Source organism: Olivibacter sitiensis DSM 17696 (assembly GCF_000427965.1).
Taxonomy (GTDB): Bacteria; Bacteroidota; Bacteroidia; order Sphingobacteriales; family Sphingobacteriaceae; genus Olivibacter; species Olivibacter sitiensis.
The window spans coordinates 1-115,343 of record NZ_ATZA01000007.1; the positions used below are offsets into that span (position 1 = coordinate 1).

Here is a 115,343-nt window from a genome sequence, read left to right on the forward strand (position 1 = left end):
TGCCTGACGGCAGGCAGGCAATCTGCGTTTTTGTTTGCCAGATTGCCACGTCGTACCTCCTCGCAATGACGACAAACGAGAAAAAGAAATTTTGTCATGTACAATTCACCATATCATATAATTTGTTTAGACTTATTAAAAATTAGACAAAAGTATTAAAATATTTAAATTTAAAAACTATTTAACACACAAAAAAGTCTATATAATTTCAATTATAACAAAAAATCACCAATCGGTTATTTAGAATTATTCAAAATAATTTTGACAGGTCTCAATTTATAGCTTTATTTGCGCATTAAAACAAAATTAGAAATGATCTAAATAAAAGAATATGAAAGCAAGAATTATCCTACTATTGATTGCACTTCTAGCAAATGGCATAATCGTCTTTGCACAAAATACCGGAAGCATTAAAGGAGAACTAAAGTCCTCCGATGGTCATCCCGCCGCTTATGTAACCCTTACTTTGACCAATCTGGGTAAGAGCGTAAAATCTAATGAACAGGGTAAATACAGCTTCAATAAATTAGCTCCGGGAACATACACAATCAAGATGACCGCTATCGGTGTCAATTCCCAAAGCAAAGAAGTCACGGTAAATCCAGGGGAGGAAGTTGAACTTAACTTTGCGCTTACGGAAAGCAACCAAGTGCTAAAAGATGTCATAATCAATGCCAATAAGAGCAAATATACCACCACGGAACCTTCCACTACCTTGCGGATAAATGAACCGCTCATCGAGGCTCCGCAGAATATACAGGTAGTGACCTCACAGGCTATTAGCGACCAACAAATAATAAGTATGAGCGATGGACTGATACGTAACGTGAGCGGGGCGGTACGACTGGAACATTGGGGCGATCTATACACTAACATAACCATGCGAGGATCCCAGATACAAGCGTTCAGAAATGGCTTTAATGTCGTAGCGTCTTATTGGGGACCGCTTACGGAAGATATGAGTATTGTGGATCACATCGAATTTGTCAAGGGACCTTCGAGTTTTATGCTCGCCAATGGCGATCCTAGTGGTCTATACAACGTAGTAACCAAGAAACCCACGGGGCAAACAAAGGGCGAATTTTCTGCCACCTTGGGCAGTTTCGATCTCTATCGCAGTTCGCTTGACCTGGACGGAAAGTTGAGTAAGGATGGAAAGCTGCTATACAGATTGAATGTTGCCGGACAAACCAAGGGCTCGCACCGCCCTTATGAGTACAATAATCGCTATACCATCGCCCCTGTACTTTCCTATCAACTAAGTGACAACACGAAATTAACAGCCGAATATACGCTCCAAAATGCAAAAATGACGGAAGTTGGTTCCTATTACGTATTTGCAACAGATGGTTATGCCATACTTCCTGTTGATTTTACCATGACGAACCCTGGACTACCGGCAACAAAGATAAACGACCACAGCGCGTTCATCACTCTTGAACATCGAATTGACGACAACTGGAAATTAACGGCCCAGGGAGCCTATTTCAAGTACACACAACAGGGAATGAGCTCTTGGCCGTCGAGTGTAGCCGAAAACGGAGGCATTGTCCGCAATGTAGGTATTTGGGATGCTGAAAGTGAAATGTCCCTTGGACAAGTTTTTTTAAATGGCAATATATATACAGGTTCCGTTCGTCATCGTATTTTGGCGGGACTGGATATGGGAAAGAAAAACTACATGGCCGATTGGGGACAATCACATGATCTGGATACAGCTGGAGGAGAATTCAACATTTATGCGCCTACCTATGGATATCCAAACAACGGTTACCCTTCCTTCGACCGTAGCCAGCCTTTGTCTCAAAGAGCAGTAGCGGCGGGAGGACTAATGGATCAACGGTACAACAGTTTTTACGCACAAGATGAGCTTGGATTTTTGGATGGCTCGTTGAGGGTCACGCTTGCGGGAAGATACACCTATGTCAGCCAATCAGCATGGGGTGCATCTCCAGATGAAGCCAAACACTTCACCCCTAGGTTGGGTATCAGCTATTCCGTATTGAAGAATCTATCGGTATACGGAGTCTATGACCAAGCGTTTACCCCACAGAGTGGGATCATTTACAGCGGTGAAGCCGTAAAACCTTTGACGGGAAACAATATAGAATTCGGGCTAAAGCAAGATTGGTTCGATGGAAAATGGAATTCGACTTTGTCGATTTATCAGATTACCAAGCAGAACGAGCTTACAGCGGATCCCGAGCGTCCCAACAGTCAATATAGTATTGTGGTTGGCGAAAAGGTGGCAAAGGGATTTGAATTTGATATAAGGGGGGAAATTGTATCAGGTTTTAATGTAGTAGCCAACTATGCTTATACCGATTCTAAGGTGACAGAAACAGCCCCAGGCGTTACCGCTATTGCCGTTGGAGACGTTATTCCCGGTTTTTCGAAACATACAGCAAACGGTTGGCTCAACTACAAGATCCAAAAAGGCCGATTGGAAGGCATAGGCTTCTCAGGAGGATTCACCTGGCTTGGAGATAGAGCAACCGACACTTGGAGTGTAGGCTTACAAAAACTGCCCAATTATTTCAAGCTGGATGGCGGACTGTTCTATGAAAACAAGAAGTTCAAAATCATGGCAAACGCCTTTAACGTATTGGACAAATATCTGTACAGCGGATCCTACTACGAATGGTTGAACGCTTACTACTGGCAAACCGAAGCCCCTAGAAACTACAGGCTTAGCATAAACTACAAGTTTTAACAACCCAACAAATAGGCTTTATAGGAAGGCATTCTAAGGATGTCTTCCTATTTTTCTACTCATTGACAATCGTCACCCGCCTCCTGATCTCTCCCCCATACTCATCCGTTACCGTGATGAGGTAAGTGCCAGACTGGGCATTGACGGCCATCTCATGAAAATTTTGAGTAGTGCCCAAAAACACGCCGTCCATATACCAAAATAGTTTCATCCTGGCCTGATTGTGTGCTACTTTCAGTATGACGGGCTGTATCAATCCATCAAAATCCCTTGTAAGATAAATTTTGCTGCTGTATTCCTTGGGATAAATAAAATCCATATTCAAACCCTGCCCAATTGTGCAATCCGCCCGGTATGGTGGTAGCACCTTATAGTCCGCATGTTTGCTCTTGTAGTACCACTCCATGACAGGGGGCAATACGAACCAACTCTTGGTGACCATTTCGTCTACCGGCACGCAGCTGCTGTTCACCCTAAAGCGTTCTTCTTTATCTAGGTGAACCAAACTATGATAAGGGCAAATATTGCTGCGCAAACCTTTTACGGGAATATAGGCATTTTCCGCGTTGCAGTATTCTCCGGCCAAGCTCCCACTTAAGGTGCATATTTCAGCGTCTTCTATATCGTTCAGGGGCATATCAAACCAGCCAGAACGTGGCAATAAGCGAAATACATCGAACAGAATAGGAGCAGCATTACTTACTCCCGTGAGCGTGGGGCGCCCCTCTCCCGTGGCATTGCCTACCCACACCCCCACCACGTAATCCTTGGTCGTGCCAATGGCCCAGGCATCCCGATTGCCAAAGCTGGTACCCGTTTTCCATGCTATTTCCAATGCCGAATCATAAAACTTCCACGCTTCATCGCCCCTAGGTCGGTTCACTTCCTTCATAGCTTGGTAAGTGAGCCAAATGGAGCCCGCGCCTAATATATTTTCTTGTTCGATATCTTTGCCCAAATCGGCCTGCTTTTGACCATAAACGTTCAAATCTGAAAACTCCCTTTCCCTGTAAAAACCATTGGCATTGTAATAATTCAAGGTAGATGATAGGTTGGCATAGGTCTTACACAAGTCCCAAAGGCTTGCCTCCGCACCACCCAAGATAAGGGATAGGCCATAGCTGTCGGGGTGTCTATTGATATGTCTTATGTTAAACTTGTGCAACTCCTCGTAGAACTTGTAGATACCATACTGCTGCAACATCAGCACACATGGGATATTGAGCGACCGAGCAAGAGCCAAGTGAGCCGGCACGGCGCCATCGTAGGTATGGTCGAAGTTCTCGGGTGTATAGCCCGATATTTGGGTAGGTACATCGGCCACAAGCGTATTGGGCAATATTTTGCCATCGTTCAGCATACCGGCATACAGCAATGGCTTCAGAATACTGCCCGTGCTTCTGGGCGCCTGGATAATGTCGACATCTTTTTGATGCGATTTATCGGTTGGAGCGTTCCCTATATAGGCCAATACTTCCCTTGTTTTGACGTCTACGACCATCACGGCAAGATTATATACTTCATTTTGTCGGTAATGCCGATAATACTGCTCGGCCAGTTGGTTGACGCGTTGTTGAAGCTCAATTTTCAAGGTAGACTGAATTCTTTTCCCTTCATCATTGACGGATATCCTATCCAATAGATGGGGAGCGATCTGTGGCAGGTCATAAGGCCTCTGCGGCAAAGCTTCTTCCAAGGCCAAGGTATAGGTCATTGAGTCGATAACGCCCTTTTCAAAAAGACGTTGCAACAACCTATTTCTCTTTTGTAGTAAAAGCTGCTGGTTCTTGCCGGGATAGATCAAGCTAGGCGCATTGGGCAACACGGCCAACGTGGCGGTTTCTGCCCAAGACAACTGGCTCGGCTCTACGCCAAAATAGCGCCAGGATGCCATTTCCAGCCCCACAACGTTTCCCCCAAAGGGCGCGTGTGCTGCGTAGATCCTCAAGATTTCGTCCTTGCTATGACGCCACTCCAAGCGCGTGGCTAGGACGAGCTCTATCAATTTTTCAAGATAAGTGCGCTTGCGGTGTTGCCTCGAAAGGCGTATTACCTGTTGGGTGATAGTGCTGCCTCCCCTTATGACCCTATTAGCTTTATTGTTCTGCAGCAACGCATTAAATATCGCTATAGGATTGAAGCCCGGGTGCTGGTAGAAATATTGGTCCTCATAGTAGACGATACACTGCTTGAATTTCTCTGATAAGCTATCCTGTTGCGGAAAACGCCATTGCCCATCCTTTGCGATTTTGGCTCCCAGCAAATCTCCCTGTTTGCTTTCCAGAACGGTCGTATAGGGAGTATCAAACAAAATACTCGGTAAGCTGAAATAGTATAGCACGAGTACGGACAAAGCCAAGGTACTCTTGCCTTTATTCCGGCGCAACCACAATAAAATCTTCTTTGAATTGCCAAATTTGACCATGTCATTATCCAAAATCTCTTACCATGGCAAGAAATTCAATCAAACCTATTGCCTCTACCCCCCTCGTCATGGGAAATCTTTCGCTACCTGAATATACCACAAATCTCTTTTTTGCCCGAATGTCCTCACAAGCATCATAAAAACCTCTCTTTAACGCAGGTGACGTCGATTTTTTGATTTCTACGGCCCATATTTCATCCCTAGGGCCTTCAAGTACCAAATCTATTTCCACCTGATTGCTCGTACGGTAATAGCTATATCTCCATTTGCTCGAAAGTTGCCGAATGATGTTTTCGGCCACAAAGCCTTCCCAACTGGCTCCCACAATGGGATTGCCCAGCAAGCTTTCAAAACCGGAGATCTGTAGCAAACTATGCAATATACCCGTGTCGCGCAAATATATCTTTGGAGTCTTTGTTAGCCTTTTCTTGGTATTGCCATACCAAGGTTGCACCTGTCTCACCATGTAAAAATCCGTCAGGATATCTAGATAGGAACGTACCGTGGTATGGCTCACTTCCAGGCTTTTCCCTATCTCGGAAAGCACCACTTGTTGCCCATGGTAATGGGCTAGCATGGTCCAAAACTTCTTCATACGCATAGCAGCTACCTGCGGTCCCATCAGCGGTATGTCCCGTTCAACATAGGTGGCGATAAAATCATTACGCCAATCCCAGCTTTCATCTTCCCCAGCTGCCAAGTAACTGTCAGGAAAGCCTCCCCTAAACCACAACTTGTCGTGATTATAGCCAAGCGGGTCGTTTTCGTAGATTTCCAATGCCGAAAAAGGACTAAGCTCCAGATAGCGTATCCTGCCTGCCAACGTTTCCGAAGACTGCTGAAGTAAATCGCGCGAGGCTGAACCCAACAAAAGGAAATGACCCGCCTTTTCACCTGCCCTTTTCCTGCCATCTACCAAACTTCTCAACACAGGAAATAAATCTGGCTTGCGTTGCACTTCATCGATAATCAACAATTTTCCTTCAAAACGTTTGAGGTAACTTTCGGCATCTTGCAACTTGTTCAAATCGGAATCCAATTCCAGATCAATATAAGAAGCTTGCTTCCCTACCTCTTCTGCAACTGCCATGGCCAAGGTAGTCTTGCCCACCTGCCTAGGCCCCAATAAAGCAACCACGGGCATTTGCCCTATAGCCTGAAACAGCCTACTCTTCAGCGCGCGTAAAATCATCTTGAAATCGATATTAAGAATGCAAACCGAAACATAAATGTACAATTTTCATTCAAAAATATAATTTTACCATGTAAATTGAAAGTTAAAATTTCAATTTACATGGTAAAATCAATTTTACCAGTCTACTAAAAGTCTATTTCACCACTTCCACCCATTGCCCCTTGGTACGCGCCAAGAACGTATTGTCGTACATGGCTTCCGCTTGCAGCCCGGGCAAATAGTATTTCCCTAGATACGAGGCATTCAAAAGTATCTTAAAGGTCCTCCCTTCTCCACCGTTCAATCCAAAGTAAAAAGCGGTACGATCGTCCCGAATATCGATATAATCGGCCTTGTTATCGCCAAAGGCTCCATAATCTGTATACCGTGTGTTCACAATCTCCCAGCCCGATGGGACAATCTGCGTAAGCGCCACGTTCTCCACACGGTCTAAGCTCTGATTTTTCACACTGACTACTGCCACGAACTCGGTACCTTGCGCCAATGCGTCTATGGCCAATGGATTGCCCTTTCTGTCTTGAAAGGAGACACTTGCCAGTAGGTTGCGCTGCAATACCTGCTCCTGCCCTACCGGCAATATACCGCTGTTGAGTACTTTCACATATATGGTATTCTTTTCCTTATTCTTGATTTTCAGGACATTTGCACCCATTTTCACGTCTAACTTTCTGTCAGAAAAAGCCTTGGCGGTGCTAATGTCCATATTTTTGCCCTGATAGCTGTACTGCACATTGATGCCTGTTCCTCCATTTACCTTGGCAAACCTGGAAACGGCATACAAGCTATAAGCTGTGGTCTGCGTACTCATCCAAGCACCCGAAGACAAGTCCTTCGCTATCCTGGTGGCAAGCGGGAAAGCCTTGGCCGTTTGTCCCAGTAAGATCAAGGTCTCGAGCACCATTGCCCGATTGCGTTCGGGAGATCCGTAATAGTAATAACTGTAGGGTGTCCTGTTGCTTTCATCTATACTGCTTTCGTTCAACAGGGCATTTCCTGCTTGTTTCTGACCGGCCAAGGCATAAGCTGCCGCTAGCCGCAAGCGCGTTTCGTTGGAAATACCCCCCGTTTCCCGCAATCTATTCATAGACGCCATATCGGCTGAACCGGCAAGGGCAAGTGTATACAAACGATAAGCCTGCGCAAAATCACTGCCCCGATGGGTTTCCATCCGCCATTGCTTAGATGCCCGTTGCTGATAGCTGATCCATCTCCCTTTGAAATCTACCGGCAATACATAGCCTTTTGCCTCTGCCTCTATTAAGAAATGGCCCACATAGGAAGTGCTCCAATCATCGGCCACGTTCATACTGGGCCAATAGACAAATCCGCCATTGGCCAGCTGAAACTTGCTCAACTTATTGATGCCTTCTACCACATGTCGCTGTATGACTTCCTGCTTCTCCTTGCTCAGGTCAACCACATCGCTGAGATACAATTGCGGAAAAACGGCAGAAGTAGTCTGTTCCAAACAACCGTGCGGATATTGAATCAGGTAATTGAGCCTGCTATTAAAGTCGATGGAAGGGAATGAGGATACTTCCAGTCGCGACTCATTGCTACCGTTTACACCAAATGTTTCCCAGTTAATGGTCTTTTCTTCATTGGCATTGAGCACGACTTCCTTGTAGTCATTGGTTACGGGATTGGGATTCACGATATCTATTTCTACAGGGTAGGAAGCCTTTTCCTTGCCAGCTGAAGCCAATACTTCAACCCTAGCAATCCCGGTAACATTGCCCACCTCTAGGTCAAAATAGAGCATTTTATCTCCTGTGCGTTCAAAATTGACCGTTTTCGTTGTGCTGCCAAGCACCTTGATCCCCGCACTTGTCTTTACCTGAACCTGGGCATTTTTCACTTGATCTTCCAGTGCAAATACCGTTACGGGTAACGTCACCTTTTCCGTGGGCGATATTTTTCTTGGTAAGGAAGCCAAAACCATTAAAGGACTCCTCACGGGCGTAGCCTTTTCTACACTGCCATAGGCTCCTGTCGCGGCATCGCCGGCCACTACCATAGTCCTTACCGATCCGATGTAGTTTGGCAACTTCACTTTGTGGGTTTTAGTTTCATTCTTAGCCAAGTGAAACGGCCCCAGATAGATGACAACAGGCTTAAAGCGATCGGCATTTTTATTTTCGCCTCCACCAATGTCCTCATCGCCTCCTATGCTGAACACCTGATTGATTTTACCTCCATAGGCACCTATTACATCGTTATAGATATCCCAGGTTTTTACTCCCAAGGCTTCACGCGCGTAGAACCTATCCCAAGCGTTGGGGGTCGTAAATCTGGTAAGATCCAGCAGCCCCTCGTCTACAATGGCTACTGTATAGCTCATGGCTTTTCCACTGCCCTCATTCACTTGCAACGACACCGTTTGCTCCGGCCTTAGTACGGACGGCATTGTCAATACGGGTTTCAATATGGTTTCCTTGTTGAGCACCTCAATCGGTATAACGCCATAGAGTCGTATGGGGGCATCATTCAAGGTGGAAGCGTGGGGCTGCAAAAGCGTAATGAATACATAAACATTTGGAGCCATTTTATCCGTAATTGGTATTTCCACCTGGGTTTCCCCTTTTTGGGTCTCTGCCCAATGCGTGGCCACCACCTGTGAACCGCTTTCAATAGATATCAGGGCCCTACTCCCTTCGCTCGAAGGAAAGGAGACTTTCATTTTCTCTCCTACGTTGTATTTCTCTTTATCCGTAGAAAAGACCAGCATGTTGGCATTGGTAGCATCGGTGTTTTTCGTCTTGGCAGACCAATAGGGCCAATCTATCAATACCGTCTGCCCTGTGGCATGGCCGCCGTCCAAATCACTGATCAACACAAAATATCGTCCCCAATCATTCTCGTCTACTTTAAAACTAATACTAGTTTTGCCATTTGCGCCAGTGCTTACGCGAAATGTCTTGTATGGCGTGATACTGGAGGATGACCGATAGTTGGACAAATTGTCATTGGAAGCGTCCCACCACCAGCGCCATTCCACTTTATATACCTTCGCTTCGATATTGGCAGTAGCGTTCGGTCTACCATGCATATCCAGTGATACGATGTCAAAACGGTTTTCCTTGCCGGTTTCCAACATCCCATATTTGTTGGGTTCCGGAGACTTGACACCCAAATAAGTCTGGTAGGGTGAGTAAGTGGCAGAGGCCACATCCGTACTGAAATCGCCTCCGTTTTCATAAACCTTGGTTATAAACGAGGCTTTCAACATACCCGGAGCTTGTCCATGCAACTGTGGCTTGATACCAATGGTCGCCTTTCCCTCTCCATTGATACTGCCCGAAAAGACATTAATCTCTTCCATACCGAATCGGCGCGAAGGGTCGTCAAACATATAGTTGTCATACCCTTTAAAGCTGGTTCTCATCTGATAAAACTTAGCCTGCATGTCGGCCTTTAGGTCCTTGGCTATTGCTCCATGCAACCACGTTACGGCTATTTCATCGGTCGTAAGCTGTTCGGCCGTCAACAGTTTGCCCGCAAGGTTATTCTTTATCTTCAACCTGTTCGGCTTGATGGTCTCTATCTTAATGCTTTTATAAAATTTGGCCCCGCCTACGCTCACTTGTGCTTCCCAGTTGCCCGTAGGGGCATCTGCCTTGGTGGGAAGCACAAAACGGTAATGGTGATCTTCATTGGAAGGTTGTACTTGTTGCGCCACCAGCTTACCGTTCGGATCGGACAAGCGCAACTTCACTGGATGGGATGGCGGCAATTTGTTGGCTTGATCATTAAGCATAAACGACAGAAACAGGGTGTCTCCAGGTCGCCAGACCCCTCGCTCCCCATATATATAGCCTTTCAGCCCCTTTTCCAGCTCTATTCCCGATACGTCAAAGTTGCTCAAAGAAAGTGAACGCCCCTCTTCCAACTTGACATAACTAGTATGTTTACCATTCTTTACCACTACGAAATAAGCTCTATTGGACTTTTCTAAAACAGCTACGCCGTCCTTATCAGTGGTCGCTTCTGCTACCTTTTGCTGTTGGTAATCATACAACTCCACTTGAGCATTCGCCGCAGGCTTGGCAGTTACTATATTGTTCACCGCGATAAAATAGCTGCCATTTTTGCCCATCTTGGCGATGACACCCAAATCGGTAGCCATGATATTTGCGGCCACCTTGTTATTATAGTAATAATAGGAATTTGAGCAAGGGTCGTCCCGCTCGCGCCAATCGTAATCATAATAATCATAGTATTCATATTCATAACTATTGCCACGGGATTTTTCTTGTTCTTCTTCTAGGCTACTTCCACTGTCGTCGGCCTCATCCGCTGCATTATTTAGCCCACAGGGATAAATAGAATATGCCTTTTTATAGCTGAACTCTACGTGGTATATCGCTCCAGGATCGGGATCGATTAGCTCAGCTAGATCAAGTGCAAAGACATTCCATTTACCATTATTGTATAGGCTATTGGACGTTAGCTCTAGTTTTTTCTTGGCTATAGGCAAGGCTACCTTGCGCAAATTATAGTTGCCATTAATATCATTATCTTGCAAGAACTGCAGCACGTTGTCATGGTAAATCTTGTACACCATCACATCTACCGCCTTGAGATTGGCCGCTTCGAAGTTTACCTTTAAGTTACTGGAGCTAGGCAACAGGACACCATTCTTCAAGAGTCGCACGCCAGGTTTTGTCTGTTCGAAAAGGATTTTCTTGGAATAACCGGATTTGAGCTTTATTCCATTACTATTGGCAACTCCTTGAAAAACTTCCAAGAGGCGCTCGCCTTTGAGCGCCTCTGCCGTAAACACTTTCAACACATTACCGTCTACCGTATAGCTCAGATTTCTGGCGGAATCTATGGTGACAAGACCTTCGAAATTTTGCGTTTTCTTGAGCGGATCGGAGAAGTTGATCAGCAACAATTGACCATTTTCCTCTGCAATGGTTGTTTTGAATACTTTGAAATGACCTTTTGCCGCAATTTCTATCTCCTCATGACCACTTTGACCAATCCCTAAGCTGCTTCCATCCCATGCGAGCTTAATGGTTTCATCTTTTTGAGGACGTCTGATACTATCGACTATAAAGCCAAACTCCGTCCCGCTAGTGGCCCCTTCAAATCGAATAGGCAAACGCTTGCCATTTTGTTCAGCATAGACCAGCTTCTTGGCGGCCGAAACATCCAGTTCATCGCTTGTCCGCATTACGGCTCGTAAAAACTGCCAATCTGGATTATACGATTGCAATTCTTTGCTCAACACCACAAAATCTTGCTTGACTGTTTTTATGGTAAAGTTAAACTGTGACAACTCCTTAGGGACATCAATGACATCCTTTAGCCGAAAGGACACTTGATATTCCGTGTCCTGTTTCAATCGGCTTTTAGGTTTAAAAATAACTGTGTTCTGCGATAGTGCAATCACCTTACCCTCAACACTGGGGTTTATCTTAAAAAGATCGGCATCCAGCTCTTGGTTTGGCTTCCATTCTTGTTTGTTGAAGGCAAGCACTATGCGGAGGTCCGATGCTGCAGGCACCACGCCAGAAGTAAATTCACTGACATAATCCTTGTACAGGGAAAAATCCGAATTGAAATCCTTTGATTTCTTATTGCAGGCAAGCAAGAGCAGCATAAGGCATGCAAGGAGGTAATTTTTTCTACTCATATTTTGTCTATGGCCAATAACTATAGGTTCATAACTATATAATTCATTTTTTTAATATGTTGATAATCGCCAAAGCATGAAATCATGGTTTGGTAATATCTGCCATAAAAAAGTAAAGCAATATAGGGGCTTTTCTTGGATTTGAAGAAAATTTGAGCCGCACTGCATGAGAAATAGCGGTTTTCAGGTACTTTTAGGCGGCGCTTTTCTATGCGCATTTAATTGAAAAAAGAGCGCTCCCTTTCCAATAACCTTGGAATGAGAACGCTCCTTTTCTTTTGGCGTAGTTCAAACAGGTCAAAACCATCGCTTGTTGCCCGGTCTTCTCATTGCATGATCCAATGAATAAGTACCCGATCCCATAACAAAAAAAACAACGAGCAAAATCAGGGTTATCAATGAAAGCCAGAGTTCCGAGTTCATGAAGTTAAATCCTTCAGTAATATTGACAAAAAAGACTGCTCCCAACAAAATGGGAATTTGAAAGGCAACGGCCACACGTGTCACCAAGCCAAGGGCGATAAAAATTCCGCCAACGATATGCGCAAAGGCTACATAGTGAACCGCTGTCCAAATAGATAGTTGGAAATGTGTCTTTTCTATTAGACGCCCCACGGATTCCGTGTCGGCAATAAAGCTTAGGCCTTTTGCGAATATAAACAGCCCTAGGGCAATGCGCAAAAAATCAAGCCAACGGGGATAATTTCGATCTCCCCAATGTTCGATTCTGTGAATCAAATTCATAACAACCTCCTCTCTTATAATTGGTTATTAGACATAACGAATAAAGAGATAAAAAAGTTTCTTGCGATAGCTCCTTTTTGCATTTTGGCTAAGGCAAACAAAATAAGGAATCAGCAAGCATGTTTGGCACGACCTTTGATAGCTTTTAAACAGGTTTAGGTTGATTATTTAGAAAGGCCCGGCATCCCCAAAAGCCGGGCTTTTCTTTTTTTTTTAGGCAAAGCGTTTAATCCGCTCTACCCAACTTTATCCTTCCACAGCGTTTAGCCAAAAAGATTGCTGCTCAAATAACGGTCGCCTCGATCGCAGGCAATAAAGACAATGACTCCCTCATCCAATTCTTCCGCTACTTTCAAAGCGCAATGTAAAGCACCACCAGTACTCATTCCAGCAAATATCCCCTCGACCTTTGCCAATTTGCGTGTCGCTTCAACGGCATCGCGCTCGGAGACATCCATCACCCTATCTACTCTTTTTGGGTCAAATATTTTGGGTAGATATTCCACTGGCCATCTCCTAATTCCTGGTATGGATGATTCTTCTGTCGGTTGACAGCCTATAATTTGGACATCGGAATTCTTTTCCTTTAGGTACATGGAGTTGCCCATAATACTGCCAGTTGTCCCCATAGCACTTACAAAATGAGTGATTTTCCCTTCCGTATCTGTCCAAATTTCTGGTCCAGTCGTATTGTAATGCGCCAAGTAGTTGTCTGGATTAGCAAATTGGTTAAGTAAAAAATAGCCCTCTTGTTCTCCCCTTTCCTCCGCATAGTCGCGGCAAACCTCCATGGAGTCTAGTAAGGTAACCTTCGCGCCGTAAGCTTCCATCGTTAGTGTTCTTTCCCTTGTACTATTGGATGGTATGACCAACTCTATCTCCAGGTCATACATACTGGCTATCATTGCCAAGGCAATACCCGTATTGCCACTAGTGGCCTCTATCAACTTAGTACCTTTCCGTATATTTCCTCGCTCGAGTGCACTTTTGATCATATTCAAGGCAGCTCTATCCTTCACGCTGCCTCCTGGATTAGTGCCTTCCAATTTAGCCAACAATTGCACTTTTGGATTGGGATTCAATCGTTGAATCTTTACTAAAGGGGTATTCCCAATAAATTCTATGATATTTTTCATCTACCTAAAACCCACGTCCTACGGGATTTGCTTTTATGACACTTCTTTAATTACTATTACTTCTGTTGCTGGCGCGCGCAATTGTTACATCATCATATAGGCCACGCATGGTAAAACTACGTATTTCTCCAGATTATACGGAAAAAACCCGCACAAATATAAAAATTACCTCCCTGCCCTTCATGGTCACGTGGACAACAATATTGTTCGGTCCTACATTTGGCATTCATGTCGTATAGCCTTAAATTTATGGCGTCAATGGAAGAGAATAAAGACAAAACGAAAACAAGCAAGTTTCAGGGTATAGGCAGCCTCCTCTATTTCAACTGGCCTAATTACCTTATGGTCTTGACGCTTGTCATCTTATTGGGCATTTTGGAATACCTTATGCCAAGTGAAGGATTCTCCATTTATCGGTTGGCCCTGATGCTATTGTTGCTTTCTATATTTTCCTCTTTACTGGTCTCATTCTATATACAGGATCTTTCTCCATTGTATAATTTGCGTTGGATGAAATTGTTGCCCAAAATTCCCCGACAGGCTAAAATAGTGTTGATACATGCAGGGATGGACAATATTAGTGCTACCCTTAACAGCCGCTACGCCGATGCCCAGCTCTTGAAGTATAACATATATGATTACAAGAGGCACACCAAAGAAGAAGGACGGAAGATACGCAAGAAACATCCATTGACAACCGATACTATTGCGATCTCTACTTCTTTTCTTCCCATTGCCCCACGTTCAGCCGATGCCATTTTTTTTATTCTAAGCGCTGGTGAACTGAAAGACAAATACGAAAGGATTGGTTTTTTCAAGCAAATGCAGGAATCGCTAAAACCTGAAGGACAACTTATTTTTGTAGAACACACAAAAAATGTGGCAAACCTTTTGGCCTTCACCTGGGGAGCTACAGACCTTCTGAAAAACAAGGAATGGGAGAGCATCTTTGTAGACACCAAACTTAATGCGGTATATTACAGCGGCACCATCACGCCATTCTTAAGTATATACAGCCTAGGCACTAACAACTAAAAAAGGAAGCCTAAGCTTCCTTTGTAAAATAAATATCAAACAGGCCTTTACCTATTTTTTCAAAATCCAGTTTTTGATCAATCAATTTACCGGTTTTTATATCAAACACCCAGCCGTGTATAGTTACCTTTCCCTCGTCAAATGCCTGATGTACTTCCGTTACCTTATAGAGATTTATACATTGTTCCAAAACGTTCAATTCTACCAAACGTTTATATCGGGACTCTTCATCGTCAATAGCATTCAATTCGTCCTTATGTATACGATATACATCGCGAATGTTACGCAACCAAGGATTTAATATACCTAAATCGTTGGGCTCCATAGCCGCCTTTATACCTCCGCAGTAATAATGCCCACAAACCACCACATGTTTCACTTTCAAGTGCTTCACCGCGTAATTTATAACGGACAAAACGTTAAGATCGTTATTGGGAACAACGTTGGCAATATTTCTGTGAACAAAAACTTCACCAGGCCTTGCACCCATCATTTCTTCTGCCGTGACTCTGCTATCGGAACAGCCGATGTATAAAATCTCGGGTGATTGTCCTTTAGAAAGGTCATCAAAATAATGATCGTCCAGGTCTAGGTGTTTACTGATCCATTCCTTGTTGTTCTCAAAAATCTTTCCTATATCCATTTGTTTTAATTCTTTTTACTGAAAAACGCCAAACCACGGAATATGTTTTTTTGCGATAAATATTCTAACCTTATTTTAATTCACCATCACAAAATGGTTCTAAACATGAGCGCACCAACAGTGATATTGGTTCTTGGATCTATCAAGATAGCAGCACCATTCGAACGGTTTTCATCATAGGAATCTGCTGCCAGCTCGTCAGCGGTTTTTAACACGATCCTTCCGATGTCATTTAACTTAAAGCTATCTGCGGCATGTTTCTCCAAGGTGTTGATATCCACACTATACATTATCTCATTGATCTTGCATCGAGTTATTTTACTGTTATGCTGCAGGAAATAGGTGAGAGAGGTATCGAGCGCGCGCGAATCCATCCAGCAAAGATCCGCTTCTATTTCTTTGCTAGGAATAGGCGCATTCTCATAAGCAACCAAAACATCTCCCCTACTGATATCTAGGTCGTCTTTCAGATGCAACACTACTGATTGACCTGCAATTGCTTGCTGTAAGTCTGCTCCGAAGAATTCAATACGTACTATACTGCTTTGCTGACCGGATGGCAACACCTGTATGCTATCCCCTACGCTGACGACACCCGTTTGCAAACGCCCTGCATAGCCCCTATAGTCATGCAAATCATCGGTCTGTGGTCTAATTACCCATTGCACTGGAAAACGAGCATTCACCTTGGTTTTGTCTTGTTGTACATCCACTAATTCCAAGTGATTCAACAAGGTGGTGCCAGAATACCAAACCATATTTTCGGAAGGTGTCACCACGTTATCGCCCTTCAACGCACTGACAGGTATGTAGCTTACATGTTTCAATTTCACCTTGTCGGCCAAGGCTTTATATTTCTCTACAATGGCACTAAAAACGGTCTCACTGTAGCCTACCATATCCATTTTATTGACACAGACAACTACCTCTTCGATACCCAGCAGCGACACTAAGTAACTATGCCTCACCGTTTGTTCTACCACCCCATTTCTTGCATCTATAAGGATAATTGCCAGATTGGCATTCGATGCTCCCGTTACCATGTTGCGGGTATATTGAATATGGCCAGGCGTATCGGCAATTATGAATTTCCTTTTATCGGTATGGAAATATTTGTAGGCTACGTCTATGGTAATGCCTTGCTCGCGTTCGGCACGTAGTCCGTCCGTCAATATGGCCAAATCTATAGTACCATCATCATTTTTCCTGTTGGAACGTTCCAACGCTTCTAGCTGATCGGCCAATATAGAATCTGTATCATATAACATACGCCCTATGAGTGTGCTCTTTCCATCATCCACACTGCCTGCCGTAAAAAATTTCAGTATATCCATCGTGTTAAAAGTATCCTCCTTTCTTCCTATCTTCCATCGCTGCCTCAGACACCTTATCGTCTATGCGTGCACCCCGTTCACTGATCTTGGAACTACTGATTTCTTCAATGATGGCATCTAAATTATCCGCACTCGATAGAACCGCTGCAGTACATGAAATATCGCCCACAGTTCGAAAACGCACTGTACTCTTTGTTACTATGTCTTCTTCGTCCATGTTTAAAAACGGTGAAGCCGCCATTAATTGTCCATTTCGTGTTATGCAGTCCCGCTCATGTGCAAAATAAATGCTAGGTAGGGCGATATTTTCCCGTTTGATATAATTCCACACATCCAGCTCTGTCCAGTTGCTTATGGGGAAAACACGCACATTTTCGCCTTTGGCTATTTTACCATTGTATATATCCCACAGCTCTGGTCTCTGGCGTTTAGGATCCCATTGGCCGAACTCGTCTCGAACAGAAAAGATACGCTCTTTGGCACGTGCTTTTTCCTCGTCACGCCTCGCTCCGCCAATGCAGGCATCGAACTCATACTTGGCAATGGTATCCAGCAAGGTAACGGTTTGCAATGCATTTCTACTGGCATTTTTGCCCTTTTGCTCCACTACTTTACCTTGATCGATGGAATCCTGCACATAACCAACAATCAATTTCTCTCCTATTCTCGCTATCAAATCGTCCCGATAACTGATAGTTTCTTCAAAATTGTGCCCTGTATCGATATGTACCAAAGGAAAAGGAAATCTCCCAGGCCTAAAAGCCTTTTCTGCTAAGTGTACCAATGTGATGGAATCCTTTCCTCCGGAAAACAGCAAAGCTGGTCTTTCAAATTGCCCCGCCACCTCACGGAGTATATAAATGGCCTCTGCCTCCAACTCATCTAAATAATCTAACTGCTTGCTCATTTTTATGCTTGTGTTACATGTAAGCCACATTCTTTCTTGGATTGATCCTCCCACCACCAGCGCCCGGCTCTGAAATCTTCACCTTCTCGTACGGCGCGGGTGCAAGGAGCGCATCCAATGCTCGGGAAGCCTTTGTCATGTAATGCGTTGTACACGATATTATGTTTTTTTACAAATTGCTTAACCTCATCTAGGGTCCAATCAAAAATGGGGTGGAACTTAATCAGATCGTTTCCTTCATCCCACTCCAAATGGTGCATCTGCCCCCTATTGGCTGATTGTTCCATACGTATGCCGGTAACCCAACATTGGTTTCCTTTCAAAGCTCTTTTCAGGGGTTCGATCTTACGTATATGACAACATTCTTTCCTGTTTTCCACAGATTCATAGAAGCTGCTTGGGCCTTTCTTGTTTACCATTTCCTCCAAGGCTGTCCTATCTGGATAATACGCATACAAGGGCTTACCATATATTTCTAATGTCCTATTCCATACATAGTAAGTCTCGGGAAACAATCTCCCAGTCTCCAGTGTAAACACCTTAATGGGGATATCATTGCTGAAGATTAAATGCGTGATGATTTGATCTTCCCAACCAAAGCTGGTGGAAAAAACAATTTGATCGGAAAAGCGTTCAGCTAGGTAGCTCAACGATTCGACCGGATCCAATCCTGTTATCTTTTCGTCAATCTCTTCTATTATACTCATCCCTATATATTGTCGCACTTCAATACGTCAGTGCATTGTTTAGTTAGTTTATTCTTTATTTCGCCCTTGCTCCGAAAGGATGGCCGTTATGGCATTCAGTTGCTTCACCTTATCGGCAAAATCTCCTTTTAAAGTATCTCTCAATCTATTCAACTGTTCTAGCGTATCCTCTATCTCTTCGGGCAAATAGCCTTGCAATACATCCCGCAAACGTTTGGCCATCGTGGGGGATTTCCCATTTGTAGATATCGCTATTTTCAAACTCCCCTTTTTTGCTATAGATGCCAAATAGAAGTCGCACAAATCTGGCTTATCTGCTACATTGACGAGCAAATTTCTTTCATGCGCGCTTTGGCAGATAAAGTCGTTCGTCAGTGGATTGGCCGTAGCGGCAATCACTAGGTGCACACCATCAAGATCTGAAGGAGCATATTCTTTCTTATATATTTCAACATTAGCATATTTGCTGGACAGTTGCTCCACCTTTGCCGAAACTTCCAAAGAAACTACCCTTACATTTACCGATGGGCTATTAATAAGCAGAGCCTGTAACTTTTCATAGCCTACATTGCCCGCACCAATCAATAGGACTGTAAGTTGATTAAGCTTCAAAAAAACGGGGAAAAGCTCGTTTCCTTGACTTCCATTATGCTCCAATGACTGCGACATATTCCTGAACCAATGTGTCGAAAGCCTTATGCAAGGATACGACTTCGCCCAAAACAATTAATGCCGGAGCCTTAATCTCTTTTTGTTCTACCAAGTTCACGATGCTTCCCACCGTACCCAAAGCTATCTTTTCATTTTTGGTAGAGCCATTTTGAATTACCGCTACTGGCAAATTGCTCTTTCCCTCTTCATGAAAAACGTCGCATATCTCCCGTAGTTTACCCAATCCCATGAGCACCACTACGGTTGCACTGCTACGAGCGGCGTGGCGAATATCAGCGGATAGCTTCCCTTTGGTTGTTGTGGCAGTCACTACCCAAACGCTTTCACTTTTGCCGCGATGGGTAACTGGGATATGCTGCACGGCTGGTACACCAAAAGCACTACTGATACCGGGAATAACCTCTACCGGTATATCGTGCTGTTGGACGTGCAGTAGTTCTTCGCCACCTCTTCCAAAAACAAAACTATCTCCACCTTTCAATCGTACGACATGCCCATATTTCCTAGCATAGTCCACCATCAGAATATTGATGGTGTTTTGCGAATAGGCATGCGCCCCCGCTCGTTTACCTACATATATTTTCAGGGCATCCTGGGGTACCATATCCAATATTTCGTTTCCCACAAGCGCATCGTACATGACTACATTGGCAGACTGCAATGCCTTCACGGCCTTTATAGTGAGTAAATCCGGATCTCCGGGACCTGCTCCTACCAAAGTAACCCTAGCGGACGGATGCATTTCTTTTTCCACCTTCACAATCATACGGTTACCTCCTCCATTGCTTCTTTTGCCCTTTGCAAAAACGAAGTGGCAGCTTGCAGGTATTCCTGGGCAAACGCCTCCGAAGGCTCGTGCTTATTAATCTGCAACACCTCATTTTCAAAACTTCCCGAAGTGAGCTTGAATTGGCTGGTTTCAACAAAATATTTATCAAAATCCTTGATAACCGCCATTTGCGTACTATTATTAATTCCCTTTTTCAACAACAGTGCTTTCGCAGTTCCTACATATACGCTGTAACTGTGGTATATGCTATCCGCCCATGCACCTGCGTCGAATGATTTCTGTGCCCATCCCAACTTTTCTTCTGATTCATACAGTAGAGTGGCGACCAGGTCTACCACGACACCGGCACATTCTCCTACCCCAATAGCCGTAGAGAAGGTTTCTTCATGTCCCCAATCCACGTATTCTTCAGGCTGCAGCGTAGTCAAATCGGCCAATGGCTTCAGCAAGCGGTAGAAATAATCTTTACCCTGCCTATCGTAATAGGCGTGGAAATTCTCGTTGTTCGATTTGTTTCCTTCATAATCCTTCAATAAGACACGCAATACATCTGTTGCCCTCTTTGAAGGTGTTTTAATGACTCTCTCAGCAACGCGTCCTTCGCCATTGCCCACTATACCTCCTCCCAACATAACCTGTACGGCAGGTATCACCTTGCCATTCACTTTAAGTGAGCTGCCATGAAAACCGATTTCAGCAAGGCCATGCTGACCACATGAATTCATACATCCGCTGATCTTTATTTTCAGGTTGTTTTCGTATATCAAATCAGGGAATTCGGAATATATCAAATCTTCAAGTACCACGGCCAGGGTCATGCTATTGGAAATCCCCAGGTTACAGGTATCTGTACCCGGACAAGTAGTCACGTCCGCCACGCTGTCATATCCAACCAAGGTGAGCCCCAGTTTGTCCAAAGCATAATAGAGTGGTCTGATATTATTCTCCGGCACATATTTGAGCAAGAGGCTTTGACTTTGAGTAATGCGTATCTCATCGGCGACATAAGGCTTAATGGCCGCTATGAAAGCTCTGCCTTTATCCGTTTTTATATCGCCAATCGGGATTTTTACATAAACGCCATAATATCCTTGTTGTTTTTGTTCAAAAACATTGGTCTCCAACCACTTTTGATAATGTTCTTCATCGCGCAAAGTTATACCCTCACCTTGGTATATCTCTGGCAAAGCAGGCTCATCCAACATGTCGAGTACTATTTCATAATGCTTCACCTTGTTAGCCAGTTCTTCCTCTTTTACCAATGCCAGAAATTCTTCTAAGCCAATTTTCTGTATGAGGAACTTCATACGTGCCTTATTGCGATTGTTGCGTTCGCCATATCTATCGAACACCCTCAAGATAGCTTCCATGAACGGAATAATTCTATTGGCAGGCAAGAACTCATATACTGGATAAGCCAATAGGGGCTGGGCACCGAGCCCGCCTCCAACAACTACCTTAAATCCACGGTTACCATCAGCATCCAGCTTCGGAATGAGCCCAACGTCATGAATAAAAGAATAGGCTGTATCTTTTTCACTGCTGGAAAAGGCAATCTTTATTTTTCTGCCCATTTCTTGGCAAATAGGGTTACGCAAGAAATAGGAAAACACCGCATGGGCATAGGGAGAGACGTCAAAAGGTTCAAGTGGATCGATGCCAGCGGTAGGCGATGCAGTTACATTGCGCACGGTATTGCCACAAGCTTCTCTCAGAGTTATATCGTCTTGCTCCAACTTAGCCCACAATTCTGGTGTGCGATCCAAATTCACATAATGAATCTGGATATCTTGCCGCGTAGTCAGGTGCATATTACTGCTACCATACTCATCGGCGATGTCCGCAATACGAAGAAATTGCTTCATGCTCAACTTGCCAAAGGGCAGTTTGATGCGTACCATTTGAACTCCTGGTTGCCGCTGGCCATAAACCCCTCTCGCCAAACGGAGACTACGAAAGCGCTCTTCATGAATCTGACCTTCACGAAACGCTCTTATCTTTTTCTCCAAATCTATTATATCCTGTTCTACTACAGGATTTTCCAGTTCCGTCCTAAAACTTTGCATGCTCTACAATTTGTCAATCACACCCACTATTGACTTGCAAATATACAAAGTATATGTTATTTATAGTCTTTACTGTCCAAATTTTATATTTAATCCAGTTTGGGATTATGATTACCTTTGTGTTGTCTAAACGTCCGCTCTTTCTCTTGCCCGAAAATAAAGATGCTTAGGTTTTAGTTTACATTATTTAAGAGTAGTAAGCACCATGACAACAACAAATAGATGGATAATTGCAAAATACGGCCTATTAACTACCCTTTTTTGCTTATCTTTCATTTGCCCAGCACAAGACATCAAAAGAGACATAACCAACGTTATTGTGAAGGAAAATCTTATTAAGAACAACAAATTGGCCATTATTGCTTGTGACAGCAACGACACGCCACTGGAGCACGTCAATGGCACCTATAGCTTTGTTATTAACGGATTCAAGCAATCGCTCGTTTTTCATGATGGCGTGGCCATATCACCCCAAGAAATCGACAAATCACTATTTGTCCTATTGAAGCATGAAAATACACACGGAGCATTCAGCAAATTATACTACGTATACAAGGGAGCTGACAGCCTCAAGCCTATAAAAATCAGCTGGATGTTTTTACTTTTAATACCGGTTGTTCTGATCATAATCGCCAGCTTATACAAAAGGTTATTAATCATCGCGGTTATCGCACTGATTGCCCTTGGTTATTTTGGTTATAGCAAAGGATTGGAACTTTGGTCTGTCTTGGAGACCATTTTTCAGGGACTTAAGAACTTTATAAACTGAAGACTATTGGCAAATCGATATCCCGCTTTCCTAAAAAGGCATACCGATACCAAAATTATACTGCACAAAATTATAGGGATCAGGGGCATTCGTTAGGGCATATTCGCGCTTAAACTCCCTGCTATTAAACAATTCGGTAATGACCCATTGCTTTCTCCCTGTAAACTGTGGGTCTTTTATTTTGAACCCCACGTCAAAGCGAAACACGAAATAATCCAAGTCAAACCGCAGCCCAGTACCGGCACCTATGGCCATCTGACCTAAGAACCTGTCCCATTTAAATACGGCCGGGTCGCCCGTTGTTTCTTCTTCCTTGAGTCTCCAAATATTGCCTATGTCAGAGAATGCAGCGCCTTTCAATTTCGCTCCGAAGAAATCGTTCAAAAGCTTGAAACGGTACTCAAAATTGCCCACTATTTTGATGTCTCCCAATTGATCGAGATTTCTCAGGTTCAACCGTAGGGAGTCTGACAAGATAGATCTATTATAATTTCCCGGTCCCAAAGTACGTGCTTGCCAAGCACGCATATCGTTCATCCCGCCAGCAAAAAAGCTCTTCTCGAAAATCAGAAACTCTTGGTTATTGCCGTATGGCACACCTACACCTGCGTTGATGCGGGCCACAAATTGCCTCTCGGCTCCCAAGTGCATGTAGCGCCTTAGGTCTAACTCCACTTTGGCATATTGCAGGTAAGGCACATTGAATACTGTTCTTTCGCCATCTTCGTCTACCCTAAAACTGAATAAGCGAGACAAGAGAGCCAAGCTATTGCCGCTCACGTCGGCCATACCTCGAAAAAACCAAAAGTTCTCGTATGAATTAAGGCGTAGGGTATTAACCGTATAGGAATATTGACTACCTAGGCCAAAATAAGCCCTGTTATTAGTTCGGACATATAGCTCATATCCTTCGCCAGTCAGATACTGAAGAAAACCAGGATCCAGTCGTCCATCCCGGTACTCAACCAAAATCGGCGTCAAGCCATGCAATTTATACCTAGTCTCATACCAGTTATAGGTGATGGAATTTGTAATGTATCTATTACTATAGGTATTTACTTGATCAAACACCTGGAGGTTGCTGGCAAAAACGGTGTGTGGCATGCCATTTTTGCCCATCACAGGTATGTTGAAAGGAACGATAATGCGAGGAATAGTCAAGGTAGCGCCTACTTGCAAGTCCCTGTTCCAAATCCTATTCCAGAGTGCTCCACTGAGACGTGAATCAAACAGGACGCCGTAGCGTGCTTTGATTTCTAATTGCTCGGCACCACCAAAAAGGTTCCTATTCGTGTAAGTATTTCCCAAGTTGAAGCCATTTCTTCCAGAAGCAAAGGTATATTCCCCTTCCACCCTGTTTCCCATTCGTTTCATGGGAGTGATGTCGTAGTTTACATTCAGCTTAGTAGAGTCTTTCTTTTCGTAGCTTATTTTTACCCCCCGAAAAATATTCAATTCGTAAAGTCTATCGTAGGTAAGATTCTCCTTGGAAACGTCGAACTTCTCTCCTTGCGTGTTGTAAATGTATCTTGCCAGTGGTCTGGCACGTATTCTCTTGGAAAAATCGTTGAAAACAACACCCTTTGGTTGTGGCATGCGCTTAAAGGTGCTATCTCCAAAAGTTTCTCTACTATCCCTTATATTTACAAAACTGGAATCAATATAAAAAACAACGTGTTTGTCTTGTTCTGGGGGATTGTCGATATACATGACCAAATCTGCCTGAGAGGAATGCAAGCTGGAGTCCACATCAAAACGGACATATTGCCTCAAATAGTCGTAATAGCCGTTCCTTCTAAAGATATTATAGGTATTCTCCCTTTCGTTTACAAGCGAGTCTGCATCATATCTCATCCCCTCGCGCAGCGTTTGCTGACTGCCCTTTTCGTTTTCATACAAGGCAAGCAATACTGTATCGGGCACAACGTAGGTAATATTCCTTATGGAAAAAGCTCCGCCTTGTTTCACGTCAAACTTAACAGTCGCCTTCTTTTTGCTAATGGCAACGGAACTGCTCACCTCGGCATTAAAATACCCTTTGGAATTGAGGAATTTCTCAATTTGGTTTCTCGAAATCTCCACCAGCGTGCTATCCAAGATTCGGGGAGCTTCTCCTACATTCCTAACCCTTTCGGTACGATAACGTCCGCCTTTGGCATTGGCCAGGTTATATAGAAAGAGCTTAAACCTAGAGTTGGGCCTGATATCTCTTTGGATATATTGTTGGGCTTGCTCCGTAAAATCATCCTTAACACCGTTCAGTTTTACTTTTGTCACAAGTGCTTGGTCGTCCTCTAATAATCTTGTACTACGACACGATGCGAAAAATAGCGGCAAAAGCGCTAATATTGCAAACGAAACTTTTATTTTCTGAAGAAATGCTCTCAAAATCTCAACTCCATTTCCTACGATCCCTGCACCTGAAAAAATTCAGAAAAGAACACCAATTGTTCATTGCTGAGGGTATAAAGTCCATAACGGAATTTATACGTTCAAGTTATGCCATCGAAACTATTTATTATACGCCCCCATTTGCCGTACAAATTGAAAAACTATCGCCAAAGATAAACAAAAGCCTGATTGATGAGACTGATCTGCAAAAAATAAGCGCCTTAAAAACACCTCAGGGTATCTTGGCAACCATCAAAATGCCCATTTCGGAAGTACCTGACATGACATTGCTGCAAAACAAGTTCAGTATTGTTTTGGACAACATTCAAGACCCTGGAAACATGGGTACTATTATTCGCACGGCAGATTGGTTTGGCATTCATCAGATCATATGCTCCAATGACACGGTGGAGGCATACAACCCCAAGGTCGTGCAAGCCACCATGGGTTCTTTGGCGCACGTAGCCGTCTATTACCTAGATTTGGACAGGTGGCTTCCAGAGGCAGACATGCCCCAATATGCGGCCATGTTGGGCGGACGCTCCATTTACGACACGCCTTTTGGGACTTCGGGCCTACTTATCATGGGCAACGAAGGCCATGGTGTTCGAGCGCAGTTGTTGACAAAGGACGTGCAGCATGTTACCATTCCAAAATTTGGAGAAGCCGAGTCACTCAACGTGGCACAGGCAACCGCCATATTTTGTTCGGAAATAAAGAGGAATACTCGAAATTTTTAAACTAAAAATTAGCTTTGAAATAATATTTTACTATTTTTGCAGTCCGTTTGAAAAACGGTCGGATGGCCGAGTGGCTAGGCTGAGCTCTGCAAAAGCTCCTACAGCGGTTCGAATCCGCTTCCGACCTCAAAAGATTTATAGAAAAAATATAACCATGGGAGTTACACGTTTAAAAAGAAAAGATAGAAGAAATAAAACGGTTTCACGTTTGGAAGTCCAATTCCTAAAACTTGGCCGTAACATCGAATTGGGAAGCCGTTCAAAGCTATCCCCAACTAGTCAGATAGCCAAGAACCAAGAGGTTTTGGACAAGTTAGCTGCTCAAAACAAGAAATAGACAATAGCAATATTGATTTCATCATACTAACCTGTGGCAAATGTTACAGGTTTTTTTGTTTCCTCTAGGCACATGAAAAAATTATCCATGGACGAACTCGACCGAGTGTCCATAGAAGATTTCAAACAACAGGAAAAGCTCCCTGTAATTGTATTGCTAGACAATGTGCGCAGCCTCCATAACGTAGGCTCCGTATTTCGCACATCGGATGGGTTTGCCATTGAGCAAGTGATCCTATGTGGCATCACGGGAAGACCTCCCCACCGCGACATAGAGAAAACGGCTCTAGGCGCCACGCAGTCAGTAGATTGGGTTTATGTGGAAGACACCAAGGCTGCCATTGAGCAAAAGCAGAAAAAGGGCTATACTATTATTGCCATAGAACAAGCATCTGGGAGTACCTACCTACATCAATTCCAGCCTTTGGCAGATGAAAAATACGTGCTGATATTTGGCAACGAGGTAAATGGCGTATCGGATGAGGTTATGCCGCTGGTAGATGCATGCATAGAAATACCGCAATTTGGCACCAAGCACTCTTTTAATGTGGTGATATCTGCGGGCATAGTGCTTTGGGATTTTTATAGGAAGATCAAATTACAATAAAGCACGCCATAACTGGAGGTTATAAACCAAAGCTATGGCACGCGTTATTTTAAAAATTAGCAAATTCTGCCACGGCATTCTTCGTTTCCAACACGCTATGGCCCATCAGGAATTCGTCCACCTGACGAGCGGCCTCCCTCCCTTCCGAGATAGCCCATACCACAAGCGATTGACCGCGTCTGGCATCGCCTGCTACAAACACTTTATCGATGCTGGTTTTATAGTCCTTTTCATTGGCCAAAACATTGCCTCGCCTATCCAGTTCCACTCCTAGCTCCTTAAGGAGGCCTTCAGACTGAGGGCAGCTGAAACCCAAAGCGATAAGTGCCAGTTCACAAGGCATTTCCAATTCGGAATCAGGATTTTCCTCAAACTTGGTAGGCCTTCCGAAATCGTCCAACTCCCAAGAAAGCTGTGTAACTTTCACCCCTTTCAGACGGCCATTTTCATCTCCTACGAAAGCCTTTGTATTGAGGGAGTAATGCCTTTCAACTCCCTCTTCATGCGAACTGGTAATGGTGTGCAATTGTGGAAACGTAGGCCATGGCATCGCCACAGTGCGTTCCATGGGCAACATAGGTTTCCAAGCTATTTGGCCTACGCGGATTGCCTTTTGCCGATTGGCTGTGCCAACACAGTCGGATCCGGTATCGCCACTACCTATCACTAGCACGTGTTTTCCCGTAGCCAATATATCTTCGCCCTCTACTGGAAGACCTGCCACCCGCTTGTTTTGTTGCTTCAAATAGTCCATGGCAAAGTGCACTCCCTTGAGCTCCTTTCCAGGAATATCTAGATTTCTAGGAACCGTAGATCCCACTGCCAATATTACGGCATCGTAGGCCATAATTTCGGCCGTTGGCACGTTCTTTCCCACTTCCGCATTGAAACGAAAAACAACGCCTTCCTCTTCCAATAGCTTTATCCGCCTTTCTATCACCCATTTCTCCAATTTAAAATCCGGGATGCCATATTGAAGCAAACCGCCAGCCTTGTCATCGCGTTCATAAACCACCACCTCATGGCCTACTCTAATCAACTGTGCCGCAGCCGCTAAGCCCGCAGGACCAGACCCCACTACTGCTATTCGTTTTCCAGTCTTGTGGAAACTGGTGTTTGCTTTTACGAAACCTTTGTTAAAGGCTATTTCAATAATATGCTTTTCTATTTCCTCTATGGTCACGGGTTTATTGTGAATACCTAGCACACAAGCCGATTCACAAGGGGCAGGACAAATCCTGCCTGTAAATTCGGGAAAATTATTGGTAGACACCAAAATATCGTATGCCTCTTCCCATTTTGCATTGTAGACGGCTTCGTTGAACTCGGGTATCACATTACCTAAAGGACAGCCAGAATGGCAAAATGGAATCCCACAATCCATGCACCGCGCCGATTGTTTGTTCAACTCCTCCTCGCTATATAGGTGTACAAATTCCTTATAATTCTGCACCCTTTCCTTTATCGGATCTTTTTTAGGAGTCTTTCTACTATATTTTTTAAATCCTGTTATATCTGTAGTCATGGCCGTGTCTCGCGTTATGTTTATCGTACACTGGTAGTTTTGAGCGGTACGCTTTTTTTACTTTTTAACTTTTTGCTTTTTATTTTGGCTAGTGGATCTTTTCTTCCAACATTTTTCCTTGAAGCACCTTCTTGTACTCCTTTGGAAAGACCTTTACAAAACTGTTGCGCTCTTCTTTCCAGTTGGAAACAATGGCATAAGCCAGTTGGCTGCCGGTCAAAGCTATATGACGCTTCAACAGGGCAATAATTTGGGTTTCATCTTCTACCGAAAGTGGATCTAGATCTACCATTTCCATATTGCATTTTTTTCGAAAATCCTTATCCACGTCATATACCCAAGCAATACCGCCGCTCATACCTGCGCCGAAGTTTCTGCCAGTCTCACCCAAGATAAGCGCTCTACCTCCAGTCATATACTCACAACCGTGATCACCAATACCCTCTACCACCGCGGTGGCTCCCGAATTGCGGACGGCAAAGCGCTCGCCTGCTTTTCCACGAACGAAAAGGTGTCCAGAAGTTGCTCCATATAGGGCTACATTGCCTATTATGATGTTCTCTTGTGGGGTGAGCGTGCTTTTTTCCGAAACGTAAATAGCGAGTTGCGCACCAGACAATCCTTTGCCAACATAATCGTTTGCTTCGCCTTCCAGTTCAAAGGAAAGTCCTTTTGCGGCAAAAGCCCCAAAACTCTGGCCTGCGGAACCAACGAATTTATAGTTGATCGTATTATCCGGCAAGCCCTCCGAACCGTATCGCTTAGACACCTCGTTAGAGAGCAAGGTACCTACCGTTCTATCCGTATTTTTCACTTCAAAAACACCAAACACGGGCGTTTTATTCTCCAAAGCCGGCTTAGCTTGCTTCAGCAGCCCCCAGTCCAGTATCATGTCCATGCCGTGATCTTGCTGCTCCGTCTGATACAAACTTGCTCCCGTAGGGTTTGGCGCAGCATATAGAATCTGATCCAATTCCAGTTTATTCACCTTCCAGTGGTCAATGTTCTCCCTAACTTTGAGGAATTGAGAACGTCCCACCATTTCATTGATGGATCTAAAACCTAGCTCGGCCATGATTTCACGTAATTCCTCTGCCAAGAATTTAAACAAGTTGACAATATCTTCGGGTTTTCCTGAGAAGAGCTTTCTCAATTCAGGATCTTGTGTCGCTATTCCGACCGGACAAGTATTCAAGTGGCACTTACGCATCATTACACAGCCACCAGCTACCAGCGCTGCTGTCGCCACGCCCCATTCCTCTGCTCCCAACAATGTGGCAACCGCCAGATCCCTTCCGGTCTTCATCTGTCCATCAGCTTGCAATACCACTCTGCTACGCAATTGGTTTTGCACCAAGGTTTGCTGTGCTTCAGCCAGACCAAGCTCCCAAGGTAATCCTGCATGCTTGATGGAACTAATGGGAGAGGCTCCAGTACCTCCATCAAATCCAGCGATCAAGATCACGTCGGCATGTGCTTTCGCTACACCAGCGGCAATGGTTCCTACCCCCGCTTTGGATACCAGCTTCACATTGATACGCGCATCCCTATTGGCATTCTTCAAATCAAAAATCAGCTGTTTCAAATCTTCGATAGAATAGATATCGTGATGGGGAGGAGGCGATATCAACCCTACACCTGGAGTTGAATGCCTAGTTTTGGCTATCCAAGCATCTACCTTATGGCCGGGCAACTGCCCCCCTTCTCCTGGTTTTGCTCCTTGGGCCATCTTTATCTGCAATTCGTCCGCTTCCGTCAGATAATGCGAGGTCACTCCAAAGCGCGCCGATGCAATTTGTTTGATAGCAGAGCGCATAGAATCGCCGTTCGGAAGCGGTATATAACGCATTTCGTCCTCACCTCCCTCACCGGTATTGCTTTTTGCACCTATACGATTCATGGCGATTGCTAGGGTAGAATGAGCCTCATGTGAAATAGAGCCAAAAGACATGGCCCCAGTGGCAAAACGCTTTAGAATACTTTCCGCACTTTCTACCTCATCAATAGGAATGGAAGCTCGATGTTTTGCAAAATCAAGAAGACCTCGCAAGGTATACATCTTGTCCTTTTGATCGTTAACGAGATGCGCATAACGTTTATACAGCTCATAGTTACCTGTTCGACAAGCATGCTGCAACAAATGGATCGTATCTGGATTAAAAAGGTGTACTTCGCCTCGCCGTCTCCATTGATAGATCCCCCCTTCTGGTAATAGATGGGTCCCCGTCTCATTTGCAAACCCATAACGGTGCTTGGCCAGTACTTCACGTGCTATGTCATCTAGCTGCAAACCTCCAATACGCGATACTGCACCACAAAAATATTTGTCTACGACATTTTTATGGATACCTAACACCTCAAAGATCTGCGCGCCGCTATATGACTGGAGCGTAGAAATTCCCATCTTGGAGAAGATCTTCAAAAGGCCAGCACATACCGCGCCAACATAATTATCCGACAATTCCTGAAAACTTAGTGGCGTATCTATCACCTGCTGTTCCTTCAAGGTCCTGATGGTGGCCAAGGCCATATAAGGATTGATAGCCGTAGCTCCAAATGCTAATAAACAGGCAAAATGATGTACTTCCCAAACATCTCCAGCTTCTATAACTAGCCCCACTGCGCCCCTATAACCCGTTTTGATCAAATGGTGGTGCACTGCAGATACCGCCAATAGGGACGGGATAGCAGCATGTTGTGAATCAATTGCCCTATCGGAAAGAATAAGCACCTCGAAGCCATCCCGTACCGCATCTTCAGCATAGCGGCAGAGCCTAGTGAGTCCGTCTTCCAAGGCGCCTGGCTCTCCGCTCGCGCGGAAATACATTTGCAACGTTTTGGCTTGAAATATCCCGGTATCGATACTTCTAAGTTTCTCCAAATCTCTACTTGTGACAATAGGATGTTTCAGCGCTACGCAGTGGCAATGCATCTTATCTTCATCCAAAATATTCCCCGAATTGCCTATAAAGGTAGCCAAACTCATGACCAAGCGTTCCCTAATGGGATCAATGGGAGGATTGGTAACCTGGGCAAAATATTGCTTGAAATAGCTGCTTAAGTGTTGCGGTTGCTCGGACAAAACGGCCAAAGGCACGTCACTTCCCATTGAACCTATAGGCTCCTTGCCATCGATGGCCATAGGAGTAATAATATTCTCTACATCTTCACGCGAGTACCCGAAGATCTGCTGGTATTTGAAAACAGATTCTTTGGACAAATAAGTAAAGGTAACCCTCGGCTCGGCCAGATCGTTGATATTAATCTTATACTGCTCCAACCATTCTCCGTAGGGTTGTTTTTTTGCCAAATCGTCTTTGATTTCTACGTCGCTCAGAATTTCTCCTTTCTCCATGTCAATCAAGAAAATCTTCCCTGGCTGTTGCCTTCCCTTGGCTATGATGGTGCTTTCATCTATGGGCAAAGCGCCCGCTTCTGAAGCGACGACAACGCGGTCGTCATTGGTCACCGCATAACGCAACGGCCTTAAGCCATTACGGTCCAACATGGCGCCTATAGTATATCCATTGGTGAAACACAATGCCGCTGGCCCATCCCACGGCTCCATGATGGTGGCGTGATACTCGTAAAATGCTTTACGCAATGGATCCATTTCTTCGTTCCCGTCCCAAGCCTCGGGCACTAGCATGAGCATGACATGAGGCAACGAACGACCGCTATGTAAAAGGAGCTCCACCACATTATCCAAGGAAGCAGAGTCCGATTGATTGGCATCTACTACCGGCAAGAGGATATCCAGCTCCTCCTCGCTAAAATAGGGTGAAGATAGGGATCTCAGTCCTGCATAAAAACGGTTTAAATTTCCTGTTAAGGTATTGATCTCACCGTTATGAGCCACCATACGAAAAGGCTGAGCCAGTTTCCATGAAGGGTTGGTATTGGTTGAAAAACGGGAGTGTACCAAACCGAAAGCCGAAACCACGCGTTCGTCCGACAAATCGTTGTAGTAAGATCTAACTTGATAGGTAGTCAATTGCCCCTTGTACACGATTGTCTTACACGAAAGGGAGGGAATGTAGAACTGCTCAAAGGCGTTCGGTATCTGCTTGATTTTTTTTATTATTGATCTACGCAGTATGTACAACTTTCTTTCAAAATCGTCTTTGTTTTTTATTTCTTTTGGCCTTTCCACAAAAAACTGGACAATATGGGGTTCCACGCTAAGGGCCGTTGGACCTACGCCTTCTGGGGTGACCGGCACCTCTCGATATCCCAAGAACTTAAGCCCACGTTCCTCTGCCGAACGTTCTATTATTTCCTTGCTTTGCTCCCTTAACTTCTCGTCTCGTGGGAGAAAAGTCATCCCCACACCGTAATATCCCGGTTCTCCAAGACGTATAGAAAGGGAAATACACTCTTCCCAAAGAAACTCATGTGGAATCTGAATCATTATGCCCGCTCCGTCGCCTGTTTCGGGGTCGCATCCACAAGCGCCTCGATGTTCCATATTCTCCAACATGGTAAGTGCGTCTTGCACTTGCTTATGGCTCTTTGCACCCTTTATATTGGCCACAAAGCCCACGCCGCAAGAATCATGCTCAAAATCAGGGCGATAAAGTCCCTTACACGACATATCGTTTACACTCATTGTTGCTCGCTTAGTTAGTTTTGATTTGCTAAATTAATAAATCCAATTATATTTATTAAACATTCTAATATTTTTTTTGACAAAAAATTACCTCTCACCCTAGCTTCGACAGTGATTTCTTCAACAGATTTCAATACAATATGCCCATTTAAAGCCTATTACTTAGCTATGCTATATAGGGAAAAAATTCCCGCTGACAATCAGCACCCTAAGCAAAACCAGTCATTTAATTGTTGGATAGTTGTTTTTTTTCTTACTTTTGCGGTGGGTAAGTCTTTTACGACCAGCTCCCCTTTAACTCCCCCAGGGTGGGAACGCAGCAAGGGTAGAGGGTTGAGCGGTGCGATAAAAGGGGCTTGCCCATTTTTTTTTCTTAATTCCCGGAAAATATCTTTCATCACAATCCATAAATCATCCAAATTCTTTACCTTTGTTCCTCACAGAGTTAGTTTAACGCTATACAATAAGAAGATGAAATTTTTTATAGACACTGCCAACCTTGCGCAAATACAAGAGGCTCAAGATTTGGGTGTTTTGGATGGGGTAACGACCAATCCCAGTTTAATGGCCAAAGAAGGCATCAGCGGCAATGAAGCTGTTATAGAGCACTATAAGGCTATTTGCAACATAGTAGACGGCGATGTCAGCGCAGAAGTTATTTCCACCGATTTTGAAAATATGGTTCAAGAGGGCCTCGCTTTGGCAAAACTAAATGACAAAATCGTGGTAAAGGTACCTATGATAAAAGATGGTGTAAAGGCCATTAAGTATTTTAGCAGTCAGGGTATTAAGACAAACTGTACATTAGTTTTCTCCGCTGGCCAGGCCTTACTAGCGGCCAAAGCTGGTGCCACATACGTATCGCCTTTCATTGGTCGTTTGGACGACATTTCCACCAATGGTCTTGACTTGATCGAAGACATTCGCTTAATTTACGACAATTATGCTTACGAGACACAGATCCTCGCCGCGTCTGTGCGCCATACGATGCATATCCTGGAATGTGCCAAAATAGGTGCTGATGTAATGACAGGACCTTTATCTGCCATTTTATCCTTGTTAAAACATCCCTTGACAGACAGTGGTCTAGCCCAGTTCTTGGCCGACCATGCAAAGGCGGCTGAAAAGTCAGCTGTTCCAATACCTTAATTCGACACTACGGTCGTTACCGACCTCGCAAATAACGGATATCCGAGGCCAAATACTATTGGTCTCGGATTCTGCTTTTTTTCTAAGCTCAACGGAATATGGAAACTTTTGACATATTGATTATCGGTGGTGGCCCAATTGGACTTGCCTGTGGCATTGCTGCCAAGCAAGCTGGCCTATCTCACATTATCCTAGAGAAAGGTTGTTTAGTCAATTCCCTTTACAATTACCCTGTTAATATGACTTTCTTTTCCACCTCAGAAAAGCTTGAAATAGGTGAAACACCATTTGTAACAACTAATCCCAAGCCCAAAAGAGCAGAGGCATTGGAATATTACAGAAGGGTGCAAGACAAATTTTCGCTTAACGTACGCCTATTTGAGGAGGTGTTAAATGTGGAAAAGAAAGAAGACGGACAATTCATCACCAAAAGCAGCAAGAGTGAATATCGGAGTAGGTTCGTAATCGTTGCAACAGGATTTTACGACAAACCCAACCTCATGAATATTGAAGGGGAAGAGCTCTCGAAGGTAAGGCATTATTATGATGATCCACATTACTATGCCTATCAAAAGGTGGTGGTTATAGGCAGCAGTAACTCGTCGGTTGATGCCGCCTTGGAAACCTTCCGCAAAGGTGCCGAAGTGACAATGGTAATTCGTCGTGACACTATCGGCGAGCGCGTCAAATATTGGGTTAGGCCCGATATTGAAAACCGAATTGCCGAAGGCAGCATAAAAGCCTACTTCAACAGCTGCCTCTTGGCAATCAGACCAAACGAAGTGGACATACAGACCCCCGAAGGAAGGGTAGAGACCATTGCCAATGATTTTGTGCTCGCTCTTACTGGATACCAGCCAGACTTTGCCTTTTTAGAGAAAATAGGCATTCAGCTGTCGAGCGATGATTCTCTCATACCCGCTCACAATACGGATACGATGGAGACAAACATCTCCGGACTTTATCTTGCCGGAGTAGTTTGTGGAGGTATGAACACGCACTTGTGGTTCATCGAGAACAGTCGAATACATGCCGACATCATCATGAAGCACATCAAGATTAAGGGCTTCGCTACGGCCTAGCGGAGCACCTTAATCTTGATGCTTCTAAAACTCACCAAATCTCCATGGTCCTGGAGCAGGATATGCCCTTGCGCCGCCTCGCCAAAGTCTTTCCAGTCCTTATACTTACTTTTTGCCACCAACTCCCGATAAAGCTCGGAACCGCGCACATATTCCAGCACCTTAACACCATTTAGGTAATGCTCTACCCTATTGTCCGGGTATACCACTACCCTACCTTGGTTCCATTCTCCTATCTTGTGCACGAATCGCTGTTGTTTTTCTGCCTTGATGAGATCATAGAGCGATGCCAAGGTGCGGTTACCATCTCGCCCCAGCTTGGCATCCGGATGTAAGGCATCATCCAATATTTGATATTCTAGTCCGATAGCCGAGCCAGCATTTTTTTCAGAAAGTGTCACAAAATACTTCACCCCACTGTTTGCACCTGGACTAAGCTTAAATTCGAATGAAAGATCAAATGCCCCATATTGATCTTTTGTCACGATATCACCTCCATTGGTAGATTCTTCCCCCGCGGCGGGCAATACGCTAATCGTTCCTTTGCTGATATCCCAACCTTTGCTAGGGAAGGCGTTTTTATAGGCCCCCAGCCATCCTGCCGAGCTTTTTCCGTCGAACAGCAGCTTCCAGCCGTCTTGTTCCTCATAAGCATTCAGAAAATTGGGGATATTATTGACAACATAAATACCTGACGGAAAAGGTGTGGGCACCAGATTGGAGGTTTTGAGTTTGATATTACGAAACCAAACTCGTTTTCCTGCATCTTTTTCATTTGAAATGGCATGCACCTGCAAGCCGATGAATCCCTGTGTATCCAAGGTGTCGACTACATATGCAGCGGGAATACCATTTACCCAGGTTTTCATCTCATTTCCTATGCATTCTATTTTAAGATGGTTGTAGCTTTCCCTCTTATAGGCCGTTGCCGCGCCGGCATTTAGTGACATTGGATACAGCCAGTCTCTACGTGCTTCATCATATATCCCACCGCTCCAAGCTCTTGCCGTAGGGTCTAGCTCAGCCTGACGGCCATATACTTTCCCTTTCCCATTATTTCCCGAGGGATCCAAGTGGCTCCTTACCTGGACTCCAGAGTTGCCCGTTGGGCTTTCTATCTTCACTTCCAGTTCAAGCACAAAGTCACCGTATTCTTTTTCCGTTATAAGAAAAGTATTGCCAGTACCTGCAACAGCAGTGCCCACGATTTCGCCATTTTCTATGTCGAATCGAGCATCACCTCCCACTATTTTCCATCCTTTCAGATCTTTTCCATTGAACAGTTTATCTTCTGTGCTTTGCGCTAAGGCAGTTAAAGCATATGACAATAACATCGTCAGCGCAACAAGCTTTGTATAATTTGGATACATTGTTTTCGTGTTCATTCTTTCAGTATTTTATCAGTGACCGATCGTCTGCTTTGGCCTTTTCTGTATTTTTATTATCTACTATTATTTACATTATCTCTTATACAACATGGTAGTATTGTTCCCAACCCTTCCTTGGCGGAGGTCCTGTAAGGAAGTCATTCACAATTTTGCTGTTCGTAATTCGCTTGGTTTTTCGATTAAACTCCAGTTTCGTATTTAAACGTCGCGTTGTGACGCTCAGTGCCAATACCTGGCTCAGCGGCGCGGCCACCTCAAAAGGCGAACGTGTCTTTTCCTCTCCTTTGCAGGCCAGTAGAAAGTTTTTGGAGGCAAATCCTGTGTTATACAACTCGGCAATAATCTCTGCTCTCCCGTTATCTGCACCTATGCAGGCCGGGTTGACTCGCTCATTGGCTCCTGCTAGCTTAAAAGTTGGAGAGCGGCCTTTTCCGATGAGCAAATCTGGCGCTACAGCCATCGCTAAGCTTTGCTTCAAAAAAGATCTCCTTGAATTTTTGTGTTTCTTCATGTAAGTTACAATTGGTTTTACTTTGAAATGTGGAAGATATCATTCATCACAACATATCGATTTAATTAATTTTTGAATAGTGTCTAACAGCAGATGTCGAAAATTTCCAACACCGCCTCTCGCAAATTAAGTCGAAGTGACTAATTTAGCAAAAACAAATAATACCATGTCAATAATGGATAAATTCATAAAAGATGTGGACTCCTCAAAGCCTATTTCTCAGCTTTCTTAAGAAGGTCTTTGTAGTCAATTAGCTCAATTCCCTTTGCATTTATCATTTTTTTCACTTTCTCGCTCCTTAACAAATCTGTCACGCCGTGACGGTCTTCCGCCATGTTTTCATATCCGATATGCCCAACTGATTCAAGTTCTTCATTATTTAATGCGGGATGGTCAACGAACAGGTATTCCTTGCCATGCTCTAGTCCATCCAACATCTTGATGAAACTTGATTCTTTTTCTTGAAAAGTATTCTTCGGACCATCATAGCTAATGCGTTGTATATTATAGTCATCACCTTCTATTACTATTAGATTATACTCTTTCGCCAGTTTTTTGACCATCATCAGCACTTTTTCGTCAAAACTCATCGAGCCCATATGTCCAGAGAGGTGACTTGTCCATGGAACATTCTTTAGCATTAGCTCTATTTGCGCCCTGAATTCGGCTTCTATTTCCGAGAGCTGCCAATCATTCTCCATAACGGACTGATTCGGATAAGCGGCATTGGGCCAAATCATTGGGTAGAAAAAGCCATTACTATCCGTCAAGCTGGGACAATGTGTCAACGGCCGCCATTTTATATTTTCCCATTCACTGGTAATGGCCAAATGTACCCCCACGTCCACGCCCGAATGTTCCCGAAGCAATTCTACTGCTTCGGGCAACCATGCGGCAACAGGTATTACTTCTACAGAAGTAGTAATTCCGTTTACATAGGTATCTATTGATGCCCTATTTATCGAATGAAACGCCGCCAAATCATCTGAACGGACTATCAACCTTGGCGCTTGTCCACGCAAGGGAGTAAATACGAAGAGAAAAAGAAGTGTCAAGGCCAATTTTTCAATGTTTTTATCGATCATCTTTTCAAAATCTAAAATTTTCGTGCTACTGGGAATCATCCGTTTCAAAAAGGTATTTCCCCGAGGCAACACTGTATACGGCAAAACCATCTTCCCATTGGACAAAGGAGGCTCCCGGGGTTGCTCTCACGACACCATCTTTTTTACTTTTAACATAAACCGTGGCCGTTGTATTTCCAGGAATCTCGACCGCTATGGTATAGGTATTGCCCACTATCGCCCAGTCGGACACGATCAGTCCATAGGGAGAGTTGTACGTTCCCTTGGCCCAAGTAAGGTCACCTCCAGGTTGCGGCTTAATCTGCACTTCCTTGAAACCGGGCTTTGCAGGATTGATGCCCAGCAAGGAACGGAAAAACCATTCTTCTGTAGAACCAAACATCGGGTGGTTTTGCGATGGGCTACTTTCGGGATATTGCCACGATTCCCAAAGAGAGGTGGCTCCTTCGGCGAGCATATATCCCCAGCTTGGAAAGTCGCGTTGATTGGCTAAGCGGTAGGCAATATGATTCATATTTTTTTTGCGCAAGACATCGAATCCCATCTTCGCGGCAAAAATCCCTGTAGATAAGTGCCAATTATGGCGTTCATACTCCTTCAACAGCACATCGAATGTCAAATCCGCTTCGGGCGAAAAGTCATAATATAACGCAAATAGCTGTGCCGCCTGCGTGGCATTGTCAAAGCGTCCGGTGCCCGGCATCAGATATTTGCGAGTAATTAGCCTTTTGATATTCGCAGCCAACGTTTCGTGGCGTGCAGCATCTTCATCCTTACCCAATATAGCTGCAAATTCGGCAATTAGTTTTGCATGGTGATAATAGAAGGCACTTGCGGAAAAAGCTTCAGCCCGAGGGTCAAGCGCATTGTGGTCGCCAATATCCCAATGAAACAGCCCGTTGATGGCTTTTGATTGTATAAAGTCCATTTGCTTCACGAACATGGGATAACAATGTGCAATGATTCGTTTGTCTCCATAAAACTCATATACTTTTTTCTGAAGATAAGGAAATGCCAATTGCCAGCCTAAGGGTCCGGAATCGTCGCCCAATCCCTTGTCTGCAATACCGGTAAAAGGTGCAATCTCCGTGATACCTCCTTCAGGCCTTTGGTCGTTGATGAAATCGCGCACGGTTTTCCAATAAAAGCTGGCCATATCGAAGTTGTAGATGTACGATTCGGCTACGGCAAACATATCACCCCCATACCCCATTTTTTCACGGGCAGGGCAGTCGGACTGCACGCTGAACACGTTACTTAGAAAAGTTCGCAAAGTGACGTCATGTAGCTGATTGAACATGTCATTGGAACAGGCAAATGTGCCGTTAGTCTTCAAATTGGCAGCAAGGCGGATACCCTCCACATTTTCTGTGGTCAACTTGCCTGGCCAGCCGAACACTTCCACATATCGGAATCCATGAAACGTGAAATGAGGCGTATATTCTTCAGTAGCTCCTCCTTTAAGTACATAAGCATCCTCCTGATAAGCATCTGGAGGAGCACCCGGCCCGCCTTTGATCCCCCAGGCACTTTTGATCTGACCTGCCACGCTCGTCATCCAGTTGAGCGTACTATCAGCATATATATCCTCCCCATATCGGAGCGTAACTTGGGTACCACGGCTGCCCTTTAGCTTAATTCGAGCAACTCCGGCAAAATTCACGCCCATATCGACGATATAGCTTCCCTGCTCGGTCTGCCAGACACTCACTGGCTTCACGACTTCCCTGATTCGCACGGGGGGCTGCAGTTGCGGAACAAGCAGGCCATCGGGACCTTGTTCTATTACCGCAGGTTTCCATAGCGACGGATCAGTCCCTGCCCTATTCCAGTTTTTCACTTCAAGTTGAGCATCGTAACGTTCTCCAAGGTAAATATTGTTTCGGATGACCGGTCCTTTTGCCGTGCTCCATGATTCGTCCGTCACGATTGTTTCCGTGGTGCCGTCCTTATATGTCAATAAAAGCTGCGCTTTCACTATAGGGCGCCCTGTCTGCTGGTGATCACGCAGGTTGAAACGCCCAAACAAGCGAAGTGGCAAAGGGTTGTACCAGCCATTGCCCAGCATCACGCCCGCTACGTTTTTGCCCTTCTTTATCATCCCGGTTACGTCATGCGTTACATATAGCACTTCCTTACGGTGCGCTGTCCATCCAGGATCGAGGATGTTTTCGCTCACTTTTTTGCCATTAAACGATGCCTCGTAGTAACCGAGTCCGCAGATATACAAGCGGGCGGAGGCAATGTCCCTTTTCACGTCAAACTCCTTTCGGAAGAGCGGCATGGGATCATCTTGATAGAACTCTTCATCCTTTTCAAACTGTTGTTGTCCGTCACCTATCCAATGGGCTTTCCAGTCTTTCTGAGAAAGCATCGCTGTCTCAAACCAAGCGGGATCGCTCCACTCAGATGCTATCCCTTCGACGTTGAATACACGTACTTTCCAATAGTAGCGTTGGAAAGGTTTAATGGGCTTGCCATTCCATTCCACCAGCACGGATTGGTCGGAATGCACTTTCCCACTGCACCAGGTGGTAGTTTCTGCTGCCTGCAAACCATCCACCGTCTCGCTTACCAACAACTCATATGCCGACTGCTTTACGTCGTTTCTCCCAGCTGCTATCGCCCAGCTAAATCTTGGCGATGAAGTTGCTAATCCCAAGGGGTTTTCAGCAAATTCGCACGTGAGTGACGTAGGAAAGAAATCCGCCGCTTTCACATGTAGGGCCCAGACTAGAGATAGGACTGAAAACAATATTACTTTTTTCATCTATTTATTTTTCTATCACCAAAACAGGACTTTCCAAAACCTGACCGTCCTCTTTCAATACGCTTTTTAGCTGATCATAATCCACGTCCTGAACTGCCCAATCATGATCTATGGCCAGAATGGCTGCGGATGCTGCCGACTGGCCCAGGATCATGAATACTGGCTCCATGCGTATCGAACCAAAAGCGATGTGCGAACTGGACATGCATACAGACACCAATAAATTTTCACATTCCTCCTTTTTAGGTATTATTGACTGATATGGTATTTTATATGGCCCAGGCAGGTGGACACCAATATCGCCTTCATTTTGCACAAATCCGTCCAGCTTGACGTAGCGCTGCACATTATGAGAATCCAGCGTGTAGGACCCCATACCTACGGGATCGGCCACCTCGGCTCGATTAAAAATTTCATGTTCGGTAGTCACACGGTCGCCGACCATGCGCCTTGCCTCCCGAATGTATAGCTGGCGGGGCCAGTTTCCGTTGTCCGTAAACTCATCTTTGGCCAATCCCCATTGGGACATCTTTTCCCGAACCTCTTCCGGTACTTTCGGATCATTGGACAGGAAGTACATCAGTCCTTTCTGGTAATCCTCATGTTCCCTGATAATTTCCTTCCTTCGCTCGTAGCTGGCCTCTGGATAGTCATAGCTCATGCCTATGAAATCGGTACTGAATGGCCCGTGGTTGTTCGTATCCGTCTTGCGGTTGGGGATGATGTCGAACTTGCTGAAGGTTTGTCGCCATCCAGAAGCGAAGACCCTTGCCAGCAACTCATAGTTCTCGGGACTGTAGTTATCCGGTCTAGGGAATACCACTCGGTTTTCGGGATGATTGCTCAAACACATACGGAAGCAGTAGGCTTGTACACGGTGGTCGCCTTCACCATATTCACCGGGATACTCGGCCGAAACGCCGTAGAGTAGTCCACTGGTGGAGTCACCGGATATTTTGTAGGGGCTGATGTCTGCCCCAAACCAGTGAGAGTGGTGCAACACTCCCACCTGCACACCGTTCCATTGCTCGCCATATACGCTATTGGCTTCACGGCCTACATGATAGCTGACTCCCGATGCAGCCAACAGATCGCCTTCGTAGGTAGCATCAATAAACATTTTGCCTTTATAAGTATTGCCACTCAACGTGGTGATTGATGTGATCCGACCGTTTTCCTTTTTGACACCAGACTCCCTGTTGAGCCATTCGTCGCGCCGCACGTCGATGTCATATTCGACTACGTAATCTTCAAAGATCTTTTCGGCCACATGGGGCTCGAATATCCACATGGTGCGCGCATCGCCATCGATAGCAGGTGTTCCCTGTCCCTTGTTGCCGTATTGCTCCTTTTTTTCCCACTGCCAGGCGGCGCTGTCCTGATAATGGAGATAAACACGGTGGTAGAAATCGCGCGCGAGGCCACCGATGACAGACTTATCGCCCGTATCAGTGAACCCCAGCCCTCCCGAGGATAGGCCACCCAAATGGGTATCTGGAGAGACGACGACGACGGATTTACCGGATTTTTTCACCTGCACGGCCGCGGTGATGGCTGCCGAGGTTCCGCCATATATGACTACATCGGCCTCTACCGATTTTTTGCGATCGATGCTGGTGCAGGACTGACTAATCGTTAAGAAAAAAATTGCGAGTAGAAGAAAGATACTGCTTTTCATGAAAATCTAGAGTTATGTTATGGTTATATTTATAAATGGTTTTGTGCGTTGAGGTAATAATTGAATGTCAATTTGTATTTATTATATTAAAAATCAAAATTTTACAAAATATATTTCTTCAATAGACTAGTATTTTTGCAGTAACTTCAATAGCCTGCTATCTAGTTTGCACCCATACCAGTCCTCATAGGCGACATCTTTTCTTCCTGAATCAAGTAAACCGAAATCGCCACGAAAATTCCATAATCCCCATCCAATACCACTCGAACCCAACACATCTAATTGGTCTTCAAACCACGCTAGAAAGACCTTATGGGGAGTTTCTTTGAAACAACCGCATTCTCCGCAATGCACACCTATCCCTTGTTTTACTAAATCCATCCAGGGTCTGTAGAAGTCCTCAAGTACTTCCCTATCATATCTCTTACCATTGATCATAGCAGGCCATACGGGCATGGGTGCATCGTCAGGATTTTTCCATACCCAGCCAGCACGATAGTGGGACACATCATGTGGAAAATATCCCCTGCAACTCTGCGCGATGGGCAAATCCATCAATTCGGGGATCACCAAAGCCCCGCCATTATTGCCGTCTGCCACAACAAGCCTATCCGCATTTTGCTGATGGATGACCTGCAAGGAGCTTTTGGCCACCTTTCGGTAAATATCGCCGGGGATGGCTTGAGCAGGAGCAAACTGGTCATTCATATCTTCTTTGAAGCATGGCTCGTTGACCAGGTCGAAACTCAGAAGTCGTGGAGCAACGTGGCGGAAACGCTTGGCCCACATATCCCAATGGACATAGAACGCATCTTGTGCTTCTTGGTCTTTCCAAAGATTGAAGGGTTCGCGAAAGCCCGCATTGATACAAAATCCGGGAGCACGGTGTAGGTTGAGGCTCACATGTAGGTTGTACTTATTGGCCAGATACACCAATTCCTCAACAGCTTCAAGGGGCTCCTCCTTGAAATCAATGGTTTCCTCCGGCGTAATATCTTTGCCAAGGGATGGATTGTATTTTAGATAAGTGGGGTATGCCAATGGTATACGTACAAAATCGAACCCCCAATCTGCCATCCATTTAAAATCCTGCTCGGTAGCGACAAGCAGCTTGTAGTCCGCGACATAGGGGCGGTGTGAGAAAAAATTAAGAAAATTAAATCCCCGCCAGCGTGGTAGTTTATTTTGTATAGGTTTGGTTTTCCCCGAAAAAACATTGGGCATTCCTGCCAAGGCAAGGCCTGCAGAAGCTGCTATTAAAAATTCGCGACGATTGATACAGTCCATGGATAAATATTTTATATTATTTCTAGGCCAGTCATACCGTGGCCAAACAATCCCAGTTATCTCTAGCTTCCAAGCGAGGCAAAAAAGCCACCCAAAATGGCACTATCTTTTGGGTGGCTGATCCGTCAATAACCCGTATTCTGGCTCAGATTGGGGTTTTCGTCCACTTCGCCAGACGGCAACGGAAAATTGATATTATATTCCTGAAATTGAAGATCGATCAGCAACGAGGCGAAATCTAAGGCCTTCAAGTCAATTTCTCCGGCGATATGCCTGCGGCGCAGATCCCACCAACGATGTCCTTCCTCAAAGGCAAGTTCAAGTCGCCTCTCCTGAAAAACCCATTCCAATACGGTGCTGGAATTTGTTTCGGACATGTCACGATTTGCTGGCACTGCGGAGGGCACTCCGTTTTCGGTTGAGTTTCTCGCCCTTTCACGAACGTCATTGATCAAGCCAATGGCCTGAGACAAGCTACCCCCACTCCGCACAATGGCCTCCGCCTGTAGAAGTAGGACATCGGCATAACGCAGGATACGGGGATTGTTGATACTCACGCCATTTACTGGGCCCGAGGCTCCTGCTGCATAAGCATTGTGCGTGACATATTTTTTGACATTGATGAGTACACCATCACTCAAATTGATGTTGTAGCTTTTCCGAGGATCACCGTCTTCGTACGCATTTTTTATTGAAGAAGTAGCCGAGAAATAGGAATTGCCAATCCAGGATGGCAGTTGGTTAAACATGCCCGTGTAATGGCCAATTTCTCCAATCACGGCGAATGCGTCATTACCACCTGCTCCACCGACAAAGGGATTGACGTTTCCTGCGGAGCTATTGGCCTGGTATTCAAACAACGATTCGGCATTGTTCTCCTTAGAGGCATTAAAGTTGTCACTATACTGCGGCATCAGTGAAACACCCGATATGGCATTAAAATTGGCGATAGCTTCCGTGAAGTCGGTGCTTGTATTATTTATTGTACCCCTGAACACCAAGCATTTGCCCCGTAGTCCCAAAGCGGAATTTCTGACTGCCCTTCCCTTGTACTCTGAAGGCCAGCTATCGGGCAGCAGGGACGCCGCTTCCTGCAAATCGGCTATTGCCTGATCTAGCAACTGTGTCGCAGTCGAGTTGGGAGGATATGCATCTGCAAGATATAGGATTCGTTCCGTTACCAAGGGGGCCGTTCCGTATACATTCCATAATGCAAAATACATGTAAGCGCGCAAAAACAAAGCCTCTCCCCTGTTGTAGCCTTTCAAAGTAGGGTCTGACAGATAAATTTCATCGCCATTTTCATCTATTTTTTGCAATACGGTATTGGCACGCGCAATAAGTTGATAAGCAAATCGATAGTAATTGTTCAATTGCTCGTTAGAACCGTTAAGCGCGGTAAAATTCTCAAGCGCGTATCCCGCAGGGGAGGTGAGGTCATCGCTCGGAAGCAACGTGACTGGAAGAACATGGCTGTTTTGCCCACCCCTGAACGCATAAAAGAAGGACAGCTTTTGATAAATGCCAAAAACCGCTTGTTGCATGTGATCCTCATTCTGGAAAAATCCGGATTCTATGTCTCCAATTGGATCAAGGTTTATCGTTTCCTCACTGCAAGCGCCGAGAAACATAACCAGTACCAATATGATGGATATTATCTTGTTCATAAAATGATTATTTAGCATTAAATTAAAAACTAATATTTGCCCCGAATGAGAAAACCGTTGGTGTTGTGATATTTTCCGGATCGAGATCGTCATAAGGAGAAATCACAAACAGATTGGTTCCCGACAAGTAACAGCGCATGCTGCTCACGCCAACTTTCGACAAAAAGTCACCTTTGAAGCGGTACCCAAACTGGAAATTCTGGAAGCGGAAAAAACCCGCATTTTGGACATGCCGATCCGATATACGGTTATTTCCCGAAGGATCGCTTTGAACCGCCCTCGGGATAGTGTTGGATGGATTGCTAGGTGTCCACCTATTGGCATACGCTGAGAGGAAGTTCGTTCCACCACCACTGATACTTTGCAAGCCCAAGGTATTGATTTTCTGCACATCCCCCAATCCACGAAACATCAGGGACAGATCCCAGTTTTTATAATCCGTTCCTATACTTATACCATAGTAATAGCCTGGAATGGTTTTTCCCACATAGGTCATGTCATAGGGGTCTATCCGCCCATCTGGAGAATAGTTTTTCAACGCACCATCTGGATCTTGCGCCGTTGGAGCTCCATAGATATCCACAAAACGCACATCTCCCGGAGATTTCTGTGCGGAAAACCCAACGTCGTTGTGATTGGCCAGCCATGTGTCCACCTCTTGCTGAGTCTGGAAGATGCCGTCAGTTTTATAGGCATATAAGTAATTAATTGAATATCCGTCTTCTATGCGCACATTTCCGCTTGTCGAAGGAAGTCCGTTATACATGTTGCTTACCCGGTTTCGCACGGTAGTCAGGTTAGCTGAAATATTATATCCCACATTCCCAATCTTGTCCTGAAAACCGATATCAAACTCCATACCTCTATTGTCCACCTTGGCCAAGTTGATCACGGGAGTTGTCAACGCTCCGATAACCGCTGGAATGGAAATGGCCTGTAAAATGCCATCCGTTTTCCGATTGTAATATTCGGCGGTAAAGCTCAGCCGATTGCGGAGCGCCATCATGTCAAATCCGAAAGAATAGGTGGTAACCGTCTCCCAGCTCATGTCTGCGATTGGAAAATCGCCCAATGCTGCTGCGGAGTATAAGGTTCCGTCTCCCGAAACGTCAGTGCCAAACGCAGCTTTAGGGTTTAGATTGACCAATGAAAGGTATGCAAAATCGCGGGTTTCCTGATTACCGGTCTTACCCCATCCACCTCGTATTTTGAGATCATCCAGCCAGGAGATGTTCCGCATGAAGTTTTCGGACGATATGCGCCATGCACCTGCAAAAGAAGGAAAGGTACCCCATTTATAGCCGGGCCCAAACTTGGAAGTACCATCTCGACGCAGAGTGGCGTCCATATAATACTTACCATCGTAATTATAGCTCAACCTTCCCATGTAGCCCAACAGGCCGGAGGAATAGCGCTCATAGAAGCTGACCTTATCCGTCGAGGGCCACCCTTCGTTGATATAACGCTGGTCATAATTCGGTATCGGGGAATTGCGGACGATGTTGTTATCATTGATATTCCATTTGATTCGTTGGTCCATAATATTGAAAAGCCCTTCTACCGAGTGCTTGCCAAAGGAATTGTTATAAGCGACTAAAAATTCCTTCACAATATTGATATTTACGCTTTCCCGACGACCGAACGTATTTCCTATTCCACTTTGGACAATTCCTGACGAAATAGAATACAAACCCGTTTGAGGTTCTGTATAACTTTCTTGTGCATTGGTATAATAGTCGGCACTAAACGTTCCCCGAATACGCAAGCCTTCCAAAGGAGATATCTCTGCATAGGCACTACCTAGGTTGCGAAGCATGTCGCGTGTCGAAACATCGTGTGCGTCTACACCTAAGAAATTGTTGATGGTAGCCGCACCATAGCCGTACGGAAAAAACCTGCCATCGATCGTGCGCCCGGTTCTCGCAAGGCCGTTGGCCTGCGAGGCATCGTAAAGTGGCTGCCACGGCAACACGAAAGATGCGGCACCAAAGCTTGTGCCAGTATGGCTATCGACATCCGAATAAACCAGCCGGTAGGTTTGCCCTACTTTCAACCAATCGGTCAGCTTATGATCGGAGTTGACCGAAAAGGAATAACGTTCAAAAAGGTTTTTGTACATCGCATCCTGTTGACTGGCATATCCTCCGCCTACGGCATAGGTAGAGGCCTTTGTTCCGCCCGACACAGATATATTGTAATCCTGTATAGCGGCATTTTCCTGCAATACCGCATCCATCCAGTCCTTGGAATAATTGGGACTATTGCCCAGGTAATGTGGTGAGCTGGCGTCAAGAAATGGATAAAACTGATCCTTGACATAGGCTGGATTGGCATTGATGGCTTCTAGGCTCCAGTCTACGTACTGCTGTATAGAAGCGACGTCATATCTTTTATACAGGTTTTGAACACCGTAGTTCATGGACAAATCTACCCGTGGCTTCCCTTCGCTGCCACGCTTGGTGGTGATAAGCACCACACCATTGGATGCACGCACCCCGTAGATGGCTGTTGCCGAAGCATCTTTCAGTACTGAAATGGACTCGATATCGTTTGGATTGATCATATTGAAAACATTGATATTGCCTCGCAATGTCTGATCCCGTCCATCGGTCGAACTTGCCCCACCTTCCGTCAACGGAATACCATCCACCACATAAAGGGGATCATTGAAACCCAAGGTACTGACTCCTCGGATACGGATATCGGGGCGAGCAAAAGGGCTACTGCCGGGATTGCTGACAAAGACACCGGCCATACGACCCTGCATGGCAAATTGCGGAGACATGTTCACTTGCTTGGTGATTTCTTCGGAAGTAATCTGCGAGACAGCGCCCGTTAGATCCTTCTTTTCCCGTTGGCCGTAACCAATAACCACGATTTCATCCAATGCAGAGGTCTGGGCCCGAAGTACCACATCGATCGTACGCTGTTCTCCCACAGTTATCTCTCGCTCCAAAAAACCCACATATCTGAAAACAAGAACATTTCCTTTTTCTGCTTGTACCTGAAATCTGCCATCGACATCTGTCGAAGTCCCCTGTCTGGTTCCTTTTACCAAGACAGAAACGCCTCCTAAAGGATTGCCCAAAGAATCTCTCACGGCACCTACAATCGGTTCCTGCGACAAAGATTTTGGTACCAGTTTTACCAATCTTGGTTTTATTATCACCGTTTTGTCCTCATTGAACTTAAATTCGAAGGGATAGTCCTTAAAACACAGGTCCAATGCAGTGACCAGCGATACGTCCTTTGCTTCTACCGTAATTGGAGCGATATTTTCCAATAGTTTGCCGTCATAGATAAAATCGTAGCCACTTTGCTTGGACAGCTGGTATAAAACCTGCGTAGCAGAGGCATTTTTCACCTTAATACTTAGCTGTTGCCCATTGCTGGCCATTGCCAGCTGCACAAATGCGAAGGTTAGCAACATCGCGATCTTCATCATCACCAAAAATTTGAATGAATAGAAAATTGGTTTTCTGCAATATATTGCAGTAAAGTTTTTATACATTTGAATTTGGGTTTAATTAATTTAATTGGTTTTACTTGGTCAATTGCTTAGTTATCCCACAAAATTCACAAAGTGAATGGAAACCGGGGGCGCGCCAACGCTTCCGGTTTTTTTGTGGTGGGCAAGCTTGATAAAAATAAACTATTGTTCCATCACGATTACCTTCCTTTCTGTTATTTTAAAGTCTACCATGCCAGTCTCTTTAAAGTTGTTCAATAATTGGACGATGCTTTTGGAACGCTGGAAAACACCTCCAAAAACTTTATTTTCCATATTGCCTTCGTAATCCACATCTATATCATACCATCTCGCTACCTTTTTCATAATGCTCTTAATAGGCTCATTGTTAAACACGAAATAGCCGTTATGCCAAGCCAGTTCTTCTTCCAAATCAACGTCTCGGACTAGCAAACTTGAATTATTCTCTCTATTGATAGATGCCTGTCCAGGGCGGATGACCACTGATTGATTATGCTTGTTGCTGACCTTTAACTTTCCCTCAGCCAAAGTTGTCTTCACTACCGATTCATTGGTGTAGGCATTTATATTAAATGCGGTACCCAATACTTGGCTGGACTGCGTAGCGGTATGGACATAAAAAGACTGCTTTTCATTGGATTTCACCTCAAAGAAAGCTTCTCCATCTAGTTCCACCTCTCTTTTGTCACCAATAAACCTGGTCGGATATCTCAATGAAGATTCCGAGTTTAAATGCACCCGAGTTCCATCTGGCAAGACGAGTTTATATTGTCCTCCTTTGGGAATAGTGATGGTATTATAGACAACCGATGTTGGAGTATTTCCATTTTGTTGGTAAGACAATTGCCCATCGTTGGTTTTATTGATATTAACCCCCGCATCATTGGTTAAAAGTCCGCTTTCCACGTCGTCTAGCAATATAGTGCGTCCATCTCCGAGTGTCAGTACGGCCCGCTCTTGGCCAGGTTTAATATTAAATTTCTCTACTGCTTGTGATATCGTCAATTCGTCGTCGATCTGATGTTTACCATCGAACAGATAGATTCCGGCTAACATAAAAAGTACGATTGCAGCGGCCACTTTCACCCATGTTTGTACATAGAAAGGCTGCCTCTCGTTTTTTACAAGTGGCGATTCCTCTTTTTTCAAAATATTATGGATCATTATATCGGCCGCATCATCGGAGAAAGGCGGCTTTTCTGCAAGAAAGGTTGCATAATAGGTTCCAAGCAGTCTCTCCGCAACTTCCCGATTCAGCGGGTTTGCCATCAACTCGAATAGCTCTTCCCGCTCTTCAGTTGTAATGGTTTTTGCGATAGCTCTCTCGAACAATAAGCTAAGTCTTGCATGTTCCTCGGCAGTCATTATCCTTTGTTTGTAATTGGTTTGCTATAAAGACACCGAAACGAAGAAAAGTGTATATTGAGATATAAAAAAAATTTAGATTTATTTCAACTACAAGAAAAATGATATCAAAACAATCGCCACAAGCACTTCCATACGAACAAATTCACTGACGGACTTCATGGCAAGGTGTTGGTATTTTTTAACGGATTCTATAGATAAGTTCATCCTTTCCGAAATTTCGATATTTTTCAATCCTTGCTGTCGCAAAATAAAGACCTTTTGCTGTTGAGGCGGCAATGACTGAACAGCATTTTCAATCAATTGATGATAATCTTTTGTTTCGCTGGAAATAAACACCGATGGGGCTTCTATGGCATCTATTTCATTCACATAGGCTTTTCGCATTTTCCGTTCTGCTACTAGCTCCCTGATATGGTTCAGGGTATGGTTGCGAGTGATGATGAACAGATAAGCATTAAACCTTTTGACATGTGTGAGCGACTCGCGATTCACCCAAATCTTGGCAAACACTTCTTGCACAATTTCCTGGGTAGTCTCGGTAGAATTGGTCAGCAATTGTACAAATTCCCCAACTTGATTAAAGTAAGCTCGGAACAGCGCTGCAAAGGCCCGCTCATCGCCAGTCGCAATCCGTGACAACAATTCCGCTTGATTAGGTAAACTGTTGAATGCCATAATTTAAGTATTAGTTAAATTCAAAATCAACAAATGGCCAAATAAGCACAATAGCGTCTCACATTTTTTTACTTCACCTTTGCCGTTGAGAATTCAGATAATTGGTTACAAAAGCAAACTTACATTATATTTTTCAAACACGCAACCGGTAATTGCTTCCGATTTTATTTTGCCTTGTATACAGGAATAGCAAAAATTCCTTACCTTTGTCTATTATGGATGGAGACCCCCAACTTACCGAATTTGGCAAGCTATTTATCTACATTATCGTAGGTACTTTGCTGGTGGTCTTCACCTTACTAATAGGTCGATTCATATCTCCTCACAAAAAGAACGCCCTTAAAACCAGCACCTATGAGTGCGGGGAAGAGACTCAGGGCACTTCATGGGTACAGTTCAACAATCGTTTTTATGTTATTGCGCTTATCTTCTTGTTATTTGACGTAGAAGTGGTGTTCATATTTCCATGGGCTACCGTCTTTGGCCAAGAGTCGCTCATTGCCGTAGATGCTAGATGGGGATACTTCACCTTGATAGAGATGTTTACTTTTGTGGGTATACTAGTACTCGGTTTGGTCTACGTATGGAAAAAAGGCGACTTGGAATGGGTCGGCACGCGATCTATCGTACGACCGGTCCCCTCTCCCATTCCTTCTTCTGCCTATGATAATATCAATGCGGAGGTGTATCGGGTGCGCGACTATAAGGGAGAGCAACAAATAGCCATTCAAGAAACGAAAAAGGAGGATGGGCAGGAAGCGCGCAAACCCGCTTTCAGACCAAGATTCGTAAAACAAAGCAAGAACGAATAACCCAATGAGTATCAGCAAAAGGCAAGAAGATTCGGGTATTGTCGTCGCTAAGTTGGACGATTTGCTCAACTGGGCTAGGCTATCATCGCTATGGCCAGTGAGCTTTGGCATTGCCTGCTGTGCCATCGAGATGATGGGGGCCATGGCTGCCACTTACGACTTCGACCGCTTCGGGGTGTTTCCTCGGGCCACCCCGAGGCAGGCAGACGTGATGATCATTGCTGGAACGGTCACGTTCAAAATGGCCGAACGGATTAAACTGCTGTACGAACAAATGCCCGAGCCCAAGTATGTGGTTTCTATGGGTTCATGCGCCAACTGTGGCGGCCCCTACTGGCAGCATGGCTACCATGTGGTAAAAGGCGTAGACCAGGTTATACCGGTAGACATCTATGTACAAGGATGTCCACCTAGGCCTGAGGCACTTATCGGTGCTTTTTTGGAACTGCAGAAAAAAATAGACAAAGAAAGCTTGATAGAAGAGCGTTTTGCAAAACAAGTATAGAACAAATAAACAAAGCAGATCTGCATGGTAGCAGTCCCTTTTTAAGGCAAACGGCCATGCGCAAACTATGGAAAAGGAATTTTACGGAAATCTAAAGCTGGGAATTTTAGGTGGCGGACAACTTGGGCGTATGCTCATACAGGAATCCATCAACCTCAATGTAAGTGTGCACGTATTGGATCCAGACAAATATGCTCCTTGCAGGAGATTGTGCGACAAATTTGAGGTGGGCAGTCTGTCTGATTACGACACGGTGTACCGCTTTGGCAAGCAAGTGGACATGCTGACCATTGAAATCGAGAAGGTAAACGTAGACGCCTTGGAACAGCTCGAAGAGGAAGGGGTTGTTGTTTACCCTCAGGCCCGCATCATTCGTCTCATTCAGGACAAGGGACTGCAAAAGCAATTTTTCAAGCAAAACGATATTCCTACTGCACCCTTTCAACTGATATCCTCACGTGAGGGGCTTAGTCAGGCTGTTTTACCACTTCCCTATATCCAAAAACTCCGCAAAGACGGCTACGATGGCAAGGGTGTCATGAAAATAGTGGACGAAAGCTATTTTGACAAAGCCTTTGACGAGCCGTCGCTCATCGAGGAATGGGTATCTTTTGAGAAAGAGATCGCCGTCATCGTAGCTCGTAACGATAAGGGCGAGGTGAAAACGTTTCCCATGGTGGAAATGGAGTTTAACGAACAGGCCAATTTGGTAGAGTTTCTCATCTCTCCATCGACCTACAGCTTCGAGGTACAACAGCGCGCGGAGCAGTTGGCTCTCAAGATTGCCGATGACCTGCAGATCGTGGGCATACTCGCTGTCGAAATGTTCTTGACCTCAGATGGTCGCATTTTGGTCAATGAGCTAGCTCCTAGGCCACACAACAGTGGTCACCATACCATCGAGGGCAATTTCGTGTCGCAGTTTGCACAGCACCTTAGGGCTATTTTCAATTTGCCTTTGGGCGATACTTCCTCCAAATCCAATGCCGTCATGATCAACCTCCTTGGCAAAGAAGGCCATGAGGGCCCAGCCATTTATGAAGGTATTGAGGAAATCATGGAAATTCCCGGTGTATATATTCATCTTTATGGCAAGAAATTTACCAAACCCTTTCGGAAAATGGGGCATGTGACCATCGTGAACGACGATCGAGAAAAAGCCATTGAAATAGCCAGAAAAGTACAGTCAACGATAGAAGTTATATCATAAAACATCTAGCAACATGAGTGAGCAGCAGCACGCAAAAGTAGGTATCATCATGGGCAGCAAGTCTGACCTACCCGTAATGGAGGAGGCCATACAGGTATTGAAAGAGTTAGGAGTCACTTTTGAGGTGAGCATCGTATCGGCACACCGCACACCCGAACGCATGTTCGACTATGCGCAAAATGCCGCAAACCGAGGCCTAAAGGTCATTATCGCGGGCGCAGGTGGGGCAGCACACCTTCCGGGTATGGTAGCTTCCGTCACCCACTTGCCGGTTATCGGTGTTCCGGTCAAATCCTCCAACTCCATAGATGGATGGGATTCTATCCTGTCCATATTGCAGATGCCCAATGGCATACCCGTGGCTACCGTGGCCCTTAACGCGGCAAAGAATGCGGGCATCTTGGCCGCCCAGATACTTGCCACTTCGGACAGCCAATTGGCCCAAAACATTTTGCATTTCAAGCAGGAATTAAAAAAGAAAATCGAAGAAACGGCCAAGGAGGTAGAAGGTAAATCTTTTTAGGGACGATAAGCACAAGAATTTGAAGATGCACTTGTGCTTTTGCTTTTTTTCTTATTATTTTTGCTAGGCATAAGCGAAAGTAGCTCAGTTGGTAGAGCGCAACCTTCCCAAGGTTGAAGTCGCGAGTTCGAGCCTCGTCTTTCGCTCTTTTAAAAGAATGTTATCTCTTCCTGAAGCACCAGGTTATGCAAGATTTTTCTTGCCTCATCATGCTCTACATCCATTACTGCACAAAGCATAAAAATTAGATTGCCGCATATGTGTATTGCTTTTTATTTTTAATTTTACTTTTGATCCTAGAATAGGTACGAGCATGAATGAACATTTAAATCCCAATGCGGAGAATCTGTCTAAAGTAGACAAGGATATTGAGCGAGCATTGCGTCCTCAGGTATTTGAAGACTTTACGGGACAGGAAAAAATACTCGAAAACCTGAAGATTTTTGTTCAAGCAGCAAAATTAAGAGGCGAGGCATTGGACCATGTCTTGCTTCACGGGCCTCCGGGCTTAGGCAAGACCACCTTGTCGCATATCATTGCCAATGAGATGGGAGTGGGCATCAAGATTACCTCTGGCCCCGTACTGGACAAGCCTGGTGACCTGGCCGGCCTGCTCACCAACCTGGAAGAAGGCGACATCCTATTCATAGACGAAATCCATCGCCTTAGCCCTTTGGTAGAAGAGTACCTATACTCGGCTATGGAAGACTTTAAGATAGACATCATGCTGGAAACTGGCCCCAATGCCCGTTCGGTACAATTGTCACTCAGCCCATTCACGTTAGTGGGAGCTACTACCAGATCTGGCTTGCTGACTGCACCGTTGCGTGCGCGTTTCGGCATCAACTCGCGCTTGCAGTACTATGATGCCAAACTCCTTACAACTATCGTCTTGCGCTCTGCCCATATCCTCCAAACACCTATCAGCGATGAGGGTGCTTACGAGATCGCCCGCAGGAGTCGAGGTACGCCACGTATTGCCAATGCACTGCTGAGGCGTACACGAGATTTTGCGCAAATCAAAGGCAACGGAAACATAGATACCGAAATAGCCAAATATGCCCTACATGCACTCAATGTGGACGAACATGGACTGGATGAGATGGACAACCGTATCTTGATGACCATCATAGACAAATTTAAGGGTGGACCGGTAGGCCTAAAAACCATCGCTACTGCGGTAGGTGAAGATGATGGCACCATCGAAGATGTTTATGAGCCTTTCTTGATACAAGAAGGTTACATCATGCGCACGGCAAGAGGCAGGGAATGCACCGAACTGGCCTATAGACATCTGGGCAAGACAAACTTTCCAAAGGGAAATACGTTATTCTAGTCCTAAAAGCAATATATCATACAAACACATGAATATAAAAGTACGTACTTTAACCATAAAGGATTACAATGATCTCAAATCCTCTATGGAAGAGGCCTACAACGTCAATATAGGTGGCGTCTGGAGCCGCAACAATATAAAAGACCTTATCAAACTATTTCCCGAAGGGCAATTATGCGTAGAGGCCAATGGACATGTCGTAGCCTGTGCGCTATCTATCATCATCAATTCAAAGAAAACCGACAACACATCGAGTTATAATGACATTATCAGCTATGGCACTTTTGCCAACCATGATCCCGATGGCGAGGTGCTGTACGGCATAGAGGTGTTTGTACATCCTGACTATAGATCGCTACGCTTGGGCAGACGTCTGTACGATGCACGTAAGGAATTATGCGAGCAGCTCAATCTCAAAAGCATCATCGCTGGAGGAAGAATACCCAATTACCATGAATATGCCCCTGAAATCACACCAAGGCAGTATATAGACAAGGTTAAGCAGAAAGAAATTTTCGACCCTACCCTTACGTTCCAGCTTAGCAATGACTTCCATGTCAAGAAAATACTAAAGCACTACCTGCCTGATGACAGCGAGTCATTGGAATATGCTACCTTGCTAGAATGGAACAATATTTACTATCAGCCAAAGACAACATCTATCTCTCCCACCAACCAGACCATCCGCTTGGGTTTGGTACAGTGGCAGATGCGATCCTTCAAGAGTGTAGACGAGTTCTTTGACCAAGTCGAGTTCTTTGTGGATGTAGTAAGTGGCTATAATGCCGATTTTGCCGTCTTTCCGGAATTTTTCAATACGCCGTTGATGGCTCCATACAATAGCCTGCCAGAGCAGGAAGCTATGCGTCGGTTGGCTGAGCATACTGCCCCCATTAGGGAAAGGTTATTGGAGTTTGCGATTTCCTACAATGTCAATATTGTGGCGGGATCTATGCCTACGGTAGACGATGACGGCAAAATGTACAATACTTCTTACCTTTGCCATCGGACGGGCAAAGTAGATGCCTATAACAAAGTACATATTACTCCGAATGAGCGAAAATATTATGGCATGTATGGCGGCGACTCCGTTAAGGTCTTTGATACCGACTGTGGCAAAGTGGGCATAGTCATCTGCTATGACGTTGAATTTCCAGAAATACCCCGTCTGTTGGCCGACCAAGGCATGCATATCTTGTTTGTCCCTTTTCTAACCGACACACAAAACGGCTACACCAGAGTTCGAGCTTGTGCCCAAGCTAGGGCCATTGAAAACGAATGCTATGTGGCCATTTCGGGCTCAGTGGGCAACCTACCCAATGTGAATAACATGGATATCCAGTATGCCCAATCGGCAGTCTTCACCCCCTCCGATTTTGCTTTCCCCACAAATGGGGTTAAATCCGAAGCCACACCCAATACGGAAATGGTACTTATCACCGATGTAGATCTCTATGCACTGAAGGAACTGCACGAGTATGGCACGGTGAAGACCATGAAGGACAGAAGGCATGATCTTTATCAGCTTAATTTATTGAAGTAATAGTGTGTGATTTTGCACCGCATCCGATGCTTACCCTAATGCCACATCCAATGTCATCATTACAATAAATCCCCCTATAAAGCCCAATGTAGCAATATCCGAATTCTTGTTTTGCTGTGCTTCGGGAATCACCTCTTCCACCACTACGAAAAGCATCGCTCCTGCCGCAAAGGCGAGTGCGTAGGGAAGCATCGGCGTAAAAAAAGTGACTGCAAAAGCCCCCAAAACACCGGCTATCGGCTCAACGATAGCGGATGCTTGACCATAAAAGAAACTCTTTCTCCTGCTCATCCCCATGCGTCGCAAGGGCATGGATACAGCGATTCCCTCTGGAAAATTCTGCAAACCTATACCAATGGCAAGAACAACGGCTCCAGAGATGCTTGCCTCGGGAATGCCTGCCGCAACTCCGCCAAAAATCACACCGATGGCCAATCCTTCCGGAATGTTGTGAAGTGTAATTGCCAATACCAGCAATGTTGTCCTCTGCCAAGGTGATTTCACTCCTTCAACTTGCTTGAAATTGACATGCAAGTGGGGCAACAATTTATCTAAGGCAAACAAAAACGCCGCTCCAATGAGTAATCCTACTACCGCTGGTATCACTTTGGTGAAGCCCTCTCCTTCGCTCATGTCTATGGCAGGAATTAACAAACTCCAAATGCTTGCAGCAACCATCACGCCTCCCGTGAAACCTAGCATTCCATCTAAAACAGAGCGATTCAAGTCCCTGAAAAAAAACACTATAGAGGCTCCCGCCGCCGTCACCAACCATGTAAAAAGCGTGGCATATAGCGCCGCCACAATAGGACTAATCCCTTCCAGATACTGGATTATAGAGTCTAACATATGGTTTTTCCATTAATTTATCGATTTGACAAAGTTCACAAAAAACACCATAAGTTAGACAGTCCTAATAAATTTATTTTTACATCCAAAGGATTTGGAAGAAACAAATCTAAACGCTCTATTAGTTTTCCTGAAAGAAAACAACCGAAGGATTAACGAAAAGCAATCAAAAGACTACCTCTTAAGAGGTACTTCCCTGTTCATCTCTATCAAATCCACGGAGCGTTCCGTTTCGTCTCCCATCAGGTAGCGGTTGAAATAATCGCCCATTTTCCAGAAGAAATATTCGGTCATATCACCAAACCCGTGTCTCTGCCCCGGCATAATGACAAATTCGAAGCGCTTGTTAGCTTTGATTAAGGCATTGGCCATGCGGATGGTATTGGCAGGATGCACATTGTTATCGATATCTCCTGTTACCAACATGAGCCTTCCTTTCAAGTTCTTAGCCAGATCGGGATTTTTTTCTATTTGGTAAACAAACGTTGTATCTCCTTTGGCATTGTCAATGCGCTCGGTGACTCCATGATGGCGCTCGCTCCACCACCTGTTGTAGATGTTGTTTTCGTGGTTGCCTGCTCCAGACACTGCTACCTTGAAGAAATCGGGATAAACCAACATAGCCGCGGTAGACATAAAACCACCGCCACTGTGGCCAGTAATGCCCACCCGTTCTACGTCAATAAAAGGATATCTTGCTGCAAGTTGCTCTGCTGCAGCTTTCTTATCTGCCAAACCATAGTCGCGCAGATTGCCATAACCATAAGTATGGTACCACTTGGAGCGCGCTGGGTGTCCTCCCCTATTGCCGACGGTTATCACGATATAGCCAAACTGTGCCAATCGGTCTATCCTATCCATACTGCGACCGAATGACTTATTGACGGCCTCCGTTTGTGGGCCTGGGTATACGTACTCGATCATAGGGTATACCTTAGTAGAGTCGAAATTGAATGGCTTGTACATCACACCGTAGAGATCGGTAATACCGTCGTCTGCTTTCACCTTGAAAGGTTCGGGAAATTGGTATCCTGCGGCCAACAGGGAAGAGAGGTCTGCCTTTTGCAAGTCCATCACCTTCTTTCCTGTATTATCGTACAAGGCAGATTGGGGAACCGTGTTTACTCTGGAGAAATTGTTCACGAAGAAGCGATTATCATCATCCAGAACGGTTTGATGATTAAAATCTCCACTGTTCAGTAGTTTCATGCCAGAGCCATTTAGCCCTATGCTGTACAGATGTTCGTAATAGGGATCTTCTCCATTTTCCCTGCCATTGGCAGTCAAGTAGAGGGTTCTTGTTTTTTCGTCCAGTCCTTGGATATCAGAGCTGTAAAACTCACCCTTGGTAATCTGATTTTTTAGGTTTCCCTCGCCGTCATAGAGGTAATAATGTCCCCAGCCATCACGCTCGGACCAAAAAACAAATTCCTTGCCTCCATCAATCAAATACGGCCGTTGAATATCGAGATAAACATTGGAGCGCTCCTCCACCAAAATCTTTACCTCCCCATTGAGGGTAATGGTTCCCATATCGATCTTTTTCAGATCGCGACTGCTGCGATAGAAATAAAATTTGCCTTCATCTCCCAGCCAAGTGGCCACCCGATATTCGTCATCGCGAGCTTTCGCGGGCGTCGGCGCGGTCCATATGGAAATTTCCTGGTCTTTAAAGCCCGATACATCTATCTTTTTGGATGACTTATCTTCAAAATTGAATAGGTACAGCTCGCGTATCGGTGCATCGCTTTCGCCTGGCATTTGGTACTTGTAACGTTCCAGGGTGGGCCTTGGGTTGGCCGTGTTATTAATGACCCAAAGATCTTTCACTTTCCGGTTGTCCGTTCTGCTCAGGACAAAATGCTTGCCATCTGGCGACCAGATGAGGCGCACACCCTTGCGTTTTTTCTTGTTCTCTTCCGATTCCTTGTCGCCAATGGTTTCGCTATAGTCGTCACCGCCCCACGCATAATATTGTATTCCTCCCTCGGTAAACTGATGTTCTACAATAGTGCTGTCCTTTTCGTCTTTCAAGGCTTTTTCATAGTTAGCCTTGTCCATCCAGTAGAGATTATATTCCTTGGCGAAGATCACCTTGCTGGTATCTGGTGTAAACGAAGCCCAGGAAGCACGCTCCTTTGGCTTTTCGTCCTTGCTCAATTCGGAGAGCTTACCAGAAGTAAGATGATATTGCAAATAGTAGGTCTTTTTCTCCAGCGAATCGGTCTTGTTCTTGCTCTTCTTTCTATCTTCCGCGCTTTTCAGCGTATCGCGTGTACTCTTTACATCAAAGCGTATTGCCTGCTCGTCTTCGGTAAACTTGATACGTTGGATGGGCAAATGCTGCGCATCGAAAGGATCCTGCACCACTTTGGAAAGTTCAGCAGCTAGGGCAGCGTTGTCAAAGAGCTGCTGTTGCGACTTGGCTACAGGATCTACGATGTACCACGATTTGCCAGATGGTGTCTCGTAAGTATACCAAAAACGATTGCTCTTCTTCAGCCAATGTGGATCTACATCGGTAGAGAAAATCAGTTTCTTCAATTTCTCTGGAGAGAAACGACTGGCCAATTGATAATTGGCTTTCGGTGTATTGCTTTCGGTTTTTTGTTGCGCACTGAGCGCTGTTGCCAGCACAACAGCTGCCGTAAAAAGGAAAAATTTCTTCATTAAGATAACAAAAATGGGTTAAGGAAATTCAAAGGCGCAATTTACGCAACAACTATATCCATGGAGTACTTTACTTGTAAAATTCTTAGTACATGCATTGAATACTATTTCTTTCTACGAGGCCGATGGATCCGCCTGGTCTCAAAAGTTAACTAAAACCAAATTCAAGATTTGGTTTTAAGAAACCGTTCATCCTTAAGGTGCGCAACCCGCATCCTTTTCAGCAAGCGCTTTCCCCTGCTCTGCATTGCTGCCGAGCCATCGCGCAAGAAGAATTCGATTTGCGGAGCCAGTTCTTCCTTTATCCAAGGAAATTCGCCAGACATATTATACAGTATATCCATCACGTTGACCCGCACGGCCACTGGCGTATCGGGATCTACCAACCAATCGAACTGGCATTCTACCAATTTCTCACGCTGCGCCACTGTCAAGCGGCTATATGGCACCTGCCGTACTGCAGGTGCCTTGGCGTGGGTATAGTTCATCAATATCTTAGTGAAATGTCTTTGACAGCTTTCATTGACCTGCTCGGGCATTCGCTGAATGAAACGGAAGAAAATAAGCGAGAACTGCTCTGGGTAAAGACTATCAATCTGTTCCAGTATCCACGCTGCCCTAAAAGCTAGGACATCGGGTTTTGTGAAACACAAATCCAAGAGGTCGTTCAAGTCAAATTTGCCTTCCGCCAATCGCTTGGCAACATTCTGCACTTGCACCTTGCCCATTGTCTGCTTCAGCTCCTGAAATAATTGTTCCTTCTTCATCCTAAAACCTAAAATAATAACTTTAGCTTTCAAAAAGCAAGGCCTTTCTCCCACAACTTAAATAAATATGCCCTGTATTTCTTTGTATAAAAACAAAACGCATGTAAAAATCCGATTACGAAAGCCTATCTGTGCATCAAAGTACATATCTTGTGTCAAAAAATCTTTCTGGACCATGGTATTTCATTTCACGCGTAATAGTTACTGCTTAACCACTCTAGCTCTTTTCCTTTTATCGATAAACGGATACGCCCAGCGCACCCAAAAGCCGCCTTTGCACGGCAATCACTGGATGGCCATTACGGGCAAACCGCTAGCGGCCACTGCCGGTGCGCAATTGTTTCAACAAGGAGGCAATGCCGTAGATGCCGCCTGTGCCATGCTGGCAGCTACCTGCACCATGTGGGACGTGCTGAGCTGGGGCGGAGAAACCCAAGCGCTGATCTATAATCCCAAGCTGAAAAAAGTAATCGCCATAAATGCGCTGGGAGTAGCTCCCACTGGTGCAACGCCAGCCTTTTTCAAGGACAAGGGTTATGAGTTTCCTCCCGAATACGGACCATTGGCTGCCGTCACGCCAGGTACGCCAGGTGGCCTTTGCTACATGTTGGCCCAATACGGCACCAAGAGCCTAAAGGAGGTGTTGGCCCCAGCGATGGAGATGGCCGCTGGCTATGCCATAGATGCCCAGACAGCCAATAGCATAGAACGAGGAAAGAATAGAATCAAAGAATGGCCCTATAGCAAAAAGGTATTTTTGGTACATGAGGGACAAGAGCGCGAAGCGCCGGAACCGGGGGAAGTATTTATCCAAACGGACTTACTCAATACCTTGAGCAAAATGGTGGAAGCAGAGCAACAGGCCCTTCAAGCTGGAAAGGATCGCAAGACCGCCATCCAAGCTGCTTATGACCGTTTCTACAAAGGCGATATAGCCGATGAATTTGTAAGGGGTAGCAAGGAACAAGGCGGATTGATCACCAAAGAGGATTTGGCCAATTGGAAGCCCATTGAAGAGGAACCACTACATATAGACTACAAGGGAATTGATGTCTACAAGTTGCAGGAATGGACCCAAGGGCCAGCGATGCTACAGGGTCTGAACATCCTGAAGCATTACGACCTACAGAAAATGGGTTACAATTCTACAGAATATATTCACACGGTGTACCAAGCTATGAACTTGGCATTTGCGGATCGCGATTTTTACTATGGCGACCCCTATTTCTTGCCTAAAGCGCCCATGCAAGGGCTATTAAGTGATGAATATGCCAAAGCACGAGCCACAGAAATAGATCCGGGACACAACAATCCCCTGGCAGCCCCTGGCGATCCATATCCATACGAGCAAAAGACAAATCCCTATAAAGACTTGCTGCTAGAACGTGCCAAACTACTAGACCCGTCCCAAAAAGATAAAAGCGACTCTTTCTTGCCCAAACACGATGCCATTCCAGCAAATAGCCTTAACTATGAAGCTGAAAATAGGCATTGGACTCAATTGGGTATCGATAGTGCGTATATGAATCGACTGTGGCGAGGCACCACTAGCGTAGAGGCGGCCGACGAAGAAGGTTGGGTAGTATCCATCACACCAAGTGGTGGTTGGTTGCCAGCTTGCATAGCAGGCAATACAGGAGTTGGCATGAGCCAGCGACTGCAAAGCTTTGTACTCGATTCATTAGTTAGCCCGTTTAACGTCATCGCTCCCGGCAAAAGACCTAGGGTTACCCTTACCCCTTCCCTAGCACTCAAAGATGGCAAACCCTTTCTCTCGTTTGCCGTTCAAGGCGGGGATACACAAGACCAGAATTTATTACAATTTTTCTTAAATGTGGTTGAGTTTGGCATGACGCCACAACAAGCGAGCGAAGCGGCCAACATCAACAGTAACCAGCTATGGCTCTCGTTGGGAGGAACAAAGGTAGATGACAGGAAACCCAGACCGGGAAGCATTTTGCTGGACATATCAACTCCCAAGGAGGTACAGGAAAGGTTGAAAAGCATGGGCTATACGGTCAGATTGGGAGAACGAACCAGCGGCCCTATCAATGCCATCTATTTTGACCAGAAACACCAAACACTTTGGGGCGGCAGCAGCAACAATGGCGAAGATTATGGCATAGGTTGGTAAAAATTGAACAGTCATTTGGTTTAAATATCCACAATACCTATCATTGCACCTCAATACCGATTTCTTGCGGCGAGGGCATAATAGCACAAGCATGCGAATCGTTTTCAGTTTAGATGATAGGTAGGTTCATAGACTTTTTTTATCCCCCTTTTAGCAGGTACTTCACCAAGCAGCAGTTTCGTTATGCGGCATGTGGAGGAGGGAACACGGTATTCAGCGTTTTGCTGTATCCCATTCTTTATAATTTTGTACTAAGAAAAGAGATACTGCATCTTGGCTTTGTTGCTATCAGCCCACATATAGCTGCTTTAGGCATCGCCTTCGGCATTACTTTTCCAATTGGTTTTTTGCTCAATCGCTACGTAGTATTTCAGGGGTCTTACCTGCGCAAGCGTACCCAAGCGTTTAGGTATTTTCTCGTTGCTATGTGCTGCCTTTTATTCAACTACCTATTCCTCAAGCTATTTGTAGAAGTATTTGGCTGGTACCCTACCCCTTCTCAGGTACTCACTACGGCCATTATCACCATATTCAGTTACCTATCACAGAAACATTTTTCCTTCAGAACACAGAAGATTGATAGGTGAAGTATGACGTATGAGGTCCCAAGCTAAGGCTATAAGGTTTATGGTAATGTACTTAATTTTTCATAAGTTTGCTGCCGTACACAAACCCTTGTTTCGTCATGAGAAGAATATATGCCATCAAAAGCTTATCAGCTTTACTACTATTGACTATTTTTTCCTTTTGTGGAAAAAAATATGACGTGGAGACAGAAGAAAAAATCGCCTTAGGCAACATTCTTTTTGGCATCAGTGAAGCCGAGTATCAAACTGAAATCCAAAATTTTATGTCGAACCACTTAGACAATGGCGACTCTACAAGATTTATGATAGATGGCTATATGTACGAAAGTGTGGACCCAAAATTCCATGACGGAAAACTATACAGCCTTACCATAGAAGGCAGACCATTTGGCAATTATCAAACGGCATTCTCGCAATACCTGGAAATAAAAAGTCATCTGGTGGACAAATATGGACACCCTCTACAAGACTACTCCTTTCCTTCAAAAAATTCCAAAGGTGTATCACAAATGCTTGCTAACTGGGCCATAGGCAAAAAAGAAGTGCAATTGTGGGGGGCTGTAAACCCCAATTTCGGAAGAAGCGATATCCGAATATACGATCGCAATGCGATGTCGGAAGTAAAAAAGGGAGAAGAAAATGCCAAAAAAGAGGCTATAGAACGAGAAGAAGCAAGGCGCGATAGCTTGTAAAAGCGAAAAATTTTGCGTTTTTACAAGCTGTTCCCTATAACAAAACCACTTGCCCAGGCCCATTGAAAATTGTAGCCTCCTAGCCATCCCGTTACATCTACGCACTCGCCTCCGAAATAAAGACCGGGAATATCTTTAGCTTCCAGGTTAGCTCGGTCCAAAGCTCTGGTAGAGACACCGCCACGCATCACCTCCGCCTTTTCGTAGCCTTTGGTACCGGCAGGTTTTACCTCAAAGCCATGTATAAGTTGAACGGCTTGCTTGGCGTCTGCCTTGCTCAAAGAAGCGACCTTGGTTTGCAGAGGCAAGTATTTGCCCAAGGCATCTACCAACTTCTTGGGAAAGCAATCGTTCAGCAATTGTTGGAGCAGTCGCTTTCCTCCATCATTACGTTCAGCTTTTATTAAATCGGCAAAAGAATTGTTGGGTAACAAATCGATCGTAATGGACTTGCCTGGTTGCCAATAAGAAGAAATCTGCAAGATAGCAGGGCCACTCAATCCCCAGTGCGTGAAGAGAATATTCTCTTCGAAAGAAATCCGACCACAACTAACACGGGCATAGACCGAGATGCCAGACAAGGAAGCGAACCATTCTGCATCCTTGCCCGTTACTGTGAGCGGCACTAAGGCGGGTTGCGTGGGTACAACAAGCAATCCAAATTGCCGCGCTATGCGCAAACCAAAGTCGCTGGCACCCAATTTGGCAATGGGCAATCCGCCACTGGCCACCACTACCTTGGGTACGTCAAGTGTGATGGTCTCATTAGCACGCACTATCGTGACGGAAAACCCGCCATTATTTGCCTGCACTGCTTTTACTTCACTATTGAGCCATATCTCCTGCCCCAATGTTTCCATTTGTCCCGTGAGTGCCGACAGCACGTCCTTTGCCTTATTCGAGACGGGGAACAGCTGACCTAGGGTCTTCTCCTGCGGATGAACACCATGACTGGCAAAAAACTGCAACGTATCATCTACCGTCCAACGATCTAGGATAGATTGAAGGAAATCGGCGTCTTCCGTGATAAAGTTTGAAGTATGTGTGTGCAAATTGGTATAGTTGCAACGCCCTCCACCGGAGATCAGTATTTTTGCCCCAGCCTTGGCATTGCGCTCCAAAACCAAGACCTTTTTGCCTTTATATCCAGCTTGGACAGCACACATCAGCCCGCAGGCCCCAGCGCCAATGATGATTGCATCGTAGTTCATCGCGGCAAAGATATAAATAGCTTGGTAATTGAATGCACAAAAAACCGCTTCCCTTTTTGCGCAACAAAAAAAGAAACGGTTTAATAAAATCCAAACTCACTTCTAGCAAGAACGCTTAATAACTTGCTACAAATGCTATAGGATTAAAAGATTCGAACTTTGCAAAAAGAGTAGCGTTACTATAGCCTGGATTCCATGTATATATAAATGCCGCCCCATTGGTTGCTCCGCTTTCTTTTGAGCCTATTACCACGCAAAACAGCTCAGGTATATATTTAAAACCTGTCACTGTCTTGATTTCATTCGTACTCTGGAAATAGGTGTTATTTGCCACAAAATTAGGCAAGTTAGTTAGACACAAATATTCTGTGGCTCCGCCACTCTTATTGCTGCTGGTAGCAAATAGAAAAGGAACACTTGCTCCAGTGGAAGTATTGAACGCATAAGCAGCTTGTACAAAATCCAGACCATAAGGAATATTGCTATTTATATTTCCGTTATCGACGCTAAAGGTATACAACTTGGAGTCCGTGAGTTTTGTATCACCATCATATGTAGCAGAAGCATTCACGTACAACGTCTTGTTGACGCTGTCTGCGGCAATTTTATCCAGATTTACGGCTCCTGGAATCGCTATACTATTTTCCAACGCAAAACTAGTCGTATTCACAACGGCTATTTTGTTATCATAGTCATCCTGATGTGCCCCACTATTCGCAATATATAGCTTGTTTCCAAAGGCCGTTAACTGCTCCGGCGTATTTCCTACTTCCATGGAATTCACGGAGAATGTCGTGGTATCAATCTGTGAAACGTACCGGTCACCATGGGAGACATAGACTTTCCCTTTGTATCCCACTAAATAGCGCGCGTCATTGACACTCAAAGTTTGTATACCATTGCCTGTCAAAGCATCCAATACCACTACCTTCCCACTTCCGCCTTCAAAGCTGATATACAATTTATTGCCGTATCGGATCATATCCTTGCCAGCACCGTTCAACAGAGATTGCGAATTGCCGAAAGTGGCATGATAGGTCAAGTTGTTGACCTGGAAAAAACCTAGGGAAGATGAATTAGCACTTTCCTTGTTAAGGACAAAAAAACCAAGTTTGTCCGAAACTGGTTCCACAGGAGTAGGATCCGAATCAGTGTTACAGGCCGAGAAGGCAGAAATTGCCAATGCAGCAGTTGCCAAAAAAGTAAATTTTGCTATTTTCATAAATATGATTTGTCTTGTGGCACTAAGGCCTTGTCTGTTTATAGAGTACAGAACGAAACAAATCAGGAAATGCTACAGGCAAAGAGAAAGATTCCTAGAGTTTTATTGGGACTATGGCATTAGCCTCTCGACCTTTATCATGTTTGACTCTTAGGAAGCTATCGGACGCAAGACGGAAACTCTTCCCTGCATCCACTCAAAACCACCATATAAAATTGCTCCGAACACCAGATTTCCCAAAAGCAAATTGCGCTCAAAAGGGATAGCCGCTATCAGGCACCCCAGATATCCTTCCAATGTTCTAGGATACATGGGATACATACCAGACCACCAAGTGCCTATATCGGCAACCAGCCAATGAATAACAACCGAAACAATACCCGCACTCAAGACATTGACCACATTGACCTTATCAACCAAAGTCCCCACATACACCATCAAAAGAAAGGCAAGATACACGAAGAATGCTCCGTCATAAAACAGTATAAACTGGTGCGACAAGGTATAATTAATGATCCAATCGGTCAACAAAAACACCATTAATGGTACCAAGTAAGCTTTCCATTTATCCTTAAAGTAAGTACCGCCAAACAAGGCCATTGCTCCTATAGGTGTAAAATTGGCCCAAGCCAATTGTTCAAAATGCACCAATCGAAAGGCGGAAGCAGCTATAATCATCAGTATGATGACGATGTTTCGGAAGTTAAATTTATCGACAGCCATAATGCGACAAATATACCGATATTTACAAGACCCGAAAAACTATTTGCCGCTCAACTTATCCTCATCCGAAACATTCTGTTTCTTTTCCGTCTCCTTGGGTACATCGTTCAATTGATCTTGCTGCGAATCTACCCCACCCTCGTAGGAAAGATCTGCTTGATGTTTGCCTTTTTTTTCTTTGCTTTCCTCTTTTTTCTTCTGCGCCTTGTCCTCCAGTGGAGACAAATGTCGTTCTTTTCTTATCGCCATGATCCTTAATTTATTTTAGCGTGCTTAGCTGTTCACCATTCTAACCACCGAAGCATATCATATGTTTGGGCAATCGTCATCAGTTTACCGATTCAGAAAAAGATTCGTCTCCTATTACCATAAAAATTTCCAACATCGATCAATAAAAACTATTTTTACTGAAAATGTATTCAGTCATGCAGCAGCGCATTCCCCTATTCCTCTTTTTAACATGGAGCATTTTATGTATTTCATGTAATTCAAAAGAGAAAGTAGACCTTATTGTACATCATGCCAAGGTGTACACCGTAGATTCCAGTTTTTCCGTTCAATCGGCATTTGCGGTAAAAGACGGCAAATTCGTGGCAATAGGCGATGATCAAGACATCTTGGATAAATATACGTCTGCAAACACGGTAGATGCTGCTGGCAAGCCTATATACCCCGGTTTCTATGATGCACATTGCCACTTCTTTCATTTCGCGCATAGCCTGCATGAAGTAGATCTTGTAGATGTACCGTCAGAGGAAGAGCTGGTGAAGCGTGTACAACTGTTCAGGAAACAGTACCCAGATGATCCATGGATCATTGGACAAGGATGGGATCAGAACAAGTGGGATGACAAATCTTTTCCCACGAATGAAAAGCTAAACGAATTGTTTCCTGAGACTCCTATATACCTCAGCAGAATAGATGGCCATGCAGCCTTGGCCAATGACAAGGCGCTTTCGTTGGCAGGTATCACGGACGACACCAAGATGACAGGTGGTCTGGTGGTCCAAAAGGCCGGCAAGCCCACGGGTGTATTGGTAGACAATGCCATGGATCTGGTACAGGCAAAAATCCCCGCTCCTAATGAAGAAGCCATGACAAGGATGCTGTTGGAAGCAGAAAAAGCTTGTTTTCAAGTGGGATTGACGACTTTGGGAGATGCAGGATTGAGCTTGGATCAAATTGCACTACTGCGAAAACTCTATCGCGAACAGCAATTGCACATCAGGGACTACGCCATGATAGCTATACAGCCCCACCAATTGGATTCCGTGCTGCAGGCAGGTATTTATACCAGTGATCAGCTCGATGTTCGATCCTTCAAGATAGTGGGTGATGGCGCCCTAGGCTCTCGTGGAGCGTGCCTCCTTGAACCCTACAGCGACGATCCCAGCAAGGGATTTCTATTGCTTCCGCCGGCCATGCTAGACAGTGCGGTGGCCAAAATAGCAAACAGTGACTTTCAGCTCAACGTACATGCTATTGGCGACTCCACCAATCGCCTAGTGCTAGACCTTTTCAACAAATATTTAAGTGCTGGTGGCGATAGGCGCTGGCGCGTGGAGCATGCTCAAGTCATTGCACCGTCGGACTTTAGCAAATTTTCGCCAAAAGGCATTATCCCCTCTGTACAGCCCACGCATGCCACCTCCGATATGTTCTGGGCGCTGGACAGACTCGGGACAGACAGGCTGAAAGGAGCCTATGCCTATAAGCAGCTGCTGGATGAGACCGGCCTTGTTGCCCTCGGCAGCGATTTCCCCGTAGAGCATATCAATCCGCTATATGGCTTCCATGCCGCCGTAGCTCGGGTGAACCAGGAGAATAAGCCTGCGGGTGGTTTTCAGATGGAAAATGCGCTAAGCAGAGAAGAAGCCTTGAAAGGCATGACCATCTGGGCAGCCTATGCCAGCTTTCACGAGAAAACGAGAGGAAGCATAGAAAACGGAAAATTGGCGGATTTTGTACTATTGGATGAAGATATTATGGAAATACCCGAAAACAGGATACGCCAAGTGAAAGTATCGTCCACCTATTTAGGTGGAAAGCGGGTGCACTAACTCCTTGCCAACCATTTGTATAGTTCGTCCACATCTTCTTTCTTAAAGAGGGCCGTACCAGCGTTCATGGTAGCGGCCGTGCCACAGGCAACGCCCATTCTGGCCATTTCCAAGGTGCCTCCCCCCTTAGCCAGTACAGCTACCATACCGCCCACCATACTATCTCCGGCTCCCACCGTGCTTATCCTCTTTACATTAGGTGCCAATATATAATGGCTTTCGTCCTGTGTCACTACATAAGCTCCCTGCGCTCCCAAAGAAACGACCACCATTTCTGTACTTCCTGCTTCTATCAGCTGTTTGGCAGCTAATTCCGACGAACGGTTGTCCAAGGATGTCCTGCCTACCAATTTTCCCAATTCACCTAAATTTGGTTTCACCATAAACACTCCTTCCTGCAGTGCTTCCCTTAATGCATCGCCCGAAGTGTCTAGGATAATTTTTGCTCCTTTTTGCTTCATCAAACGAATCAGCCTATTCATGTACCCTATAGGAAAGCCAGGAGGAAAACTGCCACTGATAACCACGAACTCGGGAAATGGAGACAACTTTGAGATAACATAATAAACTTCGTCCACCTCTTCTTCAGTCAAAGCTTCGCCTGGCATTCCAAATCGGTATTGTTGTTCGGTGGTGGTATCTACCACAATAAAGTTCTCCCTTGTTTCCGCATTCACCCCCAATGGGATCGCCCCTACCTGCTCCTGTGCCAACAAAGACTCGAGCAACTTCCCTTTACCTCCTCCAGAGGTAAAAAAGGCATCCACTGCTACGTCCAGACGCGCTAATGCTCGCGCCACATTGATACCTCCTCCCCCAGGTTCGTATTTGGGAGCTGAACAGCGCAACTTTTTCTCGGGTTTGATGCCATTGACCGTACTGCTTTTATCTATTGCTGGATTGAGGGTGATGGTGAGTACTTTGCTTGCCATAAAATACGCATTGATGTGAAATCTTAAACCTTTCCCAAAAGAATCAAGTAAGTATAGGCAAAAAAAACGTATAATGAAAAAGTAATTGCCAACATCGGAGTTTGGACACGAACATCCCTGCCCTATCAAAAACAGGTAAGAAGCCAGAACAGCCGACAGGGATGAGTGATCAACCGTTCCCTTTCTTGTTTATCCACCAATACAGTGGCGGTATCAATATCGGTGCAAATAAGATATTCCTCCTGCCAATGCAAACAAAACGCATCTTATTATAAATAAGTGTATGCTTAAAATTCTTGAATAGCATGAAGACGAATACGATTACCATTATCAACGTGAGCGGAATGGTATGCAGGCAAAGCAACATAGCACCCATTATTGAAAGGTTACGTCTGAAGCGAAACAACATTTTGCTACTTTTGAGATCGATGCAAAAGTCTCGCTCCATTAAGGACAGGACGATTAGAGAACCGATAGAAAAAAATTAGAATTTTATTAGATATACCACGCCCAGCGACAAAGAACTTTTTATATATTACCTTTATTTAAAATTTGGATAGCATGGAGACCTTACTCGTACCAGTTGATTTTTCTGAAAACTCCGTGGATGCAACTCGATATGCCGTTGCTCTATCGTCTCAGTTGGGCATTGCCGGCATCGTTCTGTATCACAGCAATATTTTCGGGGATAAGCCGGAATCCGACATCTTAACAGAGCTCGAAAAGTTAAAAAAGGAGTTAAATCGCGAAAGCAAAGTGGCAATTACCTGTGTGGCAAACAGCGTTCCTTTGTCTGAAGGAATCGCCGACCTGATAATACGGCATCGAGCCTCTATCATTGTAATGGGCATAAGGGGACGCAATAAAGTAGGCCAAAAACTAATTGGGAGCCACGTTTTTCAGGTATCGAAAAGCGCTACAGTCCCTGTGCTTATAGTGCCCGAGCAATCCGTTTTTTCCAAAATAGAACATGCGGCACTGGCATTGCCTATCATTGCCGAGTTAAAAAAGTATATTCCCTACGAGGCAATCAAATCGCTCATAAAAAAGCTTGGTGCAACGCTCATGGTTCTCAATATCAGCAAAATCAGAGATAAAACACCCAAACCCATTGTATATGCTGGATTGGCGGACACACTTGATATGTTTGATGACATGTCTCCTACCTATCATTTTTTTTCGGCAAGGAATACCGCAGATGGTATCGCCCATTTTGCAAAAGACAACCATGCGCAATTGTTGATCAGCGTTGCCGGCGATTATGGATTTCTACAAGGAATGTTTAGGTCCAGCGTGACAAGAAAACTAGCTTATCAGTCTACCGTTCCTTTATTGATCTGTCGTTCAGGCAACGAAACGATTGAAAATTAAATGTGATTTGACATTAGCGACTGAAAAAGTTTTCGTCAATTTTGCAAACTCAGTTTGATGGGATATATAGGTAGGCAAGCACCGACGCCAATTATGCCAAGGCAAAAGATGGCAGCTCTATCCCAAAAATGGTTTCTTCATGCTGTTTTGAAGTCGGATTGCATGAAAGCAATGGAGACCACACAACTTTTATCGACCGAAAACTTGCAGCCATTTTCAAAGAGGTTCGCAAATACCACTTTCAAGAGGCACTCGTTCCCATTTACCGAAATTTGTTTGTCGCTATCAAAATTGTTCTCGAAGTGAATATCGATTTTGTAATTGGGGTTTGCCTGTTGCACCTGCTGCCGTGCGTCCAACAAAACTTCATCCACACGAATTTTGCTTAAGGAAAATCTCGGAAGGATCATAACTGGCTTTTGCCAAGTCTGGCAAACTGTGTCCGTATTTTCACTTTTTTAGTTATAAGTTATCATTGCTGTCCACTTAAAATAAGCTGAGGGACAGCTGTTTAACAATACGTTCTTTGACATTTCTGTAATCTGATTTTGTAATCAACTCATTTATAGGTGTTTTATCCAACAAGGATATGCCTAACACCTGTAATATTTCGTAGGGCTGACGGCCTGTCTTGAGATCACTGCCAACGATGGCTACAAGACAATATGTCGTAATTGCAGCGAATATCTGTATTCGAACAGCGTTTTCCGTTGTGCCCCAAAACGATTTTATTTTCAGGTGTTGCTTGATCCATTTGAAGAACAGTTCTATTGCCCATCGGTGTTTATAGAGCAGGGCAACTTCGAGTGCCGTGACCTCCATGTTATTGGTCAGAAAGATGAACGTCCTTTTGGATTCGCTGTCGTAGAATTTTACCCTGCGTATCTTTTGAGGGTAATCCCGGCAGGTGTAATAACCCGCAAGTTTCCCGGTCTGGTCGCATAAGATACCGTTATCCCTGTCCGCTTTTCTGGAATACATGCGCTGGAACTTGAGGTTTGACTTGGCTCTTATGATAAAGTATGCCCCTGCATTGTGCAGAAGGTACAGCCTGGAATAATCAAGGTATCCGCGATCAAAGACATAGAATGCCCCCTGCTCATAGCTTAGCTGATCCAGGGCGTTCACATCATGTACAGCAGCGGCTGTAATATGCATGAATACAGGGATATGGCTATTGGCATCGTACAGGGTATGCATCTTGATGCCTCCTTTGTTCCTTCTGAATGATGCCCACCAGAATACGCTGAGACAAAGATCAATGGTCGTCGAATCAAACAGGTAGACCTGTGAATCTATACCTAGATCGACATTCTTACATTTGGATCTGGCCACAGCGATCATGTGGAGGGCAAACTCCTCAAAGATCAAGCTGGCACGTTTAGCATTCGCCTTGGCCAGATTGCTTCGGGTGATCTGTTTGCCCAGCCCCAAATGGTAGGACTTGTTGCTATGTGCATCCAGTACAAGCATCAGACCCCGCAAGCTATCGCGGTTAGACAACTGACCGAACATCATACAAAGCAACTGGTTCCAACAAGTGAAATGCTTAACATACCTGTTGCCATCATGCCTCTGCACGATAGAGTCGAACACACGTCGTGGAAGGAATTCCGTCAACTGTGCGAAAACGTACTTGCCTCGATTCATCTATACCGCTTTTTGCGGTGAACCTAAACAAATTCAAATCGTCACGCATGAAAAACCAGCACAACAATCAGATTATCAAGAAGTCAAAGAACAGTTTAAATAATTTTAGTAGACACTAATGATAAGTTATGAATAATAAGAAATGAGTTATTTAGGTTTGATTTTGCTTTTTGTGGTTAGGATGGCACTTCGTAACATTTTTAGTATGTCGTTTGCATCTGAATAAACAGATGTGAATTCGTTGGTCGTCTTCGACTATTAAAATATTCATCCTAACAAACTTAGATAAATTGCTTTTATATCCAATTTAATTGTATTGCATATACATAGCAATTTTATAGCTAAAATGGTTAAAATACAGCCTTTCCAAATTCTTTATTGGTTCACTTCTTCTTCAATTTGAAAACCTATGATATTTGTATGTGAATATAATCGTACGGCGATCAATATTATATTCGTAAAACCAAAGAAATATGGGGACTGACTACAACAACTGGAAGATTAGCAATAGAAGAAATACTATCTGCATTATACCTATTATCTTCTTTGGTAAGTTATCAGGTTCAAAAAAGAAATACCGAAAAGACCAAATCGTTAATACTATTGCGCTGATAGTTAAAGCCTGAGCCCCTAAACCCAAAAAAATTGACCTAAATGCCGAAACTCGCTCTTCATGCGCCGAAAGATTATAAAATAGATATATCCAAACCACATAGATTAATGTGTTGAGTGACACCGAAAGGAATCCAATAAATTTGTTAATCCTTGCCATCATAGTTTTCGCTTAATTCAGTCTATTCAATAATCCGCTTGGTCATCCTCCATGACTTTGACAAGACGACCCGCAGAGCCAACCATGTTGGCAGCAAATATACCATACGTGATGCCCAACTACAAAAGTCATTATTAAACTAACAAGATTCAGAATAGTTTCCACAGGAGCCAATCTCCCCCGTCTCTAGATATGGAGTAGCATTGGCATTAGCGGTCACTTGATCGGATATATCACCCCTTCCCAGGGACTTTTAAAAGCATTTTTTCGGACAAGTTTTTGTCCGAAAAAATGTTCAGTACCCCGGACAGGATTGTTCTCGAACCTCTTTGTGGAAGATTTGAAGCGAATTGCGGCTTTAGGAGCTTGAAATGCACTTTGAAAATATCTAAGCTGGATAGAGATCGAACTGGCAATTAACAGAATATAAAAATCCCTGGCGAAAAGTGTCCAACCTTCCGTGGTGGATAAATGACTGGAGTTTCTAACTGTAACTGTCAAATTAATCCTGATTAAAATGTGAAAGCCACCTTTAGGGTGGCTTTCGTGTGTTGTGATTTGCAGTTTACTGTTGGAACAACTGCCTAATCGTTCCCATTGGGATGAACATCTTGTTGCTGCTCTTTAATTTAAGGAAACCATACTTCTCATAAAAGGCAATAGCCTTTTCGTCTATCGGATCAACAATAACAGCCAGCGTACCCAATTGTTCGGAAAGGTTCAAACATCTTTCTAGGGCATTCATGAGCATCAGCTCTCCACGGCGCTTGCCTTTCTCATTTTTGTCTACTGCCAACCTGCCTAATAATACAGCAGGCAACTCCCTGTAGCTTCCAGGTAATCTTAACTTTTTAAGCAAGCCTTCGGGCAAATCATCTTTTGGGATGGAATTGCCCGACAGTGTGTAATAAGCTAAGACGATGTTTTCCTCATTGGCAAGAACGTAACAGGCGGATAGATCCCTTCGGACATCCTGAGATGCCTGTTTTTTGATGTATTCATCTAAAAGTGGGGCTTCACTATCAAAACTACCCCGATTATGTGTTTTTTGTAGATTTATGATTTCCACTTTGCTGCGCCTCCTTAAATTTTAAATAATTGGAATGAGCTTTCTTAAGCGCATCGTTAGGAGCCGGCGGGTTCAAAATTGCTTCCAGAAATATCTTCTTGTCCTCCATCGTGTTCAGTATGGTGTGACTGTCCTTAATGATTTTGTTGGCTTGGGTCTGGATATGAAAAACAATAAATTCAGAAAGGCTCTTAAAGCCGCTCAGTTCTGAGGCATACTTGATCAGCTCTTTTTGTTCTCTGCTAATGCGAACATCAATTCTATCATTAATTACTGTTGCCATAACTTCTGTTATCTAATCTATTTCTGTGTTTTTTTATATTTCTGTGGCAATTCTTTTCTTAATTTTTATTGATTTTGTTTTGCTTGATCACATCTTAATCCTTTTATAAATCTACTGCTTTGTTTAACATTTCCTAAATGTTGCAATTTTTAAGTATTATCTGTTAATTCTTATTTCAATCTTCGTTGCAGAAACTTCTGTGGAAATACTTTTTTAAATCTTTTTGAATTTTTCTATACTAATTTTTTCTTTTTCAATCTTTGGTCGATAGTGGTCATCTCTGAATGACCTCATTCGCATTAGCAACACAAATGTACGTGAATTTACCGTACAATAAAAATTATTTTAAACAAAATAGTACAAACCCGCTCCATTCATCTTAAGAATAAGCAAGCACGATTAGATATACCGTTTTATCTGGATATTTTCTATGTGCTTATGCACTTGGCCGTTCGCAACGTGGTACATTTCGAAAAACCTAATTGAACAAGCTATTGAGAGGCACAAAGCCAGAGATCGAACCAGAAAAGCGTCTTTATGAGCAATAAAGGCATGTTTCGATTGTCAGAAAACAAAAAAGCCTCCTTACATGCTGTAAAGAGGGCTTTGTACTCGGAGCGGGAATCGAACCCGCACTCGCTTTAAGGCGAACAGGATTTTAAGTCCTGCGTGTCTACCAGTTCCACCATCCGAGCAACACATTGCTTTTTAAAGCAAAAACCCTTCTCTTAACTAAAGAAGAAGGGTTTGGAGCGAAAGACGAGGTTCGAACTCGCGACCTCAACCTTGGCAAGGTTGCGCTCTACCAACTGAGCTACTTTCGCATTTTGAGAAAGAACTTTATATCGTTTTCTCTTTTGGTGATGCAAATATAGGCAGTTTTCTATTTCTGCCAAATACTTTTTTTCAAAAATTCACATTCCACCTATAAGTTATTGGCATTCAGGAAAAGAAAAATCGCATCATTTTCATAGCCTTTGCCCATAGCATAGCGAGCCAACTTCATTTTCCGCACATAGGGATCGGTATCCTTCAGTAGCGAGGCCTTCTTTCGCAGCAGGCTTTCCAAGCGTTCTTCATAGTCGTCCTTTTCCAAGCTGGCCAATGCTTGGGCCACCAACCTCGCTGATACCGCTTTGGCTTTTAGCCCTTGTTCAATCTTTTTCTTTCCCCAGCCTTTCAATTGAAATTTCCCTCTCGCATAGGCCATCGCAAAGCGTTCCTCGTTCAGAAAGTTCTCGGCTATCATCTCGGCAATGAGCTGCTCTACTTCCTGGCGGTGCAGCCCCCAGCTATACAGTTTATCGCGCAGCTCCTGCTGCGACCGCTCCTGGTAGGCACAGAAGGATTCCGCCTTTCTCCTAGCCTCTTGCAGGCTCAAGGGAGGCTTTTGTCTTGGTATATGCGAGTCCATAGCGGCAAATTTGTAATAAATATATGGCATAGCTAAAAAAATGCTGAAATTCGCATCAAAATGAGCACAAAAACATATCATATAGCGCAAATAGCAGAATTATTGGGTTGCCCAAAAGCTCCTTATTTTCAGCAAGACAGCTCCATATCATGGTTAGGTTACGACAGCCGGAAAATAGGCGATGCAAAAGCTACCCTGTTCTTTGCCTTGCAAGGACGAAGGAACGGCCATGACTATCTAGCAGAAGCCTATAAAAAGGGAGTTCGCCACTTTGTCGTCAGCGAGGACAGGCCCTATGGTGACCTGTTTCCTGAGGCCAACTTCCTCTTAGTCCCAGACACCTTGATGGCACTACAGAAATTGGCGGCATACCACCGCTCCCAGTTTCACTATCCAGTAGTGGCTATTACGGGCAGTAACGGGAAAACGGTGGTGAAGGAATGGTTGTATGAACTACTCTCACCAGATTACTCCATCGTACGTAGTCCCAAAAGTTACAATTCGCAGCTTGGCGTTGCCCTATCGCTTTGGGCAATGAACGAGTCCGCTAATTTGGCCATCATAGAAGCGGGCATTAGCCAAGCAGGCGAAATGCAGGCCTTACAAACCATGATAAAGCCTAGCATTGGTATACTAACCAATATAGGCACTGCCCACGATGCGGGCTTTGACAGCGTAGAACAAAAAGTGCAGGAAAAGCTCTCGCTTTTCACAAACGTATCTACACTGATTTATAGTCCCAAATACCTGCACGGGCAACAAATCTCGCAACAAGCAGAAAAAAGCTGCAGCTGGGGCGAACAGGGATCGGAAGACCTCGCCATCATAAACTATGCGCAGACGACCAACGGATATACGACCATCAAGGCCAGATATAATGGAAAGGAGATTTCCATAACGGCGCCTTTTACGGATGCCGCCTCATTGGAGAACGTGGTTTGTTGCTGGGCCACCCTACTGGCCTTGGGCTATGATCACCGCACCATTGCCCAAAGGGTTGCCTCCCTCTCGGCCATCAGTATGCGGCTGGAACTGAAGAACGGCATCAATAGCTGCTCCATCATAGACGACTCGTATAGCAACGATATTTCTTCACTGGAGATAGCACTGGATTTCCTAAGCCAGCAACAGCAGCACCAGGCTAAGGTGCTTATCCTTTCCGACATGCCCATACAGGGCATGGAAGATGTCCTGACCTACCAAAGGGTTGCAGAACTGGTCAACAGGCAACGGCTCTCCCTATTCGTCGGCATAGGCGAACAGCTCAGCCGCTATCGTCATCTATTTGCGGGCAAGACGGCATTTTACCCATCTACCGCCTCATTTTTGGCTTCGGGTCTTTCCTTTCAGCATAGCACTATTCTCCTGAAAGGTGCCCGCTCCTACTCGTTTGAACGAATTAGCAAAACACTGTCGGCACAAATGCACGATACCGTCTTGGAAATAAACCTAAATGCCTTGGAAAACAACCTAAACCAATATAGGATGATATTGCCAGAAGGAGTGAAACTGATGGCCATGGTAAAGGCATTTTCTTATGGTAGTGGCAGTTTCGAGATCGCCAACGTGTTGCAGTTCAACAAAGTTGACTACCTTACGGTAGCCTATGCCGACGAAGGCATTGCCCTTCGTCGGGCAGGTATCACACTCCCCATCATGGTCATGAATGCCGGCATACAAAATATGGAAATGCTTCTGCGCTACGATCTGGAACCAGAGATTTATAACCTACATGAATTACAGGCATTATCACGAGCCATTATAGCGTCCAATGTAGAGGGAGTATCCCATGCGGTCCATATAAAGTTGGATACGGGCATGCATCGTTTGGGCTTCATGGAAGACGAACTGGAGGCACTAATCAAATTATTGCACCAAATGCCACACGTTAAGGTAAAAAGTGTATTTTCGCATTTGGTAGCCAGCGGTGATTCATCCCAAGACGACTATACTAGGAAACAGATTGCCCTCTTTAAGGACATGGCCTCTCGGATAAAAGCATCTCTACCCTATGAAATATGGATGCATATTGCCAATACATCGGCCATCAGTCGTTTTCCGGAGGCCAATTTTGACATGGTAAGATTAGGCATAGGGCTGTATGGTGTGTCGGCAGATGAGACACAGCCGATAGCCTTGAGCACGGTGGCAACACTCAAAACCAAGATCACACAGATCAAACATATTCCCGCAGGAGATACCATAGGTTATAATAGGCACGGTAGACTTAAAGGAAACGGTTCTGGGATGACTGCCACGGTGAAGATCGGCTATGCCGATGGCTATAACAGACGTTTGGGCAATGGTCACTGCTATATGCTCATAGGGGGACAAGCCGCCTATACCGTAGGCGACATATGTATGGACATGTGCATGCTGGACATTACCGGACTGCCAAATATCAGTGAGGGCGATGAGGTTATTATCATGGGCGAAAAACCCCATGTGAACGAACTGGCCAAGGCCATTGGCACTATCCCTTACGAGGTGCTGACGGGCATATCTCCCAGGGTGAAGCGGGTATATTACTACGAATGAGCTTGAACATATAGATAGAGCTGCTTTTTTATTCCGATAGGTATTGGCACCTCACTACGTTCAGCTATTTTGATTTTTTGTTTTTTTTACTTTTTACTTAACGCCATATGTGGACAAAAAACAGAGCGATTAAAGTCCTTTTTTACTATCTCATAAAAGGTGTGCTGGTGCTTGTTCCTATCGCTGGCGCCTTATTCCTGATATTTTGGATTGTAGCTACTATTGACTCGGTACTCAATCTAAGTTGGCTCATTCGCGATGAAATGGGCAGGCCGTTGTACATACCAGGCCTAGGTATTATCGCCATGCTGGTCATACTCATATCGGCTGGCTGGGTGTTCACCAATTTTGTCACCGAGCCTATCTTGGAGTGGTTCCAAAAGCAGATGAACAAGATTCCCCTATTCAACACACTATATTCTTCCATCAAGGATTTTACCGAGGCATTTGTGGGCGATGAAAAAAAATTCAACGATCCTGTTCTGGTGGAAATCAATGAAACGGGACTGAAGAAGATCGGTTTTCTCACCCAAAGCGATCTGCACAAGATCGATCTGCCTGATGAAGTGATTGTCTATTTCCCCTATTCATATTCCTTTGCTGGCCAGGTATGCGTGGTGAAGGCCAGTAAAGTCACAAAACTGAACATGAACGCTACGGATGCCATGAAACTGGTAGTGTCTGGAGGAGTGAGCGGGTTGGAAGGGCATGCCTCACAGCCCAGCATAAGCGAAAAGTAAATACTGTTGCCTAATGCCATAGTTAGAAAACCACATTTACATTTTTTATTTATTTAAAGAGACTCTATCTTTCGGCAGAGTCTCTTTAAATTTGGTTCTCAGATTTTTGTTAACGTCGTGGTGCCTACTTTGCTCCGCTTGCAATACCAACGTTCAACATTAATTGGATACCGTTCTCACTTTATACAGTTTAACAGACGGGATATGCAATTTAATCTTTGGATTTTCACCATAAATATTAAATGTCCACCAACTTTCTTCTGCAATCGTAAACACCAGATTATCGCTGTTTCGATCGTAATTTGCTGATTTCACATTGACATGCGTTGCCAGCGGCACAAAAGGCTCAAAAAGTTCCTTCTCGGTATCAAAGACCCACACACCATGGTGCGTAGACACAAGAAAATGCTCCTTATCAACTTTACTCAGATCATGTCCTCCTTCGTCTGGCAATTTGTAGGATTTAACAAGATGCAACTTCGGTTCTGAAGAAGACCAATTTGCCAATTCATAAATTCGCAACTCGTCAAAACCAAGTGCCAGCAACTGTTTGCTAGCATCATCCCAAACAATTCCATGTCCCGAGTACAAGCTGTCTTTATAGATCACTTGTTCGTTTTTCCCAATATCGTAAATTTCCAAGCTATTGCCAGATACATGCGTTGAATTGGCAACTCCTATCCGATTATTGGGCAGCAGGTCTGCTGAATGAGCCATAGGTGTTTTGGCATAAAAGAGAACTTTCTTAGATGCTATATCTAGCAATATCGTAGCACCACCAGATGACGTAATTAATAGTTTCGTATGATGATCTACGGGTTTACATTCGTCCAGGGTAGCCAGTAGCCCTTGATAGCTTGCCGGGAGCTCCTCTTTGGCCTCACTTGCGCGCCATTTCCATTTATATTTTACTTCGCCCTTCTTTGCTGCATCCCCGTTAAGGACAAACACCTGATCATCGCCACATACAACGAGGTCGCCAGTACTCAATACAAAATCGCGATGCTCGGCAATTCCGAGCCCGATGGGATTATTGGCTTGAACGGTATTTTTATTTTGACCTACTGTAAAAAAGTAATTCAAAAACAGATTAGCGAAAAGGGCTAAAAAGAATATTTTTTTCATTTTCATCACTACTAGTTGAACAAATATCTCAAAAACCTTACACCCAAAAGATATTAAGGTAAACTTGGGTGAGCGGGATTAAAATCACCAATTCGGATTATATCCATATGGCTTGAGTGCCCTTAATTCTATAGCGGCTCAAGTTCATTTTTACTCGCACCCCATGGTTCTTGGCACTGCAAATTGGGCCATGCTATTGCAAGGTGCTGGCTTTGGCTTGCTCCGTATTTAAAATTGTCTCAACCACCTATTGCGTACCAGAAGTTGTTTGGGATTAAGCTGATCTTTTTCTACCAATTGGAATGCCTTGGCTGTACTTGGCTTCATCTTTATGTTGAGTTCTTGAACGATGCCATCACGGCTTAATAGCACTTTCCACTCATCTCCCACGCTGGCCGCTGCCGTGACACGTGCCAATTCTCGGCCGGCCACATCCAACCGATAGCCGTTTATCGCTATCAGTTCATCGTTCACATTGATGCCTCCATCCCAAGCGGTACTGGCGCGACTCACGGAAGATACAATTATTTCCCCATCGACTATCTTTGTCCTAATCCCCAAGTCTGCAGTGACTTTTCCTTCGTTGAGATCTATCAATTCCAGTCCTGCATAAGCTAAGTAGCTATTATAGTCTGGACTACTCGCCGTATTGACTAAGTCGTAAATATCATCCAAAGATATACCGCCTACTTTTTCGGCCAATGTCTTGAATTCCTCGTCATTATAACCGCGACCTTCTCTTTTATAAAACTCGCGGTAAGCGGCATGCATCACCTCGTCCAAGCCAATGGCGCCATTGTTCTCATGCAACAATTTCAGGTCGATAAGCAAGGCCATAAGCGCCCCTTTATTGTAGTAGGAAACGCCCGTATTGACTGAATTTTCGTCCTGTCGATAATACTTGATCCACGCATCAAAACTTGCTTCGCCCAATGGCTGTACGTGATTACCAGCCCTGTTTTCCACCGCCTGTATATCACCCAATATATCCTGAAAGTACTGTTCCTGACTGCTAAAACCAGCCCTATGTACCAATAGGTTGTCGTAATAGGCGGTAAAGCCCTCTCCTATCCACAAATTGGTTGTATAATTTTCGGCACTGTAGTCAAATGGTCCCAAGGCAGCGGGTCGTAGGCGCTTAATATTCCATAGGTGGAAATATTCATGAGCTACCAAGCCAAGAAAACCCTTGTAGCCATTTTCCGTTTCGTAGGCAAAGCGCGATGCTCCCAATACGGTAGAGTTGAGATGTTCGAGACCACCGCCCCCATTGGCATAATGGTGCACAATGAACACATAGCGCTTATTGGGGTTTTCGTCGAATATTTGGGTGGCTCCTTCAACGATTTTAGCCATATCCTTCTGCAATCGCATTTTGTCGTAATTGCCTCCACCTACCATGGCTACCTCGTGGTGCACGCCCGCAGCATCGAACGTAAACACATCCTGATTGCCAATTTCTATGGGTGAATCGAAGAGAATATCAAAATTTTCGGCATAATAGGCATCAGTTTTTCCCGAAACCAGTTCTAGCCCGGTGGAGACTTTCTTCCAGCCAGCAAAAGGGATGACTTTAACCTCGCTAGGTCTATCAATCATGTCATCTACGAACATGAAGACGCCTGTGGGGGAGATGAATGCGTGTGAGGCATCTACAAAACTAGTCCGCACGGACACTTCAAAAGCATAGACCCGATAGGTGACAGTGATGTTTTCTTCCCCACCGGCAATTACCTGCCACTTGTTCTTGGCCGTCTTGGTCGTTTTGAGGGATTGACCGGCACTTCCAAAGGCTTCGAAGGCCTCCACATTTTTGGAGAACTCTCGTATAAGGTAAGATCCGGGCGCCCATACGGGCATAGTAAGTTCTACCGATTCCTTCTTCACGCCTGGAATGGTCATTCTCACATCTATGTAATGTGCCTGCGGCTCGGAAAAAGACAACTCAAAATAAACTGGTGAGGCGTTATGAAGCTGTGCCATTGCGGTAATAGAGGTTACTAAAAAGAAAGTCAAAAATTGAAAAACACATTTAAGCATATTCAAGTCGTTTTTCAGCAAAAATATAACAATGGCACGAAAACATCACATCAAACTAGCATATTCCATAAAAAAAAGAGTGCATCAATATTGTTGCATTGTTCTTCTAATTTTATATTTATCTTTATGCTTCCGATAGAAAAGCCGTATTTTTGTGTAACATCGGTTATTCGATTTTATAAAAATCTAAATAAAAAATCGGCCTTTTCTGACATTGGATAGATACTATTAAACAGTTCATGAAAAAAAAATACATATATCTTGGCATAGGCATCATTGTCATTGCTTTCTTGGCTTATCGTTTTAGTTCTTCTATCAATGAAAAAAAAGATGCTCCTACGGAGAATAGGAGCGCCAGCTCGCTGCAGGTGAGTGGTGTCGTGGCCAAATCCAGCAGGTTTTCCAATGAACTGACCGTATCCGGTAGCATAGAGGCCAATGAACAGGTGCAGCTACGCAGTGAGGTTTCCGGCATCATCAGGCAACTGTACTTCCAAGAGGGCACCTACGTACAAGAAGGCCAGGTGCTGTTCACCATTGATGATACCGAATTGCAGGCACAGCTGATACAGCGACGCACCGAAGAAAAACTGGCCGAAGACAACTCGCAACGTGCTACCCTGTTGTTTGAAAAGGAAGCCATCAGCAGTCAGGAAAAAGACGTGGCCCTTGCCGACCTGGAGTCTGCCAAGGCCCAGACGCAGCTCATCAAGGCGCAAATCGCTAAGACAAAAATTACCGCGCCGTTCAGTGGCAAGATTGGCTTGCGATCGGTTTCCAAAGGCGAGTATCTTACGCCCACTACAGTGGTGGCCACCCTGATGAATACCAACCCAGTGAAGATACTTTTTTCCGTGCCGGAAAAATACTCGTCGCAGGTCAAGATAGGCCATCCATTGAGCTTCACTACGAGCAGCTCGCAGCAGAAATTTGACGCCAAGATATATGCGATTGAACCGGGTATAGATGCAGAGACACGTACAGTACAGATTAGGGCCATTGCCCAAAACCCGAATGGAGCCTTGATGCCCGGAGCTTTTGCCCGCGTACAATTGCCCATCAACATGGTAGAAAATGCCATTTTGGTACCTACGGAAGCTATTATCCCCATACAAAATGGGCAGCAGGTATTTGTGGCAAAAAATGGAAAGGCCAAATCTTTGGAAGTACAAACGGCGGGCAGAACGAGCACAGACGTATTGGTAACAACTGGGGTGGGCGTAGGCGACACGGTGCTTACTTCGGGCATCATGTCGCTAAAAGATGGCAGTCCAATTCAAGTAAAACTAACTAGCAATTAAGTGTTATGAGTTTATCCACGCTTAGCATAAAACGTCCCGTACTGACGATAGTCCTCAACCTCATGTTGATACTGTTCGGGATTGTAGGTTATACTTTCTTGGGTATAAGGGAGTTCCCGTCCATAGACCCACCTATCGTTTCCGTGCGCACCAGCTATGCGGGAGCCAGCCCAGATATCATAGAATCACAGATTACCGAGCCTTTGGAGAAATCCATCAACCAGATAGACGGGATCAGAAACATATCTTCATCCAGCAATCAGGGCACCAGCGTCATCAACATTGAGTTTGTGCTAGGCAAGGACCTAGAGGAAGCCACCAATGATGTGAGAGACAAGGTTTCCCAGGCACAACGCAATCTCCCACAGGATATCGACTCCGCTCCAGTGGTCTCCAAGGCTGATGCAGACTCTGAACCCATCATCACGCTGACTGTGAGAAGTGACACACGACCTGCGCTAGATCTCAATGATATCGCCGAAAATGTCATTGCCCAGCGCCTGCAGACCTTACCTGGAGTGAGCACTGTGCAGATAATGGGGCAAAAGCGCTATGCCATGCGCCTGTGGATTGAACCGATGCGACTTGCAGCCTATGGGCTGACGCCTTTGGATGTGCGAAATGCCCTCAACACGCAGAACGTGGAACTACCATCGGGCAAGATTACCGGAGACAATACCGAACTGACAGTAAAAACCGTGGGCAACTTGCTGACGGAAGATGATTTCAATAATATGATCATCAAAACCCAGGGTGATCGCATCATCCGATTCGGCGATGTGGGAAAGGCCGCACTTGGCCCCGAAAACCTGGAGACCAATCTTCGCGAATCAAGAACCCCTATGGTCGCCCTGGCTATCATTCCACAACCGGGCACCAATTACATAGAAATAGCCAACGCCTTTTACGAACGCCTGGAACAAATAAAAAACGAGGTTCCCGAAGACCTCCAGTTGCAAGTTTCGATCGACAATACCTTGTTTATCAAAAAATCGGTTACCGAAGTAGCTGAAACTATCCTCATTTCCCTGATATTGGTTATTATCATTATTTACCTGTTTTTCAGAAATTGGGGTATCGCTTTCAGGCCTTTGATTGATATTCCCGTGTCGCTGATAGCTACTTTCTTTATCATGTACCTTTGTGGGTTTTCCATCAACGTGCTCACCTTGCTGGCCATCGTACTAGCCACCGGCTTGGTAGTGGATGATGGCATCGTGGTAACGGAGAACATCTACAAGAAAGTGGAAGAAGGGATGTCACCCATACAGGCTGCCATCAAAGGTTCGAACGAAATATTCTTTGCAGTGATTTCCATATCCATCACCCTGGCGGCGGTATTTCTTCCGGTTATGTTCCTGGAAGGATTTGTGGGACGGCTATTCCGCGAATTTGGCGTGGTCATCGCCTCCGCCGTGCTGATATCGGCTTTTGTGGCCCTCACGCTCACACCTATGCTCAATGCCTATCTGATGCCAAAAAATGGCATCAAGCATTCGCGATTCTATGAAATCACGGAGCCTTATTTCGAGAAAATGACCACAGGCTATGGGCGCATGCTCGCTGGCTTTCTTAAATACAGTTGGCTGAGTTTTCCCATCCTCCTTGGCTGCTTTTTCCTAATCGGCTATTTTTGGGTAAACCTCAAAAAAGAAACCGCGCCTTATGAAGACCGCAGCCTTATCAACGTGAACGTGACGGCACCAGAAGGCAGCTCGTTCGATTATATGGATCGCTTTATGATGGAGCTGGCAGACATGGTGAACGATTCTATTCCCGAGAAGAAAATCAATCTGGTCGTCACTTCTCCAGGCTTTGGCGGTACAGGTGCCACCAATAGTGGTCGTATGCGCATCGCGCTGGTACCCCCTGAAGAGCGCGTCAGATCGCAAAGCGAGATTGCCGATTTCCTTACCCGCGAGACAAAGAAGTATAACGAAGCACGCGCCTTTGTCACCCAACAGCCCACCATTGCCGTCAATAGACGTGGAGGGCTACCCATTCAGTACGTCATTCAAGCTCCCAATTTCGAGAAATTACAGGAAAAGATCCCCGCTTTCATGGAAGAGGCCAACAATGACCCTACATTTTCCGCCGTGGATATCAACCTCAAGTTCAACAGGCCCGAGCTGAACATCAGCATTGACAGGGATAAGGCGCAAAGCATGGGCGTGAGCGTACTCGACGTGGCGCAAACCCTGCAGCTTTCGCTCAGTGGCCAGCGTTTTGCCTATTTTATCATGAATGGCAAGCAATACCAGGTCATAGGTCAGTTTGACGATGCCGATAGAAGCTCGCCGCTAGACCTGACCTCCATATTCGTACGCAACAACCGCAATCAACTTATCCAGCTAGACAATGTGGTGAGCGTAAGCGAAAGAAGCAGTCCACCACAGCTATATCACAACAATCGATTCATGTCTGCCACGGTATCCGCCGGCTTAGCGCCAGGCATGAGCATGGGCGATGGCATAGAAGCCATGGACCGCATAAGCGAGAAAGTACTGGACGACAGCTTTTCCATCGACCTAGGTGGCGAATCGCGCGATTTCCGCGAAAGCGGTTCCAATACACTCTTTGCTTTTGGCTTGGCCTTGTTGCTGGTATACCTTATCCTAGCGGCACAGTTTGAAAGTTTTCTGGATCCGTTCATGATCATTCTTACTGTACCCATGGCGGTAGCCGGTGCCATGCTCTCCCTATGGATCACGGGAGAGACCTGGAATGTGTTCAGCCAGATAGGAACCATCATGCTGATCGGTCTGGTAACAAAAAACGGCATCCTGATCGTGGAATTTGCCAACCAACTGAAGGCAGAGGGAAAAAGCAAGGCCGTTGCCATTTTGGAAGCTTCGGAAGCACGGTTAAGGCCCATATTGATGACAAGTTTGGCCATTGCGCTGGGAGCGCTCCCCATCGCCCTTGCGCTGGGGGCGGCAGCTACCAGCCGTATAGGTATGGGTGTAGTTATCGTGGGTGGAACCATATTTTCCCTCATTCTCACTTTGTTCGTCATCCCTGCTATATATATGATGTGGTCAAGAAAACATGTTGTCAACAAGGATTTGGAAGAGGCCATCAAGATTGAAAAAGAAGAAGCGCTGACAAGCATATAAAGCAATCGGTATTACATGAAATTTAGCATTATATTATTCCTAGTTATCTTTGCCCCTACCATTAGCAGCTATGCGCAATCGGACACCTTATACCTCGATGAGGCCATTAGTATTGCTCTTAAACAGAATTACGACATCCAATTGGTGTCCAATGATGTATCCATAGCCAAGAACAACGCCAATATAGCCAATGCAGGCATGCTGCCCAGTGTCAGCGGCAACTTCAATCGCTCGGCAACCAGACAAAACACTACACAAACGCTCCTCAGCGGCGAAACGCGGTCACTGAGTGGTGCCAACAACACCAACCTGCTATATGGAGCTTCTCTCGACTGGACTATCTTTGACGGATTCCAGATGTTTGCTCGCTACGAACAACTTAAGGAGTTACAGAAACTGGGCGAAGCGACACTCAAACAACAGATATTGGATACCGTATTTGAAATTATCAGCCAGTATTTCACAATGGTGCAACAAAAGAAGCAGCTGAAAGCCTTGCAAATGGCTCTTGATTTATCCAAATACCGATTGGAAATGGCGCAAAACAGGTATCAGATTGGGCGGGCCTCCAAACTCGAGGTACTGGCCGCTAGCGTGGATCTCAATACGGATACGACAAATCTCATGCGTCAATCAACTGCTTATAAAAACATCAAATACCGCATCAACGAGCTAATAGGACGTGAGGTGCAGCAAGATTTTGAGGTGGCAGATACCATCAAAATAAAAACTAATCTGATATACGACGATCTCTTTAACCTTGCAAAAAAACACAATCCCGATCTGCAAGCAGCACTGGTAAGCAGAAGGATAGCAGAACTTGACCTGAAACAGGTGAAAGGCCAACGGCTTCCTCAAATAGCGCTCAGCTCCGCCTATACACGCACAAGGGCCACCTCACCGCTTGGCTTTGCTACCCGAAGCGTAGGCAATGGACTCAGCTATGGCGTTACTGCTTCACTAAACATATTCAATGGTTTTCTTCAACGCCGCAATGAGCAAAATGCCGAAATCGAAATCACTTCCAGCTTAATAAATATAGAGAAAACGAATGCCAGCATCAAATCCCAGCTTTCTGCTGCCTACCAGACCTATTTGGTCAATCTGGATCTCGTAGGCCTGGAAGAGAAGAACCAGCAAATAGCCAAGCAGAACATGGACATCACACTGGAAAAATACAGATTGGGAAGTATCACCCCACTGGAATTCCGGGAGGCACAGCGCAACTACGTAGATGCAAGCGTACGCTACAGCAACGCCCAGTTCGACGCAAAAGTATCAGAAATAGCTTTGAAACAAATAGCAGGGGCATTGACCTTTGACTAAGAACCACGCGTATTCTATATATTTCAAAAAAAGCAGCCCTTTTTTCTCTGCCCATCATGTTTTCCGACAGATTTCGTCGCTTGGTTTCAATAGGCAACAAAACCCTAAGGACGAAAGATTAAGGGCATTTGTTTGCAGATAAGGTAGGTTTTCATTAAGTTTGTTTGTTATAATCTAAAGCGTATCTCCACCGATGATATTAGTTGTAGATAGTGGTTCGTATAAGTCTGACTGGATGTTGGAATCGCCAGACAGCAGCCCCATTAGAGAGAAGAGCAAGGGATTAAACCCTTTCTTTACGAAGGAAAAAGAAATTGTCCGAATCATTCAAGGCTTAGATAGCATTACGAAACATGCATCTGAAATACGGGAAATCTATTTTTTTGGTTCTGGTTGTACAAATCCTGACAGAAGGGAAATGATGTCCAATGCATTATCACAGGTATTCCAACATGCATTTATCTCTGTAGAGAACGATCTTATTGGTTCTGCCTATGCTACCTGTGGAAATGAACCTGGCTATACCGCTGTACTCGGTACAGGCTCCAACATTACTTTCTTTGATGGTGAACAGGTATTACCCACCAAACAAGGGCTTGGCTTTATACTTGGAGATCAAGGGTCTGGTGTTTGGTTTGGCAAAAAACTGATTACTTCTTTCTTATATGGTGTCATGCCCGAAGAGCTTGCAAAGCAATTCAGCAAGAGCTACCAAGTCACCAAAGAGCTCGTGATGAAGCATGTTTACCACAAAGGTAGTCCTAATGCCTACCTGGCGTCATTTGCGCCTTTCATGCACGCAAACCAACAGCACCCCTATATCCAAGGCCTGTTGCATCAAGGTTTTGAGCTCTTTATCAAAACACATATATTGCTCTATCCCGACTATCAGCAGCATGTATGCCATTTTGTGGGAGGAATAGCCTATCATTTTCAACGGGAACTAGCTCAGGTGTGTCGACAGTATTCCGTGAATATAGGTAAGATCATCAAAGAACCAATAGAAGAACTATACAATTTCGTTATTGAAAGAGAAACAGCTTGATATTTGTCTGTTATAAGTAGTAAGTTTTAAATGGAAAATAAATTATGAAAGCATTTGTTTTATTAATCGGATTAATCACTATGACTAATGCACCAAGTGTATACGATTTCTCCTTTCAGAGCCTGGAAGGTGTGAAGGTTCCTTTTGAGCAGTTCAAAGGCAAGAAAATCTTGATAGTAAACACCGCATCCAAATGCGGCTTTACTCCACAATACAAGGACTTGGAAACCCTTTCACAAAAATACAAGGATAAATTAGTCGTGATCGGTTTCCCGGCCAACAACTTTGGGCAACAAGAACCAGGGAGCAATGAAGACATCAAGTCGTTCTGCGAACAAAACTATGGGGTCACCTTTTTGATGGCCGAAAAGAGTAGCGTGAAAGGAGACGATATCAGCCCTCTGTTCAAATACCTCACCAACGAAGCTAATGCAAACTTGACTGGGGAAGTAAAATGGAACTTTGAGAAATTTCTGATAGATGAACAAGGACACCTGATAGCTCGCTTTCCTTCCAAGGTCAACCCATTGTCGGAAGAATTGACCAGCAAGCTGTAAAGGTTATCCCTTGCGCAAGGTAATGACCGATATTTCGGGCCAGATGCCTACTCTACCGGAAAAACCGATGAAACCAAAACCTCGGTTCACGTTGAGGAGTTGGTTTCCTTTGCGGTATATCCCTGCCCATTGTTTGTAGATATACTGTACAGGACTCCATCGAAATCCCGGGATTTCCACACCAAATTGCATTCCATGGGTGTGTCCTGCAAGTGCTAGGTGAATATGCTTGGGATGTTTCAATGCTTGTGCCTCCCAATGAGATGGATCGTGCGAAAGCAACACCGTAAATGTGTTCGGTTCCACCTTCGTCATTGCTTTGTTCAGATCGCCATATTGTGCAAATCCCCTGGCTCCCCAATTTTGGATGCCCACTAGATTGATGAATTGGCCGTTCCTTTCCAGTTTCACCTGCTCATCCAACAATAGGCGAAAGCCCATCTCGCTTTGCATTTTCTTCAATCGCCGCAGATTAGTTTCCTTTGCCATGACGGACGGCCATTGCACATAATCGCCATAGTCGTGGTTGCCCAGTATGGAATAGACGCCCATAGGGGCATTTAGTCTGGCGAGGAGTGGCTGCCATTCGTCCAGCTCGATGGATTCATTATTGACCAAGTCACCAGTTAACACTATCAGATCACTCTTTTGGGCATTGGCCATATCTATTCCCCTTTTCACGGCATCCCTATCGGTGAAGCTGCCGCAGTGGATATCGGACAACTGTGTGATGGTGAATCCGTCAAAGGCATCGGGCAGATCCTTAAAACGTAAGGTATGACGATGCACTTTATAATCGTATTTTCCTTTCAACATGCCGTATATAATGGCCGAAAAAGGGATAGCACTAATGCCGATAATAAGCTGGCTGATAAACCTACGACGTCCTTGTCCACTGGATTCCTTACCATAATGGATCACAAAATGTCCCAAGCGATAAATATCCTCCAACAGCAAAAAGGGCAAAGCCACAAGCTTGGGGACTATGGACAGCAATACCAAACCGACAAGCACGTAGCCATACTTTGACGGTATAGCTTTCGTATTGACCAATACCAGATACAGGATAAAGAGTACTAAACAAAGATCCAACAGCCAATACGACCAATGGATAAAGTATCTTGTAGAAGGAGGTAAAGTGCTTATAGCGTTTCGGACAGCTTGGAAAAAATAAAAATCAAGCAATATCCAAACGGGGATGATAAATAATATTCTGCTCAGCATAACGCGTTCGAAAATGAAAGACAGCGAATTTAGTCATTTGAGCAGTTAATCCAACTTTTGTAGCCATCAGTCTCGATAAATGAAAGTGAAATTACATATCTCACATCTCATCTATCATCAATTTGTACCCTTTAGCTCGGATATTTAGGATAGCTATACGTTCATCCTCTTTCATGTACTGCCGCAGTCTGCTGATATAGACGTCCAAACTCCTTCCGTTAAAGAAACGATCATTCGGCCATACCGTATTGATGATATTTTCCCTGGGCAATAGCTCGTTTTTATGTTTGCTGAGCATTTCCAAGAGAACAGCTTCCCGATAGGATAGATTAAATGTTTGCCCATGTCCTATCAATTGCTGCCGCACGGGATCTAGTTCATAGCTACCTATGTTAATCTTGCTTGAGGGCGCTTTAGAAGTACGTTCGTTGGCCCTTTTCGCCAAGGCAGTAACACGAACTACAAGCTCTTGCATGCTAAAAGGTTTTCTCAAATAATCGTTGGCACCGATATGAAAGGCATTGACCACATCATCGGTACTTGTTCTCGCCGTCAGAAAGAGTATGGGAACAGAAAAATTCTCCTTTCTGATCAAACTGGCGGCCGTAAATCCATCCATTCCAGGCATCATTACGTCTAGGATGACCAAGGCTGGTTGCATTCTCCTAAAAGCATCCAATACCTGATCTCCGTCACTAACGTGCAATACATCAAAACCGGCTTCCTCCAGGTTGTCCTTCACAATGAGCGCCAAGTCTTCCTCATCTTCGGCAAACAATATAGAATTCATATTCAAATAATCTATTTCCTTCACTAATGTATTGGTAATTTCAGTATAAAAGTAGCCCCTTTGCCCAATGTGCTCTCTACGGAAACCGTACCACCATGAGCCTCTATAACTTGCTTCACATAATAGAGCCCTATACCAAAACCCTTGACCTGATGCCTATTGCCCGTAGACACCCGGTAAAAGGGTTGAAATATCAGGTTTAAGTCTCTTTTATGAATACCAATTCCATTATCCTTAATCTTTATTTCCAAATAAGTTTCCATAGCGCGGATCTCAATGATGACTTCGGGGCTGCCGTCGGCATATTTAATGGCATTGTCCAGGATATTGTTCATCACATTGTGCATATGCAAGATATCCATCGATAAAACAGGTACATCCCTCTCTTGCCAGTACTGAATAGTCAACCTATCGCCATACATGGCTCGCTTCTCCTCCACTATCTCCTTGATAAGAACAGCCATGTCTACATCGTCCCTGTGTAGCTCAACGCCGTTGGATTGCCAGTAGGCGATTTCGAGCACTTGGTCTATAAGCTCGGTCAAGTGTGCGACCGCTTTTTGTCCTAACCCCAGATAGCGCGCTACTTTCTTATTGTCACGCAAATTTTGCGGCTTTTCCAGAGTATCCAGTGCTGCCATTACCGTAGCTACGGGGGTGCGCAGCTCGTGGGTCATATTATTGACAAAATCATTCTTAATGTCCGACAATCGCTTCTGCTTGATGATCACATACAACATATAGATTAAACAACCTACCGTTATGACCATTAATAAAATAGACGCGCAAAAAGGCCAAAACAATTGTCCCAACATCCAAGGCAATGGGGCATTAAAGCTGAGCTGCAGAAACACATGCTCATCCATATCAATCAACATGGGGTTAGTATGATAACTGTAACCCGAGGCTGCTGTAGGTAATAGGAAGAAGTCAGTTGATAGATTGGATTTAATAGTGTCCAATTTACGATCTAGCTGGCCCAGACCCTCTACCTCAAGAGCCACGTGCAGGTCGTTCTCAAAAACCTCTTTATGGAAATGTTGCATAGTCATTTGCTCTCCCATCGGCGACATAGGTCTTCGAGGCATCCTCTCCCTATCAATCCTTGGCATCAAAGATCTTGGCGGCCGAGCGTTGCGCCTATCGTCCCTAAGCCCATTTCTTCGAAACATAGGCATAGCTCCTTCCCTATCCATGGGACCAAATTCTCCAAAAAATTGCTTTCTAAAAGTCTCGAAAAAAATTCTGTCCACCATACCCCTCAACCTGTCCTCTGTATTGGCATAATTGGTATATAACCAAAAGCACTGGAACAGCACAGAGCCCAGACCAGCCAAACACATCAGTATCAGCAAGGGTCTGAATTTGGAAGGTATCCAATATCTAAACGCAAAGTTCATAGTCTTCCATCTGGCTTTTTCACAAGGACAAAATTAACACAGGTTAAATGGTTTTCTGTTTACTTAACCATTTTTAACAATTTGAAACAGTAATTAACACTACTCCTGACCACCTTTGCAGCAAATGATATCACATAAGCTAACAACACTAGACATGTCCGTAAATAAGACGTATCGCATATTGATTTTTCTGCTCATATCATCGGTCTTTATGGCTTGCGAAAAAGAGGGGATCGTGAGCCTCAGTAACAGCATAGATGGCATAGGAGCGGAAATAAGCGATACATCTACCGTGCTGGTATCCACTCACCAGTTTTCAGAATTACCTTCCAGTAACAAGGAGGTAATACTCGTAGGAGCCGTCAATGATGAACTGGGAACAGTGACAGCATCCAGTTATTTCAGAATAGGCAACAGTGCCATAAGCAGCATCGCGGGAAGCCTACCATCGGACGCGCAATTCGACTCGCTATCGCTGGAGTTGCCGTACAACACTTATTACTATGGGGACACTACACAATATCAAACCATCGCCTTGCATAGGATTACAGAAGACATGGCTTTAGTGGAAGTTTCCTCTGCGCTTGAGAGCGACGAGATACCAGTCTTCGTAAGTGGCAGTGCCCTCTATACAAACAGCACGTTTGAATACGACCCAATACCTCTCGGTAGCACTAGATTTCGTCCAAAACCCAGCGCTTCTACAGGTACCAGTACCGATACACTAATGATTAAAGTAAATGGAGAATTCGGGCTAGATCTTTGGAACAAAATTTTGGCTTATGATGTAAGGACAACGGATAGTGAGCAGTTTCTCGATTACCTGAAAGGCTTTGTTTTGTTTCCGTCCAGCGATGCGCAAAGCATTACCGGCTTTTACACCGATTCCTTGACGCTAAGGCTACACTATAGCTACTATGGATCTGACGGAATGAAAACCCATTCCTTCATCAGTATGAAGATAGATGACAGAACCTATCAATTTAACCATATAGAGCACAATAGACAAAATAGCGAAATCAGCACCCTTGAGGCCAATGTGGAAGGCTCCATTAGTTCTACCGAAACCGACAACAAAGCCTATATACAAGGCTTGACAGGTCTGGTCACTAAGATACAGTTTCCTTATATGGACGAGATGATGAACAGAAACGACCTCATTCTCAACAAGGCAGAGCTGATCATAGAATCGCCCAACAAAAATCAGGATATCTATCCTTCCCCCAGCTCATTGGTACTTTTGGTATCCAATGATTATGGCGTGCCTTCCTCCCTGTTGCCAGTGAGCTATGAAACAAGCACTCAAACCATCGGCATTCAAAAAGCCACTATCGGCAGTACGGCCACTAACAAATACACATTCGATTTGACGGAGTACATTAGCAACTACAGAAGTGCCACAAACAATGCAAAAAAGATCCTTTATCTAAGCTTGCCAACCAGCGACCTCACCGCTACGGTGAACCGTTTGGTCGTGGCCTCCGGACAGGGTAAGCCCTTAATAACGCTTAGAATGATTTATACCAAACATTAACCCTTTAACATAATAAACAAATAAAATGAACAACAAATGGATTAAACTGACCTTGATGGTACTCGTCATGCTGACGGCATATTCCTGCTCTTCTGATGACGACGATGATGAAGATGACGAGTGGACAAGGAGTGTGGACTTCGACGGTCTTCCGCGCGGGGCAGCCGCAGGCTTCATGATCGGCGACAATGCCTATCTCACCACGGGATATGGTGCCAATAGCAATAGGTATGTGGACACCTGGAGATTCGACAACAGTACCACAACCTGGCAGCGGCAGGAAGACTTTCCTGGCCCCGCACGCAACGGTGCAACGAGTTTTTCCGTGAACGGCATAGGTTATGTGGGCCTGGGAACAAACGGCACTGTCATGTACAAAGACTTTTACGCCTACAATCCCACCACAAATACATGGAGCCAGATTGCCGATTTCCCTGGAACAGCACGCTATGGATCGGTAGCTTTCGTAGTGAACGGCGTGGCCTATGTGGGCGCAGGACAAGACATTGACCAGCAAGACTACAACGATTTCTACCGCTATGATCCCAATTCCAATACTTGGACACAGATTAGCAGTACGCCTATGAAAAGGGCTTTTGCCTTTACCTTCGTTATCAACAATGTGGCTTATTTGGGCGGAGGCACCAACAATGGCGCTTATGTATCTACCTTTTACGCATTTGATGGCAACACTTGGACAGAGAAAAATCCTTTGAGTGGTCGTACCGATGACTATACCTATGATCTGCGTCGCATCAATCCGGCCGTGTTCGTCATAGGCGGTTATGGTTACATTGCGGGAGGTACCATGAGCTCTACCCTGAGTTCTACATGGAGATACGATCCCAATAATGACTATTGGATCGAGCACGATGCCTTTACCATAGGTGGCGCTACCGCAAGGGCACAGGCCTACGGCTTCAGCGTAGATGGTATAGGCTACGTAACCACCGGGCGTAGCGGGAGTCAATCTTTTGATGATACGTGGAAATTTATCCCGCAGCTGTAGGCCTTATACACGATAAAAATTTATTTTAGCGGATGGATAAATTTGGCTTCTAAGCCGCTTTGCCATCTGCTTTTTTGCTTTTATTTGTGCATATTGCAGGCGTAATTACCAAGTTAATCATGTTCAGCATAAAATCCGCCTTTTTATCTATGGCTACCTTGGCCCTCTGTACCCCTTTAGTTGCCCAAGATCTTGCTGATGCACCAAAACCTTTTGGTGCCTTGCCTAGCGAAAGACAAATCAAATGGCACGAAACCGAGCTGTATTGCCTCATACACTTTACACCTACTACCTTTCAGGACAAGGAATGGGGATATGGAGATGCCGATCCCAAAATATTCAACCCCAAACATTTCAATGCCGAGCAAATTGTCGGAGCGGCAAAAGCAGGAGGTTTCAGGGGTATTATTTCGGTGGCTAAGCATCACGATGGCTTTGCCCTTTGGCCCACCAAAACTGCCAGCTATAACATCAGTGAAAGTCCATTTCGCGATGGAAAGGGCGATATGGTCAAAGAATTTCAGCTAGCTGCCCAAAAACTGGGAATGAAATTTGGCGTGTACTGTTCTCCTTGGGACAGAAACAATCCGGACTACGGAAGCCAAACCTATGTAAATACCTATCGCCAACAGCTGAAAGAACTCTACAGCAACTATGGGCCGCTATTTATGAGCTGGCACGATGGTGCCAACGGTGGAGATGGCTATTATGGCGGACTGAAAGAGAAAAGAAAGGTCGATCAATCGACCTATTATGACTGGATGAATACCTGGGCCATCACACGCGAGATGCAACCAGATGCAGCCATTTTCAGCGATATCGGCCTCGATGCTCGTTGGGTAGGCAATGAGAAAGGCTTAGCGCCCGAAACCAGCTGGTCTACCATTACGCTTCGCGGCAAAGAAGGCAAAGCGCCCATGCCAGGCTTTTTGGACGACAGCAACCTAGGGGAAGGCACGCGTCATGGCGAACGGTGGATCGGCGTAGAATGCGATGTTTCCCTGAGACCAGGGTGGTTTTACCACTCCTCTCAAGACAATCAAGTAAAAACGCCTCAACAACTTTTCGACCTGTATTGCAAAAGCGTGGGGCGAGGAGGGGCGCTCGACCTTGGGCTATCGCCCAATATGGATGGACTGCTCCACCAAAATGATGTAAAAGCCTTAACAGATTTTGGCCTATTGCTGCAATCTGTCTTTAGCGACAACTTAGCCCAACATGCCCGCATAGAAGCCAATGAAACAAGGAACGACCATCAAGCACGCTATGGCGTATCCAACTTGCTGGATGCGGACCGCTATAGCTATTGGGCCACTTCAGATGGGGTGCACCAGGCGAATCTCGTGGTCGAATTCCCAAAGGAACAAAAGTTCAATATTATCCAAATGCGCGAAAACATCAAACTGGGCCAACGACTAGATAGTGTAGTGGTGGAGCAATGGCAACAGGGGAAGTGGGTAGCCTTAGCACACGCCACTAGCATAGGGGCCAACCGCATCATCAGGTTAGACCACTACGTGCATACAGACAAGATTCGCATTAGCTTATACGCCCCCGTCAGCATTACGCTCAGCGATCTAGGAATATATGCGGAACCTGCATTGGCCACTCATGCCTCCACGAGATCAACAACAAGCATAGACCGTACAAATTGGACTATCACACCCCGCACCCTCATTGGAAAGGCGAGCGATGTCCTTGACAACGATGAAAACACCTTTGCTCTCTTCGAAGGAAATGAAATCACCATCATCTTGGATCAAACAATCCCCGTGGCCAGGTTGACCTATCTGCCCCGGCAAGACGGCAAATTGCAGGGTACCATTAGTAGGTATAAACTGCTCGCCAGCAGTGATGGAAAGGACTGGCAAGAAGTGGCACAGGGCGAATTTGCCAATATTAAGGCCAACCCAATAGCACAGACCATCCTACTTAAGGAAAACTTACAAGTTAACCAACTAAAGTTGGTTGCTTTGGAAACGTTAGATGGAAAAGTGACACTATCGGCCGCTGAGTTATATGTAGAATAAATAGCGGTCAATTAATTATACGGATTTTAGAGATATCCGCTACCGCACATGGCTATCTTCTCTGTTCGCAAATAACTATTTAACAATCTATTAAACCAATAATAGCTCTTTCAAAAAGAAACTTATCCAATTTTTCTTGGATAATAAGAATATACTATCTTTGATTATCTTAAATAGCATAACAATTGTATGAAAATCACAAGCAACAACTTTCTTATTTCATGTTTTATCTGCGCGGGCATTTTTGTATCCGCCTGTAAATCTAAAATGGTCGTAAAACCAAGCGCCGAGGTAGAACAGGTACAAAAAGAAGAACCAGTGGAAGAAAAAAAGGAAGAGCCAGCTCCCGTTAGAAAGGAAGAACCAAAACCTGAGCCTGTAGTAGAAAAACCGAATTTAAATTTCAAGAATATCCTGTTTGAATTTGACTCAGGCGTACTGAAAACCGATTCCTATGCCGTGCTAGATGGCATCGCCAGAGAGATGAGAAAGGCTCCGTCCACCAAATTTGTCATTGATGGACACTCCTCTGCAGAAGGTACGGCAGAATACAACATGTCATTGTCCATAGATAGGGCCAATGCCGTAAAAATGTACTTGGTCAATGCCGGCATCAGTCCAGACAATTTGAGCACCAAAGGCTATGGCGCTACAAAACCCGCTACTTCCAACGATACGGAACATGATCGTGCGCTGAACCGTAGGGTAGAGATCAAAGTAGTAAAATAAGAGACCTATTGCCATTCCTATAAGACAAAAAAAGGGGGTACAGTTTATAGCTGTTCCCCTTTTTGCGTTCGAATGCGGAGTATCACCCCAGCACCTAATCGTTATCCCACCATACGCTTCCTGTCAGCACGCCTACATCTCCTTGGCTTGTGGCATTTGCATTATTGGTATTTAGTTCGGTCTCCGGATACATGAAACGCCTTGGGTATGCCCCTGGCGTAGGAGACGTCACCGAATTGGGAAAATCGGGATATCCCAGACGACGTTGGTCATGCCATGCTTCGATATTGTTTATGCCGTTCAATGCCAGCCATTTTTGTGTAATGATTCTTTCAATCCTATTCGTTGCCGCATCCAAACTGACTGCTGCCTGAGCCACATAGGAAGATATATCGTAATTATTGACGTTGAACAAATAATTGAAAGAGGCCTGAATACCGCTATTGTACAGGGTAGTGCTATTGGTACTGATCCAACCGCGTTCTGCAGCCTCGGCTTGCAGGAAATAGGCCTCGGACAATGACATGATAACCGTCGACTGGTTAAATGCTTTCAAAATACCCGCAGGACTATTTCCATTCTCAACAGGACCTTTAAATGCAGAGGTATTCAATGCGGCGTATTCGTCGGCTACCGTGTTTTCTCCAAAAACAACCCCCTTATAGTCTCCACTCACAGCCACGTAATTTTGTGCCAAACGTGGATCGTTATACTCCTTATACTTTTCGATAAGGTATTGGGTTGGGCGGATAATGGCGTAGTTGTTAACCGCTACACCGGCATTGTTGCGATAAAAAGACTCGTAAAAGGGATTCAGCTTGCCAGATGTATTCAGATAACCCGGATTGACCGCTGCGTTATCACTTAAGAAGCCAGACCCTTCCTGGTTGATTTTTGCGATCTCTTGATTGATATAGCCTTCCCTTCCCGAGACTTCTGATTGTCTCAATAGTGCCCTAAGTTTAAGGGTATTGCCAAATCGCACCCAGCTGTCCCTATCGCCTCCAAACAGGATATCGTCGTTTCCCGGTACTATGGATGCGGCTTTTATGTCGGCAATACCTTCGGTAATGAAGTCCATGGATTTCGTATAGACTTCCTGACCGGGTTCATAGGCCGGCTGCAAATAAACAGACCCCCGTAATGCCTCCTCGAAAGGAACATTATTGTAAAAGTCCACCAAGATGAAAAAGTGGTAGGCCATCATTATTTTGGCAATACCGGCATAGAACAAGGAACTTTCTGCAGTTGCCTGATCCAGGATCTGCTTATAATAGAACAAAGTGGTAAAGGTAGATTCCCAAACCGGAATGCCGTCTCTGGTATCCCTGATGGCCGGACCGTTATAATTCTTCAATGAGCTAAAAGAACCCACGCCTTCGTTTGAAGTCCCCCAGTAGCCTCCCCATAGGCCTCCTATTTGATTCAGCTGGGTCGCCTCATAACTCGCAGATGAATTCAATGCTGCCGGAAGTTTGACGTTCAAACCCAGATTTTCGTCGGTCGGCGCATTGGGGTTGTCATTTACGTCCAGAAAATCATTGCACGCAAGAAACGCAAAGGAAAGGACCGTCAATAGGCCAATTTTTATATATTTCAATTTCATCACTTTTTAATTAAAAGGTTACATTAACATTAAAGCCCATAGATCTCGACGTCGGAATTTGCCTAAAGCTAGAGTACCCATCCGTTTGATTGTACAGGGCCTCTGGATCACCTATCCGGTTAGAGCTGTGGCGAATGATAAACAGGTTGTTGCCAACGAAACCTATACTTGCCTTTTTGATCAGTTTCTGTCCCGCCAGCAGCTTACTAGGCAACGCATATCCAACATACAGTTCCCTGAGCTTCAAATAGTCGCCCTTAGCGGCCGTTACCGTTTGAATGTTGCCATAGGCATCCCACCAAGCCCTGTCGCCCTGCGAATACACGTTGGTATTTTCAACAATGGAGCCATCGGCCAAACGTACCATGGAGTTTGGCATGATGAAAGGCTGGCGATCGTACTGTACCGTCTCTATATGGGTACCTGCGGTGTACATGCGGGGAATGACTTCCGAGTACATCCAGGCTCCAAGCCTAGTATCTACCTGGAATCCGAAAGTGATTCCTTTATATTTAAAATTGGAATTGAGGCCAAATAGATAAGGCGGAACCATGGTACCCAAGATCACTTCTTCTTCGGAAGGAATCACATTGCCATTTTGATCTAGAACAATTTTGCCATCCTGCCTCAGGAAATCGGTCATGCGCAAAGTGGGATACTGCTCGCCAACGATGGCATATTGTTGCCTAAAGATAGTAAACTCATTTCCTGTGTACAGGCTGAGCGCCCTGGTTTTGGTATAGGTGAAGTTCAGGCCCAAATCCCAAGAGAAATTCTGCTTTTTTATAAGGGTGCCATTCAATGCGACCTCAATGGTGCTGTTAATCATCTGCCCTGCATTGACCGTGGTACTGCTAAAACCTGTGGCACGCGAGGTCTGCGCATTGAAAATTTGCCCATCGGAATCCGAATAGGCATATGCGATATCTGCATTCAACCGGTTATGGAAGAAACCCAGTTGGGTACCGACCTCAAAGGAACGGACAAATTCGGGGTTGATCAATGCATTGGGCTCCGTTGACGAAGGGATATAGCCCACTAAACTACCGTATGGAAATCCCGTGGCCTGACTATAGTTCAAGTTGAGCGCATAGGGGTTTAATGTCACATTGCCTGTCCTGTTGAAGGAGCTGTAGAGACGCCCATAGTTCAAGAAACCATTGGACTGAAGGCTGGGGATGGCATCGGTAAACACGAAGGACGCACTCACGCCCGGAGAGAAATAATTGTTCCGGTCGCGGTGTAGGACAGATACCTTGTCATTTCTCCCCGTAAAGGTCAAGAACAAATAATTCTTATACCCGGCCGTAAACTCTCCGTAGGTTGCTATGGACCTATATTTTGTAATGGTAGACCCACCGCCAAGCTCCCCGGTACGCGAGTCTTGATTGAATATATCGTCAAACAGCAGGTTGTTGGCCTGCACGTTGATGCTCTTGGTATTGTCCATTCTCATATTCTGCCCCACCAATAACTTGGTAGAGAAATCGCCAAAATCCTTATGGAAACTCAGAATGAAATCATTATTGAACCGGTTGAAATCGCGATGTGTATCGTTTACCGTTCCGTTAATATTCCTGCTGGCCACTGTTGACACCAGCTGACGGTTGGTCACGCGGCCAGGTTCGGACTGTAGGTAAAGACCTGTCCGGTTAATTACGTCCAGCCAATCCGTCAACTCATAGCTCAATTCGAGCCTGGTATTAAAGGTATGCTGATCGAACGTATTGCGGTTATTGTCGGCCATAAAGATGGGGTTTCTTGCTCCCGATACCGGCGTGTACCAGTTCAATGGATGGTTTGGAGAGGTCGGGTCTTCCCAATCCCTGGCCGCCTGGTAATCGATATTGGCCGGTTGCGCATATACCGATGCCCAAGGGCCGTCACTGGTCGTATTGTTTTTGAAGAATACGTAATTCATATTGAAAGACGTGCTCAACTTACCAAAACGACGAGAACCATTAAATCGGGCACCGGTCCGGCTGGATTTGTCGCCGGGAATAACGCCGTTGATCCGCACATCTTGTAAAGACAGGAAATAGGCACCGTTCGCATCGCCACCGGAGAAGGAAAGGTCATTTTGAACGGTGATACCCGTATCAAAGAAACCCAAACGATTATCTTCTGAAGGAGCGGCATACAACTTTGTCGGTTGTACTCCATTGATCGGAAGCCCAAAATCCCTAACTTCACCATCAAACCTATCGCCCCATGACTCATTGGCCGTTGGACTATACAGGCCATTCTGTCCCTGGCCAAAAAGTGTTTGCTGTGGCGGAAGGAGGAATACATTCGCGAATGTCGTATTATTGCTGAAGCTCACTTCCCCGCTACCCGATTTGCCAGACTTAGTGGTAATCATAATCGCCCCATTGACACCTTCCGAACCGTACAGGGCGGCTGCGTTTGAGCCTTTCAACACCGTAATATCTTCGATATCATTAGGATTTATACGTGTTATATCGGGCAAAGGGACACCATCTACCACATAAATCGGGTCGTTCTGGTTTCTATTTAACGAACGTGTACCTCTTAGGCGAATCTGGATCCCGGGGTCTGTTTTACCGGTCGTGAGGTCAGTGGCGTTCACCCGTAGGCCGGCCACCTTGCTGGATAGGGCCAATAAAGGATTTACTACTTTTCCCAGATTCAGCTCCTCATTGCCCACGGACTGAGCCGAGGTGCCCAGCTCCCTCGCCGATCGTTTGATGCCCAGCGCACCAGTCACTACGACTTCGGACAAGTCCGTGATTTGTGGGCTAAGGGCAATGTCCAAAACCCTGTTTTCACCTATTATGACAGCTTCGTGCGAGGCATAGCCTATATAATTGACTACCAAGGTTTGTCCTTCATCTGCCCGAAGCGAGAAAGTACCGTCTTGGCCCGTCGTTGTACGCTGTCCTGTTCCCTTAACCGCTATACTGGCACCACTTATCGGTGCACCGGAGTCTTGATAAACCACCTTTCCCGTGATCTGCCTACGCTGTTGCTGAGCCATCGCCCCAGAGCCGAGGCACAGTAATGACACAAAAATCAAAATTGGTAATAGCTTTCTTCTATACATCTCTTGTTTGATAAATTAGAATACGATTAGAATTAAGTAGGGATTATTTAAAATAAGTCTAATTAACTTAATTTAGCGCAAAATAACATAGAACCATTCTAAACAACACGACGTAAAACGGAAGAAATACAACGCTAAACGGAAAACATGTTAAACCAGAAGAACAATATGCCCGTGGAAGTCTCTGTGACCTTCGAGGATTTGTCGGAAGAATTTGCGGATTTAGAAAAGAAAACGCTCTACAGCGAATCGAAAAAAGAAAAGGAAGATTACATCAGCCATGATTTTTCCTTTGATGGGATACAGGTCTTGCACATCAAGCGTTTTTTAAGAAAAGCTACCCGAATAAACATCAGCGCCAAGCAGTCGATTGTGCAACTGAAATTCAACCTGACACGCCAAAACAGCTATTATGAAAACGGTGTGTTGCTTTCAAAAATCCCGGCGAAGCACCACAACCTTTTCTATCTCGCAAACAAGAATGATTTTTACAGTGTAGTAGATGCCGGTGCCAAGGAGATTTTCGTCATCAATATGCCTATTGACTTTTTCTTCAGCAATTGCCCCCAAGTGATGTCCGGTTTTTTGGATTTTCGCAACAAGGTACGGGCAGACGAAACCGCCTTTCTCACGCCCAATGGTATGCCCATCAACCTAAAAATAGGCCAGATCATCTACGATATCATCCACTCTGAGCATCCCCCTTATTTACGTCATGTGTACCTCCGGGCCAAAGTGATAGAGCTGCTTTCCCTCCAATTGGAGCAGTGCGAAAAACACGATTATGCCCAAGGTCCCGAAAGCCTAAAGGCAGAGGAAATACAACGCATGGAAACGGTAAAAAAGCTAATCGAAGACCAATACGACAAAGACCACTCCCTGATAGGCCTGGCTAGAGCAGTGGGCACCAATGATGCCACCTTGAAAAAACATTTTAAAATGGCCTTTGGATGTACCGTATTTTCGCACCTCACGGCCGTGCGCATGCAACGTGCAAAAGATATGCTGGGCGAGAAAAACGCCAAGATATTACATATTGCCAACCATATTGGCTATAAACATGCCAGCCACTTCTCCGCGGCCTTCAAGAAGCATTTCGGCTATTTGCCTACCGCTTTTAAGGACTAAAGCCGAAAGACTAGAGCAGAAAGACTAAAGTGCCGCACGTGTGAACTAGCTTTATTCTTTAGTCTTTCTGCTTTTAGCTTATAAAATCAACCATTCTCGCCATAGTGCTTCCAGCTCCGACAAGATCATGGCCGTAGCTCCCCATATGATATGTCCTCCTTCAGTTTGATAGGCCGGGACTTTCCATTTCAGCGTCGGATTTAGGGATGGCTGTACCGAGGTGATTACCTTATGCTCAAACAAACGCAACAAGGGTACCTCCAGAATAGATGCCACCTCCCATTCGGAAGCTCTAAGTTCGGGGGCCTCCCCACTGGCCATCACTACGGTCTGCACCTTGAAATAGCTTACCGGAATATAGATCGGACTTAAAAACCCGAGCAACTCCGCTTGCTCCCGCTTAAAGTTCACTTCCTCGTTAGCTTCGCGAAGTGCCGTAGCGATCAAATCCGCATCCGACTCTTCGCGCTTACCCCCGGGAAAGGCAATCTGTCCACTATGTACTCCCCCATCGCTACTCCGCTCTATCATGGTGGTAAACAATTCACCTCCTTGTGGATAAAGCAACAACATGACGGCACTCTCCCGTGCTTCTTTTGGAATGTTTGCCCGCTTGCTCGCCTCGCTTTTGATGATCATCTTCGATTGAGCCTCAAAACCGGGAAGCGGCTTATTCAGCCGACAAGACAACCATGCTATAAATTTTTCGGAATCATTGAACGTCATATAATAGGCAACATTTTCAATGCGTACAATGTTATGCTATTTGAAAATTTCATGCTTTATGTAGTTATAGCTTTTATCGATACTTTCAAAAGCATCTCCCTTAATAGTATCTTGCTCTGCAAAGGCAAGCTTCAGCCCCGCCTTTTCCCTTTCGGCATAGATAGCTTGGAAATCTATGGTACCACTACCCACCTCTGTATAGGCGATATCGCCTAATAACGACATAGATGGCTGCTTGTCCAGATCACCTCCTACAATGACCTTGTCTTTGGACTTATCCACATCCTTCACATGCCATAGAGGGAAACGGCCGGGGTATTTGTCGAAATAGGCAACGGCATCCACGCCCGATTTTGCCAACCAAAAAAGATCGGGTTCAAAGACCACCAAACTAGCATCCGTATCATCCAATAGAATATCGTATCCCAACAGACCATCACCCAAATCCCTGAACTCCCAGAAATGATTGTGATAGCCCACGTTAATGTTTGACGCCTTTGCCAATTCTCCCGCTTTGTTCAACTGTTCGGCCATAAACTTAAAGTCGTCCGCCGTCAGCTTGTCTATCAGTTGGAAAGGGGGAACCGGGACAATTAAATAGGATTGACCCAATTGTGCCGCTACTTCCAATTGTCTCTTTAGCCCGTCCTCATCTCCCACTCCCTTTGTCAGATAAGCAGAAAGGTCATAATGCCCACTATACGTTTTGAGACCTAGGTCGGTCAATAGCTTGGACAAGTCGCCCAGGGCCACATTCCAGAAGCGGGCCGCAGCATCTTCCAACTGTAGACCGAAAGTCTCTACATGGTTAAAACCGATGTCGGCCACCTTTTGTAAGGTACTCTTCACATCCTCGGCCAGCTGTTCGCGCAGGGTGTACAATTGAATACCAATGCCCGTATCAAGGCCATTTGAACCTGTGTGGTCTGTACTTCCCTTGCAGGCAGATAGCAAGGTACCAGAAAACGACAACCCAGCCATTCCCCATACAGCTTGCCTAACGAAAACTCTTCTTTTTATTTTCATAACTGGTTAAGTAATAAATATAATATTGCCAAACTTAGAGAAATTCCAGTTCAAATACAATATATGGAAACATGCCTGTCGATAGCGCGACACAAAACTTTCGTTGCCCATCGTTGTTGTTTCTCCGCAGGGTATATAACTAACCAATGAAAGATATGATCGAAACGGCAGAGCAAAAAAGAGAATCGAATGCCTTCTTTAAGGAAGCCATACAAGCATTGAATGAGTCTGATGCCGAATATCTATTGGGCGGTGCCTTTGCTATGTTCCATTATACGGGAATTTTCAGGGATACCAAGGATCTGGACATCTTCTGTCGGGCAAAGGACTATCCCAAAATACTGAAACATTTTGAACAGGCTGGTTACAAAATAGAACTTACGGATTCAAGGTGGCTGGCCAAGATCTTCAAGGGAGATTATTTCATCGATATTATCTTCGACACCACCAGCAATATCTGCCGGGTAGACGATACGTGGTTCCAATATGCCTCAGAAGGCGAATTTGTAGGACAACCTGTCAAATTCATTCCGGCAGAGGAGCTGGTCCAGTGCAAGCTCTACGTGCAGAACAGGGAGCGAAACGATAATGCGGACATCAATCATACCTTCTTGAGGTATGGCAAGCAGCTCGACTGGGAGCGACTCCTCAAACTGGTGGATCAACACTGGCACCTGCTGCTTGCCCAGATACTCATATTCCAATTTGTATACCCATCGGACTACCGCGACATCGTTCCGCAATGGCTCTTTGACGAATTGATCAGGCGCGCGCAGGAGCAATATGACTTGCCTCCCTCCGTAGAGAAAGTGTGCAGGGGGCCTATCATAGACCAAACGCAATACCGGGTAGACATAAAAGAATGGGAGTACAAATCGTACACCATCAAAACCGTTTAAAAATATGCCAAAGAAAGAAAAGAGTGTGACCATTGCCGCAACTGCGGATATACATGTAAAAATGGCCGATAAAGGGAAATGGGCGCCCTTGTTCAAAAACGTGGGAGAAAAAGCAGACGTATTGGTGATATGTGGCGATCTCACGGATACGGGCGACGAGCAGGAAGCCGAAATTCTCGCCGACGAATTGAAGTCTTGCCCTATACCTGTTGTTGGCGTACTGGGCAATCACGATTTTGAAAAGGGACGTGAGAAATTGATCCGTAAGGTATTAATCGATCAGGGGATGGTGCTGTTGGACGGTGAGTACACCATCGTTGGAGAAATTGGCTTTGCTGGCATTAAAGGTTTTGGCGGCGGTTTTGACCGCTATATGTTGTCCCTGTTTGGAGAGGCTGAAATGAAAGCATTTGTCAATACCGCCGTGGAAGAAGCCCTGAAACTGGAAAGGGCCTTAGCCAAGCTCGACCAAGAGCACAGCCATCTCGAATACAAGGTGGCACTGATGCATTATGCGCCCATTGCCACCACGGTGGTGGGCGAACCCGAGCAGATTTTTCCCTTTCTAGGATCATCTCGGCTGGCGGAGCCTATAGACAGGCGCAACGTGAAGATAACATTGCATGGCCATGCCCACAAGGGCACCCTCGAAGGAAAAACGGTGAACGGAAATGCCGTATACAACATAGCTGCCCCAGTGCTCCGAAGTGCCGATTATGATGTTCCTTTTCGGTTCTTTGAGTTGTAACGAATCGGCTTCTCCGCTGAAGCAGCTTATTCTTCCAGCCAATTTATTCTTCAATCCTTACCATAATCCCTTCGGAGTGACTGCTCAATTCCGGCGCATACATGTTTTGCAAAGTAGTGATACCATTGGAGAACGTACCGGCATTATTGGCTCTCAACTCATATTCGAAAACATATACGCCTTTTGGCATATAATCGATAAAGAAGTTGGTGGCCGCGTCTCGCGTACTTTCATAATAGCCCAAGCCATCTTGCCATTTATAGGACGAAAGCACGTTGATAGGCTCGAATCCACTTGCCCGCATATCCTTTATGTGGACAAACTCCATGGTCCTATCGGCCTGTATTTCCAGACGCACCACTACCCTATCCCCTATCTTGATGGGAGACGCTTCCGTAATAGCCTGCAGCTCGTGGCCTTTGTTCGTATTTTTCTTCACGAAGAGCCTCTTACGCAACACCACGCCTGTTTCTGCGAACTTTATGGCGTTCAAGTCTTCCAAATATTGCCAGTAAAGTGCGCCCCACATGACACCTGGCGAACTTTTCTTCACCTCCACTTTACCCATGCCGGGTGTTATCTCGGTTTTACCCCACGAGCGCTTCACATAACCGCTTCCTGCCTGTTGGTCTTTCATTTGATTGTCGATAGATTCATCTCCTACCTTAACGTCTACTCCATCGGCCGCTGCCACCCAATCTTTGCCAGCAAACAACAGCGCGTACACGGCCTCCGTCGTCGCCTTGGTGCTGTTCCATCTATTGCTCTGCCTGTTTTTGAGCAGCCACACTTTCATGCTTTCTACGCTGGGTTCATCTTTTAGAACGACATGAAAAGCCTCTATCAAGATGGCCTGTGTTTCTACAGGCGCTTGGTGCCAGTTCCATCCGCTTTGGTTCTCTTTCCAGTACATGCCCATCTCGTCGCTTTGCACTGCATGGTCTTCAACGGATTTCAGCAATTGGCTCGCTGCGCTACCTTTCCCAAAACGATGGAAAACCAAGGCCAACATGGCTTTGGTCTGTAAGGGATATTCCATCATCTCCTTTTCCAGTACCTGCATGACGGAATCGACCTGCTTTTTCAATATAGTGGAAAATGGATATTTCTCCGTAAAATAGGTCCTGGCATAGAGATATTGTACCCATTCTGACGATAGCATTTCCGGCTTGTTGGTTTTGGGGTTGATATCCTGAAGGGTCTTTTTATCCAAATAGCTTATGGCCTTCCCAACAACATCATCCATATCGGCCGTATATAGCTGCATTTGTTGCAAATGCCCAAAACCGGCAAGAATATGCGTGGTGATGGTTCTACTTTCCCTACCTCCATCAAACCAGGCAAAACCTCCCGAAACCATTTGCCTTGCCTTCAATTTTTGATAAGCCGTCTCTTGTTCGTTGCGCATGGTATTGAGGTCGAACAAGAGGACCATACGCTTCATTTGTTCGCTTTCGCTCTCGGCTTGGCGTACCCAGGGCGTTTCCTCCAGTAAAAGAGATTTCAGTTCGCTATTGCTTTCCAGTTTGGATTTCAGCTCTCCTTTCTTTCCCCACTCATCAAATACGGCCTTGATCCTGGGCGAGGAATTGACCAAATGTTGCGAGATCCTATTGCCATACCATCTGCCAAAAAGCTGCTCGGAACACTCATAAGGGAACTCCCTGAGATAAGGTAAGGAGAACAAGGCATACCATATTGGATTGGTGGTCATTTCCAAGGTCAGTTTTACCTGCTCCAAGCTTTGCGACTTGTTGTTGCTTAGGTTTTCCATCACGAAGGTCTTTTCCTGTCCTTCACGAGCAAATAGGGGCATGGTCTCGGTCACCAGCATGCGATTGGTGAGCACGGGCAGGATAGATTCTTCTCCGTCGCTGAAGCTACCCGAGCTGGCCACTACGCGATAGGTCACTGCCTGAACATCGCTTGGCACCTGCATTGTCCAAGATACGCTGGCACTTGCACCTTTTGGGGCAGAAAAATCCCTGGTGTTTTGCAGGTTTCCGAATACCTTGTCGAGCGGTTGCATGGTGAAGGCATCAAAGAGCAAAAGTTGGGCTTTTCCAACCTGTACCGTATCCGACATATTCACTACCTTGGCCTGTACGTGCAATTGATCGCCCTGCCGAATGAATCGCGGCATATTCGGTACGACCATCAGGTCCTTTGACGTGCGCACCGTTTTTTCAAAGTAGCCCGTTTTCAAGTCTTGGGTATGTGCAAGGGCCATGAATTTCCACTGTGTGAGGCTTTCGGGCGTAGTAAACCGGATTTTGACATTGCCTGCCGAATCCGTTTTCAGGTGCGGAAAGAAGAAGGCTGTTTCGTTGAGGTCTTTCCTTGGGACGATGCCCTCCAATTGGGTCGCTTGTTTGGCTCCAAGTTTGGTGGTGACAATCACTACGCCTTGCGCCGCACGAGCGCCATAGAGCGCGGTGGCTTCGGCATCTTTGAGCACTTCCATACGCTCGATATCTTCAGGACTTATAGCGCTCATGTCCTCCACTACCTTCCCATCAACCACGTAGAGTGGCGTATTGCTATCGGCTATCGAGCTATTGCCCCTAACTGTAACGCCGGCAACAGCGCCAGCCAACATAGTTCTCTTTTGTTGTGTACCGTATCCGGTTACTACTACTTCATTGAGGCTATTGGTTGTGTCAAAATCAAACGGTTGCTGTAGCCCACCATTTTTTTCCAACTTCATATTAGCAACATATTGATTTTGCAACCATGTATTCGTCAAAGAGAATCCGAATCGATTGAGTTCGTCAAATTGCCATTGCGGAAAATAATAATTGTAGTTGCCATACCCCACGTGCTGCAAACTTTGAATCCCAAAAGACTGAGATATATTCCAGTCGCCTAAATGACTATAACCTACTCGTTCATTTAACTCAAAATAAAGCCCATGTGGCTTAAATTGATCCAGGGAGCTATCATACATCGTGGCCAACATCTCTGCCAATACGAAATCCCTATCCGGTCCCTTTACCGTGAGTTCCCAGTTTTCTTCCTGTCCCGGGGTCAGTTTATCCCGAAGTGTGGCCACTTCGATGGAAAGGTCCCGCGATTTCGGCTGCACATAGATCATCGCTTTTCCTTGTTCGACACTGTTATACTTACCCGTGAAATAATGGATATAGATATTTCCTTGATAATGTTCCCTAATGGGAAATGTCAGTGCTTCCAGCCCGTCCTTTAAGTACAACAGTTGGCTATGTATGGTCTTGCCTTCGTATTCCACCTCGGCAATCACCGTCAGCGATTTGTCCGCCGTACCAAACCATATCCTAGCCACTTCACCCGTACGGTACACATCCTTTTCAGGATAGAGGGCAAATAGCTTGTTGTCTGCCACTTTGCTGCTAGCTGTGCGATATAATTCTAGCTGTTTCTCCACCTTCAAGGTGTCGTCACCATCCAATACATAGCCTGTCAGCAAATAGAGTCCCTCTTGCCAATCCGAAGTTACTTGCATGTCTATCCTTGTGGAGTGCTTGGTGTCAAAGTCCGTATCAAAAACCACTTCCCCTCTTTGCCAATGCTGCATGTTTTGTTCATCGGCATAGGCATCATGGGGGAAGTACTCTTCAAATTGCTTTCTGTCGTACAAGCTGTAATTGGTCTTTTGGAAATCGTTCCTGCGCAATATACGATTGGGTGCGGCTAGCTTCACCAAGTTGATCTTGCCCTGGCCGGCAACGAATGCGCCGTTCAAATTTTCCGTCTTAATAAGTACGGAATCCAGGGCGTGCATATCTACCTTGTCGGGCAGCAGCACCGATAAGGTCAACGACTTATCCCCCACCCTGACTAGCTGTTGCCCGGTGCGGGTCTCGCCGCTTATATCGGTCACATCCGCCTCGATCTGATAGCTGTAGGTACGAAAAACGCCATCTTGTCTCTCAGTGGCCGCCTTGGCCACAAACCGGATCTCGAAGTTACCTTCGCCATCTGTCGTGGTTTCACCTTGTACGATCTCTTCCCTTACTGACGAAATAGGCCTTCTGCTCCATCCCCAATAAGGTTGGATATCTTGCCGGTACACCCGATAACTAACCTTGGCTCCATCAATTTGTGCACCCGAAAATGCCTGTGCCTCCCCTTTCACCGCTATCTCCTGCTCCAACCGATAATTGCCCTTAAGGGTATCAAATGTCACCTCAAATTTGGGCCTTTTGTATTCTTCCACACTGAAATGACATTGGTAATCACCACTTTCGTCTTCCAGGTAATAATCTCCCGTCAGGCCATTTGCCGGCAACACGAAACTACCGGAGAAAGAACCAAACTCATTGCTTTTCAGATCCAGTTCACCAATGGATTTATCATTGGGATCATATAGTTCCACACTGGTTTCCACGTTCTTGGCCACCTTGCGTTCGTTCTTCCTTTCTCGATACATGATGCCCTTAAAATAGACCGTTTGTCCGGGTCTATATATAGCTCTATCCGTAAATAAATGGATTTTTGGATCTTCTTCTTCCTCGTCATCACTGTCTTCTTGCCGATAATTGTAGAAGTACGCATCAAAAAAAACGTCCTCATCTTTGATCTTATAGACCAATTGCCTGGTAGTATAACGATCGAGATTCTCCTTTACCCTGGCCCTGCCTAATTTATCGGTCCGTACCGTTTGACTGAGAACCAAATCCTTGTTATTCCCTGCTCGTTTATACACTTCCAGGGTTTTCCCTGCCAGAGGAGCCCCATTGTCCCTGTCGGTCAATTGCACTTCATCGTCGCGCCATGCCAAAGCATAGCTTGTCACGGCAAAGCTTTGATAGTAGCCATTGGCCAACTGCTTTACGTCTGGCTGAAACTTAAAATCGGGATTGTCGGCCACGAGCACCACGTATGTTCCAAGCTCCAATGGATTGAACTTGACCATAGTAGCGTGCTTTTGATAGTCATCGAAGGTTCTCAGATCTATGGAAAACGTGTCAACGATCGGCAAAGTCGCTATAAGCGAATCAAACTGTGAACTATTGCCAGACATACGCCAAGCAGATAATTTATCTTCATAATAGCCTTTGGCATCACGTTTATAATTCAGGATTTTCACATAGATCTTGTCCGTGTTTTTGTGCGACAGGTACACGGGAATAGGAGCATTGGGCAGCACAAAATGCTCTATTTGTATCTCCAGGGTGGGCGCAAGGATAGCAGCTTGGAGTGCTTTCATGCTTTCATTGGCTGGTGTGGCAGGGTATTTTTCTTTTACCTGCTCGGCAATCTGGAGTACACTATCCAAATACCGCTTCTTTTCCGAAAAAGTATCTTCATCGGCGGCATTAGCCTTTGATTGATAGGCCAATGCCAACGCATGAAGTACCTCCGAAGTGTACCAGGTCCCGGGATCGCTATTGCTCAATGATTTTAGACCATCTATGTATACCTGACTTGCTTTGTCGTCGTACCTCAGCTTTAAGCGATTCAACTCATTATATAGTAGCGCATTCCGGTTGGACACTGCTGCATGGGCTTGAATAAGCTGATCGTACAGCTCTTCGGCCCGCTCTTTTTTTGTAACTTGATAATAACGGATTGCTCGATGTGCCAATAGGTCAAAAAGACTGGGCCTTAATTCCCGGTAGGTGCTTGCCGTATCCAATATCTTTTCCCAAGCAGCCACTTGTTCATGCTGCAAACTGGTCTTGGGAGTGAGGGATTGAATATATAATGTTGCTATCGTATCGGTAAATGAAGCTTTTGGCCATGTTCTGAAATCGGACGAAAGGCTGTCTCGTACGTTTGTCCGCTGATCTATACTATAGCGGTTGTTTTGGTAATATTCATCCAATAGGGTCGCCAATAAGGATCTTAATATGGCCTTTGCCACAGGTCTGGCCTTTGCGATCTCTTGCCCGAAATCATTGACTACATGCAATAGCACGTCCTTGTCATCTTCGGTGATTACTGCTATTTTGGAACGATATAGCAAGGCTCGAATGAGTTGCTGGTCTTCCTTTTCCTTTTTGGCTTGCAGGTATATGCTATCCACCAGAGGAACTACCGATTTCAAAAGCCCCTCGAATTCCATTTTTTCTATGTGATGCCAAGCCGTATCGTATTCAAGCCTGTCCTGCGCAAAAGCACTGTTTGCAAAGCAGTGCATCAGGCAACAAACCAGCAGCCATTGAAAAAAAGCGAAAGAAAATCTCATAAA

82 protein-coding genes, 4 tRNA genes and 1 other RNA gene are annotated in these 115,343 nt (G+C 45.0%); 37 read left to right on the top strand and 50 right to left on the bottom strand.

All coding sequences use genetic code 11. From position 1 onward, the window contains the following. Positions 1 to 331 precede the first annotated feature (331 nt). Positions 332 to 2,713: a TonB-dependent receptor gene (locus A37S_RS0105350; RefSeq protein WP_028296087.1), complete on the top strand. Its 2,382-nt coding sequence runs from the start codon at positions 332 to 334 to the stop codon at positions 2,711 to 2,713. A 55-nt stretch (positions 2,714 to 2,768) separates the two neighbouring features. Here A37S_RS0105350 and pbpC read toward each other — a convergent pair whose 3' ends face one another. The 5 genes from pbpC to cysM form a co-directional block, all read right to left on the bottom strand. Continuing rightward, a complete protein-coding gene (gene pbpC, locus A37S_RS0105355) occupies positions 2,769 to 5,138 on the bottom strand; it encodes a penicillin-binding protein 1C (RefSeq protein WP_157278437.1) in 2,370 nt (789 codons plus the stop codon). Between the two features lie 4 nt (positions 5,139 to 5,142). Then, a complete protein-coding gene (locus tag A37S_RS0105360; RefSeq protein WP_028296089.1) occupies positions 5,143 to 6,330 on the bottom strand; it encodes an ATP-binding protein in 1,188 nt (395 codons plus the stop codon). A 136-nt stretch (positions 6,331 to 6,466) separates the two neighbouring features. Next, positions 6,467 to 11,974, bottom strand: a complete 5,508-nt coding sequence (locus A37S_RS0105365) for an alpha-2-macroglobulin family protein (RefSeq protein WP_028296090.1) — start codon at positions 11,972 to 11,974, stop codon at positions 6,467 to 6,469. Between the two features lie 297 nt (positions 11,975 to 12,271). Further along, on the bottom strand, positions 12,272 to 12,718 hold the full coding sequence (locus A37S_RS0105375) for a DoxX family protein (protein WP_028296092.1): 447 nt from the start codon (positions 12,716 to 12,718) through the stop codon (positions 12,272 to 12,274). Positions 12,719 to 12,981: 263 nt separating this feature from the next. Then, positions 12,982 to 13,854 (bottom strand): cysteine synthase CysM, encoded by an 873-nt coding sequence (gene cysM, locus A37S_RS0105380; protein WP_028296093.1) that lies wholly within the window; start codon positions 13,852 to 13,854, stop codon positions 12,982 to 12,984. A 258-nt stretch (positions 13,855 to 14,112) separates the two neighbouring features. Here cysM and A37S_RS23705 point away from each other — a divergent pair, with 258 nt between their 5' ends. After that, positions 14,113 to 14,889: a hypothetical protein gene (locus tag A37S_RS23705; RefSeq protein WP_051292751.1), complete on the top strand. Its 777-nt coding sequence runs from the start codon at positions 14,113 to 14,115 to the stop codon at positions 14,887 to 14,889. A gap of 10 nt (positions 14,890 to 14,899) precedes the next feature. Here A37S_RS23705 and A37S_RS0105390 read toward each other — a convergent pair whose 3' ends face one another. The 7 genes from A37S_RS0105390 to A37S_RS0105420 all read right to left on the bottom strand — a co-directional run bounded on the left by A37S_RS0105390 (position 14,900) and on the right by A37S_RS0105420 (position 22,008). Beyond that, complete coding sequence (locus A37S_RS0105390) at positions 14,900 to 15,532, bottom strand: carbonic anhydrase (protein ID WP_028296094.1); 633 nt, start codon at positions 15,530 to 15,532, stop codon at positions 14,900 to 14,902. 86 nt (positions 15,533 to 15,618) lie between these two features. Next, the gene (locus tag A37S_RS0105395; protein WP_028296095.1) at positions 15,619 to 16,866 is read right to left on the bottom strand and encodes a sulfate adenylyltransferase subunit 1; all 1,248 of its coding nucleotides are present in this window, start codon (positions 16,864 to 16,866) and stop codon (positions 15,619 to 15,621) included. 4 nt (positions 16,867 to 16,870) lie between these two features. Next, positions 16,871 to 17,773, bottom strand: coding sequence for a sulfate adenylyltransferase subunit CysD (cysD, locus tag A37S_RS0105400; protein ID WP_028296096.1), 903 nt, complete (start codon positions 17,771 to 17,773; stop codon positions 16,871 to 16,873). A gap of 2 nt (positions 17,774 to 17,775) precedes the next feature. Continuing rightward, positions 17,776 to 18,480, bottom strand: coding sequence for a phosphoadenylyl-sulfate reductase (locus A37S_RS0105405; RefSeq protein ID WP_028296097.1), 705 nt, complete (start codon positions 18,478 to 18,480; stop codon positions 17,776 to 17,778). A 48-nt stretch (positions 18,481 to 18,528) separates the two neighbouring features. Beyond that, positions 18,529 to 19,149 carry a precorrin-2 dehydrogenase/sirohydrochlorin ferrochelatase family protein gene (locus tag A37S_RS0105410; protein ID WP_051292752.1) on the bottom strand — a complete coding sequence of 207 codons (621 nt, stop codon included), beginning with the start codon at positions 19,147 to 19,149 and terminating at the stop codon, positions 18,529 to 18,531. Next, complete coding sequence (cobA, locus tag A37S_RS0105415; protein ID WP_245586315.1) at positions 19,127 to 19,918, bottom strand: uroporphyrinogen-III C-methyltransferase; 792 nt, start codon at positions 19,916 to 19,918, stop codon at positions 19,127 to 19,129. The genes A37S_RS0105410 and cobA overlap by 23 nt, the downstream gene beginning before the upstream one ends. Continuing rightward, on the bottom strand, positions 19,915 to 22,008 hold the full coding sequence (locus tag A37S_RS0105420) for a HEPN domain-containing protein (protein WP_028296100.1): 2,094 nt from the start codon (positions 22,006 to 22,008) through the stop codon (positions 19,915 to 19,917). The genes cobA and A37S_RS0105420 overlap by 4 nt, the downstream gene beginning before the upstream one ends. A 205-nt stretch (positions 22,009 to 22,213) precedes the next feature. Between A37S_RS0105420 and A37S_RS0105425 the strand changes: the two genes are divergently transcribed. Further along, complete coding sequence (locus tag A37S_RS0105425; RefSeq protein ID WP_245586316.1) at positions 22,214 to 22,777, top strand: hypothetical protein; 564 nt, start codon at positions 22,214 to 22,216, stop codon at positions 22,775 to 22,777. Positions 22,778 to 22,807: 30 nt separating this feature from the next. On the opposite strand, the gene tamL is transcribed toward A37S_RS0105425, so the two are convergent. Further along, positions 22,808 to 25,165, bottom strand: a complete 2,358-nt coding sequence (gene tamL / locus A37S_RS0105430) for a translocation and assembly module lipoprotein TamL (protein ID WP_483823594.1) — start codon at positions 25,163 to 25,165, stop codon at positions 22,808 to 22,810. On the opposite strand from tamL, the gene A37S_RS0105435 reads away from it, so the two are divergent. The 4 genes from A37S_RS0105435 (at position 25,156) to A37S_RS0105450 (ending at position 26,851) form a co-directional block, all read left to right on the top strand. Beyond that, a complete protein-coding gene (locus tag A37S_RS0105435; protein WP_028296103.1) occupies positions 25,156 to 25,908 on the top strand; it encodes a TrmH family RNA methyltransferase in 753 nt (250 codons plus the stop codon). The genes tamL and A37S_RS0105435 overlap by 10 nt on opposite strands. A 56-nt stretch (positions 25,909 to 25,964) precedes the next feature. Further along, positions 25,965 to 26,035, top strand: a tRNA-Cys gene (locus A37S_RS0105440). A 27-nt stretch (positions 26,036 to 26,062) separates the two neighbouring features. Then, positions 26,063 to 26,245 carry a hypothetical protein gene (locus A37S_RS27940; RefSeq protein ID WP_028296104.1) on the top strand — a complete coding sequence of 61 codons (183 nt, stop codon included), beginning with the start codon at positions 26,063 to 26,065 and terminating at the stop codon, positions 26,243 to 26,245. 72 nt (positions 26,246 to 26,317) lie between these two features. Then, positions 26,318 to 26,851 carry an RNA methyltransferase gene (locus A37S_RS0105450; protein ID WP_028296105.1) on the top strand — a complete coding sequence of 178 codons (534 nt, stop codon included), beginning with the start codon at positions 26,318 to 26,320 and terminating at the stop codon, positions 26,849 to 26,851. Between the two features lie 49 nt (positions 26,852 to 26,900). On the opposite strand, the gene A37S_RS0105455 is transcribed toward A37S_RS0105450, so the two are convergent. Together A37S_RS0105455 and gltB are read right to left on the bottom strand one after the other, a co-directional pair. Then, positions 26,901 to 28,376: a glutamate synthase subunit beta gene (locus A37S_RS0105455; RefSeq protein ID WP_036601472.1), complete on the bottom strand. Its 1,476-nt coding sequence runs from the start codon at positions 28,374 to 28,376 to the stop codon at positions 26,901 to 26,903. An 88-nt stretch (positions 28,377 to 28,464) separates the two neighbouring features. Further along, the gene (gene gltB / locus A37S_RS0105460; protein ID WP_028296107.1) at positions 28,465 to 32,985 is read right to left on the bottom strand and encodes a glutamate synthase large subunit; all 4,521 of its coding nucleotides are present in this window, start codon (positions 32,983 to 32,985) and stop codon (positions 28,465 to 28,467) included. A gap of 266 nt (positions 32,986 to 33,251) precedes the next feature. Between gltB and ffs the strand changes: the two genes are divergently transcribed. The 3 genes from ffs to A37S_RS0105475 all read left to right on the top strand — a co-directional run bounded on the left by ffs (position 33,252) and on the right by A37S_RS0105475 (position 35,216). After that, positions 33,252 to 33,350: signal recognition particle sRNA small type (gene ffs / locus A37S_RS26560), an RNA gene on the top strand. A gap of 106 nt (positions 33,351 to 33,456) precedes the next feature. Further along, a complete protein-coding gene (gene fsa, locus A37S_RS0105470) occupies positions 33,457 to 34,134 on the top strand; it encodes a fructose-6-phosphate aldolase (protein WP_028296109.1) in 678 nt (225 codons plus the stop codon). A gap of 98 nt (positions 34,135 to 34,232) precedes the next feature. Beyond that, positions 34,233 to 35,216 carry a YpdA family putative bacillithiol disulfide reductase gene (locus A37S_RS0105475; protein WP_028296110.1) on the top strand — a complete coding sequence of 328 codons (984 nt, stop codon included), beginning with the start codon at positions 34,233 to 34,235 and terminating at the stop codon, positions 35,214 to 35,216. Here the strand turns inward: A37S_RS0105475 and A37S_RS0105480 are convergent. The 10 genes from A37S_RS0105480 to A37S_RS0105525 all read right to left on the bottom strand — a co-directional run bounded on the left by A37S_RS0105480 (position 35,213) and on the right by A37S_RS0105525 (position 51,135). Next, entirely contained in the window at positions 35,213 to 36,601 is a 1,389-nt protein-coding gene (locus tag A37S_RS0105480) for a 3-keto-disaccharide hydrolase (RefSeq protein WP_245586318.1), read from the bottom strand. The genes A37S_RS0105475 and A37S_RS0105480 overlap by 4 nt on opposite strands. Before the next feature lie 82 nt (positions 36,602 to 36,683). Continuing rightward, positions 36,684 to 37,115: a hypothetical protein gene (locus A37S_RS27710; protein WP_028296112.1), complete on the bottom strand. Its 432-nt coding sequence runs from the start codon at positions 37,113 to 37,115 to the stop codon at positions 36,684 to 36,686. Between the two features lie 212 nt (positions 37,116 to 37,327). Continuing rightward, on the bottom strand, positions 37,328 to 38,200 hold the full coding sequence (locus A37S_RS23710; protein ID WP_084163770.1) for a ChbG/HpnK family deacetylase: 873 nt from the start codon (positions 38,198 to 38,200) through the stop codon (positions 37,328 to 37,330). Positions 38,201 to 38,225: 25 nt separating this feature from the next. Beyond that, positions 38,226 to 40,970, bottom strand: a complete 2,745-nt coding sequence (locus tag A37S_RS0105495; RefSeq protein ID WP_028296113.1) for a family 78 glycoside hydrolase catalytic domain — start codon at positions 40,968 to 40,970, stop codon at positions 38,226 to 38,228. A 4-nt stretch (positions 40,971 to 40,974) separates the two neighbouring features. Next, entirely contained in the window at positions 40,975 to 42,648 is a 1,674-nt protein-coding gene (locus A37S_RS0105500) for an FAD-dependent oxidoreductase (RefSeq protein ID WP_028296114.1), read from the bottom strand. 126 nt (positions 42,649 to 42,774) lie between these two features. Further along, positions 42,775 to 43,935, bottom strand: a complete 1,161-nt coding sequence (locus tag A37S_RS0105505) for a glycoside hydrolase family 5 protein (protein WP_028296115.1) — start codon at positions 43,933 to 43,935, stop codon at positions 42,775 to 42,777. Positions 43,936 to 44,060: 125 nt separating this feature from the next. Continuing rightward, the gene (locus tag A37S_RS0105510) at positions 44,061 to 45,602 is read right to left on the bottom strand and encodes a RagB/SusD family nutrient uptake outer membrane protein (RefSeq protein WP_169719443.1); all 1,542 of its coding nucleotides are present in this window, start codon (positions 45,600 to 45,602) and stop codon (positions 44,061 to 44,063) included. Positions 45,603 to 45,624: 22 nt separating this feature from the next. Beyond that, a complete protein-coding gene (locus tag A37S_RS0105515) occupies positions 45,625 to 49,047 on the bottom strand; it encodes a TonB-dependent receptor (protein WP_028296117.1) in 3,423 nt (1,140 codons plus the stop codon). Between the two features lie 207 nt (positions 49,048 to 49,254). Further along, positions 49,255 to 50,457 (bottom strand): FecR domain-containing protein, encoded by a 1,203-nt coding sequence (locus A37S_RS0105520; RefSeq protein WP_051292754.1) that lies wholly within the window; start codon positions 50,455 to 50,457, stop codon positions 49,255 to 49,257. Positions 50,458 to 50,547: 90 nt separating this feature from the next. Continuing rightward, complete coding sequence (locus A37S_RS0105525; protein ID WP_028296119.1) at positions 50,548 to 51,135, bottom strand: RNA polymerase sigma factor; 588 nt, start codon at positions 51,133 to 51,135, stop codon at positions 50,548 to 50,550. 215 nt (positions 51,136 to 51,350) lie between these two features. Here A37S_RS0105525 and A37S_RS0105530 point away from each other — a divergent pair, with 215 nt between their 5' ends. From A37S_RS0105530 to A37S_RS0105560, 7 genes are all read left to right on the top strand, one after another. After that, entirely contained in the window at positions 51,351 to 51,947 is a 597-nt protein-coding gene (locus A37S_RS0105530) for an NADH-quinone oxidoreductase subunit A (protein WP_028296120.1), read from the top strand. A gap of 4 nt (positions 51,948 to 51,951) precedes the next feature. Then, positions 51,952 to 52,452, top strand: coding sequence for an NADH-quinone oxidoreductase subunit B (locus A37S_RS0105535; RefSeq protein WP_028296121.1), 501 nt, complete (start codon positions 51,952 to 51,954; stop codon positions 52,450 to 52,452). Between the two features lie 67 nt (positions 52,453 to 52,519). After that, the gene (locus tag A37S_RS0105540) at positions 52,520 to 53,662 is read left to right on the top strand and encodes a 5-(carboxyamino)imidazole ribonucleotide synthase (protein ID WP_028296122.1); all 1,143 of its coding nucleotides are present in this window, start codon (positions 52,520 to 52,522) and stop codon (positions 53,660 to 53,662) included. 13 nt (positions 53,663 to 53,675) lie between these two features. Beyond that, the gene (gene purE / locus A37S_RS0105545) at positions 53,676 to 54,185 is read left to right on the top strand and encodes a 5-(carboxyamino)imidazole ribonucleotide mutase (protein WP_028296123.1); all 510 of its coding nucleotides are present in this window, start codon (positions 53,676 to 53,678) and stop codon (positions 54,183 to 54,185) included. 73 nt (positions 54,186 to 54,258) lie between these two features. Next, positions 54,259 to 54,331 (top strand) — tRNA-Gly (locus A37S_RS0105550). A gap of 167 nt (positions 54,332 to 54,498) precedes the next feature. Next, entirely contained in the window at positions 54,499 to 55,521 is a 1,023-nt protein-coding gene (gene ruvB, locus A37S_RS0105555; RefSeq protein ID WP_028296124.1) for a Holliday junction branch migration DNA helicase RuvB, read from the top strand. Positions 55,522 to 55,549: 28 nt separating this feature from the next. Beyond that, positions 55,550 to 57,064 (top strand): carbon-nitrogen hydrolase family protein, encoded by a 1,515-nt coding sequence (locus A37S_RS0105560; protein ID WP_028296125.1) that lies wholly within the window; start codon positions 55,550 to 55,552, stop codon positions 57,062 to 57,064. Positions 57,065 to 57,094: 30 nt separating this feature from the next. Here A37S_RS0105560 and A37S_RS0105565 read toward each other — a convergent pair whose 3' ends face one another. From A37S_RS0105565 to A37S_RS0105575, 3 genes are all read right to left on the bottom strand, one after another. Continuing rightward, a complete protein-coding gene (locus A37S_RS0105565; RefSeq protein ID WP_028296126.1) occupies positions 57,095 to 57,913 on the bottom strand; it encodes a ZIP family metal transporter in 819 nt (272 codons plus the stop codon). A 174-nt stretch (positions 57,914 to 58,087) separates the two neighbouring features. Beyond that, positions 58,088 to 60,583: a S9 family peptidase gene (locus A37S_RS0105570; RefSeq protein WP_028296127.1), complete on the bottom strand. Its 2,496-nt coding sequence runs from the start codon at positions 60,581 to 60,583 to the stop codon at positions 58,088 to 58,090. 164 nt (positions 60,584 to 60,747) lie between these two features. Beyond that, positions 60,748 to 61,350 carry a hypothetical protein gene (locus A37S_RS0105575; protein ID WP_028296128.1) on the bottom strand — a complete coding sequence of 201 codons (603 nt, stop codon included), beginning with the start codon at positions 61,348 to 61,350 and terminating at the stop codon, positions 60,748 to 60,750. A 175-nt stretch (positions 61,351 to 61,525) separates the two neighbouring features. Here A37S_RS0105575 and A37S_RS0105580 point away from each other — a divergent pair, with 175 nt between their 5' ends. From A37S_RS0105580 to A37S_RS0105590, 3 genes are all read left to right on the top strand, one after another. Further along, positions 61,526 to 63,484: a gamma-glutamyltransferase family protein gene (locus tag A37S_RS0105580; protein WP_245586319.1), complete on the top strand. Its 1,959-nt coding sequence runs from the start codon at positions 61,526 to 61,528 to the stop codon at positions 63,482 to 63,484. Between the two features lie 113 nt (positions 63,485 to 63,597). Continuing rightward, positions 63,598 to 64,071: a GtrA family protein gene (locus A37S_RS0105585; RefSeq protein ID WP_028296130.1), complete on the top strand. Its 474-nt coding sequence runs from the start codon at positions 63,598 to 63,600 to the stop codon at positions 64,069 to 64,071. 98 nt (positions 64,072 to 64,169) lie between these two features. Beyond that, positions 64,170 to 64,763, top strand: a complete 594-nt coding sequence (locus A37S_RS0105590; protein ID WP_028296131.1) for a hypothetical protein — start codon at positions 64,170 to 64,172, stop codon at positions 64,761 to 64,763. Between the two features lie 20 nt (positions 64,764 to 64,783). Here the strand turns inward: A37S_RS0105590 and A37S_RS0105595 are convergent, their stop codons facing one another. From A37S_RS0105595 to A37S_RS0105610, 4 genes are all read right to left on the bottom strand, one after another. Next, positions 64,784 to 65,974: a BaiN/RdsA family NAD(P)/FAD-dependent oxidoreductase gene (locus A37S_RS0105595; RefSeq protein ID WP_028296132.1), complete on the bottom strand. Its 1,191-nt coding sequence runs from the start codon at positions 65,972 to 65,974 to the stop codon at positions 64,784 to 64,786. Between the two features lie 115 nt (positions 65,975 to 66,089). Next, positions 66,090 to 67,196 carry a YncE family protein gene (locus A37S_RS0105600; protein ID WP_028296133.1) on the bottom strand — a complete coding sequence of 369 codons (1,107 nt, stop codon included), beginning with the start codon at positions 67,194 to 67,196 and terminating at the stop codon, positions 66,090 to 66,092. Positions 67,197 to 67,346: 150 nt separating this feature from the next. Beyond that, positions 67,347 to 67,919, bottom strand: a complete 573-nt coding sequence (locus A37S_RS0105605; RefSeq protein ID WP_028296134.1) for a DUF6580 family putative transport protein — start codon at positions 67,917 to 67,919, stop codon at positions 67,347 to 67,349. A 39-nt stretch (positions 67,920 to 67,958) separates the two neighbouring features. Further along, entirely contained in the window at positions 67,959 to 68,168 is a 210-nt protein-coding gene (locus A37S_RS0105610; RefSeq protein ID WP_028296135.1) for a hypothetical protein, read from the bottom strand. Positions 68,169 to 68,332: 164 nt separating this feature from the next. On the opposite strand from A37S_RS0105610, the gene A37S_RS0105615 reads away from it, so the two are divergent. After that, positions 68,333 to 69,979 (top strand): amidohydrolase, encoded by a 1,647-nt coding sequence (locus A37S_RS0105615; protein ID WP_245586320.1) that lies wholly within the window; start codon positions 68,333 to 68,335, stop codon positions 69,977 to 69,979. Here A37S_RS0105615 and A37S_RS0105620 read toward each other — a convergent pair. After that, a complete protein-coding gene (locus A37S_RS0105620; RefSeq protein WP_028296137.1) occupies positions 69,976 to 70,911 on the bottom strand; it encodes a 1-phosphofructokinase family hexose kinase in 936 nt (311 codons plus the stop codon). The genes A37S_RS0105615 and A37S_RS0105620 overlap by 4 nt on opposite strands. A gap of 305 nt (positions 70,912 to 71,216) precedes the next feature. Here A37S_RS0105620 and A37S_RS27020 point away from each other — a divergent pair, with 305 nt between their 5' ends. Next, complete coding sequence (locus A37S_RS27020; RefSeq protein ID WP_157278440.1) at positions 71,217 to 71,399, top strand: hypothetical protein; 183 nt, start codon at positions 71,217 to 71,219, stop codon at positions 71,397 to 71,399. A gap of 73 nt (positions 71,400 to 71,472) precedes the next feature. Continuing rightward, complete coding sequence (locus tag A37S_RS0105630) at positions 71,473 to 72,282, top strand: universal stress protein (RefSeq protein ID WP_028296139.1); 810 nt, start codon at positions 71,473 to 71,475, stop codon at positions 72,280 to 72,282. A gap of 137 nt (positions 72,283 to 72,419) precedes the next feature. Here the strand turns inward: A37S_RS0105630 and A37S_RS0105635 are convergent, their stop codons facing one another. The 7 genes from A37S_RS0105635 to A37S_RS0105675 all read right to left on the bottom strand — a co-directional run bounded on the left by A37S_RS0105635 (position 72,420) and on the right by A37S_RS0105675 (position 77,470). Continuing rightward, positions 72,420 to 72,656: a hypothetical protein gene (locus A37S_RS0105635; RefSeq protein ID WP_211229727.1), complete on the bottom strand. Its 237-nt coding sequence runs from the start codon at positions 72,654 to 72,656 to the stop codon at positions 72,420 to 72,422. 112 nt (positions 72,657 to 72,768) lie between these two features. After that, a complete protein-coding gene (locus A37S_RS0105640; protein WP_028296141.1) occupies positions 72,769 to 73,932 on the bottom strand; it encodes an IS4 family transposase in 1,164 nt (387 codons plus the stop codon). Between the two features lie 1,337 nt (positions 73,933 to 75,269). After that, the gene (locus A37S_RS0105655; RefSeq protein WP_028296143.1) at positions 75,270 to 75,773 is read right to left on the bottom strand and encodes a GNAT family N-acetyltransferase; all 504 of its coding nucleotides are present in this window, start codon (positions 75,771 to 75,773) and stop codon (positions 75,270 to 75,272) included. After that, positions 75,742 to 76,056, bottom strand: a complete 315-nt coding sequence (locus tag A37S_RS0105660) for a type II toxin-antitoxin system TacA family antitoxin (protein ID WP_028296144.1) — start codon at positions 76,054 to 76,056, stop codon at positions 75,742 to 75,744. Before A37S_RS0105660 ends, A37S_RS0105655 begins: the two co-directional genes overlap by 32 nt. A gap of 609 nt (positions 76,057 to 76,665) precedes the next feature. After that, positions 76,666 to 76,751, bottom strand: a tRNA-Leu gene (locus A37S_RS0105665). A 53-nt stretch (positions 76,752 to 76,804) separates the two neighbouring features. After that, positions 76,805 to 76,880 (bottom strand) — tRNA-Gly (locus A37S_RS0105670). Positions 76,881 to 76,981: 101 nt separating this feature from the next. After that, positions 76,982 to 77,470 (bottom strand): regulatory protein RecX, encoded by a 489-nt coding sequence (locus tag A37S_RS0105675; RefSeq protein WP_028296145.1) that lies wholly within the window; start codon positions 77,468 to 77,470, stop codon positions 76,982 to 76,984. Between the two features lie 60 nt (positions 77,471 to 77,530). Here A37S_RS0105675 and A37S_RS0105680 point away from each other — a divergent pair, with 60 nt between their 5' ends. Beyond that, positions 77,531 to 80,008, top strand: coding sequence for a bifunctional UDP-N-acetylmuramoyl-tripeptide:D-alanyl-D-alanine ligase/alanine racemase (locus tag A37S_RS0105680; RefSeq protein ID WP_028296146.1), 2,478 nt, complete (start codon positions 77,531 to 77,533; stop codon positions 80,006 to 80,008). 107 nt (positions 80,009 to 80,115) lie between these two features. Further along, positions 80,116 to 80,748 (top strand): DUF502 domain-containing protein, encoded by a 633-nt coding sequence (locus A37S_RS23715; protein WP_051292755.1) that lies wholly within the window; start codon positions 80,116 to 80,118, stop codon positions 80,746 to 80,748. A 159-nt stretch (positions 80,749 to 80,907) separates the two neighbouring features. Here A37S_RS23715 and A37S_RS0105690 read toward each other — a convergent pair whose 3' ends face one another. After that, the gene (locus A37S_RS0105690) at positions 80,908 to 81,873 is read right to left on the bottom strand and encodes a DUF6528 family protein (protein ID WP_169719444.1); all 966 of its coding nucleotides are present in this window, start codon (positions 81,871 to 81,873) and stop codon (positions 80,908 to 80,910) included. 228 nt (positions 81,874 to 82,101) lie between these two features. After that, positions 82,102 to 83,856, bottom strand: a complete 1,755-nt coding sequence (locus A37S_RS0105695) for a M61 family metallopeptidase (RefSeq protein ID WP_245586321.1) — start codon at positions 83,854 to 83,856, stop codon at positions 82,102 to 82,104. Positions 83,857 to 84,152: 296 nt separating this feature from the next. Between A37S_RS0105695 and A37S_RS0105700 the strand changes: the two genes are divergently transcribed. The 5 genes from A37S_RS0105700 (at position 84,153) to A37S_RS0105720 (ending at position 91,258) form a co-directional block, all read left to right on the top strand. After that, complete coding sequence (locus tag A37S_RS0105700) at positions 84,153 to 85,214, top strand: efflux RND transporter periplasmic adaptor subunit (protein ID WP_028296149.1); 1,062 nt, start codon at positions 84,153 to 84,155, stop codon at positions 85,212 to 85,214. Between the two features lie 5 nt (positions 85,215 to 85,219). Further along, positions 85,220 to 88,330 (top strand): efflux RND transporter permease subunit, encoded by a 3,111-nt coding sequence (locus tag A37S_RS0105705; RefSeq protein ID WP_028296150.1) that lies wholly within the window; start codon positions 85,220 to 85,222, stop codon positions 88,328 to 88,330. A gap of 15 nt (positions 88,331 to 88,345) precedes the next feature. After that, the gene (locus A37S_RS0105710) at positions 88,346 to 89,656 is read left to right on the top strand and encodes a TolC family protein (RefSeq protein ID WP_028296151.1); all 1,311 of its coding nucleotides are present in this window, start codon (positions 88,346 to 88,348) and stop codon (positions 89,654 to 89,656) included. Between the two features lie 193 nt (positions 89,657 to 89,849). Further along, on the top strand, positions 89,850 to 90,701 hold the full coding sequence (locus A37S_RS0105715; protein WP_028296152.1) for an N-acetylglucosamine kinase: 852 nt from the start codon (positions 89,850 to 89,852) through the stop codon (positions 90,699 to 90,701). Positions 90,702 to 90,781: 80 nt separating this feature from the next. Continuing rightward, positions 90,782 to 91,258, top strand: a complete 477-nt coding sequence (locus A37S_RS0105720) for a glutathione peroxidase (RefSeq protein ID WP_245586322.1) — start codon at positions 90,782 to 90,784, stop codon at positions 91,256 to 91,258. A gap of 3 nt (positions 91,259 to 91,261) precedes the next feature. On the opposite strand, the gene A37S_RS0105725 is transcribed toward A37S_RS0105720, so the two are convergent. The 3 genes from A37S_RS0105725 to A37S_RS26120 all read right to left on the bottom strand — a co-directional run bounded on the left by A37S_RS0105725 (position 91,262) and on the right by A37S_RS26120 (position 94,672). Then, positions 91,262 to 92,482 carry a metallophosphoesterase gene (locus tag A37S_RS0105725; RefSeq protein ID WP_028296154.1) on the bottom strand — a complete coding sequence of 407 codons (1,221 nt, stop codon included), beginning with the start codon at positions 92,480 to 92,482 and terminating at the stop codon, positions 91,262 to 91,264. Between the two features lie 100 nt (positions 92,483 to 92,582). Further along, positions 92,583 to 93,272: a response regulator transcription factor gene (locus A37S_RS0105730; protein ID WP_028296155.1), complete on the bottom strand. Its 690-nt coding sequence runs from the start codon at positions 93,270 to 93,272 to the stop codon at positions 92,583 to 92,585. A gap of 23 nt (positions 93,273 to 93,295) precedes the next feature. Further along, positions 93,296 to 94,672, bottom strand: a complete 1,377-nt coding sequence (locus A37S_RS26120; RefSeq protein ID WP_051292756.1) for a sensor histidine kinase — start codon at positions 94,670 to 94,672, stop codon at positions 93,296 to 93,298. 154 nt (positions 94,673 to 94,826) lie between these two features. Here A37S_RS26120 and A37S_RS0105740 point away from each other — a divergent pair, with 154 nt between their 5' ends. The 4 genes from A37S_RS0105740 to A37S_RS0105755 all read left to right on the top strand — a co-directional run bounded on the left by A37S_RS0105740 (position 94,827) and on the right by A37S_RS0105755 (position 99,974). Next, positions 94,827 to 96,206 carry a DUF4270 family protein gene (locus A37S_RS0105740; protein WP_028296156.1) on the top strand — a complete coding sequence of 460 codons (1,380 nt, stop codon included), beginning with the start codon at positions 94,827 to 94,829 and terminating at the stop codon, positions 96,204 to 96,206. A gap of 25 nt (positions 96,207 to 96,231) precedes the next feature. Continuing rightward, entirely contained in the window at positions 96,232 to 97,215 is a 984-nt protein-coding gene (locus A37S_RS0105745; RefSeq protein WP_028296157.1) for a Kelch repeat-containing protein, read from the top strand. 119 nt (positions 97,216 to 97,334) lie between these two features. Further along, complete coding sequence (locus A37S_RS0105750; protein WP_211229728.1) at positions 97,335 to 99,245, top strand: alpha-L-fucosidase; 1,911 nt, start codon at positions 97,335 to 97,337, stop codon at positions 99,243 to 99,245. Positions 99,246 to 99,512: 267 nt separating this feature from the next. Then, on the top strand, positions 99,513 to 99,974 hold the full coding sequence (locus tag A37S_RS0105755; protein WP_245586323.1) for an OmpA family protein: 462 nt from the start codon (positions 99,513 to 99,515) through the stop codon (positions 99,972 to 99,974). 94 nt (positions 99,975 to 100,068) lie between these two features. On the opposite strand, the gene A37S_RS0105760 is transcribed toward A37S_RS0105755, so the two are convergent. Further along, a complete protein-coding gene (locus tag A37S_RS0105760) occupies positions 100,069 to 101,580 on the bottom strand; it encodes a SusD/RagB family nutrient-binding outer membrane lipoprotein (protein ID WP_028296160.1) in 1,512 nt (503 codons plus the stop codon). A 10-nt stretch (positions 101,581 to 101,590) separates the two neighbouring features. After that, positions 101,591 to 104,644 (bottom strand): SusC/RagA family TonB-linked outer membrane protein, encoded by a 3,054-nt coding sequence (locus A37S_RS0105765; RefSeq protein WP_028296161.1) that lies wholly within the window; start codon positions 104,642 to 104,644, stop codon positions 101,591 to 101,593. Between the two features lie 147 nt (positions 104,645 to 104,791). On the opposite strand from A37S_RS0105765, the gene A37S_RS26125 reads away from it, so the two are divergent. After that, positions 104,792 to 105,772, top strand: a complete 981-nt coding sequence (locus A37S_RS26125) for a helix-turn-helix domain-containing protein (RefSeq protein WP_084163767.1) — start codon at positions 104,792 to 104,794, stop codon at positions 105,770 to 105,772. A gap of 78 nt (positions 105,773 to 105,850) precedes the next feature. On the opposite strand, the gene A37S_RS23730 is transcribed toward A37S_RS26125, so the two are convergent. Next, on the bottom strand, positions 105,851 to 106,498 hold the full coding sequence (locus A37S_RS23730) for an NUDIX hydrolase (RefSeq protein ID WP_051292759.1): 648 nt from the start codon (positions 106,496 to 106,498) through the stop codon (positions 105,851 to 105,853). A gap of 36 nt (positions 106,499 to 106,534) precedes the next feature. Next, complete coding sequence (locus A37S_RS0105780) at positions 106,535 to 107,524, bottom strand: sugar phosphate isomerase/epimerase family protein (RefSeq protein ID WP_028296162.1); 990 nt, start codon at positions 107,522 to 107,524, stop codon at positions 106,535 to 106,537. A gap of 146 nt (positions 107,525 to 107,670) precedes the next feature. On the opposite strand from A37S_RS0105780, the gene A37S_RS0105785 reads away from it, so the two are divergent. Together A37S_RS0105785 and A37S_RS0105790 are read left to right on the top strand one after the other, a co-directional pair. Further along, complete coding sequence (locus A37S_RS0105785) at positions 107,671 to 108,423, top strand: nucleotidyltransferase domain-containing protein (protein ID WP_245586324.1); 753 nt, start codon at positions 107,671 to 107,673, stop codon at positions 108,421 to 108,423. 4 nt (positions 108,424 to 108,427) lie between these two features. Continuing rightward, on the top strand, positions 108,428 to 109,171 hold the full coding sequence (locus A37S_RS0105790) for a metallophosphoesterase family protein (protein ID WP_028296164.1): 744 nt from the start codon (positions 108,428 to 108,430) through the stop codon (positions 109,169 to 109,171). Between the two features lie 43 nt (positions 109,172 to 109,214). On the opposite strand, the gene A37S_RS0105795 is transcribed toward A37S_RS0105790, so the two are convergent. Continuing rightward, positions 109,215 to 115,340 (bottom strand): alpha-2-macroglobulin family protein, encoded by a 6,126-nt coding sequence (locus A37S_RS0105795; protein WP_169719445.1) that lies wholly within the window; start codon positions 115,338 to 115,340, stop codon positions 109,215 to 109,217. Between the last annotated feature and the right edge of the window lie 3 nt (positions 115,341 to 115,343).

Bases quoted from the DNA above. Each gene is read 5' to 3' on its own strand.
- A37S_RS0105785 (WP_245586324.1), top strand. From the start codon at position 107,671: ATGAAAGATATGATCGAAACGGCAGAGCAAAAAAGAGAATCGAATGCC.
- A37S_RS0105520 (WP_051292754.1), bottom strand. From the start codon at position 50,457: ATGACTGCCGAGGAACATGCAAGACTTAGCTTATTGTTCGAGAGAGCT.
- A37S_RS0105640 (WP_028296141.1), bottom strand. From the start codon at position 73,932: ATGAATCGAGGCAAGTACGTTTTCGCACAGTTGACGGAATTCCTTCCA.
- A37S_RS0105745 (WP_028296157.1), top strand. From the start codon at position 96,232: ATGAACAACAAATGGATTAAACTGACCTTGATGGTACTCGTCATGCTG.
- A37S_RS0105690 (WP_169719444.1), bottom strand. From the start codon at position 81,873: ATGAAAAAAATATTCTTTTTAGCCCTTTTCGCTAATCTGTTTTTGAAT.
- A37S_RS26125 (WP_084163767.1), top strand. From the start codon at position 104,792: ATGTTAAACCAGAAGAACAATATGCCCGTGGAAGTCTCTGTGACCTTC.
- cobA (WP_245586315.1), bottom strand. From the start codon at position 19,918: ATGATTGTGAAGGTGGAAAAAGAAATGCATCCGTCCGCTAGGGTTACT.
- A37S_RS0105750 (WP_211229728.1), top strand. From the start codon at position 97,335: ATGTTCAGCATAAAATCCGCCTTTTTATCTATGGCTACCTTGGCCCTC.
- A37S_RS27940 (WP_028296104.1), top strand. From the start codon at position 26,063: ATGGGAGTTACACGTTTAAAAAGAAAAGATAGAAGAAATAAAACGGTT.
- gltB (WP_028296107.1), bottom strand. From the start codon at position 32,985: ATGAGTGTAAACGATATGTCGTGTAAGGGACTTTATCGCCCTGATTTT.
- A37S_RS0105760 (WP_028296160.1), bottom strand. From the start codon at position 101,580: ATGAAATTGAAATATATAAAAATTGGCCTATTGACGGTCCTTTCCTTT.
- A37S_RS0105505 (WP_028296115.1), bottom strand. From the start codon at position 43,935: ATGGACTGTATCAATCGTCGCGAATTTTTAATAGCAGCTTCTGCAGGC.
- A37S_RS0105510 (WP_169719443.1), bottom strand. From the start codon at position 45,602: ATGAACAAGATAATATCCATCATATTGGTACTGGTTATGTTTCTCGGC.
- A37S_RS0105560 (WP_028296125.1), top strand. From the start codon at position 55,550: ATGAATATAAAAGTACGTACTTTAACCATAAAGGATTACAATGATCTC.
- A37S_RS0105530 (WP_028296120.1), top strand. From the start codon at position 51,351: ATGGATGGAGACCCCCAACTTACCGAATTTGGCAAGCTATTTATCTAC.
- A37S_RS0105755 (WP_245586323.1), top strand. From the start codon at position 99,513: ATGGTCGTAAAACCAAGCGCCGAGGTAGAACAGGTACAAAAAGAAGAA.
- purE (WP_028296123.1), top strand. From the start codon at position 53,676: ATGAGTGAGCAGCAGCACGCAAAAGTAGGTATCATCATGGGCAGCAAG.
- cysM (WP_028296093.1), bottom strand. From the start codon at position 13,854: ATGAAAAATATCATAGAATTTATTGGGAATACCCCTTTAGTAAAGATT.
- A37S_RS0105725 (WP_028296154.1), bottom strand. From the start codon at position 92,482: ATGCTGAGCAGAATATTATTTATCATCCCCGTTTGGATATTGCTTGAT.
- A37S_RS0105365 (WP_028296090.1), bottom strand. From the start codon at position 11,974: ATGAGTAGAAAAAATTACCTCCTTGCATGCCTTATGCTGCTCTTGCTT.
- A37S_RS27710 (WP_028296112.1), bottom strand. From the start codon at position 37,115: ATGAAGAAACACAAAAATTCAAGGAGATCTTTTTTGAAGCAAAGCTTA.
- A37S_RS0105495 (WP_028296113.1), bottom strand. From the start codon at position 40,970: ATGAAAAAAGTAATATTGTTTTCAGTCCTATCTCTAGTCTGGGCCCTA.
- A37S_RS0105360 (WP_028296089.1), bottom strand. From the start codon at position 6,330: ATGATTTTACGCGCGCTGAAGAGTAGGCTGTTTCAGGCTATAGGGCAA.
- A37S_RS0105570 (WP_028296127.1), bottom strand. From the start codon at position 60,583: ATGAAGAAATTTTTCCTTTTTACGGCAGCTGTTGTGCTGGCAACAGCG.
- A37S_RS0105630 (WP_028296139.1), top strand. From the start codon at position 71,473: ATGGAGACCTTACTCGTACCAGTTGATTTTTCTGAAAACTCCGTGGAT.
- A37S_RS26120 (WP_051292756.1), bottom strand. From the start codon at position 94,672: ATGAACTTTGCGTTTAGATATTGGATACCTTCCAAATTCAGACCCTTG.
- A37S_RS0105410 (WP_051292752.1), bottom strand. From the start codon at position 19,149: ATGTCGCAGTCATTGGAGCATAATGGAAGTCAAGGAAACGAGCTTTTC.
- A37S_RS0105730 (WP_028296155.1), bottom strand. From the start codon at position 93,272: ATGAATTCTATATTGTTTGCCGAAGATGAGGAAGACTTGGCGCTCATT.
- A37S_RS0105420 (WP_028296100.1), bottom strand. From the start codon at position 22,008: ATGCAAAGTTTTAGGACGGAACTGGAAAATCCTGTAGTAGAACAGGAT.
- A37S_RS0105790 (WP_028296164.1), top strand. From the start codon at position 108,428: ATGCCAAAGAAAGAAAAGAGTGTGACCATTGCCGCAACTGCGGATATA.
- A37S_RS0105710 (WP_028296151.1), top strand. From the start codon at position 88,346: ATGAAATTTAGCATTATATTATTCCTAGTTATCTTTGCCCCTACCATT.
- A37S_RS0105405 (WP_028296097.1), bottom strand. From the start codon at position 18,480: ATGAGTATAATAGAAGAGATTGACGAAAAGATAACAGGATTGGATCCG.
- A37S_RS23715 (WP_051292755.1), top strand. From the start codon at position 80,116: ATGTGGACAAAAAACAGAGCGATTAAAGTCCTTTTTTACTATCTCATA.
- A37S_RS0105375 (WP_028296092.1), bottom strand. From the start codon at position 12,718: ATGAATTTGATTCACAGAATCGAACATTGGGGAGATCGAAATTATCCC.
- A37S_RS0105705 (WP_028296150.1), top strand. From the start codon at position 85,220: ATGAGTTTATCCACGCTTAGCATAAAACGTCCCGTACTGACGATAGTC.
- A37S_RS23710 (WP_084163770.1), bottom strand. From the start codon at position 38,200: ATGATCGATAAAAACATTGAAAAATTGGCCTTGACACTTCTTTTTCTC.
- A37S_RS23730 (WP_051292759.1), bottom strand. From the start codon at position 106,498: ATGACGTTCAATGATTCCGAAAAATTTATAGCATGGTTGTCTTGTCGG.
- A37S_RS0105620 (WP_028296137.1), bottom strand. From the start codon at position 70,911: ATGGCAAGCAAAGTACTCACCATCACCCTCAATCCAGCAATAGATAAA.
- pbpC (WP_157278437.1), bottom strand. From the start codon at position 5,138: ATGGTCAAATTTGGCAATTCAAAGAAGATTTTATTGTGGTTGCGCCGG.
- A37S_RS0105525 (WP_028296119.1), bottom strand. From the start codon at position 51,135: ATGGCATTCAACAGTTTACCTAATCAAGCGGAATTGTTGTCACGGATT.
- A37S_RS0105610 (WP_028296135.1), bottom strand. From the start codon at position 68,168: ATGGCGATAAGAAAAGAACGACATTTGTCTCCACTGGAGGACAAGGCG.
- A37S_RS0105540 (WP_028296122.1), top strand. From the start codon at position 52,520: ATGGAAAAGGAATTTTACGGAAATCTAAAGCTGGGAATTTTAGGTGGC.
- A37S_RS0105515 (WP_028296117.1), bottom strand. From the start codon at position 49,047: ATGATGAAGATCGCGATGTTGCTAACCTTCGCATTTGTGCAGCTGGCA.
- A37S_RS0105350 (WP_028296087.1), top strand. From the start codon at position 332: ATGAAAGCAAGAATTATCCTACTATTGATTGCACTTCTAGCAAATGGC.
- A37S_RS0105390 (WP_028296094.1), bottom strand. From the start codon at position 15,532: ATGGATATAGGAAAGATTTTTGAGAACAACAAGGAATGGATCAGTAAA.
- A37S_RS0105450 (WP_028296105.1), top strand. From the start codon at position 26,318: ATGAAAAAATTATCCATGGACGAACTCGACCGAGTGTCCATAGAAGAT.
- A37S_RS0105700 (WP_028296149.1), top strand. From the start codon at position 84,153: ATGAAAAAAAAATACATATATCTTGGCATAGGCATCATTGTCATTGCT.
- A37S_RS0105740 (WP_028296156.1), top strand. From the start codon at position 94,827: ATGTCCGTAAATAAGACGTATCGCATATTGATTTTTCTGCTCATATCA.
- A37S_RS0105675 (WP_028296145.1), bottom strand. From the start codon at position 77,470: ATGGACTCGCATATACCAAGACAAAAGCCTCCCTTGAGCCTGCAAGAG.
- A37S_RS0105720 (WP_245586322.1), top strand. From the start codon at position 90,782: ATGACTAATGCACCAAGTGTATACGATTTCTCCTTTCAGAGCCTGGAA.
- A37S_RS27020 (WP_157278440.1), top strand. From the start codon at position 71,217: ATGAAGACGAATACGATTACCATTATCAACGTGAGCGGAATGGTATGC.
- A37S_RS0105765 (WP_028296161.1), bottom strand. From the start codon at position 104,644: ATGTATAGAAGAAAGCTATTACCAATTTTGATTTTTGTGTCATTACTG.
- A37S_RS23705 (WP_051292751.1), top strand. From the start codon at position 14,113: ATGGAAGAGAATAAAGACAAAACGAAAACAAGCAAGTTTCAGGGTATA.
- A37S_RS0105615 (WP_245586320.1), top strand. From the start codon at position 68,333: ATGTATTCAGTCATGCAGCAGCGCATTCCCCTATTCCTCTTTTTAACA.
- A37S_RS0105455 (WP_036601472.1), bottom strand. From the start codon at position 28,376: ATGACTACAGATATAACAGGATTTAAAAAATATAGTAGAAAGACTCCT.
- A37S_RS0105715 (WP_028296152.1), top strand. From the start codon at position 89,850: ATGATATTAGTTGTAGATAGTGGTTCGTATAAGTCTGACTGGATGTTG.
- A37S_RS0105475 (WP_028296110.1), top strand. From the start codon at position 34,233: ATGGAAACTTTTGACATATTGATTATCGGTGGTGGCCCAATTGGACTT.
- A37S_RS0105575 (WP_028296128.1), bottom strand. From the start codon at position 61,350: ATGAAGAAGGAACAATTATTTCAGGAGCTGAAGCAGACAATGGGCAAG.
- ruvB (WP_028296124.1), top strand. From the start codon at position 54,499: ATGAATGAACATTTAAATCCCAATGCGGAGAATCTGTCTAAAGTAGAC.
- A37S_RS0105660 (WP_028296144.1), bottom strand. From the start codon at position 76,056: ATGGCAACAGTAATTAATGATAGAATTGATGTTCGCATTAGCAGAGAA.
- A37S_RS0105795 (WP_169719445.1), bottom strand. From the start codon at position 115,340: ATGAGATTTTCTTTCGCTTTTTTTCAATGGCTGCTGGTTTGTTGCCTG.
- A37S_RS0105585 (WP_028296130.1), top strand. From the start codon at position 63,598: ATGATAGGTAGGTTCATAGACTTTTTTTATCCCCCTTTTAGCAGGTAC.
- A37S_RS0105780 (WP_028296162.1), bottom strand. From the start codon at position 107,524: ATGAAAATAAAAAGAAGAGTTTTCGTTAGGCAAGCTGTATGGGGAATG.
- A37S_RS0105395 (WP_028296095.1), bottom strand. From the start codon at position 16,866: ATGGATATACTGAAATTTTTTACGGCAGGCAGTGTGGATGATGGAAAG.
- A37S_RS0105565 (WP_028296126.1), bottom strand. From the start codon at position 57,913: ATGTTAGACTCTATAATCCAGTATCTGGAAGGGATTAGTCCTATTGTG.
- A37S_RS0105600 (WP_028296133.1), bottom strand. From the start codon at position 67,196: ATGAAAATAGCAAAATTTACTTTTTTGGCAACTGCTGCATTGGCAATT.
- A37S_RS0105480 (WP_245586318.1), bottom strand. From the start codon at position 36,601: ATGAACACGAAAACAATGTATCCAAATTATACAAAGCTTGTTGCGCTG.
- A37S_RS0105590 (WP_028296131.1), top strand. From the start codon at position 64,170: ATGAGAAGAATATATGCCATCAAAAGCTTATCAGCTTTACTACTATTG.
- A37S_RS0105605 (WP_028296134.1), bottom strand. From the start codon at position 67,919: ATGGCTGTCGATAAATTTAACTTCCGAAACATCGTCATCATACTGATG.
- A37S_RS0105680 (WP_028296146.1), top strand. From the start codon at position 77,531: ATGAGCACAAAAACATATCATATAGCGCAAATAGCAGAATTATTGGGT.
- A37S_RS0105500 (WP_028296114.1), bottom strand. From the start codon at position 42,648: ATGAAAAGCAGTATCTTTCTTCTACTCGCAATTTTTTTCTTAACGATT.
- fsa (WP_028296109.1), top strand. From the start codon at position 33,457: ATGAAATTTTTTATAGACACTGCCAACCTTGCGCAAATACAAGAGGCT.
- cysD (WP_028296096.1), bottom strand. From the start codon at position 17,773: ATGAGCAAGCAGTTAGATTATTTAGATGAGTTGGAGGCAGAGGCCATT.
- A37S_RS0105535 (WP_028296121.1), top strand. From the start codon at position 51,952: ATGAGTATCAGCAAAAGGCAAGAAGATTCGGGTATTGTCGTCGCTAAG.
- A37S_RS0105580 (WP_245586319.1), top strand. From the start codon at position 61,526: ATGGTATTTCATTTCACGCGTAATAGTTACTGCTTAACCACTCTAGCT.
- A37S_RS0105425 (WP_245586316.1), top strand. From the start codon at position 22,214: ATGACAACAACAAATAGATGGATAATTGCAAAATACGGCCTATTAACT.
- A37S_RS0105695 (WP_245586321.1), bottom strand. From the start codon at position 83,856: ATGGCACAGCTTCATAACGCCTCACCAGTTTATTTTGAGTTGTCTTTT.
- A37S_RS0105595 (WP_028296132.1), bottom strand. From the start codon at position 65,974: ATGAACTACGATGCAATCATCATTGGCGCTGGGGCCTGCGGGCTGATG.
- A37S_RS0105435 (WP_028296103.1), top strand. From the start codon at position 25,156: ATGCTCTCAAAATCTCAACTCCATTTCCTACGATCCCTGCACCTGAAA.